The organism is Streptomyces sp. NPDC048671 (assembly GCF_055587045.1).
The window spans coordinates 1-113515 of sequence record NZ_JBVJHB010000018.1; the positions used below are offsets into that span (position 1 = coordinate 1).

At 69.3% G+C, this 113515-nt stretch carries 100 protein-coding genes and 4 pseudogenes (1 of these 104 cut by a window edge); 68 read left to right on the forward strand and 36 right to left on the reverse strand.

Going from position 1 to position 113515, the window contains the following annotated elements; all coding sequences use genetic code 11:
• Positions 1–153: 153 nt before the first annotated feature.
• Entirely contained in the window at positions 154–2421 is a 2268-nt protein-coding gene (locus ACZ6S6_RS31180; RefSeq protein ID WP_362961114.1) for a (Fe-S)-binding protein, read from the reverse strand.
• A 102-nt stretch (positions 2422–2523) separates the two neighbouring features.
• Positions 2524–3189, reverse strand: coding sequence for a sugar transferase (locus ACZ6S6_RS31185; protein ID WP_469708130.1), 666 nt, complete (start codon positions 3187–3189; stop codon positions 2524–2526).
• Positions 3190–3664: 475 nt separating this feature from the next.
• On the opposite strand from ACZ6S6_RS31185, the gene dnaK reads away from it, so the two are divergent.
• The 4 genes from dnaK to ACZ6S6_RS31205 all read left to right on the forward strand — a co-directional run bounded on the left by dnaK (position 3665) and on the right by ACZ6S6_RS31205 (position 7960).
• A complete protein-coding gene (gene dnaK, locus ACZ6S6_RS31190; RefSeq protein WP_362961116.1) occupies positions 3665–5524 on the forward strand; it encodes a molecular chaperone DnaK in 1860 nt (619 codons plus the stop codon).
• Positions 5521–6183 carry a nucleotide exchange factor GrpE gene (gene grpE, locus ACZ6S6_RS31195; protein WP_362961119.1) on the forward strand — a complete coding sequence of 221 codons (663 nt, stop codon included), beginning with the start codon at positions 5521–5523 and terminating at the stop codon, positions 6181–6183. The genes dnaK and grpE overlap by 4 nt, the downstream gene beginning before the upstream one ends.
• Before the next feature lie 132 nt (positions 6184–6315).
• Positions 6316–7512: a molecular chaperone DnaJ gene (dnaJ, locus tag ACZ6S6_RS31200; protein WP_362961122.1), complete on the forward strand. Its 1197-nt coding sequence runs from the start codon at positions 6316–6318 to the stop codon at positions 7510–7512.
• Between the two features lies 1 nt (position 7513).
• Positions 7514–7960, forward strand: a complete 447-nt coding sequence (locus tag ACZ6S6_RS31205; RefSeq protein WP_362961125.1) for a heat shock protein transcriptional repressor HspR — start codon at positions 7514–7516, stop codon at positions 7958–7960.
• A 65-nt stretch (positions 7961–8025) separates the two neighbouring features.
• Here the strand turns inward: ACZ6S6_RS31205 and ACZ6S6_RS31210 are convergent, their stop codons facing one another.
• Complete coding sequence (locus ACZ6S6_RS31210) at positions 8026–9057, reverse strand: helix-turn-helix transcriptional regulator (protein WP_362961128.1); 1032 nt, start codon at positions 9055–9057, stop codon at positions 8026–8028.
• 185 nt (positions 9058–9242) lie between these two features.
• Entirely contained in the window at positions 9243–10217 is a 975-nt protein-coding gene (locus ACZ6S6_RS31215; protein ID WP_469708133.1) for a helix-turn-helix transcriptional regulator, read from the reverse strand.
• A 164-nt stretch (positions 10218–10381) separates the two neighbouring features.
• On the opposite strand from ACZ6S6_RS31215, the gene ACZ6S6_RS31220 reads away from it, so the two are divergent.
• Both ACZ6S6_RS31220 and ACZ6S6_RS31225 read left to right on the forward strand, forming a co-directional pair.
• On the forward strand, positions 10382–10702 hold the full coding sequence (locus ACZ6S6_RS31220; protein ID WP_362961134.1) for a hypothetical protein: 321 nt from the start codon (positions 10382–10384) through the stop codon (positions 10700–10702).
• Positions 10699–11019, forward strand: a complete 321-nt coding sequence (locus ACZ6S6_RS31225) for a Rieske (2Fe-2S) protein (protein WP_018522262.1) — start codon at positions 10699–10701, stop codon at positions 11017–11019. The genes ACZ6S6_RS31220 and ACZ6S6_RS31225 overlap by 4 nt, the downstream gene beginning before the upstream one ends.
• Before the next feature lie 97 nt (positions 11020–11116).
• Here ACZ6S6_RS31225 and ACZ6S6_RS31230 read toward each other — a convergent pair whose 3' ends face one another.
• The gene (locus ACZ6S6_RS31230) at positions 11117–11521 is read right to left on the reverse strand and encodes a pyridoxamine 5'-phosphate oxidase family protein (RefSeq protein ID WP_362961137.1); all 405 of its coding nucleotides are present in this window, start codon (positions 11519–11521) and stop codon (positions 11117–11119) included.
• 214 nt (positions 11522–11735) lie between these two features.
• Here ACZ6S6_RS31230 and clpB point away from each other — a divergent pair, with 214 nt between their 5' ends.
• The 4 genes from clpB (at position 11736) to ACZ6S6_RS31250 (ending at position 15987) form a co-directional block, all read left to right on the forward strand.
• On the forward strand, positions 11736–14330 hold the full coding sequence (gene clpB / locus ACZ6S6_RS31235; protein ID WP_362961140.1) for an ATP-dependent chaperone ClpB: 2595 nt from the start codon (positions 11736–11738) through the stop codon (positions 14328–14330).
• Between the two features lie 149 nt (positions 14331–14479).
• The gene (locus ACZ6S6_RS31240; RefSeq protein WP_362961142.1) at positions 14480–15040 is read left to right on the forward strand and encodes a YbjN domain-containing protein; all 561 of its coding nucleotides are present in this window, start codon (positions 14480–14482) and stop codon (positions 15038–15040) included.
• 114 nt (positions 15041–15154) lie between these two features.
• Complete coding sequence (locus tag ACZ6S6_RS31245) at positions 15155–15640, forward strand: prevent-host-death family protein (RefSeq protein WP_362961145.1); 486 nt, start codon at positions 15155–15157, stop codon at positions 15638–15640.
• On the forward strand, positions 15637–15987 hold the full coding sequence (locus ACZ6S6_RS31250; RefSeq protein WP_469708137.1) for a hypothetical protein: 351 nt from the start codon (positions 15637–15639) through the stop codon (positions 15985–15987). Before ACZ6S6_RS31245 ends, ACZ6S6_RS31250 begins: the two co-directional genes overlap by 4 nt.
• A 78-nt stretch (positions 15988–16065) precedes the next feature.
• Here the strand turns inward: ACZ6S6_RS31250 and ACZ6S6_RS31255 are convergent, their stop codons facing one another.
• Complete coding sequence (locus ACZ6S6_RS31255; RefSeq protein ID WP_469708139.1) at positions 16066–17250, reverse strand: pyridoxal phosphate-dependent aminotransferase; 1185 nt, start codon at positions 17248–17250, stop codon at positions 16066–16068.
• An 821-nt stretch (positions 17251–18071) separates the two neighbouring features.
• Here ACZ6S6_RS31255 and ACZ6S6_RS31260 point away from each other — a divergent pair.
• The 16 genes from ACZ6S6_RS31260 (at position 18072) to ACZ6S6_RS31335 (ending at position 35001) form a co-directional block, all read left to right on the forward strand.
• Entirely contained in the window at positions 18072–18593 is a 522-nt protein-coding gene (locus ACZ6S6_RS31260; protein WP_362961153.1) for a DUF2617 family protein, read from the forward strand.
• An 84-nt stretch (positions 18594–18677) separates the two neighbouring features.
• Positions 18678–20276, forward strand: coding sequence for a polyamine aminopropyltransferase (locus ACZ6S6_RS31265; protein WP_469708141.1), 1599 nt, complete (start codon positions 18678–18680; stop codon positions 20274–20276).
• A 142-nt stretch (positions 20277–20418) separates the two neighbouring features.
• Positions 20419–21507: an SRPBCC domain-containing protein gene (locus ACZ6S6_RS31270; RefSeq protein WP_469708143.1), complete on the forward strand. Its 1089-nt coding sequence runs from the start codon at positions 20419–20421 to the stop codon at positions 21505–21507.
• A gap of 22 nt (positions 21508–21529) precedes the next feature.
• The gene (locus ACZ6S6_RS31275; RefSeq protein ID WP_362961159.1) at positions 21530–22324 is read left to right on the forward strand and encodes an aldose epimerase family protein; all 795 of its coding nucleotides are present in this window, start codon (positions 21530–21532) and stop codon (positions 22322–22324) included.
• Between the two features lie 155 nt (positions 22325–22479).
• Positions 22480–23019, forward strand: a complete 540-nt coding sequence (gene pyrE, locus ACZ6S6_RS31280) for an orotate phosphoribosyltransferase (protein WP_123525106.1) — start codon at positions 22480–22482, stop codon at positions 23017–23019.
• Between the two features lie 201 nt (positions 23020–23220).
• On the forward strand, positions 23221–24252 hold the full coding sequence (fbaA, locus tag ACZ6S6_RS31285) for a class II fructose-bisphosphate aldolase (protein WP_362961162.1): 1032 nt from the start codon (positions 23221–23223) through the stop codon (positions 24250–24252).
• Positions 24253–24414: 162 nt separating this feature from the next.
• A complete protein-coding gene (locus ACZ6S6_RS31290; protein ID WP_469708146.1) occupies positions 24415–25581 on the forward strand; it encodes a MalY/PatB family protein in 1167 nt (388 codons plus the stop codon).
• Between the two features lie 120 nt (positions 25582–25701).
• Entirely contained in the window at positions 25702–27225 is a 1524-nt protein-coding gene (locus tag ACZ6S6_RS31295; RefSeq protein WP_469708148.1) for an MFS transporter, read from the forward strand.
• Positions 27226–27291: 66 nt separating this feature from the next.
• Positions 27292–27705, forward strand: coding sequence for a DUF3151 domain-containing protein (locus ACZ6S6_RS31300; RefSeq protein WP_362961171.1), 414 nt, complete (start codon positions 27292–27294; stop codon positions 27703–27705).
• Positions 27706–27870: 165 nt separating this feature from the next.
• Positions 27871–28719, forward strand: coding sequence for a tryptophan 2,3-dioxygenase family protein (locus tag ACZ6S6_RS31305; protein WP_362961174.1), 849 nt, complete (start codon positions 27871–27873; stop codon positions 28717–28719).
• A complete protein-coding gene (kynU, locus tag ACZ6S6_RS31310) occupies positions 28712–29908 on the forward strand; it encodes a kynureninase (protein ID WP_469708150.1) in 1197 nt (398 codons plus the stop codon). Before ACZ6S6_RS31305 ends, kynU begins: the two co-directional genes overlap by 8 nt.
• 74 nt (positions 29909–29982) lie before the next feature.
• On the forward strand, positions 29983–30642 hold the full coding sequence (locus tag ACZ6S6_RS31315) for an SUKH-4 family immunity protein (protein WP_469708152.1): 660 nt from the start codon (positions 29983–29985) through the stop codon (positions 30640–30642).
• 116 nt (positions 30643–30758) lie between these two features.
• Positions 30759–31634: an alpha/beta hydrolase family protein gene (locus tag ACZ6S6_RS31320; protein ID WP_469708154.1), complete on the forward strand. Its 876-nt coding sequence runs from the start codon at positions 30759–30761 to the stop codon at positions 31632–31634.
• Between the two features lie 163 nt (positions 31635–31797).
• Positions 31798–33048: a sensor histidine kinase gene (locus ACZ6S6_RS31325; protein ID WP_469708309.1), complete on the forward strand. Its 1251-nt coding sequence runs from the start codon at positions 31798–31800 to the stop codon at positions 33046–33048.
• A complete protein-coding gene (locus ACZ6S6_RS31330; protein WP_362961188.1) occupies positions 33045–33725 on the forward strand; it encodes a response regulator transcription factor in 681 nt (226 codons plus the stop codon). Before ACZ6S6_RS31325 ends, ACZ6S6_RS31330 begins: the two co-directional genes overlap by 4 nt.
• Positions 33726–33765: 40 nt before the next feature.
• Positions 33766–35001 carry a cytochrome P450 gene (locus ACZ6S6_RS31335; protein WP_362961190.1) on the forward strand — a complete coding sequence of 412 codons (1236 nt, stop codon included), beginning with the start codon at positions 33766–33768 and terminating at the stop codon, positions 34999–35001.
• Between the two features lie 97 nt (positions 35002–35098).
• On the opposite strand, the gene ACZ6S6_RS31340 is transcribed toward ACZ6S6_RS31335, so the two are convergent.
• The 3 genes from ACZ6S6_RS31340 to ACZ6S6_RS31350 are packed head-to-tail and all read right to left on the reverse strand — an operon-like array spanning position 35099 to position 38114.
• Entirely contained in the window at positions 35099–35524 is a 426-nt protein-coding gene (locus ACZ6S6_RS31340; protein ID WP_362961193.1) for a hypothetical protein, read from the reverse strand.
• A 47-nt stretch (positions 35525–35571) separates the two neighbouring features.
• Positions 35572–37203: an ABC transporter permease gene (locus tag ACZ6S6_RS31345; RefSeq protein WP_469708156.1), complete on the reverse strand. Its 1632-nt coding sequence runs from the start codon at positions 37201–37203 to the stop codon at positions 35572–35574.
• Complete coding sequence (locus ACZ6S6_RS31350; protein WP_362961199.1) at positions 37200–38114, reverse strand: ABC transporter ATP-binding protein; 915 nt, start codon at positions 38112–38114, stop codon at positions 37200–37202. The genes ACZ6S6_RS31345 and ACZ6S6_RS31350 overlap by 4 nt, the downstream gene beginning before the upstream one ends.
• Before the next feature lie 110 nt (positions 38115–38224).
• Between ACZ6S6_RS31350 and ACZ6S6_RS31355 the strand changes: the two genes are divergently transcribed.
• On the forward strand, positions 38225–38866 hold the full coding sequence (locus ACZ6S6_RS31355) for a GbsR/MarR family transcriptional regulator (protein ID WP_469708159.1): 642 nt from the start codon (positions 38225–38227) through the stop codon (positions 38864–38866).
• A gap of 123 nt (positions 38867–38989) precedes the next feature.
• Here the strand turns inward: ACZ6S6_RS31355 and ACZ6S6_RS31360 are convergent, their stop codons facing one another.
• Positions 38990–39847: a diacylglycerol kinase family protein gene (locus ACZ6S6_RS31360; protein WP_469708161.1), complete on the reverse strand. Its 858-nt coding sequence runs from the start codon at positions 39845–39847 to the stop codon at positions 38990–38992.
• 186 nt (positions 39848–40033) lie between these two features.
• Between ACZ6S6_RS31360 and ACZ6S6_RS31365 the strand changes: the two genes are divergently transcribed.
• The 7 genes and pseudogenes from ACZ6S6_RS31365 to ACZ6S6_RS31395 all read left to right on the forward strand — a co-directional run bounded on the left by ACZ6S6_RS31365 (position 40034) and on the right by ACZ6S6_RS31395 (position 46274).
• Positions 40034–41317 carry an adenylosuccinate synthase gene (locus tag ACZ6S6_RS31365; protein WP_469708163.1) on the forward strand — a complete coding sequence of 428 codons (1284 nt, stop codon included), beginning with the start codon at positions 40034–40036 and terminating at the stop codon, positions 41315–41317.
• Between the two features lie 107 nt (positions 41318–41424).
• The gene (locus tag ACZ6S6_RS31370; protein ID WP_469708165.1) at positions 41425–42693 is read left to right on the forward strand and encodes an AAA family ATPase; all 1269 of its coding nucleotides are present in this window, start codon (positions 41425–41427) and stop codon (positions 42691–42693) included.
• A 77-nt stretch (positions 42694–42770) separates the two neighbouring features.
• Entirely contained in the window at positions 42771–43433 is a 663-nt protein-coding gene (locus tag ACZ6S6_RS31375) for an RloB family protein (RefSeq protein ID WP_469708167.1), read from the forward strand.
• A 121-nt stretch (positions 43434–43554) separates the two neighbouring features.
• Positions 43555–43671, forward strand: a pseudogene (locus ACZ6S6_RS31380) (transcriptional regulator); the annotation flags it as partial.
• A 63-nt stretch (positions 43672–43734) separates the two neighbouring features.
• Positions 43735–43929, forward strand: coding sequence for a DUF397 domain-containing protein (locus ACZ6S6_RS31385; RefSeq protein ID WP_469708311.1), 195 nt, complete (start codon positions 43735–43737; stop codon positions 43927–43929).
• Between the two features lie 234 nt (positions 43930–44163).
• The gene (locus tag ACZ6S6_RS31390) at positions 44164–45048 is read left to right on the forward strand and encodes a glycoside hydrolase family 19 protein (protein ID WP_362961298.1); all 885 of its coding nucleotides are present in this window, start codon (positions 44164–44166) and stop codon (positions 45046–45048) included.
• 329 nt (positions 45049–45377) lie between these two features.
• Positions 45378–46274: a glycoside hydrolase family 19 protein gene (locus tag ACZ6S6_RS31395; RefSeq protein ID WP_469708169.1), complete on the forward strand. Its 897-nt coding sequence runs from the start codon at positions 45378–45380 to the stop codon at positions 46272–46274.
• 85 nt (positions 46275–46359) lie between these two features.
• Here the strand turns inward: ACZ6S6_RS31395 and ACZ6S6_RS31400 are convergent.
• Positions 46360–47232, reverse strand: a pseudogene (locus ACZ6S6_RS31400) (helix-turn-helix domain-containing protein); the annotation flags it as partial.
• Between the two features lie 355 nt (positions 47233–47587).
• Here ACZ6S6_RS31400 and dnaN point away from each other — a divergent pair.
• Positions 47588–48733, forward strand: a complete 1146-nt coding sequence (dnaN, locus tag ACZ6S6_RS31405; RefSeq protein WP_362961212.1) for a DNA polymerase III subunit beta — start codon at positions 47588–47590, stop codon at positions 48731–48733.
• Between the two features lie 79 nt (positions 48734–48812).
• Here the strand turns inward: dnaN and ACZ6S6_RS31410 are convergent, their stop codons facing one another.
• Entirely contained in the window at positions 48813–49505 is a 693-nt protein-coding gene (locus ACZ6S6_RS31410; protein ID WP_362961215.1) for a hypothetical protein, read from the reverse strand.
• Between the two features lie 290 nt (positions 49506–49795).
• Here ACZ6S6_RS31410 and ACZ6S6_RS31415 point away from each other — a divergent pair, with 290 nt between their 5' ends.
• Positions 49796–51289, forward strand: a complete 1494-nt coding sequence (locus tag ACZ6S6_RS31415; RefSeq protein ID WP_469708172.1) for a DUF4331 domain-containing protein — start codon at positions 49796–49798, stop codon at positions 51287–51289.
• A 14-nt stretch (positions 51290–51303) separates the two neighbouring features.
• On the forward strand, positions 51304–52587 hold the full coding sequence (locus ACZ6S6_RS31420; protein ID WP_469708175.1) for a tetratricopeptide repeat protein: 1284 nt from the start codon (positions 51304–51306) through the stop codon (positions 52585–52587).
• Positions 52588–52654: 67 nt separating this feature from the next.
• Here the strand turns inward: ACZ6S6_RS31420 and ACZ6S6_RS31425 are convergent, their stop codons facing one another.
• The 3 genes from ACZ6S6_RS31425 to ACZ6S6_RS31435 all read right to left on the reverse strand — a co-directional run bounded on the left by ACZ6S6_RS31425 (position 52655) and on the right by ACZ6S6_RS31435 (position 55955).
• Positions 52655–54676 (reverse strand): serine/threonine-protein kinase, encoded by a 2022-nt coding sequence (locus tag ACZ6S6_RS31425; RefSeq protein WP_469708176.1) that lies wholly within the window; start codon positions 54674–54676, stop codon positions 52655–52657.
• 107 nt (positions 54677–54783) lie between these two features.
• Positions 54784–55254, reverse strand: coding sequence for a MarR family winged helix-turn-helix transcriptional regulator (locus ACZ6S6_RS31430; protein ID WP_362961227.1), 471 nt, complete (start codon positions 55252–55254; stop codon positions 54784–54786).
• On the reverse strand, positions 55251–55955 hold the full coding sequence (locus tag ACZ6S6_RS31435; protein WP_469708178.1) for a DJ-1/PfpI family protein: 705 nt from the start codon (positions 55953–55955) through the stop codon (positions 55251–55253). Before ACZ6S6_RS31435 ends, ACZ6S6_RS31430 begins: the two co-directional genes overlap by 4 nt.
• A 255-nt stretch (positions 55956–56210) precedes the next feature.
• Between ACZ6S6_RS31435 and ACZ6S6_RS31440 the strand changes: the two genes are divergently transcribed.
• The 3 genes from ACZ6S6_RS31440 to ACZ6S6_RS31450 all read left to right on the forward strand — a co-directional run bounded on the left by ACZ6S6_RS31440 (position 56211) and on the right by ACZ6S6_RS31450 (position 59225).
• Entirely contained in the window at positions 56211–57584 is a 1374-nt protein-coding gene (locus ACZ6S6_RS31440; protein ID WP_469708180.1) for an aminotransferase class III-fold pyridoxal phosphate-dependent enzyme, read from the forward strand.
• Between the two features lie 104 nt (positions 57585–57688).
• Positions 57689–58453 (forward strand): GntR family transcriptional regulator, encoded by a 765-nt coding sequence (locus ACZ6S6_RS31445; protein WP_469708183.1) that lies wholly within the window; start codon positions 57689–57691, stop codon positions 58451–58453.
• 121 nt (positions 58454–58574) lie between these two features.
• Positions 58575–59225, forward strand: a complete 651-nt coding sequence (locus tag ACZ6S6_RS31450; RefSeq protein ID WP_362961238.1) for a hypothetical protein — start codon at positions 58575–58577, stop codon at positions 59223–59225.
• Positions 59226–59326: 101 nt separating this feature from the next.
• On the opposite strand, the gene ACZ6S6_RS31455 is transcribed toward ACZ6S6_RS31450, so the two are convergent.
• Positions 59327–60115 carry an SLATT domain-containing protein gene (locus ACZ6S6_RS31455; protein ID WP_362961241.1) on the reverse strand — a complete coding sequence of 263 codons (789 nt, stop codon included), beginning with the start codon at positions 60113–60115 and terminating at the stop codon, positions 59327–59329.
• Between the two features lie 370 nt (positions 60116–60485).
• On the opposite strand from ACZ6S6_RS31455, the gene ACZ6S6_RS31460 reads away from it, so the two are divergent.
• From ACZ6S6_RS31460 to ACZ6S6_RS31470, 3 genes are all read left to right on the forward strand, one after another.
• A complete protein-coding gene (locus ACZ6S6_RS31460) occupies positions 60486–60821 on the forward strand; it encodes a YbaB/EbfC family nucleoid-associated protein (RefSeq protein ID WP_362961300.1) in 336 nt (111 codons plus the stop codon).
• A 130-nt stretch (positions 60822–60951) separates the two neighbouring features.
• Entirely contained in the window at positions 60952–61551 is a 600-nt protein-coding gene (gene recR / locus ACZ6S6_RS31465; RefSeq protein WP_362961245.1) for a recombination mediator RecR, read from the forward strand.
• Between the two features lie 161 nt (positions 61552–61712).
• Positions 61713–62372: a DUF5063 domain-containing protein gene (locus tag ACZ6S6_RS31470; RefSeq protein ID WP_469708186.1), complete on the forward strand. Its 660-nt coding sequence runs from the start codon at positions 61713–61715 to the stop codon at positions 62370–62372.
• A gap of 90 nt (positions 62373–62462) precedes the next feature.
• Here the strand turns inward: ACZ6S6_RS31470 and ACZ6S6_RS31475 are convergent, their stop codons facing one another.
• Positions 62463–62864, reverse strand: coding sequence for a hypothetical protein (locus ACZ6S6_RS31475; protein WP_469708188.1), 402 nt, complete (start codon positions 62862–62864; stop codon positions 62463–62465).
• Positions 62865–62948: 84 nt separating this feature from the next.
• Between ACZ6S6_RS31475 and ACZ6S6_RS31480 the strand changes: the two genes are divergently transcribed.
• The 9 genes from ACZ6S6_RS31480 to ACZ6S6_RS31520 all read left to right on the forward strand — a co-directional run bounded on the left by ACZ6S6_RS31480 (position 62949) and on the right by ACZ6S6_RS31520 (position 72004).
• Entirely contained in the window at positions 62949–63749 is an 801-nt protein-coding gene (locus ACZ6S6_RS31480) for a helix-turn-helix domain-containing protein (protein WP_469708190.1), read from the forward strand.
• Positions 63746–63985: a DUF397 domain-containing protein gene (locus ACZ6S6_RS31485; protein WP_469708192.1), complete on the forward strand. Its 240-nt coding sequence runs from the start codon at positions 63746–63748 to the stop codon at positions 63983–63985. Before ACZ6S6_RS31480 ends, ACZ6S6_RS31485 begins: the two co-directional genes overlap by 4 nt.
• 274 nt (positions 63986–64259) lie before the next feature.
• Complete coding sequence (locus ACZ6S6_RS31490) at positions 64260–65255, forward strand: hypothetical protein (protein ID WP_469708194.1); 996 nt, start codon at positions 64260–64262, stop codon at positions 65253–65255.
• 65 nt (positions 65256–65320) lie between these two features.
• Positions 65321–65473: a hypothetical protein gene (locus ACZ6S6_RS31495; protein ID WP_362961262.1), complete on the forward strand. Its 153-nt coding sequence runs from the start codon at positions 65321–65323 to the stop codon at positions 65471–65473.
• Between the two features lie 284 nt (positions 65474–65757).
• Complete coding sequence (locus ACZ6S6_RS31500; RefSeq protein WP_469708198.1) at positions 65758–67170, forward strand: ParB/Srx family N-terminal domain-containing protein; 1413 nt, start codon at positions 65758–65760, stop codon at positions 67168–67170.
• A 216-nt stretch (positions 67171–67386) separates the two neighbouring features.
• Positions 67387–68658, forward strand: coding sequence for an aspartate kinase (locus ACZ6S6_RS31505; RefSeq protein WP_362961266.1), 1272 nt, complete (start codon positions 67387–67389; stop codon positions 68656–68658).
• Positions 68655–69719 carry an aspartate-semialdehyde dehydrogenase gene (locus tag ACZ6S6_RS31510; protein WP_469708200.1) on the forward strand — a complete coding sequence of 355 codons (1065 nt, stop codon included), beginning with the start codon at positions 68655–68657 and terminating at the stop codon, positions 69717–69719. The genes ACZ6S6_RS31505 and ACZ6S6_RS31510 overlap by 4 nt, the downstream gene beginning before the upstream one ends.
• Positions 69720–70094: 375 nt before the next feature.
• Positions 70095–70670, forward strand: a complete 576-nt coding sequence (locus tag ACZ6S6_RS31515; protein WP_207319729.1) for a SigE family RNA polymerase sigma factor — start codon at positions 70095–70097, stop codon at positions 70668–70670.
• A 104-nt stretch (positions 70671–70774) separates the two neighbouring features.
• The gene (locus ACZ6S6_RS31520; protein WP_469708202.1) at positions 70775–72004 is read left to right on the forward strand and encodes a hypothetical protein; all 1230 of its coding nucleotides are present in this window, start codon (positions 70775–70777) and stop codon (positions 72002–72004) included.
• A 46-nt stretch (positions 72005–72050) separates the two neighbouring features.
• On the opposite strand, the gene ACZ6S6_RS31525 is transcribed toward ACZ6S6_RS31520, so the two are convergent.
• The gene (locus tag ACZ6S6_RS31525; protein ID WP_469708204.1) at positions 72051–73004 is read right to left on the reverse strand and encodes an SURF1 family protein; all 954 of its coding nucleotides are present in this window, start codon (positions 73002–73004) and stop codon (positions 72051–72053) included.
• A gap of 72 nt (positions 73005–73076) precedes the next feature.
• Complete coding sequence (locus ACZ6S6_RS31530; protein ID WP_469708206.1) at positions 73077–74939, reverse strand: S9 family peptidase; 1863 nt, start codon at positions 74937–74939, stop codon at positions 73077–73079.
• A gap of 71 nt (positions 74940–75010) precedes the next feature.
• Here ACZ6S6_RS31530 and ACZ6S6_RS31535 point away from each other — a divergent pair, with 71 nt between their 5' ends.
• Positions 75011–75850, forward strand: a complete 840-nt coding sequence (locus tag ACZ6S6_RS31535) for a class I SAM-dependent methyltransferase (RefSeq protein ID WP_469708208.1) — start codon at positions 75011–75013, stop codon at positions 75848–75850.
• A gap of 102 nt (positions 75851–75952) precedes the next feature.
• Positions 75953–76342, forward strand: coding sequence for a nuclear transport factor 2 family protein (locus ACZ6S6_RS31540; protein ID WP_469708210.1), 390 nt, complete (start codon positions 75953–75955; stop codon positions 76340–76342).
• A gap of 181 nt (positions 76343–76523) precedes the next feature.
• On the opposite strand, the gene ACZ6S6_RS31545 is transcribed toward ACZ6S6_RS31540, so the two are convergent.
• On the reverse strand, positions 76524–77330 hold the full coding sequence (locus ACZ6S6_RS31545; protein ID WP_469708211.1) for an SGNH/GDSL hydrolase family protein: 807 nt from the start codon (positions 77328–77330) through the stop codon (positions 76524–76526).
• A gap of 283 nt (positions 77331–77613) precedes the next feature.
• Here ACZ6S6_RS31545 and ACZ6S6_RS31550 point away from each other — a divergent pair.
• The 3 genes and pseudogenes from ACZ6S6_RS31550 to ACZ6S6_RS31560 form a co-directional block, all read left to right on the forward strand.
• A pseudogene (locus ACZ6S6_RS31550) lies at positions 77614–77733 on the forward strand (DeoR family transcriptional regulator); the annotation flags it as partial.
• A 196-nt stretch (positions 77734–77929) separates the two neighbouring features.
• A complete protein-coding gene (locus ACZ6S6_RS31555; RefSeq protein WP_362961304.1) occupies positions 77930–78112 on the forward strand; it encodes a DeoR/GlpR family DNA-binding transcription regulator in 183 nt (60 codons plus the stop codon).
• Between the two features lie 116 nt (positions 78113–78228).
• Positions 78229–78663: a hypothetical protein gene (locus ACZ6S6_RS31560; RefSeq protein WP_469708326.1), complete on the forward strand. Its 435-nt coding sequence runs from the start codon at positions 78229–78231 to the stop codon at positions 78661–78663.
• Here the strand turns inward: ACZ6S6_RS31560 and ACZ6S6_RS31565 are convergent.
• Positions 78573–80192, reverse strand: coding sequence for an adenosine deaminase family protein (locus tag ACZ6S6_RS31565; protein ID WP_469708314.1), 1620 nt, complete (start codon positions 80190–80192; stop codon positions 78573–78575). The two genes, ACZ6S6_RS31560 and ACZ6S6_RS31565, sit on opposite strands and share 91 nt — an antisense overlap.
• Before the next feature lie 430 nt (positions 80193–80622).
• On the opposite strand from ACZ6S6_RS31565, the gene metG reads away from it, so the two are divergent.
• On the forward strand, positions 80623–82344 hold the full coding sequence (metG, locus tag ACZ6S6_RS31570; protein ID WP_469708213.1) for a methionine--tRNA ligase: 1722 nt from the start codon (positions 80623–80625) through the stop codon (positions 82342–82344).
• 68 nt (positions 82345–82412) lie between these two features.
• Here the strand turns inward: metG and ACZ6S6_RS31575 are convergent, their stop codons facing one another.
• Entirely contained in the window at positions 82413–83159 is a 747-nt protein-coding gene (locus ACZ6S6_RS31575; protein WP_469708215.1) for a helix-turn-helix domain-containing protein, read from the reverse strand.
• Positions 83160–83450: 291 nt separating this feature from the next.
• Here ACZ6S6_RS31575 and ACZ6S6_RS31580 point away from each other — a divergent pair, with 291 nt between their 5' ends.
• Together ACZ6S6_RS31580 and ACZ6S6_RS31585 are read left to right on the forward strand one after the other, a co-directional pair.
• Entirely contained in the window at positions 83451–84470 is a 1020-nt protein-coding gene (locus ACZ6S6_RS31580; RefSeq protein ID WP_469708217.1) for an ATP-binding cassette domain-containing protein, read from the forward strand.
• On the forward strand, positions 84467–85258 hold the full coding sequence (locus ACZ6S6_RS31585) for an ABC transporter permease (protein ID WP_469708219.1): 792 nt from the start codon (positions 84467–84469) through the stop codon (positions 85256–85258). Before ACZ6S6_RS31580 ends, ACZ6S6_RS31585 begins: the two co-directional genes overlap by 4 nt.
• 46 nt (positions 85259–85304) lie before the next feature.
• Here ACZ6S6_RS31585 and ACZ6S6_RS31590 read toward each other — a convergent pair whose 3' ends face one another.
• From ACZ6S6_RS31590 to ACZ6S6_RS31605, 4 genes are all read right to left on the reverse strand, one after another.
• Positions 85305–85841 (reverse strand): hypothetical protein, encoded by a 537-nt coding sequence (locus ACZ6S6_RS31590; protein ID WP_362961286.1) that lies wholly within the window; start codon positions 85839–85841, stop codon positions 85305–85307.
• A gap of 135 nt (positions 85842–85976) precedes the next feature.
• Positions 85977–86399 (reverse strand): hypothetical protein, encoded by a 423-nt coding sequence (locus tag ACZ6S6_RS31595; protein ID WP_362961288.1) that lies wholly within the window; start codon positions 86397–86399, stop codon positions 85977–85979.
• A 192-nt stretch (positions 86400–86591) separates the two neighbouring features.
• A complete protein-coding gene (locus ACZ6S6_RS31600; protein WP_469708221.1) occupies positions 86592–86810 on the reverse strand; it encodes an acyl-CoA carboxylase epsilon subunit in 219 nt (72 codons plus the stop codon).
• 382 nt (positions 86811–87192) lie between these two features.
• A complete protein-coding gene (locus ACZ6S6_RS31605; protein WP_469708223.1) occupies positions 87193–88107 on the reverse strand; it encodes a LysR family transcriptional regulator in 915 nt (304 codons plus the stop codon).
• A 186-nt stretch (positions 88108–88293) separates the two neighbouring features.
• On the opposite strand from ACZ6S6_RS31605, the gene ACZ6S6_RS31610 reads away from it, so the two are divergent.
• Positions 88294–89748 carry an MFS transporter gene (locus tag ACZ6S6_RS31610; RefSeq protein ID WP_469708225.1) on the forward strand — a complete coding sequence of 485 codons (1455 nt, stop codon included), beginning with the start codon at positions 88294–88296 and terminating at the stop codon, positions 89746–89748.
• A 59-nt stretch (positions 89749–89807) separates the two neighbouring features.
• On the opposite strand, the gene ACZ6S6_RS31615 is transcribed toward ACZ6S6_RS31610, so the two are convergent.
• Positions 89808–90536 (reverse strand): LuxR C-terminal-related transcriptional regulator, encoded by a 729-nt coding sequence (locus ACZ6S6_RS31615; RefSeq protein WP_469708227.1) that lies wholly within the window; start codon positions 90534–90536, stop codon positions 89808–89810.
• A gap of 888 nt (positions 90537–91424) precedes the next feature.
• Here ACZ6S6_RS31615 and ACZ6S6_RS31620 point away from each other — a divergent pair.
• The 3 genes and pseudogenes from ACZ6S6_RS31620 to ACZ6S6_RS31630 all read left to right on the forward strand — a co-directional run.
• A pseudogene (locus ACZ6S6_RS31620) lies at positions 91425–91835 on the forward strand (MFS transporter); the annotation flags it as partial.
• 131 nt (positions 91836–91966) lie between these two features.
• On the forward strand, positions 91967–92455 hold the full coding sequence (locus ACZ6S6_RS31625) for a hypothetical protein (protein ID WP_469708328.1): 489 nt from the start codon (positions 91967–91969) through the stop codon (positions 92453–92455).
• Between the two features lie 54 nt (positions 92456–92509).
• A complete protein-coding gene (locus tag ACZ6S6_RS31630; RefSeq protein ID WP_469708229.1) occupies positions 92510–92842 on the forward strand; it encodes a putative quinol monooxygenase in 333 nt (110 codons plus the stop codon).
• 310 nt (positions 92843–93152) lie between these two features.
• Here the strand turns inward: ACZ6S6_RS31630 and ACZ6S6_RS31635 are convergent, their stop codons facing one another.
• From ACZ6S6_RS31635 to ACZ6S6_RS31645, 3 genes are all read right to left on the reverse strand, one after another.
• A complete protein-coding gene (locus ACZ6S6_RS31635; protein ID WP_469708231.1) occupies positions 93153–93860 on the reverse strand; it encodes a hypothetical protein in 708 nt (235 codons plus the stop codon).
• 894 nt (positions 93861–94754) lie between these two features.
• A complete protein-coding gene (locus ACZ6S6_RS31640) occupies positions 94755–95315 on the reverse strand; it encodes a PIN domain-containing protein (RefSeq protein ID WP_469708233.1) in 561 nt (186 codons plus the stop codon).
• Complete coding sequence (locus ACZ6S6_RS31645) at positions 95312–96415, reverse strand: helix-turn-helix domain-containing protein (RefSeq protein WP_469708234.1); 1104 nt, start codon at positions 96413–96415, stop codon at positions 95312–95314. Before ACZ6S6_RS31645 ends, ACZ6S6_RS31640 begins: the two co-directional genes overlap by 4 nt.
• Positions 96416–97109: 694 nt before the next feature.
• Here ACZ6S6_RS31645 and ACZ6S6_RS31650 point away from each other — a divergent pair.
• Both ACZ6S6_RS31650 and ACZ6S6_RS31655 read left to right on the forward strand, forming a co-directional pair.
• Positions 97110–97298, forward strand: a complete 189-nt coding sequence (locus tag ACZ6S6_RS31650) for a hypothetical protein (RefSeq protein ID WP_469708235.1) — start codon at positions 97110–97112, stop codon at positions 97296–97298.
• Between the two features lie 202 nt (positions 97299–97500).
• Entirely contained in the window at positions 97501–98004 is a 504-nt protein-coding gene (locus ACZ6S6_RS31655; RefSeq protein ID WP_469708237.1) for a very short patch repair endonuclease, read from the forward strand.
• 119 nt (positions 98005–98123) lie between these two features.
• Here the strand turns inward: ACZ6S6_RS31655 and ACZ6S6_RS31660 are convergent, their stop codons facing one another.
• Genes ACZ6S6_RS31660 through ACZ6S6_RS31670 form a run of 3 tightly spaced genes read right to left on the reverse strand, consistent with a single transcriptional unit; the run spans position 98124 to position 106428 of the window.
• Positions 98124–103160: an FtsK/SpoIIIE domain-containing protein gene (locus ACZ6S6_RS31660; protein WP_469708239.1), complete on the reverse strand. Its 5037-nt coding sequence runs from the start codon at positions 103158–103160 to the stop codon at positions 98124–98126.
• On the reverse strand, positions 103157–104596 hold the full coding sequence (locus ACZ6S6_RS31665; RefSeq protein WP_024490728.1) for a hypothetical protein: 1440 nt from the start codon (positions 104594–104596) through the stop codon (positions 103157–103159). The genes ACZ6S6_RS31660 and ACZ6S6_RS31665 overlap by 4 nt, the downstream gene beginning before the upstream one ends.
• Complete coding sequence (locus ACZ6S6_RS31670) at positions 104596–106428, reverse strand: hypothetical protein (protein ID WP_469708241.1); 1833 nt, start codon at positions 106426–106428, stop codon at positions 104596–104598. The genes ACZ6S6_RS31665 and ACZ6S6_RS31670 overlap by 1 nt, the downstream gene beginning before the upstream one ends.
• A 407-nt stretch (positions 106429–106835) precedes the next feature.
• Between ACZ6S6_RS31670 and ACZ6S6_RS31675 the strand changes: the two genes are divergently transcribed.
• Both ACZ6S6_RS31675 and gltX read left to right on the forward strand, forming a co-directional pair.
• Positions 106836–107981 carry a DNA cytosine methyltransferase gene (locus ACZ6S6_RS31675; protein ID WP_306055053.1) on the forward strand — a complete coding sequence of 382 codons (1146 nt, stop codon included), beginning with the start codon at positions 106836–106838 and terminating at the stop codon, positions 107979–107981.
• Positions 107982–108888: 907 nt separating this feature from the next.
• Complete coding sequence (gene gltX / locus ACZ6S6_RS31680) at positions 108889–110262, forward strand: glutamate--tRNA ligase (protein WP_469708316.1); 1374 nt, start codon at positions 108889–108891, stop codon at positions 110260–110262.
• Positions 110263–110272: 10 nt separating this feature from the next.
• On the opposite strand, the gene ACZ6S6_RS31685 is transcribed toward gltX, so the two are convergent.
• The 3 genes in view from ACZ6S6_RS31685 to ACZ6S6_RS31695 are tightly spaced (at most 5 nt apart) and all read right to left on the reverse strand, a layout consistent with a single transcriptional unit that may run on beyond the window.
• On the reverse strand, positions 110273–111262 hold the full coding sequence (locus ACZ6S6_RS31685; RefSeq protein ID WP_469708244.1) for a glycosyltransferase: 990 nt from the start codon (positions 111260–111262) through the stop codon (positions 110273–110275).
• Positions 111259–111873 carry an HD domain-containing protein gene (locus tag ACZ6S6_RS31690; RefSeq protein ID WP_469708246.1) on the reverse strand — a complete coding sequence of 205 codons (615 nt, stop codon included), beginning with the start codon at positions 111871–111873 and terminating at the stop codon, positions 111259–111261. Before ACZ6S6_RS31690 ends, ACZ6S6_RS31685 begins: the two co-directional genes overlap by 4 nt.
• 5 nt (positions 111874–111878) lie before the next feature.
• A protein-coding gene (locus ACZ6S6_RS31695; RefSeq protein ID WP_469708247.1) for a carbamoyltransferase C-terminal domain-containing protein crosses the window boundary here: on the reverse strand, positions 111879–113515 show its 3' portion. It continues 88 nt past the right edge of the window; 1637 of the gene's 1725 nt are visible here — the last part of the coding sequence; its start codon lies off the right edge, out of view — the gene reads right to left on this strand; its stop codon occupies positions 111879–111881.

The window sequence follows — 113515 nt, forward strand, 5'->3', positions numbered from 1 at the left end:
CCCCTCTACTTTTTCAACCCAGCGCGCGACCCCCCCCCCCCCGCCCCCCCCCCCTCAAAACATCCGCCCACGCGGGGGCCCCCCCCCCCCCCCCCCCCCCCCCCCCCCGGGGCCCGGCCCCCCCGCTTCTGTACCGCGGTGGCGCGGTACCGGTTACTTCACCGGTTCCGGCTCCGGCGCGTCCGCCGTTTCCGGCTCGCCCGCCGGATCGGCCGGGGTCCTCACGGAGTCGAGCAGCAGCTGCGAGACGTCGACCACCTGGATCGACTCCTTCGCCTGGCCGTCGTTCTTCTTGCCGTTGACCGAGTCGGTCAGCATGACCAGGCAGAACGGGCAGGCCGTGGAGACGATGTCGGGGTTGAGGGAGAGAGCCTCGTCGACGCGCTCGTTGTTGACGCGCTTGCCGATCCGCTCCTCCATCCACATCCGGGCACCGCCGGCGCCGCAGCAGAAGCCGCGCTCCTTGTGGCGGTGCATCTCCTCGTTCCGCAGACCCGGAACCTTCGCGATGATCTCGCGCGGGGGCGTGTAGATCTTGTTGTGACGGCCCAGGTAGCAGGGGTCGTGGTACGTGATCAGACCCTCGACCGGCGTCACCGGGACCAGCCTGCCCTCGTCGATGAGGTGCTGGAGCAGCTGCGTGTGGTGGATGACCTCGTACTCGCCGCCGAGCTGCGGGTACTCGTTCGCGATGGTGTTGAAGCAGTGCGGGCAGGTCGCGACGATCTTCTTCGTCGCCTTCGCCTTCATGGTGGAGTCGTCGTCGTCATCCTCGCCGAACGCCATGTTCAGCATCGCGACGTTCTCCTGGCCGAGCTGCTGGAACAGCGGCTCGTTGCCCAGGCGGCGGGCCGAGTCGCCCGTGCACTTCTCGTCACCGCCCATGATCGCGAACTTGACGCCCGCGATGTGGAGCAGCTCCGCGAAGGCCTTCGTGGTCTTCTTGGCGCGGTCCTCCAGGGCGCCGGCGCAGCCGACCCAGTACAGGTAGTCGACCTCGGAGAGGTCCTCGACGTCCTTGCCGACGATCGGGACCTCGAAGTCGACCTCCTTGGTCCACTCGACGCGCTGCTTCTTGGCGAGCCCCCAGGGGTTGCCCTTCTTCTCCAGGTTCTTGAGCATCGTGCCCGCCTCGGACGGGAACGCGGACTCGATCATCACCTGGTAGCGGCGCATGTCGACGATGTGGTCGATGTGCTCGATGTCGACCGGGCACTGCTCCACGCACGCACCGCAGGTGGTGCAGGACCAGAGCACGTCCGGGTCGATGACGCCGTTCTCCTCGGCGGTCCCGATGAGGGGGCGCTCGGCCTCCGCGAGGGCGGCCGCGGGGACGTCCTTGAGCTGCTCCTCGGTCGCCTTCTCGTTGCCCTCCATGTCCTTGCCGCCGCCGGCCAGCAGGTACGGGGCCTTGGCGTGCGCGTGGTCGCGCAGGGACATGATCAGGAGCTTCGGGGAGAGCGGCTTGCCGGTGTTCCAGGCGGGGCACTGCGACTGGCAGCGACCGCACTCCGTGCACGTGGAGAAGTCGAGGATGCCCTTCCAGGAGAACTGCTCGACCTGCGAGACACCGAAGGTGTCGTCCTCGCCCGGGTCCTCCCAGTCGATCGGCTTGCCGCCCGAGGTCATCGGCTGCAGCGCGCCGAGCGCGACCTCGCCGTCCGCGTTCCGCTTGAACCAGATGTTCGGGAACGCGAGGAAGCGGTGCCAGGCGACACCCATGTTGGTGTTGAGGGCGACCGTGATCATCCAGATCAGCGAGACGCCGATCTTGATCATCGCGGTGAGGTAGATGAGGTTCTGCAGCGTGCCGAGCGCGAGTCCCTTGAAGGCGAGGACCAGCGGGTACGAGACGAAGTACGCGGCCTCGTAGCCGCCGACGTGGTGGATCGCGCCCTCGAGGCCGCGCAGGGTCAGGATCGCCAGGCCGATGACGAGGATGACGTACTCGACGAAGTACGCCTGCCAGGCCTTCGAGCCCGCGAACCGCGACTTGCGGCCGGCCCGGGAGGGCAGGTTCAGCAGCCTGATGGCGATCAGCACGAGAATGCCGACCGTCGTCATCAGGCCGATGAACTCGATGTACAGCTCGAACGGCAGCCATTCACCGATGATCGGGAGGACCCAGTCGGCCTTGAAGAGCTGTCCGTACGCCTGGAGCAGCGTCGGCGGCAGCGTCAGGAAGCCGATGGCGACGAACCAGTGCGCGAAGCCGACGATCCCCCACCGGTTCATCCGGGTGTGGCCGAGGAACTCCTTGACCAGGGTGATCGTGCGCTGTTTCGGGTTGTCGGTGCGACTGCCGGCCGGGACCGGCTGTCCGAGCGTGACGGACCGGTAGATCTGCGCGACGGCTCGGGCGATGAGCGCAACGCCGACCACGGTCAGCACCAGCGACACGATGATCGCGGCGAGTTGCATTTGGGGGCTCCTCGGGCCTGCGAGGGTGGGTTCCAGCACCTACTGGCGCGTACTGGGGATTACTAAGCAGTAACTTAATCAGTCTGTGCTGACACTATCCACTTATTCCGCCGCGCTGTAGTTGGGCAGGCGGTGATCTGTGTCGCTCAGGCCCGCCCGGCCGCGCCGGGACAGGCCGCGGGCGGCCTCGCGCAGGGGGGCGCACGCGGCCTCTGTCAGGATCGCCAGGTCCAGCGCGAGCCCGTGGTGCCCGGCGTAGTGCTGGTCGAGGAGGTCCGCCTCGTCCCACGGCATCGTGGAGCGGCGGCGCACCTGGGCCAGGCCGGTCAGTCCGGGCCTCAGTTCCCGCCGCCAGTCCCGCGCACCGGTGGCCGTGCACCGTTCGTCGCCCGGTGCGAGCGGTTCGGGGCCGACCAGGGAGAGCTCGCCCCGTACGACGTGGGGCAGCCGGGAGAGCGTGTCCAGCCGCAGCCGCCGGGTGCGCAGGGACCGCAGCACGAAGGGCCTGCCCGCCAGTCCGGTGCGGGGGGAGCGCGTCAGTACGCCGCCGGGGCGCCGCCGCACGGCGAGGGCGAGGGCGGCCGCCGCGAGGGCGGGGGCGGCCAGGAGCAGGAGGGCCGAGCCGAGGAGCAGGTCCAGGGTGCGCTTGGCGGTGGGACGCGGCGGGGCCGCCGAGGCCAGCGCCCGCAGGGCCGCGAGGGCGCTCGCCGTGCGGGGCGGTCTCGGCGGCTGCCACGGACGCCGCGCCGTCTGCCACGGACGCCGCACCGGCCTCCGCCTCCGCCTTGGCGTCTGCCTCGGCATTTGCCTCTGTCTCGGCCTCTGCGTCTGCATCTGCATCGTTCGCACCTGCCTGGGATCGGCTGCGGGGATCGGCTGCGGGGGTCGGCTGCCGGCGGATCTCGGGCGGCCGGTCGGCTGCCGAGCGGGGCGGTTGTCTGCCGGTTGGCCGCCCGTTCTGTGCACATCGGGGCATTTTGTGACAGAACGATCCCATGGCGCGATGATGGTGAGGGGCGTGTGGCCCGCAGCGCGGGCAGGTGTCGTCCGTAGTCGGCTCGAATCCGCCCCCGTCTGAGTCATATGTGATGTGTGTCCGTCGTCACAAAGGTGAACAATTCACTGGTGGCGCGGAGTGTGTGCACGATAGTTGAGTCGCCTCGACTCAGGTCTGTTGACTCCGGGAGCGATGTCATGCATCCTTGAGCCAGATCCACTCAAGTAGTCAGTTGGAGGAATTGAAATGGCACGTGCGGTCGGCATCGACCTGGGCACGACTAACTCCGTCGTCAGCGTTCTCGAAGGCGGCGAGCCCACCGTCATCACCAACGCCGAAGGCGCCAGGACCACGCCGTCCGTCGTCGCCTTCGCGAAGAACGGCGAGGTGCTGGTCGGCGAGGTAGCCAAGCGCCAGGCAGTGACGAACGTCGACAGGACCATCCGCTCCGTCAAGCGCCACATGGGCACTGACTGGAAGATCGACCTGGACGGCAAGAGCTTCAACCCGCAGCAGATGAGCGCCTTCATCCTGCAGAAGCTGAAGCGTGACGCCGAGTCGTACCTGGGCGAGAAGGTCACCGACGCGGTGATCACCGTCCCGGCGTACTTCAACGACTCCGAGCGTCAGGCGACGAAGGAGGCCGGCGAGATCGCGGGCCTGAACGTCCTGCGTATCGTCAACGAGCCGACGGCCGCCGCGCTGGCGTACGGGCTCGACAAGGACGACCAGACGATCCTCGTCTTCGACCTCGGTGGCGGCACCTTCGACGTGTCCCTCCTGGAGATCGGTGACGGCGTCGTCGAGGTGAAGGCCACCAACGGTGACAACCAGCTCGGTGGTGACGACTGGGACCAGCGCGTCGTCGACTACCTGGTGAAGCAGTTCGCCAACGGGCACGGCGTGGACCTGTCCAAGGACAAGATGGCTCTCCAGCGTCTCCGCGAGGCCGCGGAGAAGGCGAAGATCGAGCTGTCGTCCTCGACGGAGACCACGATCAACCTGCCGTACATCACGGCGTCGGCCGAGGGCCCGCTGCACCTGGACGAGAAGCTCACGCGCTCACAGTTCCAGCAGCTCACCGCTGACCTCCTGGACCGCTGCAAGACCCCGTTCCACAACGTCATCAAGGACGCGGGCATCCAGCTCTCCGAGATCGACCACGTCGTTCTCGTCGGTGGCTCGACCCGTATGCCGGCCGTCGCCGAGCTCGTCAAGGAGCTCACGGGCGGCCAGGAAGCCAACAAGAGCGTGAACCCGGACGAGGTCGTCGCCATCGGCGCCTCGCTCCAGGCCGGTGTCCTCAAGGGCGAGGTCAAGGACGTCCTGCTGCTCGATGTCACCCCGCTGTCTCTCGGTATCGAGACCAAGGGCGGCATCATGACGAAGCTCATCGAGCGCAACACCACGATCCCGACCAAGCGCTCCGAGATCTTCACGACGGCCGAGGACAACCAGCCGTCCGTGCAGATCCAGGTCTACCAGGGTGAGCGCGAGATCGCGGCGTACAACAAGAAGCTCGGAATGTTCGAGCTGACCGGTCTGCCGCCGGCCCCGCGTGGCGTGCCGCAGATCGAGGTCGCCTTCGACATCGACGCCAACGGCATCATGCACGTCGCTGCCAAGGACCTCGGCACCGGCAAGGAGCAGAAGATGACCGTCACCGGTGGCTCCTCGCTGCCGAAGGACGAGGTCAACCGGATGCGCGAAGAGGCCGAGCAGTACGCGGACGAGGACCACCGCCGCCGCGAGGCCGCCGAGTCGCGCAACCAGGGCGAGCAGCTCGTCTACCAGACGGAGAAGTTCCTCAAGGACAACGAGGACAAGGTCCCCGGCGACGTGAAGACGGAGGTGGAGGCCGCGCTCACCGAGCTGAAGGAGAAGCTCAAGGGCGAGGACACCGCCGAGATCCGTACCGCCACCGAGAAGGTCGCGGCCGTCTCCCAGAAGCTGGGCCAGGCGATGTATGCCAACGCCCAGGCCGAGGGCGGCCCGCAGGGTGACGCGCAGCCGGGTGCCGAGCAGGCCCAGGGCGACGGTCAGGACGATGTGGTCGACGCCGAGATCGTCGACGACGAGAAGGACACCAAGGGCGGTGCGGCGTGACCGAGGAGACCCCGGGCTTCGAGGAGAAGCCCGACGTCCCCTCCGGCGCCACCTCTGAAGACGCCGGGACGGAGGCCGACACCCCCTCTTCGGAGGAGGCGGCGGCCCCCGCCGGGGACGACGCGAACCAGACAGCCGGTCTGACGGCACAGCTGGACCAGGTCCGCACCGCGCTCTCCGAGCGCACGGCAGACCTCCAGCGGCTCCAGGCCGAATACCAGAACTACCGCCGCCGCGTGGAGCGGGACCGGGTCACGGTCAAGGAGATCGCGGTCGCGGGTCTCCTGTCCGAGATCCTGCCCGTGCTCGACGACGTCGGCCGGGCCCGGGAACACGGCGAGCTCGTGGGCGGGTTCAAGTCGGTGGCCGAATCGCTGGAGACGGTCGTCGCCAAGCTCGGCCTCCAGCAGTTCGGCAAGGAGGGCGAGCCCTTCGACCCGACGATCCACGAGGCCCTGATGCACTCGTACGCGCCGGACGTCACCGAGACGACCTGCGTGGCGATCCTGCAGCCGGGGTACCGGATCGGCGAGCGCACCATCCGTCCCGCACGGGTGGCGGTGGCCGAACCCCAGCCGGGGGCGACGCCCGCGGCCGCGAAGGACGCGAAAGAAGAGCAGGCAGCCGACGAGGAGAGCGGTGGCGGCGAGGAGGTCTGACATTCTGTCCGACCACTTGGCGGCACACCGCCCGGCCCGCAGGGCCTTCGGTCCGGATCAGGCGGGGCTCCATGAGCCCGGCGGGATCCAGACCGAAGGCCCTGGGCCGGTCGTCCGGAAGGAGGGACGTCGATGAGTACGAAGGACTTCGTCGAGAAGGACTACTACAAGGTTCTCGGCGTCCCGAAGGACGCCACGGACGCCGAGATCAAGAAGGCGTACCGGAAGCTCGCCCGCGAGTTCCACCCGGACGCCAACAAGGGTGACAACAAGGCGGAGGAGCGCTTCAAGGAGATCTCCGAGGCCAACGACGTCCTCGGTGACACCAAGAAGCGCAAGGAGTACGACGAGGCCCGCGCCCTCTTCGGCAACGGCGGCTTCCGCCCCGGACCCGGCAGCGGTGGCGGCAACTTCAACTTCGACCTGGGGGACCTCTTCGGAGGCGCCCCGGGCGGTGGCCAGGGCGGCGGAGCCGGCGGCTTCGGCGGCGGCGGTGGCGGCGGCCTGGGCGATGTCTTCGGCGGCCTCTTCAACCGGGGCGGCGGCACCGGCACCCGGGTGCAGCCGCGCCGCGGCCAGGACATCGAGTCCGAGGTGACGCTCAGCTTCACCGAGGCGGTCGACGGGGCCACGGTCCCGCTGCGGATGTCCAGCCAGGCGCCCTGCAAGGCGTGCTCCGGCACCGGCGACAAGAACGGCACCCCCAGGGTCTGCCCGACCTGCGTCGGCACCGGCCAGGTCTCCCGCGGCACCGGTGGCGGGTTCTCGCTCACCGACCCCTGCGTGGACTGCAAGGGCCGGGGCCTCATCGCCCAGGACCCCTGCGACGTCTGCAAGGGCAGCGGCCGGGCGAAGTCGTCCCGCACCATGCAGGTCAGGATTCCCGCGGGCGTCTCCAACGGGCAGCGGATCCGGCTGCGCGGCAAGGGCGGCCCCGGAGAGCGCGGCGGACCGGCCGGCGACCTCTACGTCGTCGTCCACGTCGACGCCCACCCGGTCTTCGGCCGCAAGGGCGACAACCTCACGGTCACCGTGCCCGTCACCTTCACGGAGGCGGCGCTCGGCGGCGAGGTGAAGGTGCCCACGCTCGGCGGACCGCCGGTCACCCTGAAGCTTCCGGCCGGCACGCCCAACGGGCGCACCATGCGCGCCCGCGGCAAGGGCGCGGTCCGCAAGGACGGCAGCCGCGGCGACCTGCTGGTCACCGTGGAGGTGGTGGTTCCCAAGGACCTGGGCACGGACGCCCGGGACGCCCTGGAGGCCTATCGCAAGGCGACCGCGGACCAGGACCCGCGGACGGAGCTGTTCCAGGCAGCGAAGGGAGCTTGAGATGGACGGCCGCCGGCGTAATCCGTACGAACTGACCGAGGAATCCCCGGTGTACGTGATCTCGATCGCGGCCCAGCTCTCGGGCCTGCATCCCCAGACGCTGCGCCAGTACGACCGCCTCGGCCTGGTCTCGCCCGACCGCACGGCCGGGCGCGGCAGGCGCTACTCGGCCCGTGACATCGAGCTGCTGCGCACCGTGCAGCAACTGTCGCAGGACGAGGGCATCAACCTCGCCGGTATCAAGCGCATCATCGAGCTGGAGAACCAGGTCGCCGCCCTCCAGCAGCGCGTCGCCGAGCTCTCGGCGGCCGTGGACGGGGCTGCGGCGACGTTGCAGCAGCGCGAGGCGCAGGTGCACGCCTCGTACCGGCGCGATCTGGTGCCGTACCAGGATGTGCAGCACACCAGCGCGCTGGTGGTCTGGCGGCCCAAGCGGCCCAAGGAGTAGTGCCTCGGCGCTCCCCGAGGTCCGTCGTCACTTCCGGGGCCCGTCGTCACTCCCGAGGTCCGTCGTCACTCCCCGAGACCCGTCGTCCCGCTCGCGCGGGGCGGCGGGTCTTCGCGTTGTCCCGGCCGGGGCGCCGTGATGCCGGAGCTGACGAGCAGGGCGCCGAGCTGGGTGCGGCTGGTGGCGTTGAGCGTGTGCATGAGCTTGGAGACGTGGGCGCGGCAGGTGCGGACGCTGACGCCGAGCTTTCCGGCCACGACCTGGTCGGTGTGGCCCTCGACCAGGAGGCGGGCGACGCTGAGCTGGACGGCGGTGACCGAGGCGCTGGCCGGGGCGGCCGGCAGCGGATCGGTGAGCGGGGTGGCCTGCGCCCAGAGGACTTCGTACATCTGGATCAGATAGCGGACCAGCGCGGGGTGGCGGATCTCCAGCGCGACGTCGCGCGCCGCGTTGGCGGGGATGAAGGCCACGGTCTGGTCGAAGATGAGCAGCCGCTCGACCGTCTGCTCCAGCGTGCGGATCTGGATGAGGCCCGGCGGCATCTGGTTCAGATAGGCCTTGAAGGTCTGGTTGTAGCGGACGGGGTGCTGGTAGATGTGCCGGAGCGGGGTGCCCCGCTCCAGGGTGAGCCGGGCCCGCGACAGGGCCCTCTGGAGCTGGTCGGGCGGCCGTGTGCTGCCCGGTTGCAGCGTCCGGATCTCCTCCGTGGCGCTCTCCGTCGCGTTCTGGACGGTGGCGTCGATCAGGGGCATGCCTTCGAGGACGGTGATGGCGAGGTTGGGGTCCGCACTGGCCACGGTGGCCAGCGGTGCCAGCGAGTCGGCCAGCGCGGCCGAGAGGCTGATGCGTTCGTGGATCTCCCGGACGACGGGCCGCAGCAGATGGGCCAGGGCGGCGGACGGCGGCACGGGACGCACCCAGGCGTCGTCCTGCGGGTCGGGGTGGACCAGCGCCAACTCGGTGAGGCAGGGAGCCGGTTCGATGGCGGCCCGGGGTACCCGTCCCGCGCTCAGCGCCTCGGTGTAGATCCTGACCGCCGTGTCGCACAGCGAACGGTCCGCGTGCGCGTGCACCGTTGTGTCCTCATCCCTGCCCATTCGTGTCCCCCCACTTTTGGCAGTGCAGCAAGATGACGGTGGTGGCAGCGTAGTTCGCGGGCCACTGTGGGTGTGGTCGGGGGAGCCGGGAACTCCCCCGGCCGATCGGGGTCGTGGCCATGTCTCTCCAAGGCCGCGTGGCCATGTCTCCGGCCCGGGGTGGGGGCCTCTGGGGTGCCGGCCGGTCAGGAGTCCTGATCGAGGATTCCCGACTGGGCGATCAGGTAACCGAGCTGGGCGCGGCTCGTGCTTCCCAGCACGGCGGACAGCTTGGCGACATGGGCGCGACAGGTGCGGACGTTCATGCCGAGCCGGCGGGCTATCGCCTCGTCGACGTGCCCCTCGATCAGCAGCGTGGCGATGGCACGCTGGACGCCTGTGATGCCGTCCCGGGCCGGGTCGTACGGGGCCGCTTCGTCCAGCGGGACGGCACGGCGCCAGAGTTGTTCGAAGACCTTCGTCAGATAGGCGACCAGTGCGGGGTGTCGTAGCTCCAGGGCGACGGGCAGGTCGTCCTGGACCGGGATGAAGGCTACGGTGTCGTCGCAGATGATGAGGCGCTCGATGAGCTCCTCGAGAGTGCGGATCTCCATCCGGGCGCCCGCCATGAGGTCGACGTAGGCGAACGTGCGCTGGCTGTGGCGGACCGTGTGCTGGTAGAGGGTGCGGACGCTGATGCCGGAATCTATGAGAGGTTTGCTGCGGATCAGGGCCTCACCGAGGACCTCCTCGCTGCGTCTGCCTCCGGGCTGGACGGTCAGCACTTCTGTCCGGCTCTTCGCGATGGCCAGGTCGAGCGCTCCGTTGATCCGGTCGATGCCTTCCAGCACCGTGATCGCATGCGTGGGCGCGGGGCTCTGGGCGCTGATGGCCAGGAACGGTTCGAAGGCTTCCGCCAGCTCGACGGACGTCCGCCTGCGATCCTGGATCTCGCGTTCCAGCGGGTAGAGGCGCTGCGCCAGCGCAGCCGAAGGCGGAACCGGACGAAGCCACGACGCGTCATCCGGATCGGGCAGCAGAAGACCGAATTTGACGAGGCAGGGCGCGGACCTGACCTCGGCGCGGGCGAGGCGGCCCACGCTGAGCGCCGCCGCATACAGCCTGACGCCCTCGGTGCACAGGTTCGTGACCGCATGAGTATGTGTCGGTTTCGTGTCCATTATAGGTAAAACTCCACCCCCCAGGGTCCTGAACATTCAGGAACATGATGCATCGCTCCTGTGGCATTGACGCGTCCGAATGAGCCATCGTCTCTTGAAGAGCGGGGGAGAGGATCCATCAAGTGAGGACGAAGCCGACTATGTACAAGAGAATGCTTCGGTCAGTGCTTGGCACTGCGTTCGCGGCTGCTGCACTGCTGCTCGTGGCGCATGGCTCTACTCTGGACGTCGGATGGGGCAATGCGCAGGCAAGCGCTGCCGTCGACCATTACCAGGGCGATGTCGGCTGGGGCTACGTATCGCCCGCAGCCGCCGGTGACCTCCACCAGTCCGATGTCGGCTGGGGCAACGTACAGCCCGCAGCCGCCGGTGACCTCCACCAGTCCGACGTGGGCTGGGGCAACGTACAGCCCGCAGCCGCCGGTGACCTGCACCAGTCCGACGTGGGCTGGGGGAATTCCGTGGAGAACAGGGCGGACTTGTGACCACTCCACCGGACGACCGGACCTTCCGCCGTGAGATGGCGACCGCCTACCGCTCAGGGTGGCATTTCATCGACCTCGTCACGGCACTCCCCCACCGTGGTGATTCGTTGATGGTCACTCTGTTCGGCGACCCGGTCGTCGTCGCCCGTGAGGACGACGGGGAAGTCCGCGCCTACCGGTGCCTCCGCAAGCCGCGCGGAGCACCGCAGCCCGTGCGCTGCGCTATTCGGTACGACATGATTTTTGTGAACCTCGCACAGCGTGACCACCAGCTGTTCGAACCTGAAGCCATCTCCGCCACCCCCCGCAGTGCCTGAGCGATCCCCCGTCGTTCCACGTCGCTCAGACACTCCCCCACACAACGGCGTCACCGTGACCTGAACACGGTGGCGCCGTTGTGCTGTCCGCTTCCGGTCAGCCGCGGCCGAGCGCCCGGTCCAGGGTGATCTCGATGGCGACGCGGTCCGGGTTGGGCTTCGGCGCGCGCCCGTAGCGGGCCGTCTTACGGCGTACCGCGTCGTCGACCCTGTCCTGCTCCGTACGCACCCTGGCGACGCCCTCCAGGGTCGCCCAGCGGCGTCCTTCCGCCTGGCAGACCGCGACCCGTGCGCCGTCCGGGCCCGCGGCCAGGATGTTGGCGACCTTGCGGCTGTTTTTGCCGGTGATGATGCGGGCGAGGCCGGCCTCGGGGTCGTACGTCACGCACACCGGGACCACGTGCGGGGTGCCGTCGGGGCGCAGGGTCGTGAGGGTGCATACATGGGGTTCGCGCCAGAAGGCCAGGTACTCGGGGCCGGGGTCGCGTACGTCGACTGCCATGGGGCCAGGGTAGGCAGCCCCGTACCGCTCTGCGGTGGCGGGCGGGCGGTCCGGCCGGTTCACTCGGACATGAGGTGCGCGGCAGCGCGCAACGGTGCGGAGCGACGCGGGAGTGGACCGTTTTCTGCCTTGAGTGGAATAGACTCAACTTTGTGCACGTTCAGCGTGTCAGAAGTGAGTACGGGCCAGTCGTCGCAAGGAGGAGAGAGCGCACGTGGACGCCGAGCTGACCAACAGGAGCCGGGACGCCATCAACGCGGCCACCAGCAGGGCCGTGAAGGACGGGCACCCCGATCTGACCCCGGGGCATCTGCTGCTTGCGCTGCTCGCGGGCGAGGACAACGAGAACATCGTCGATCTGCTCGCCGCCGTCGAGGCGGACCAGATCGCCGTCCGCGCCGAGACCGAACGGCTGCTGGCCGCCCAGCCCAGCGTGACCGGGTCGACCGTCGCACCGCCGCAGCCCAACCGCGAGCTGCTCGCCGTGATCTCGGACGCGGCGCAGCGGGCGAAGGAGCTCGGCGACGACTACATCTCCACCGAGCACCTGCTGATCGGGGTCGCGGCCAAGGGCGGCCGCGCCGGTGAGATCCTCGACGGCCAGGGGGCCAGTGCGAAGAAGCTGCTGGCCGCGTTCGAGAAGAGCAGGGGAGGGCGCCGGGTGACCACCCCCGACCCGGAGGGCCAGTACAAGGCCCTGGAGAAATTCGGTACGGACTTCACCGCGGCCGCACGCGAGGGCAAGCTCGACCCGGTCATCGGCCGTGACCAGGAGATCCGCCGCGTCGTCCAGGTGCTCTCGCGCCGCACCAAGAACAACCCCGTGCTCATCGGGGAGCCCGGCGTCGGCAAGACGGCCGTCGTCGAAGGGCTCGCCCAGCGCATCGTCAAGGGCGACGTCCCCGAGTCCCTCAAGAACAAGCGGCTCGTCTCGCTGGACCTCGGCGCGATGGTCGCGGGCGCGAAGTACCGCGGCGAGTTCGAGGAGCGGCTGAAGACCGTCCTCTCCGAGATCAAGGAGAGCGGCGGCCAGATCATCACGTTCATCGACGAGCTCCACACCGTCGTCGGCGCCGGCGCGGGCGGCGACTCCGCCATGGACGCGGGCAACATGCTCAAGCCCATGCTGGCCCGCGGCGAGCTGCGGATGGTCGGTGCCACCACGCTCGACGAGTACCGCGAGCGGATCGAGAAGGACCCCGCCCTGGAGCGCCGCTTCCAGCAGGTGCTGGTGGCGGAGCCGTCCGTCGAGGACACCATCGCGATCCTGCGCGGGCTCAAGGGCCGCTACGAGGCCCACCACAAGGTGCAGATCGCGGACTCCTCGCTGGTCGCCGCCGCGACCCTCTCGGACCGCTACATCACCTCGCGCTTCCTTCCCGACAAGGCCATCGACCTCGTCGACGAGGCGGCCTCCAGGCTGCGCATGGAGATCGACTCCTCGCCCGTCGAGATCGACGAACTCCAGCGCGCCGTCGACCGGTTGCACATGGAGGAGCTGGCCCTCAAGAACGAGTCCGACGCCGCCTCCAAGCAGCGGCTGGAGAAACTCCGCCGCGACCTCGCCGACAAGGAGGAGGAGCTGCGCGGCCTCAACGCCCGCTGGGAGAAGGAGAAGCAGGGCCTCAACCGGGTCGGTGAACTGAAGGAACGCCTCGACGAGCTGCGCGGACAGGCCGAACGGGCCCAGCGCGACGGCGACTTCGACAGCGCCTCCAAGCTGCTGTACGGGGAGATCCCGGGCCTGGAACGGGAGCTGGCCGAGGCCGACGAGGCCGAGCAGGAAGCCGCGAAGGAGCCCAAGGAGACCCTGGTCAAGGAGGAGGTCGGCCCGGACGACATCGCCGACGTCGTCGGCGCCTGGACCGGCATTCCGGCCGGACGGCTGCTGGAGGGCGAGACCCAGAAGCTGCTGCGCATGGAGGAGGAGCTGGGCAGGCGCCTCATCGGACAGACCCAGGCCGTGCAGGCCGTCTCGGACGCGGTACGCCGCACCCGGGCCGGAATCGCCGACCCCGACCGGCCCACCGGATCGTTCCTCTTCCTCGGCCCGACCGGCGTCGGCAAGACCGAACTGGCCAAGGCGCTCGCGGACTTCCTCTTCGACGACGAGCGGGCCATGGTCCGTATCGACATGAGCGAGTACAGCGAGAAGCACAGCGTGGCCCGGCTGGTCGGCGCCCCGCCCGGCTACGTCGGCTACGAGGAGGGCGGCCAGCTCACCGAGGCGGTCCGCCGCCGCCCGTACAGCGTCGTCCTGCTGGACGAGGTCGAGAAGGCCCACCCCGAGGTCTTCGACATCCTGCTCCAGGTCCTCGACGACGGCCGGCTCACCGACGGACAGGGCCGGACGGTGGACTTCCGCAACACCATCCTGATCCTGACCTCCAACCTCGGCAGCCAGTACCTGGTCGACCCCCTGACCAAGCCCGAGGAGAAGAAGAAGCAGGTCATGGACGTGGTGCGGGCCTCGTTCAAGCCGGAGTTCCTCAACCGGCTGGACGACCTGGTGGTCTTCTCCGCGCTGTCCGGCGACGAGCTCGCCCATATCGCGGGCCTCCAGATCGACCGCCTCGCCAAGCGGCTGGCCGACCGCCGCCTCACCCTCGACGTCACCCCGGCCGCCCTGGCCTGGCTGGCCGAGGAGGGCAACGACCCGGCGTACGGCGCCCGGCCGCTGCGCCGGCTCATCCAGACGGCGATCGGCGACCGGCTCGCGAAGGAGATCCTCTCGGGCGAGATCACGGACGGCGACACGGTCCGGGTGGACCGGGAAGGCGACGGCCTGGTCGTCGGCGCGGCGTCGTAACGGCGGCGTGTACCCGTAACCGGAACGTGTGGCGGCCCCGGTCCCCACTGGCTGGATATCAGCTTGTGGCGGATCGGGGCCGTTCCCGCTTGCCATGCCCCGCCCGCCATGGGAGAGGATGGCAGCCAACCGCACGAAGGGAAATTACGGTGAGCATCGATCCGTCCTCGATTCCTAACTTCGGGGGCCAGCCCGAACCGCAGGCGGCAGGACCGGAGGGCCCCGTCGTCCCTGACCAGGACCTCGTCAAGCAGCTCCTGGAGCAGATGGAGCTGAAGTACGTCGTCGACGACGAGGGCGACCTCGCGGCGCCGTGGGAAGACTTCCGCACGTACTTCATGTTCCGTGGCGAGGGCGAGCAGCAGGTCTTCTCGGTCCGTACGTTCTACGACCGCCCGCACGACACGGACCAGCGCCCGGTCCTGCTCGACGCGATCGACGACTGGAACCGCCGCACCCTGTGGCCCAAGGTCTACACGCACACGCACGAGCCCGAGGAGGGCGCCGAGGACACCAGTACCTCGGTCCGGCTGATCGGTGAGGCGCAGATGCTCATCGGCACCGGCGTCGCCCTGGAGCACTTCGTCTCCTCGACGGTCAGCTGGGTGCGGGCCTCGATCGAGTTCGACAAGTGGCTGCTGGAGCGCCTCGGCCTGGCCCCGGCCGAGGACAAGGCGGAAGGCGCGGAGCAGGACGCTCCGGAGGCCTGAGCCACCGCACGCGGTGACAGCCCGGCGCGGCGAGCGGATCCCACCGGACCGCTCGCGGCGGCGGGCTTTCTCATGGCTTTTGCAATCAGAACACGATCTGAGTAAGATCTGAGAATGGCTATCGCGCGTCTGGAAGCAGAGACGGAGTCCGTCTCCTTCACCGATCTTTCCCGCAACCCCAAGGGCGTCGCGGCCAGAGCCGCCGCCCTGGGGCGTCTCCGCGTCACACATCGGGACGCGCCCGACATGGTGCTGACGACGGCCGCGCGCGCGGAGCATGCCGAGGAGAACCTGACTACCGCCTCCCGGCTCTTTCTCGCGCTGATGAAGCAGGACGACGGCGCCAAGTCGCTTCTTCTCGCGCTGCCCGAGGTGTTCCCGTGGGTGCGGCATCTCGATGCGGAAGAGGTTCGAGCCTTCACCGTCGAGCTTCTCGAAGCGCTGTCCGACGCCGCCGAACTCGACGCGGGGGAGGCCGTGCACCGCGCACTCACCTCTTGGCGGGCCACGGCCCGTATCAACGCCGATCCCGACCAGCTCAGGGAATCGCTGCGGCCGCTCGATGGCGACAATCTCGGCCCGGTTGAGGTGCTTGGGTGAGCCCGAAGAAGGGGGACCGGGTCAGCGCCCCGCCACTCGACGGATGGAATGTCGTCTTCGGGACGACGGAGGCGGTGACGGGCTGGGAGGAACTGTGCCGGGCGGCGCTGCCGAACGTGCACCGTTGCCTGGACGCACTTCGAAGAGACCCGCTGTCCCGGTCCAACTGGAGTCGTCAGCACCAGCTACGAGGAAGGCATTCCACGAAGGTGTGGAAGGGCTCTGACCTGGAGCAGTGGGAGTACGAGGTCACCAGCGGTGGCCGAGTGCGCTATCTGGTCAGCGCGGAGACCGCGACCGTGATTCTCGTGTACGCCTCTCCGCGGCATCCGAAAGACACCGAGTGAACCGCGGGTCGATTCAGGGCTGGGCCCTACGAGCAGGTCCCAGCCCCAGCACCCGGCAGCGGGTCTTCCTCGCGCCCGTCAGGGCGCCAGCCGCTTGAGCCGGGCCACCGCCTCCGCCAGCACCTCCGTACGCTTGCAGAAGGCGAAGCGGACGAAGGGTGCGCCCTGCTCCCGGTGGTCGTAGAAGACCGCGTTCGGCACGGCCACCACCCCGCACCGCTCCGGCAGCGAGCGGCAGAACGCGAAGCCGTCGCCGCTGCTGTCCAGTGGGCGGATGTCGGTGGTGACGAAGTACGTGCCGGCCGGGCGGTAGACCGTGAAACCGGCCTCGGCGAGTCCGCCGCTCAGCAGGTCCCGCTTGGCCCGCAGATCCGCGCGCAGCGTGTCGAAGTAGCTGTCGGGCAGCCGCAGCGCCTCGGCGACCGCGTACTGGAACGGCCCGGCGGAGACGTACGTCAGGAACTGCTTCGCGGAGCGGACCGCCGTCACCAGCTCGGGGCTCGCGGTGATCCAGCCGACCTTCCAGCCGGTGAACGAGAACGTCTTGCCGGCCGAGCTGATGGTGACCGTCCGCTCGCGCATACCGGGGAACGAGGCGAGCGGCAGGTGCTCGCCCTCGAACACCAGGTGCTCGTAGACCTCGTCGGTGACGACGAGGAGATCGCGCTCGCAGGCCAGTTCGGCGATCGCGGCGAGTTCCTCGCGGGTCAGGACGGTGCCGGTGGGGTTGTGCGGGGTGTTGAGCAGCAGCAGCCGGGTGCGGGGGGTGACGGCGGCGCGCAGCTCGTCGAGGTCCAGCCGGTAGGTGCCGGTCGAGGGCTCGGGGTGCAGGGTGACGGGGACGCGGGAGGCGCCCGCCATGGCGATGCAGGCGGCGTACGAGTCGTAGTACGGCTCCAGTGCGATGACCTCGTCGCCGGGCTCCAGGAGGGCCAGCATCGAGGCCGCGATGGCCTCGGTGGCGCCCGCGGTGACGAGGACCTCGGTGTCGGGGTCGTACGTCAGGGCGTAGCGCCGCTGCTGGTGACCGGTGATCGCGGTGCGCAGCTCGGGGACCCCCGGCCCCGGCGGGTACTGGTTGCCGTGCCCGGCGCGCAGGGCACGGACGGCGGCCTCGCGGACCTCCTCCGGGCCGTCGGTGTCCGGGAACCCCTGGCCGAGGTTGATGGCGCCGGTGCGGACGGCCAGCGCGGACATCTCCGCGAAGATCGTCGTGCCGAACTCGGCGAGGCGGCGGTTGAGCAGCGGTCGTCCCTGTGTCATGACCGCCATCCTGCGCGGAAGCTCTGGAGTTGCTCAAGTCTGCTTTGGCCGAATGGGGGCGGGGGCATCCCTCCTGCACGCAGGAACCGGTGAGAAGCGGGGGACTCGCTTCGGGGGACGGAAGGACGTGAGGTCCGTGAAGGTGGTCATCATCGCGGTGCTCGTGATCGTGGCGGTGGGGGTGCTCGTTTCGTCGATGGCGAGCGCGGGGAGCCGCGGTAAGCCACTGGCCCGGAGCAAGCGCCGGCGCGGTGCGGTCGGCGGCGGTGCGGCCGGTGGCAGCTGGTGGGCGGGCGGTGGCGGGGGCGGCTCGTCGTGCGGCAGCAGCAGCGGCAGTGGTCATTCGGGGGGTCATTCGGGCGGTCACTCCGGTGGTCACTCCTGCGGCGGTGGCCATTCGTGCGGCGGGGGTTCGTCGTGCGGCGGCGGGGGCGGATGCGGCGGAGGCAGCTGACACGGGGCAGCTGGTCCGCCACCGGGCAGGTTCACGACGGCCCGGTGCCGGGAGGGAAGAGGTGTCCGGCGGGAGTCGGGGCGGGGCTTCGGAACCGTCCTAAGTCCCGCCGGACACCTTTTTGTTGGGCCCTGCGGCGAGTCACCGGTGAACAGGTGAACCGGAAGGCCCCCGAGGGGATGGAAACCACGTCAAGTTGGGTAAAAACACTGCGAGTGCGGCTTAGTTCGTGATTCCCTCGGTGGAGAGAACATTCAGCCCTCGGACCCCAGTTGGACCTGATCGGGCGCTTCCCACCTCCCACGTGCATCACGCTCGGGGGCGTCCCCCTGTCCATGTGTCCATGTGTGTTTTGCGGAGCCGACCCATGCTCACGACCCTCCATACGGCCTATTCCGATACCCGTGCCGCCGATCTGGCCTGGGCGCTGGGGCGTGAACCGCTCCCGGCGCTCGCCGTGCTCGATCTCCATCTCGCCGGTGCCCAACTCCAGTTGCGCCTGCTCGGCGCCTCTCATCAGGTCCTCCTGGAGGAGGACCGCGGAAGCTGTTCCGAAACCGTCGCCTGCATGCCGGGCAGCAGCACACCACTCCCTCTCGGTGTCTCCAAGCGGCTCGGGGACTGGGAGTACGAGTTCGCGGCCCGCGTCGAGACGCTCGGCGCGGGCTCGTTCGCGGGGCGCGCGCAGGAGCTCCTGGCGCTCGTCGCCGACCATCCCCACGGCCTGGCCGGGACGTTCCCGGGCAGCCCGCACGCCTTCACCGCCATGCTCGCCCAGCGGACCGAGGGACAGGTGCGGTGGCGTACCTGGCACGCGTACCCGCAGGAGGGGCAGCTCGTGGTGACCCGCACCCGCGTGGGTGTGCGGATGCCGGCGGCTGTGCTGTGACCGGGGCCAACTCCGTTGCGGTTGAGCCACTTACACCCTTGTGGGTGACAAGCGGCGACGTTCCAGTGACGTAGCGTTCGCGGCATGATCGACCAGCAGGTGTCGCTGCGAGGGGGCGCGGCGCGGCTTCCCGTACGGCCCAGGACCGGCCGGTACCTCGTGCTCGCCGCGGTCTTCGTCTGCGCCGCGTGCGGTCTGGTGTACGAGCTCGAACTGGTCGCGCTCGCCTCCTATCTGATCGGTGACTCCGTCACCCAGGCGTCCGTCGTGCTCTCCGTGATGGTGTTCGCCATGGGGATCGGCTCGTTGCTCGCGAAACGTTTATGCAGCCGGGCCGCGGTCGGCTTCGGACTGATCGAGGCCGTGCTCGCACTGGTCGGCGGCTCCTCCGCGCTGGTGCTCTACGCGACGTTCGCGTGGATCGGGGAATCGCGGTACGCCCTGGTCGGCTTCTCGCTGGCGATCGGCGTCCTGATCGGTGCGGAGATCCCGCTGCTGATGACGCTCATCCAGCGCGTCGACCGGCAGGACGCGAGCGGGGCCGTCGCCGATCTGTTCGCCGCGGACTACGTGGGGGCGCTGTTCGGCGGGCTGGCGTTCCCGTTCCTGCTGCTGCCGTTGCTCGGACAGCTCACCGGGGCGCTGCTCACCGGTGCGGTCAACGCGGCGGCGGGCGGGGCGCTGGTGATGTGGGTGTTCCGGCGGGATCTCACCCGCCGGTCCCGGTGGCTGCTCATCGCCGTCAACGTGGCGGTGATCGCCCTGCTGGCCACGGCCGCGGTGCTGGCCGACGACTTCGAGCGGGCGGCGAGGCGCGCGGTGTACGGGGACCGGGTGCGGGTCGCGATGCAGACCGACGTCCAGGAGGTGGTGCTGACCGGGGCGGGCCGCAGCTCCCTGGACCTCTATCTGGACGGGCGGCTGCGGGTCAGCTCGCGCGACGAGTACCGGTACCACGAGGCGCTGGTGCACCCGGTGATGAACGGGCCGCACGCGCGGGTGCTGATCCTGGGCGGCGGCGACGGCCTGGCGGCCCGCGAGGTGCTGCGCTACCCCGGCGTGCGGAGCGTCACGCTGGTGGAGCTGGACCCGGCCGTCACCCGGTTGGCCCGTACGGACCAGGCGCTCTCCGCGCTGAACGCGCACGCGTACCGGGACCCGCGGCTGACGGCCGTGACCGGGGACGCGTTCACCTGGCTGCGGGCGGCGCACGGCCGCTACGACGCGGTGATCTCGGACCTGCCGGATCCGGGGATCTCGGCCAGTACGAAGCTCTACTCGGCGGAGTTCTACGGTCTGGTCGCCGAGGCCCTCGCGCCGGGCGGCCGGCTCGTGGTGCACGGGGGGCCGCCGGTCGGCCGGCCGCACACGTACTGGACGGTCGAGGCGTCGATGAGGGCGGCGGGCCTGCGCACCCGCCCCTACCGGGTCGGCGGCCGGTACGCGGGTTTCGAGACGGGCCCGGACCGTGCGTCGGGCGGGGCCGCTCAGGCGCACGGCTGGGGATTCGTGCTGGCCGGACTCGGCCGGGCCCCGGCGCTCGGTCTGGACCCGGAGGCGCCGGAGCTGAAGGACCTGACGGAACAGTCGCTCCGGGCGGCGGGGCGGCGGGCGGAGGCCGGCCGGCTGCCGGGGCTGGCGCCCTCGACGCTGGTGCACCCGAGGTACTGGGGCGAGTCGTGAGCGCGTGCCGCCAGGGGGACGTGAGGGGGCGGCCTCTCGTGGGATGTGAGCGCCTTGAGCCGTACGGGGCGGGGCGGTGGCGCCGGCTCCGGAGAGGCGGAAGCGCTGACGTGAGGGCCGGGGCTGAGTAGGCTCGGTTTCCATGGAGCATGAGGTGTACGTTCCGGTGCCGGTCCCTGTCCTTCGGCGCACGCTGGGCGATCCCTCCCGGGTCGCGCGCTGTGTGCCGGGCCTTCAGCGGGACGCCGACGCGGCCGCGGGCCCGCTGGCCGGCCGGCTCAAGGTGCGGGTCGGCGGCCACACCATCACCTACCGGGGCGCGCTGCGGCTCACCGCGCTGACGGACGGCCGGGCGGGGGACACCGCGTACGGCGTCTCCGTGGCGGGCGAGGCGGTGGAGGCGCGCGGCACCGGCTCGGCGAAGCTGGCCCTGACCGTCCGCCTGACGGAACGGGACGGCGGTACCGCGATCGCTTTCGAGGGCACGGTCGGCGGCGACGGCCGCCTGGTGGAGCTGGACCCGGCGGCGGCGCTCGCGGCGGCCCACCGCCTGCTGGACCGCTTCGCACGGCAACTGGTGACGGAGGCGCTCGCCGCGCACGAGGAGGCGGACCAGGGAACGGGCGACTCCGCGGGCGGTTCCGCGGGCGACGGGGCAGGTGGCGGGGCGGGCGACCGGGCGGACGACTCCGTGGACGGTTCCGCGGGCGACTCCGCGGGCGACGGGGCGGACGACTCCGCGGCCGGTTCTGAAGGCGGCGCGTCGGACGGCTCCGGCGACGCGTCCGTGGCCGGTTCCGAGGAGCGGTCCGTCGGGGACGCGGTGGAGAAGGCCATCGAGGAGGCCGCCGAGGAGGCGGACGACACCGGTGCCGAGGAGGCCCCGACCACGCATGACGCCGCCGCCGACGAGGCCCCGGCCGGGGAGCAGCCGCCGGACAGGGCCTCGGTCTTCGACACCCCGGTGCCGCCGTCCTCGATGGACGCGGTGGCCGGGATCGAGTTCACCGTCCCGGACGGGCCGCCGGCCGAGGCCGCGCATGCCCGGCGCACCATGATCGGGCGCAGCGCCGAGGAGGTCGACCACGCCCCGCCGCGCGGCCGGTACGCCCCCGTGCCGTCGCCCGACTCGACCGGTGCGGGCGCCACGCTCCGCTGGGTGGCGCCGGCGGCCGCCCTCGCCATCGCCTCCGCCGTGGTGGTGGGCCGGGCGCTGCGGCGCCGGAGGTAGCCGCGCCAGTAGGGTCGGTCGGGTGAGCAGCAGCGAGAAGGACGTCCGGCTGTCCGTCGGCGACGCAGAGTTGACCGTGAACCCCGCCAATGGCTGCCGTATCAGCAGCCTGCGGATCGGTGGTACCGAACTGTTGCGGCAGGGGGAGCGGTACGGCTGCTTCCCGATGGTGCCGTGGTGCGGGCGCATGGAGAACGGGCAGTTCCGCGACGGCGGCGTTCTGCACCGGATGCCGCTGACCGCCCCGCCGCACGCCATTCACGGCACGGGCCGTGACACGGCCTGGCGGACCGCCCGGGAGACCGGGACGGAGGCCTCGTTCTACTACGACCTGGCCGAGCCCTGGCCGTATCCGGGCCGGGTGACGCAGACCTTCGAACTGGCCGAGGACTCCCTCACGTTGGCGTTCGGCATCGAGACGTACGGGGACTCCTTCCCGGCGCAGGCCGGCTGGCACCCCTGGTTCCGGCGCAACCTCGGCGGCGAGGACGTCCGGATCGACTTCGACGCCGCCTGGCAGGAGGAGCGGGGCGAGGACCATCTGCCGACCGGCCGCCGGATCCCGCCCCTGGACGGACCGTGGGACGACGCCTTCGGGATGCCCGACGGCGTCGATGTGACCCTCACCTGGCCGAAGCAACTGGAGCTGACGGTGAAGAGCCGGACCGAGTGGGTCGTGGTCTACGACGAGCAGGCCGAGGCGGTCTGCGTGGAGCCGCAGTCGGGCCCGCCGAACGGGCTGAACACCGATCCCCGCTACGTCACCCCGATCGAGCCTCTGGAGATCGCGACGACCTGGAGCTGGCGCACGCTCTAAGGCCGGCCGGGCCGCACGCTCTGAGGCCGGCCCGGCCGCACGCTCTGAGGCCGGACCGGCCGCAGGCTCTGAGGCCGGCCGGAGCGGGAGCAGGCGCTGCGTACGCGCCGCTGCCGCGCGAACGGGCCGCTGCCGGGCGCCTTATCCTCGTAGCCATGACAGACGTACGCGCTGAGCTGCTGCAGCAGATCAAGGACAAGGCCGTTGTACACGGCAAGGTGACGCTCTCCTCCGGCCTGGAGGCCGACTGGTACATCGACCTGCGTCGCATCACGCTGGACGGCAAGGCTGCTCCGATGGTCGGTCAGGTCATGCTCGACGCGACCGCCGAGCTGGACTACGACTGCGTGGGCGGGCTGACGCTGGGTGCCGACCCGGTCGCCACCTCGATGCTGCACGCCTCCGCCGCTCGCGGTCAGGAGCTGGACGCGTTCGTCGTCCGCAAGGCGCAGAAGGCCCATGGGATGCAGCGCCGGATCGAGGGCGCCGAGGTCAAGGGCCGCCGCTGCCTGGTCGTCGAGGACACCTCGACGACGGGCGGCTCGCCGCTGACCGCTGTCGAGGCGGTGCGTGAGGCGGGTGGCGAGGTCGTCGCCGTCGCCGTGATCGTGGAGCGGGGCGCGGCTCCGGCCATCGCCGAGGCGGGTCTCCCGTATGTCCATGTGTACTCGGTCGCGGACCTCGACCTGTCCTGACCTGCGGTTTTCTTCGAGGGCGGCCGGTTTCACGTGAAACCGGCCGCCCTCGTCGCATGTCCGCAGCCGGTGGCCCCGAATACTGGGGGAGTGCGCCGGGTGGAGCCGAAGCCAGAGTCTGGGAAGATGGGGGCGACGATGACGTCGCCCCCAGGTCAGGGAACCAGCAACGCACACCCGCACATCCCAAGGAGCGGACAGATGCCCATCGCAACCCCCGAGGTCTACGCCGAGATGCTCGACCGGGCGAAGGCAGGCAAGTTCGCCTACCCGGCCATCAACGTGACCTCGACCCAGACCCTGCACGCTGCGCTGCGCGGTTTCGCGGAGGCCGAGAGCGACGGCATCATCCAGATGTCCACCGGTGGGGCGGAGTTCCTGGGTGGCCAGTACAACAAGGACATGGTCACGGGCGCTGTCGCCCTGGCCGAGTTCGCGCACATCGTCGCCGCCAAGTACGACATCACGGTCGCGCTGCACACCGACCACTGCCCCAAGGACAAGCTGGACACGTACGTCCGTCCGCTGATCGAGGTCTCCGCGGAGCGCGTCGCCAAGGGTCTGAACCCGCTGTTCCAGTCCCACATGTGGGATGGCTCGGCCGAGACGCTGGCCGACAACCTCTCCATCGGCCAGGAGCTGCTTGCCAAGGCCGCCGCCGCCAAGATCATCCTTGAGGTCGAGATCACCCCGACCGGCGGTGAGGAGGACGGCGTCACGCACGAGATCAACGACGAGCTGTACACGACCGTCGACGACGCGCTGCGTACCGCCGAGGCGCTCGGTCTGGGCGAGAAGGGCCGCTACCTGCTGGCCGCCTCCTTCGGCAACGTGCACGGTGTCTACAAGCCGGGCAACGTCGTGCTCCGCCCCGAGCTCCTCAAGGACCTCCAGGTGGGCGTCTCCGCCAAGTACGGCAAGCCGGCCGGCAGCCAGCCGTTCGACTTCGTCTTCCACGGCGGCTCCGGCTCCACCGCCGAGGAGATCGCCACCGCGCTGGAGAACGGCGTCGTGAAGATGAACCTCGACACCGACACCCAGTACGCCTTCACCCGCCCGGTCGCGGACCACATGTTCCGCAACTACGACGGCGTGCTGAAGGTCGACGGCGAGGTCGGCAACAAGAAGGTCTACGACCCGCGGACCTGGGGCAAGGCCGCCGAGGCGGGCATGGCCAAGCGCGTCACGGAGGCCTGCGCCAACCTGCGGTCCACCGGCACCAAGCTGAAGTAGTCCCGTACGGATGTGTGCGTGGGCCCGGTATCCCTTGGGATGCCGGGCCCACGGCATGTCCGCACCCGGCAGACCAGCGGACCGGCGGCCCGGCAGGCCCGGCAGGCCCGGCAGGCCCGGCAGGCCCGGCAGGCCCGGCAGGAACGATATGAGGGAACAGCTGTGAGCACGTCCTACGACTTCGACACCGTCATCGACCGCCGCGGCACCTGGTGCGTCCAGTGGGACGGGGTCGCGGACCGGTTCGGGGTGGACGGGCTGCTGCCGTTCACCATCTCGGACATGGACTTCGAGACCGCCCCCGAGGTGCTGGCAGCGCTGCGGGCCCGTCTCGACCACGGCGTGTTCGGCTACACCGACTGGCAGCAGGACGACTTCACGTCGGCGATCGCCCACTGGTACGCGACCCGGTACGGCACCACGATCGACACCGGCCGGCTGGTGTACGCGCCCTCCGTGCTGAGCCAGCTGTCGCAACTGCTCCAGATGTGGACGTCGGAGGGGGACGGCGTCGTCGTCCACACCCCCACGTACGACGGTTTCCGCAAGGCGATCACCGGGCTCGGGCGGGAGCTGCGCGGGGTGCCGCTCGGGGACACGGCCGCGCTGGAGCGGGAGCTCGCCCGCGCGGACAGCAAGGTCCTGCTGGTGTGCTCGCCCCACAACCCCACGGGGCGGGTGTGGACGGAGGCGGAGCTCGCGGAGCTGGCCCTGCTCGCCGCGCGGCACGGGGTCGCGGTGATCAGCGACGAGATCCACGCGGACTTCGTGCACGGCGGACGCCGGCACGTGCCGTGGACGCGGGTGGCGGGCGACGGGCGCTGGGCGCTCATCACCTCGGCGTCGAAGGCGTTCAACTTCCCGGCGCTGACGGGTTCGTACGGGATCATCGGCCGGGCGGACGACCGGACGGAGTTCCTGCGCCGGATGCAGACCGCGGAGGGGCTCGCCTCACCGGCGGTGCTCTCGCTGACCGCGCACATCGCCGCGTACCGGGAGGGCGGGGCGTGGCTGGACGCGGTCCGCGCGTATGTCACCGGGAACCTGGAGCTGGTCGCGGAACGGCTGAACGCGGCCTTCCCCGAGCTGGGGTGGGAGCCGCCGCAAGCCGGCTACCTGGCCTGGATCGACCTGCGCGGGGCGGGCGTCGAGGACGACGAGGCGCTTCAGCGGGTGCTGATCGAGCGGGAGCGGGTCGCGGTGATGCCGGGGAGCGTGTACGGGGCGGAGGGCTTCGTGCGGCTGAATGTGGGGTGCGCGCGGAGCAAGGTGGTGGCGGGGGTGGAGGCGTTGATCCGGGGGGTGGAGGCGGTACGGGGCGCCGCGTAGCGGCGGGGCGGGGGTGTTTGGCGCGGGCCGTTTCGGGGGCGCTGCCCCCGGACCCCCGCTCCTCAATCGCCGGAGGGGCTTGAACTGGCCGCCGGGGCGGTCCGCGTTGATGCTGGGGGCATGGAGAAAGGTGAGGCGGACGGGCCCGGGATCCGGGTTGCTTCCGTCGCCGGGCGCTGGGTCGTCCTCACGACCGTGCTCGGGTCCAGCATGGCCATGCTCGACTCCACCGTCATCAACGTCGCCCTGCCCCGTATCGGCAAGGACCTCGGCACCGACCTGGCCGCACTCCAGTGGACCGTCAACGCCTACATGCTGACGCTCGCCGGGCTCATCCTGCTCGGCGGGGCGCTCGGTGACCGGTACGGGCGGCGGAGGGTCTTCGTCGTCGGGGTCGTGTGGTTCGCCCTCGCCTCGCTGCTCTGCGGCATCGCGCCCAACGCCGTCGTGCTCATCGCCGCCCGCGCCCTCCAGGGCGTCGGCGGGGCGCTCCTCACCCCCGGTTCACTGGCCCTGATCCAGGCGAGCTTCCACCCGGACGACCGGGCCCGCGCGGTCGGGCTGTGGTCCGGGTTCGGCGGGGTCGGGGCGGCCGTCGGGCCGTTCGTGGGCGGGTGGCTCGTCGACGGGCCCGGCTGGCGGTGGGTGTTCCTGCTCAACCTGCCGCTCGCCGCCGTCTGCGTGCCCGTAGCCCTGCGCCACGTACCGGAGTCCCGGGACCCGTACGCGCACGGCCGCTTCGACGTGCTCGGGGCGGCGCTCGGCGCGCTCTCCCTCGCGCTGGTGACGTACGCGCTGATCGAGGCGCCGGGTCTTGGCGCGTCCCCCGCCGTGATCGGGGCGGCGGTGGGCGGGGTGCTGCTCGGCGCCGCGTTCGTCCGGGTCGAGCGGCGGCGGACGTACCCCATGCTGCCGCCGTCGGTGTTCGCCTCCCGGCAGTTCACCACCGTCAACATCGTCACCCTCTGTGTGTACGCGGCGCTCGGCGGCTACTTCTTCCTCTCCGCGATCCAGCTCCAGGTCGTCGCGGGGTACTCGGCGCTCGGCGCGGGCACCGCGCTGCTGCCGACGACCGTCCTGATGCTGCTGTTCTCGGCCAGGTCCGGCGAGCTCGGCCAGCGCGTCGGCCCCCGTATCCCGCTCACCGCGGGCCCGCTGATCGCCGCCACCGGCATGCTGCTGATGCTGCGCGTGGGGCCGGGATCGAGCTCCGTCCGCGGGTACCTGACCGATGTGCTCCCGGCCGTCGCCGTCCTCGGCGTCGGACTGGTCACCCTGGTGGCCCCGCTCACCGCGACCGTCCTGGCCTCCGTGGACACCGGCCGGGCCGGACTCGCCAGCGGGATCAACAACGCCGCGGCCCGCGCCGCCGGGCTGATCGCGGTGGCCGCGCTGCCGCTGCTCGCCGGAATGGGGCCGGAGGCCTACCGGGACGCCGGGGAGTTCGCCGCGACCTTCCGGCGCGCCATGCCGATGTGCGCCGGGCTGCTGGTGGTGGGCGCCCTGATCGCCTGGTCGACCGTGCGCACGCCCCACGCGGCCGTACGGGACACCGCCCGCCCCGAGTGCACGGTGCACTGCGGCGTCGCCGCCCCGCCATTGGAGCCGGCCCCGGAAACGGCACGCCGGGCGGACGGCCCCTGAGCGCCCCGGCGGGCATTGTGCGCCCTTGGTGCCCCGGCGGCGCCGGTGCCAGGCACACTTGGACCCATGTCGATCCACGAGAACCTGCTCGGGGGCCCTGCCCCGACCCACCTGCCCGACGACCCGGGTCCGCGCGAACTGCTCGCGGCGGACGTCGCGCCCACCGATGTCGCCGCGAAGTACCCGACCTCCTCCCTGGCCTGGGCGCAGCTCGCCGACGAGGCGTTCGAGGGCGGCCGGGTCATCGAGTCGTACGCGTACGCCCGCACCGGCTACCACCGCGGCCTGGACGCACTGCGCCGGGCCGGCTGGAAGGGCCACGGCCCCGTGCCGTTCGAGCACGAGCCGAACCGCGGCTTCCTGCGCGCCCTGCACGCGCTGGCGCGCGCCGCGCAGTCGATCGGTGAGCAGGAGGAGTACGAGCGCTGCTCGTCGTTCCTCCGCGACTCCTCGCCGACCGCAGCCGAGACGCTCGGCTAGGCAGCACCTGCCCCACCTGCCCCACCTGCCCCGCAGGCGTACCACTGCCTGCGGGGCCTGCGCGTCCCCCGGAGTGGCGTTTAGGATGCGAACAGGGGACCGGAGCTCCACCACCTCACGGAAGGGGCGGACCGCTACCCGGAAGCTCGTGTCGAGGAGACAGCAATGTCGACGATTCACCCCGACCCCGAAGCCACCGGTGCGCAGACCCCGCACCTCGACTTCGCGGGAACGACTCCGTACGAGGACTACGTCCAGGCGGACGTCCTCACCCACCTCCAGCACCTGCGCTCCGACGACCCGGGCGAGATGGTCTTCCTGGTCACCACCCAGGTCATGGAGCTGTGGTTCACCGTCATCGTCCATGAGTGGGAGACCGCCGCGCACGCCCTGCGCGAGGACCGGCTGCCGGTGGCGCGCGACGCGCTGAAGCGGTCGGTGCGGGAGCTGGAGGCGCTGAACGCCTCCTGGACGCCGCTCGCCCAGCTCACCCCCGCCCAGTTCAACTCCTACCGGTCCGCGCTCGGCGAGGGCTCCGGCTTCCAGTCGGCGATGTACCGGCGGATGGAGTTCCTGCTCGGGGACAAGTCCGCGTCCATGCTCGTGCCGCACCGGGGCGCACCCCGCGTGCACGCCGAGCTGGAGAAGGCGCTCGGGGAGCCGAGCCTGTACGACGAGACCCTCGCGCTCCTCGCCCGGCGCGGCCACGCCGTCCCGGAGGCCGTGCTCGGCCGGGACCTCGCCCAGAAGTACGAGCCGTCGCCCGAGGTCGAGGCCGTCTGGGCGGAGATCTACGCCAGCCCCGACCAGCACGACGAGCTGGTCCGGCTGGGCGAGGCGCTCACCGATGTCGGCGAACTGGTGTGGCGATGGCGCAACGACCACCTCGTCGCCACCCGGCGGGCCATGGGCTCCAAGACCGGGACCGGCGGTTCGGCCGGGGTCGCCTGGCTGGAGAAGCGCGCCACCAAGAACGTGTTCCCCGAGCTCTGGACGGCCCGCAGCCATGTCTGACCTCCAGGAGCGCGCCCAGGCGCTCGACACCGCCGACGAACTGGCGCCGCTGCGCGAGCTGTTCACGCTCGACGACACCGTCTACCTGGACGGCAACTCGCTGGGCGCACTGCCCCGCCATGTGCCCGCCCGGCTCCAGGAGGTCCTCACCCGCGAGTGGGGCGAGCTGCGCATCAGGTCCTGGGACGAGAGCGGCTGGTGGACCGCGCCGGAGCGGATCGGGGACCGGATCGCCCCGGTCGTCGGGGCAGCCGCGGGACAGATCGTCGTCGGTGACTCGACGAGCGTGAACGTCTTCAAGGCCGTCGTCGCCGCGACCCGGCTGGCGCCGGAGGGCCGCGACGAGATCCTCGTCGACGCGGACACCTTCCCCACGGACGGCTACATCGCGAAGTCGGCCGCCCGGATGACCGGTCACCGGATCGTCCAGGTCGCCCCCGCCGACGTGCCGGACGCCCTCGGTCCGCGTACCGCGGCCGCCCTCCTCAACCACGTCGACTACCGCTCCGGCAGGCTCCACGACCTGCCCGCACTCACCGCCGCCGTGCACGCGGCGGGCGGGATCGCGGTCTGGGACCTGTGCCACAGCGCGGGCGCGCTGCCCGTCGGGCTGGACGCGCACGGAGTGGACCTGGCGGTCGGCTGCACGTACAAGTACCTCAACGGCGGGCCCGGTTCACCCGCGTACCTGTACGTCGCCGCGCGGCACCAGGCGGCCTTCGACTCGCCCCTGCCGGGGTGGACGTCGCACGCCGACCCGTTCGCGATGACCCCCGGGTACGCGCCCGCCGACGGCGCCGTACGGGGCCGGGTAGGGACCCCCGACATCCTGTCCATGCTGGCCCTGGAGGCGTCCCTCGACGTGTGGGACGGGGTCGGGGTCGAGGCGGTGCGGGCCAAGTCCCTGGCGCTGACGGACTTCTTCCTGGAGTGCGTCGCGGCGTACGTCCCCGAAGGGCGCGTCACCTCGGTCACTCCGGCCGCGCACGCGGAACGCGGCAGCCAGGTCGCGCTGCGCTGCGAGGACGCCGAACCGGTGATGGCCGCGCTCATCGCACGCGGAGTCGTCGGGGATCTGCGCCGTCCGGACGTACTGCGGTTCGGATTCACACCGCTGTACGTGGGGTTCGCCGACGCCGAACGTGCGGCGCGGGCGCTCGCGGACGTGTTGGCCGTTCCGGCGGCGTAGGCTCCCGGGTCAGTCCGGCGACCGGCTCGCCCCGGTCGCCGGACTGCTTCCGGACGCCCGCGACGGCGGGCAGAATGAGTGCGACGACAGTTCACGGCGAGGGGTCGCACCGCATGATCTTCGACATCGGCATCGATATCGACGGTGCGGCCGGCAGCGGCCGTTCCGGCTACGTACGGGCCTCGCGTACGGTCCTCGCCGATGTGGTGCGGCGCCCGGAGGATCTCCGCGCGCTGTGCGACGCCGGCTTTCCGCAGAGCCCCTTCCGGATGGCCCCGGCCATCGCCGCGGACGACTGCGAGGTCGAGAGGACCAGCGTGGTGGACCTCGGTTCCGAGGTGGAGATCGCCCGGCTGGATTTCGGCGATCTGCTGCTCTTCGGCTCGGTCCAGGGCTGGTACCTCTTTCTCCACCTCGATGACGGCACGGTGCACGCCTTCCCCGACGAGATGGCCCTCTTCGAGGGGGACTTCCGTCCGGCGCACACGGACCTCTCCTCGCTCCAGCACATGCTGGAACTGCTGCACCGGCAAAAGCTGCTGATGAGACGTGAGCCGGCCGACGCCGTCATCGTGGGCCGGCCGTACGCCGAACTCAAGCGCTTCGCCGACGGGGTGAAGGACGAGTTCGACGGCGTCGACCCGCTGGTCTTCTCCCTGGAGAGCGATCAGGAAAGCCCCTGGGTCCTCTTCTTCGCCGACCTTCAGATCGGGATGTACGACCCGGTGTACTAGCAGCCCGGTCGGGCGGGAGGCCGGAGTGACCGCCGCCGGGGCAGGGAACGGCTCCATACTGATACCGTCCCCGCAGGTCAGCCCAGTTGGGCATTGTCAGGGACGGTTGGAGCAGCATGTCGGATTCTGCCGCGCGTGATCAGGACGCAGCCGAGACCGAGTCCGCGTTCTCGCATCCGGTGGTCGCCCCCGATGCCTCCGCCGCCTACGGCAGCCACCCGGACCAGACGATCGACTTCTACGCCCCGCACGACGGACGCACCGGCGCGCCCGTCGTGGTCGTCCTGCACGGCGGGGCGTGGCGGGCCCCGTACGACCGGCTCCACATGTCCCCGTTCGTGGGATTCCTGGCCCGGCGCGGGTTCGCCGTCGCCAGTGTCGAGTACCGGCGGGGCAGCGAGATCCCCCAGCAGCGCGGCTCGGGCCCGGTCGCCGGGCGCTGGCCGGAGACCTTCGACGACGTCGCCGCGGCGATGGACGCGCTGCCGGAGCTGCTCGCGCGGGAGCTGCCCGCGGCGGACGCCCGGCGGATCGTCGTCACCGGGCACTCGGCGGGCGGGCAGCTCGCCCTGTGGGCCGCCGCCCGGCACGTACTGCCGGAGGGCTCGCCGTGGCGGCTGCCGCGCCCGCCCGCGCTGCGCGGCGTGGTGGCTCTCGCACCGATCGCGGACTTCACCGCCGCCGTCGCGCTGGATGTGTGCTCCGGCGCGATCGGGCAGTTCCTGGGGACCGACGAGGACTTCGCCGCACGGAGCGCGCACGCCGACCCGGCACTGCTGCTGCCCACCGGCATCGCGACCGCCGTGGTGCAGGGCACCGCGGACCTCACGGTGCCGCAGGCCGTCGTGGAGGCGTTCGTCGACGCGGCGGCGAAGGAGGGGGAGACCGTGGGTCTGACCCTACTGCCCGGCGTCGGGCACTTCCCGCTGATCGATCCGGCGGCCGACGCGTGCGCGGTGGTGGCCGAGGAGATCGCCCAGCTGGCCTGGTGAGAACCGCGGTACGGGGACGGGGGAGGGGGATCCGGGTAGTACTTGCGACGGACGGTCCAGGATCCGTATCCGTGCTGACGACCCCGGTCGCCGCGCCGCCTACCGTGGAGGCGTGACCGAGACCAAGACCAGAAGCCCTGAGCTCCGGGCCGCAGCAGGAGCGATGGCAGGCCTGCGGCAGGACCTGATCCGTGACGCGTTCGCCTACTGCCCGCTGCCTCCCATGCGGACAGACGGGCCGGTGACCCGGCGGCTGCCGGAGCGGCTCCGGGCCCGTGCCGGGTGGACCCCGCACGCGATGGTGCTGGGGGCCGCGCTGATCGCGTTCATGCAGGGTTTCGCGAGCACCGGCAACGCAGGCGTCCTGCTGTCCGGGCTGCTGCCCGCCGCCTGCATCGCGATGACGCTGATCAGGCCGGTGGGGGCGTTCTGGCTGTCGATGGCGATGGTCCCGGTGTCCGTGCTCTTCGGCGGCGCGGACGGGCCGTGGGGGCCGAGCGCCTTCTTCGCCCACCTGGTCGTGCTGAACGTCGTCGCGGTCCGGACCAGGCCGCGCACCGCCGCCTGGATGTGGGCACTGACCCTGCTGCTCGGCACGTTCGTGGAGAACGTCGTCGGCTGGGACGGCGGATCGAACACCGCCGCCATGGCCGTGTCCTCCGCGTTCGCCCTGCTCCTGGTGAGCCTGGTGCACATCCGCCGGGAGGCGGAGCGCGAGGTCACCGTGCAGCGCACCGTCACCGCCGTCGAGCGCGACCGCCGCACGCTGCTGGAGGAGCGCACCACCATCGCCCGCGAACTGCACGACGTGGTCGCCCACCACATGTCGGTCGTCGCGATCCAGGCCGAGGCCGCCCCGTACCGGGTGGAGAACCCGCCGCCCGAGCTGGAGCAGGCCTTCCTCACGATCCGGGAGAACGCCGTCGCGGCGCTCACCGAACTGCGCCGGGTGCTCGGCGTCGTACGGACCGAGGGCTACGAGGTGCCGGACGCGCCGCAGCCCACCCTGGCCGAGCTGGACGGCCTCCTCGCCAACGTCGGCGAGGCGGGCCTGACGGCGGAGAAGGCGGTGACCGGTGCGGTGCGTGAACTGCCGCAGGGCGTCGAGCTGTCGGCGTACCGGATCATCCAGGAGGCCCTCAGCAACACCCTGCGGCACGCGCCGGGTGCCACCGCGAAGGTCGAGATCGGCTATGTGCTCGGCGGGCTCGGACTGCGCGTCGTCAACGGCCCGCCGACCGGCCCGGTGAAACCCTCGCCGGGAGCCGGGCACGGCATAACCGGGATGCGGGAGCGGGTCGGGATGCTGAACGGCGAGATGACCGCTGAGACGACCGCCGACGGCGGCTACGAGGTCACCGCGTTCATCCCCGTCCAGCAGGCCCCCTCCGACGCCCCCGTGGAGCAGGCGTGACGGCCGACGGGACGGACGCGCCGATCCGGGTACTGATCGTCGACGACCAGATGATGGTCCGCGAGGGATTCTCGGTACTGCTCAACGCGATGCCGGGCATCGAGGTCGCCGGCGAGGCGGTGAACGGCCGCGAGGCCGTCTCGCAGGTCGCGGCCCTCCGCCCCGACGTGGTGCTGATGGACATCCGGATGCCGGAGCTCAACGGCATCGAGGCGACCCGCGAGATCGTGGCGGCCGACGCCGACGCCAAGGTGCTGGTGCTGACCACCTTCGACCTCGACGAGTACGTCTACCAGGCGCTGCGCGCCGGCGCCTCCGGCTTCCTCCTCAAGGACGCCTCGGCCCGGCAACTCGCGGACGGTGTACGGGTGGTGGCCTCCGGCGAGGCGCTGCTCGCCCCCACCGTCACCAAGCGGCTGATCAACGAGTTCTCCAAGCTCGCGGCGGCCCCGCGCCCGCCCGCACTGGCCCGGATCGGAGACCTCACCGAGCGCGAGACGGAGGTGCTGGTCCTCATCGCCCAGGGCCTGTCGAACGCGGAGATCGCCTCGCACCTGGTGGTCGCCGAGTCCACCATCAAGACCCATGTGAGCCGCATCCTGGTCAAGCTGGGCCTGCGCGACCGCACCCAGGCGGCCGTCTTCGCGTACGAGGCCCGGCTGGTCACGCCGTCCTGAGGGGCTGGCTTGGTGGCGGGCGGCCGGTTAGCGTCGGTTCATGAACCAGCCCACGCCCGCCGCCTCCGGCTCCGCCGCCCTCTTCGATCCGTGGTCGGCGGCGTTCGTCGCCGATCCGTATCCCGCCTATGCCGAGCTGCGGGCCACCGGCCGGGCGCACTACTTCGAGCGCACCGATCAGTGGCTCGTCCCGCACCACGCCGATGTGTCCGCGCTGCTGCGTGACCGCCGGCTGGGCCGGACGTATCTGCACCGGTTCACGCACGAGGAGTTCGGCCGGACCGCCCCGCCCGCCGAGCACGAGCCGTTCGAGACGCTCAACGGGCAGGGGATGCTGGACCTGGAGCCGCCGGACCACACGCGGATCAGGCGGCTGGTCTCCAAGGCGTTCACCCCGCGTACCGTCGAGCGGCTCGCCCCGACCGTGCACCGGCTGGCCGCCGGGCTCGTCGACGACTTCGTCGCGCAGGGCGGGGGCGATCTGCTCACGGCGGTGGCCGAACCGCTGCCGGTCGCCGTGATCGCCGAGATGCTCGGCATCCCGGAGTCCGACCGTGCGCCGCTGCGGCCCTGGTCGGCGGCGATCTGCGGAATGTACGAGCTGAACCCGTCCGAGGAGACCGCCCGCGCCGCAGTCCGCGCCTCGGTCGACTTCTCCGCGTATCTGCGCGAGCTGATCGCCGAGCGGCGCGGGAACCCCGGCACGGATCTGATCTCCGCGCTCATCGCCGCCCACGACGAGGGCGAGCGGCTCACCGAGCAGGAAATGATCTCCACCTGTGTGCTGCTGCTGAACGCGGGGCACGAGGCGACCGTCAACACCACCGTGAACGGCTGGTGGACCCTGCTGCGCCACCCCGCGCAGCTGGCCGCGCTCCGGGCCGACCACGGGCTGCTGCCGTCCGCGATCGAGGAGCTGATGCGGTACGACACCCCGCTCCAGATGTTCGAGCGCTGGGTGCTCGACGACATCGAGATCGGCGGCACGGTCATTCCGCGCGGTTCCGAGGTGGCCCTGCTCTTCGGCTCGGCCAACCGCGACCCGGCCCGCTTCCCCGACCCGGACACGCTGGACCTCGCCCGGCAGGAGAACCCGCACATCACCTTCGGCGCGGGCATTCACTTCTGTCTGGGCGCCCCGCTGGCCCGGGTGGAACTGGCGGCCTCCTTCGGTGAGCTGCTGCGCCGGGCGCCGGACATGCGGCTGGTCGCGGAGCCGGAGTGGAACCCGGGGTACGTGATCCGGGGCGTGAAGGAGCTGCGCGTCGAGCTGTGAGGCGGCGGGGTGTGCGGGCGCTCGGGCGCTCGGGTGCGCGGGCGCTCGGGTGCCCGGGTGCCCGAGTGCTCGGGCGCTCAGGTGCCCGGCCGCGTCCTCAGCAGACCGGCCCGCAGGGCGACGGCGGCCCTTCGAGTACCTGGAACGTCACCCCGAGGACGACCAGGGCCGCGAGGAGCGCCGCGAACCCGAGGGCCCGCCGCCACTTCCCCCGTACGAGGCACAGGACGCCCAGCGCGGCCGCGACGCCGCCGAGGATCATGACCGGCAGGCCCTGCCAGAGCACGCCCCACTCGGCCTCGCCCTCGAAGCCGCCGAGGATGCCGCGCTGTGCGTAGGGCGCCCAGACGAGCATTCCGGCGACGGCCCCGGCCGCGGCCGCGGCGAACCCGGCGATTCCCTTGAGGGCTTCCCGCCGACTGTCCCTGGTGGTGTCCGTACCGATGCCCGTCCCGACGCTTGTACCGATGTCCGTACCGATGCCCGTCCCGACTCCTGTACCGATGCCCGTATCGATGTCCATACCGGCGAGGACGCCTGCGGGTGGCCCACGGGTTGCGGGCCGCCCGCTCAGTTCAGCATGTCCCGCCGCCGCAGCGCCGCCAGGCCGCCGGCCGTCAGCGCCACCGCGAGCGCGGTGAGCAGCGCCACCGGACCCCACTCCATCCCCGCCCCCGGCAGCTTCGGCAGGTGCGTGAACGGCGACAGGTCCATCACCGGCTGCGGCAGATCCAGGGCCGGGCCGATCCAGCCCAGCGCCAGGCAGAGCCCCACCACCCCCCAGGCCGCGACGGCGGCCTTCGGCAGCGCCCCGTACAGCACGACCGTCACCGCGCCCAGCAGCCAGACGGCGGGCAGTTGCACCAGCGAGGCGCCGAGCACGGCGGGCAGTTCGTGCCCGTATCCGGCGGCGAGGCCGAGGCCGCCGGCCACCATGATCAGGGCCGCGCCGCCGAAGGCTATGAGCAGGTGGCCGGCCGCCCAGCCGATCCGGCCGACCCCGCCCGCCAGTATCGGTTCGGCCCGCCCGGCGGTCTCCTCGCCGTGCGGCCGCAGCACCGAGGAGACGATGTACAGCGCCGCCACCGTGCCCAGCACGGAGATCATCGAGGCGAGGAACGCATCGGTCAGAGCGGCCTGTCCGCCCATCCGCTCGAAGATCTCCCTGGTCTTCTCGTTGTCCCCGACGAGATCGGCCGCTCCGTTGGTCAGCCCGCCGAAGACGACACCGGCCGCGGCGAACGACACCGTCCAGCCCAGCAGCGCACCGCGCTGGAGCCGCACGGCGAGCCCGAACGCGGTGGAGATCCGGCCTCGGGCGGGCCCCGGCCGGGTCGCCAGGAAGCTCATGCCGACATCGCGCCGCCCGGCCAGCGCGTACGCCGCGGCGCACTGCACCGCCACGGCGCCGGCGATCACCGGGAGCACCCACCACCGCTCGTCCGCGTACGGCCGGACGTTCTCCGCCCAGCCGATGGGGGAGAGCCAGGTGAGCACGGACGAGCCGTCGTCCGCCGTGGAGTCGCCCGCCGCCTTCAGGACGAATGCGGCTCCGATCACCGCGGCCGTCAGCCCCTTCGCGAGCCGGGCGCTCTCGGTGAACTGGGCGGCGATCGCGGCGGTGCAGGCGAACAGCACCCCGACCCCGGCGACGGCCGAAGCGATCGCCACCGCCCCGGCGCCGCCCGCCCCCGACCCGGCCATCCCGGCCACGATCACCAGGGCCAGCGCGGCATTGGCGATCACCGCGGCGAGCAGTGCCGCGGTCAGCGGGGCGCGCCGCCCGACCATGGCCGAGGAGAGCATCTCCTGACGGCCGGTCTCCTCTTCCTCGCGGGTGTGCCGCACGACGACGACCAGGCTCATCACCGCGGCCAGCGCGGAGCCGAAGGCGATCATGCGCCAGCTGACGAGCCCGCCCACGGAGTCGCTGAACACCGGCCCGTACATCGCCCGCAGGGAGCTGTTGCCGTTCATCGACGCGGCGAGCTCGGCGCGCTGGGCGTCCGTCCCGTAGAGCGAGGAGATGGACTTCGCGACGGAGGAGAACGAGCCGCCGAGCACGATCACCCAGAGCGGCATGATGATCCGGTCGCGCCGCAGGGCGAGTCTCAGCAGGGTCCGGGTCCCCGCGAGCTGTCCGGTCCCGGTCCCGGTCCGGCGTCCGGTGCCGGCCGGTGCGGTCATGGTCACGGCAGTCATCGCGCCGCCACCTCCGCGACCGGTCCGGCGTCCGCCGCGTAGTGCCGCAGGAAGAGCTCCTCCAGCGTGGGCGGGGTGCTGCTCAGTGAGCGGACCCCGGACGCGGTGAGCGATCTGAGGACGGCGTCCAGCTTGTCCGTGTCGACCTGGAGCGTGACGCGCCGCCCCTGGATGTCGAGGTCGTGCACTCCGGGCAGTCCGGCCAGTCCGTCGGGCTCGCCGGCCAGCTCCGCGCTGATGTTGGTGCGCGTCAGATGGCGCATACCGGCCAGCGAGCCGGTCTCCACCGTCCGCCCCTGGCGGATGATGCTGACCCGGTCGCAGAGCGACTCGACCTCGCTGAGGATGTGGCTGGAGAGCAGGATCGTCCGCCCGCGGTCGCGCTCCTCGGTGACGCAGCGCTGGAAGACCTCCTCCATCAGCGGGTCGAGCCCGCTGGTCGGTTCGTCCAGGATCAGCAGGTCCACATCGGAGGCGAACGCGGCGACGAGGGCCACCTTCTGCCGGTTGCCCTTGGAGTACGTGCGCCCCTTCTTGGTCGGGTCGAGCTCGAACCGCTCCACCAGGTCGGCGCGGCGGGCGTCGTCCAGGCCGCCGCGCAGCCGCCCGTACAGATCGATCACCTCGCCGCCGGAGAGGTTGCGCCACAGCGTGACGTCACCGGGGACGTACGCCACGCGCCGGTGCAGTTCCACCGCGTCGTGCCAGGGGTCTCGGCCGAGCAGCTGGGCAGCGCCGGCGTCGGCCCGCAGCAGGCCGAGCAGGACCCGGATGGTGGTGGACTTCCCCGACCCGTTGGGCCCGAGGAAGCCGTGGACCTCACCGGACTCGACGGCCAGGTCGAGCCCGTCCAGTGCGTGCGTCCGGCCGAACGACTTGTGCAGTCCGGCCACGGTGATTGCCTTCGTCATGATTTTGAACGTACGCTACTTTCACAAATTTGTGAAGTTAAGGAAACGTATAAACTCGGACGAGTGACGGGGCCGGTGATCAGCCGGGGCGCAGGGGAGACGATGGGGCGATGAGCAGCGAATCCGGAGAGAACGCACGGGAGCGGCAGGACACGGGCACGGCGCCTCAGAAGCGTGACGCGGCGCCGGAGAAGCGGAACGCGGCGCAGGGGGAACAGGGCGCGGCGCCGGGGAAACGGGACGCGGCTCCCGCGAAACGGGACGCCGAGGCGGTCTCGCGCTTCGTCGAGCGGTTCGCGTCCGAGATGACCGAGGCGGGGATGCAGCGGATGGCGTCCCGCGTCTTCGCCGCCCTGCTCGCCGACGACGACGCCTCGATGACCTCGGCGGAGCTCGCGCTGGCGCTCCAGATCAGCCCGGCCGCCGTGTCCGGCGCGGTGAACTACCTCACCCAGGTCAGCATGATCGGCCGCGAGCGCGAACCGGGCTCGCGCCGCGACCGCTACCGCCTGCACAACGAGATCTGGTACACCACCTTCGCCAGCCGCGACCGGGTGCTCACCCGGTGGGAGCAGACCCTCAAGGACGGCGCGCGCACGCTCGGCGAGCACACGCCGGCCGGTGCCCGGATCGCGGAGACGGCGGCGTTCTTCGAGTTCCTGCAGTCCGAGCTGGGGAGCCTGATGGACCGCTGGGAGGAGCACCGCAAAACCCTCGACCTGCCGACGGCCGACGGGCGCGCGGGCGCCTGACGGCCCGGCGGCGCGGCCCGCCGGCCACGCGCCCGGCGGCCCGGCGACGCCACTGGGCCCGTCCGCCGACTACGCGCCACCGGGCCCGCCCGCCGACTACGCGCCACCGGGCCCGCCCGCCGGCTACGCGTCCGATACCGGCAGCATCAGCCCCCACGCGCCCGCCCGCACCGTCCAGGTGCGCGTCCTCACCGGCCCGCCGACCTGTATGTCCGCGCGGTAGCGGAAGTCGGGGCCGGAGACCGTGACGGCCTTGGCCTCCGTGGTGACCGGGTCGCCGTCCGGCGGGTGGATCGTCACCACCGCGAGGCCGCCGTCGCCGCGCCCCGAGGTCACCGTCACCGATTCGACCGGCCGGTCCAGATCGTTCAGCAGGACACCGTCCGCCTCGATCCGCAGCCGGTGCGTGCGCAGCGGGGCGGGCACCGCCGAGGGCGCCGGGTGCACCAGGGTCCGGACCAGCGAGCGGCAGGTGTCCCAGACCGCGGTGACGCCCGAGTGGGCGGCCTCCGTGCCCGGTGCGCTGCTCAGGGCCGGGATGCGCAGCGCACCCAGGACCACGCCGTCGCTGTCGTCGACCAGCAGGTCCAGCCGTCGCACCGCGCCGTCGAGCGCGGTACGGGCCGCGGCCACCGCACCTGTCGGCACGCCGAGTGAATGGGCGAGTTCCAGCGCCGCAGCGGCGCCGACCGGAATCAGCGAAAGGGCGCTTCCGGCCGGCTCCCGCTCCCGGTGCAGCTGGGTCACCGCCCGCCTCAGCGCCCGGTCGTCGCCGACCACCACCGGCCGTCGGCCGCCCCTGCGGGAGAGGGCCCGAGCGAACTCCTCGGGCCCGTCGGGGAGGCAGATCTTGGCGTGCGAGCCGGCGCTCAGCACGTCCTTGGCGATCCGGACGGACTCGCCGTCCGTCCGGCGGGCGACCGGATCGATCACCACCAGCAGATGGGGCGCACCGTTACCGGGGGGCTGGGCAGCCGACACCTCGGTCCTTCCTCGGGTAGCATCTTGGTGCAAGAGCCCCTTGCGCTATTGCGCCAGGGGCTTGGTCTATTCCGGGGCACCCGGTTCGACGGTTCAGGCCTTGTCGTACAACGTCGTACGGCATGTACGACGTTTACGTACGCCCCCTGACCTTGGACATGCCCCGCCCGGAAGGGGTGTACGCCTGTGCCCGCACTTGTGCTGCTCGGTGCTCAGTGGGGTGACGAGGGCAAGGGGAAGGCCACCGACCTCCTCGGTGGATCCGTGGACTATGTGGTGCGATACCAGGGCGGCAACAATGCCGGCCACACGGTGGTCGTCGGCGACCAGAAGTACGCACTGCATCTCCTCCCCTCTGGAATCCTGTCACCGGGGTGTACCCCGGTCATCGGTAACGGTGTCGTGGTCGACCCGGCCGTCCTGCTCTCCGAGCTGAGTGGGCTGAACGACCGCGGCGTGGACACGTCCAAGCTGCTGATCAGCGGTAACGCTCATTTGATCACCCCGTACAACGTCACCGTCGACAAGGTGACGGAACGGTTCCTCGGCAAGCGGAAGATCGGCACCACCGGGCGCGGAATCGGCCCGACATATGCCGACAAGATCAACCGGGTCGGCATCCGCGTCCAGGACCTCTACGACGAGTCGATCCTGGAGCAGAAGGTCGAGGCGGCCCTGGAGCAGAAGAACCAGCTGCTGGCCAAGGTCTTCAACCGGCGCGCGATCGAGGCCGGCAAGGTCATCGAGGACATGCTCCAGTACGCGGAGCAGATCAAGCCCTTCGTGGCCGACACTACGCTGATTCTGAACAACGCCATCGACGCGGGCAAGGTCGTCCTCTTCGAGGGCGGTCAGGGCACGCTGCTCGACGTCGACCACGGCACGTACCCCTTCGTCACCTCGTCGAACCCGACCGCGGGCGGCGCCTGCACCGGTTCCGGCGTGGGCCCGACGAAGATCAGCCGGGTCATCGGCATCCTCAAGGCCTATACGACGCGTGTCGGCGCCGGTCCGTTCCCGACGGAGCTGCTCGACGAGGACGGCGAGGCGCTGCGCCGCATCGGTGGCGAGCGCGGTGTCACCACCGGCCGTGACCGCCGCTGCGGCTGGTTCGACGCCCCGATCGCGCGGTACGCGACCCGGGTCAACGGCCTGACCGACTTCTTCCTCACCAAGCTCGACGTCCTCACCGGCTGGGAGCAGATCCCGGTGTGCGTGGCGTACGAGATCGACGGCAAGCGCGTCGAGGAGCTCCCGTACAACCAGACCGACTTCCACCACGCGAAGCCGGTCTACGAGATGCTGCCGGGCTGGTCCGAGGACATCACCAAGGCGAAGACCTTCGCCGACCTGCCGAAGAACGCGCAGGGTTACGTGAAGGCGCTGGAGGAGATGTCCGGCGCCCCGGTCTCCGCGATCGGTGTCGGCCCCGGCCGGACCGAGACGATCGAGATCAACTCGTTCCTGTAGGGAACACCACGGTGGCGGCCGACGGTCACGACCCGTCGGCCGCCACCGTGCATCCGCACCCGCGGGCCGGGTGGCGTGACTAATGTGTCCGCCATGAAGGAGCCAGGATGCTGCTGAGATTCCGGGTGGCGAACGTCCGGTCACTGCGCGACGAGCAGGAGCTGTCGTTCGTCGCGTCCGAGGGGACCGAGCGGGAGCTGGCCGCAGCCCGCGAGACGGTGCTGTCCGACGGGCAGCACCTTTCCGTCCATACCGTGCTCGGAATCTTCGGTGCCAACGCTTCCGGTAAGTCCAATGTGATCGCCGCGCTGAAGAGCATGAAGCACGCCGTCATGCGCTCCTACGCCGACTGGACCTCCTACGACGGCATCCCCCGCGACGAATTCGCCCTCGATCCCAAGGCCGCATCGCAAACGTCCCTGTACGAGGCGGACTTCGTCCTTGACGACGGTGTCCGCTGGACGTACGGGTTCGAGCTGGGTGCGCGCCGGGTCGAGGCGGAATGGCTTTACGCCTACCCCAAAGGCCGTCGGCAGGTCTGGTTCGAGCGGGATGCCAGCCGTGACAAGGACTTCGACTTCCCCGGCGAGCGGCTCCATGACCGCGCCCGTCTGGCCCGCACGACGCGGCCGGACGCCCTTTTGCTGACACGGGCGGCCAACGACGGTCACGAGCAGCTCACCCCGGTCTTCGACTGGTTCAAGAACAACCTCTGGGATGTCACTCCTGAGACGGAGCGCAGCCAGCGCGAGGACTACACGGCCGGGAAGCTGTTGCGGAGCGAAGACTTCCGGCGCCGGGCCGAGGAATTGCTGCGGGTAGCTGATCTCGGCATCGCGGGCGTGGAGGTCGAGCGGTCGTCGTCCGGGCGTCCGGTCATCCAGCTGATCCATACGAGCGGCGGAGAACGCACGGCGTTGGACTGGGCCTCGGAGTCCTGGGGCACCCGCTCCTGGTTCGCGTTGATCGGCCCGCTCCTGCTCGCCCTCGACACCGGCGCGGTCCTGCTTGTCGATGAGCTGGACGCGAGCCTGCACTCGCGCTTCGCGGCAGAGATCGTACGCCTCTTCCAGACGCCGTGGGTGAACCTCAAGGGCGCCCAGCTGATCTTCACTGGCCACGATCTCTCGCTCCTACGGACGCCCGGCGGTGGCCGGCTCCTGGAACCGGGGCAGCTGTGGCTCACGGAGAAGGACGAGAGCGGCGCGACGGAGCTGTCGTCGGTCGCGGACTGGGAACCGACGGACGAGGAGGACCTCATGGCGTCATATCTCGCCGGGTCCTTCGGTGCGGTGCCGAAGGTCTCAGAGGGGCAGATCGGGCGACGGCTGGTTCGGACGGACGACTTGGCGCGGATGGAGGCGGAAGAGGGCTGATGGCGAGGCCAAGGGGAGGGGACAGCATTTCCCGCAAGAAGGGTGGCGGGAAGGGGCGCGCGAATCGTCCTCGTCAGGTGTACATCTTCACCGAGGGCGAGGTCACCGAGCCCGAGTACATCGACATCATCCTGAAGCACGGCACACCGGTCACACCCGGCCGCAGCGTGGATCACCACTTCGAGAACGAGCACGCCGTAGGCAAGCACCGCAAGCCGCACGCCATGGTCAAGGACGCCGTCATCACGTTGCGCAAGGTCCAGCGCGAGGCCAAGGACGCCGGGCTGACGACCAAGGACTGGAACTACCCCGAGGTGTGGGTCCTCTTCGACCGCGACGACCACCTGAACATCCACGAGGCCGGACAGCTCGCGGACAAGCACGGCATCAGGGTCGCCTACTCGCACCCCTGTTTCGAGCTCTGGCGACTCCTGCACTACACGAACTACACCAGCAGCTTCGGCGGTGTCTGCGGCGACGCCAACAGCAGGCTCCGTTCCCGTCCCGGCTTCGCGGCGACGTACGGCCGCAACGTCCGCACCGTCTCCGAGCAGCAGTCGAAGCACATGCGCGAGGAGCAGGTGCTGAGCAAGGACAAGGACGGGCAGCGGTACAAGGACGCCAGAAAGTACGCACAGGCGATCAACGCGCGCGTCGAAACGGCCAATCCTGAGAAGTGGGACCCGTTCACCGACGTTTGGAGTTTTGTTGAGGAAGGCCTTCTTCTCAGCGGTTACTAGGCTGCGTGGAGATATGACCTTCGACGGCTGTGGCCGGGCGGTCCGCCGCCCCGTGCTGTAGCGGGGAGGGTACTCGTGCCGGTCAGGAAGCCACACCGCCCGAAAACGCCGCCTCGGGGCTGAGCTTCGGCGGATGCGGGAGCATGTCGGTTTCTCCCTCAGTGATGCCGCCGTGCTGCATCGCGTGGACAAGACCGCGATCAGCAACACCGAGTCCGCGCGGTTCGGCGTCAGCGCCGACCGGGTGCGTGTGTGGGCGTCCAACGCAGCGTGCTGCACGAGCTGTGAAAGCCTGAGGATCGTGGAAATTCAATGGCGCAAGTCGCCCCACTCGGAGCAGTCCGGGAACTGTCTGGAGCTTGCCGTGGTCGACGGTGACGTTCTCGTCCGGGAGAGTGACGATCCTGGCGTGATCGTCCGGACAACCCCGTCCAAGCTGGCGGCGTTGACTCCGCTGCGGGCCTGGCCCGCACGCCCGTTCGCCGCTGGCGCGTAATGGCTCCTCCCCGCCCTTCAGAACGGGAGGAGTCACCTGCGCTGTCGCCAGGTGTTGCCCCGTCGTCCGGACGAGGAGTGTCGTCCGGATGAGGAGTGGAGGGAAGCGGTGGAGAGCCGTGGGGAGCGATTGGTCCAGACCTTGACAGGTCCAGACCAGTAGGGGTTGGGTGTCGGGATGCCCGGACGCATGCCGGAGCCCGTCGGCGTGCCCCTGTCGAAGGAGTGAGCAGCGCTGAACCGCATCAAGAGCCTTCTGACCGCACTGAGTGCCGTCGTCGCGACGGCGGCCTTCCTCCCCGCCACGGCGCACGCGGCGGTTCCGGCCCCCGCCCCCGCCGCCGAGTGCGCGCCGCTCTGGAGTTCCTCGACCGCCTACACGGCCGGCGGAGCCGTCTCGCACCACGGCCGTAACTGGACGGCCAAGTGGTGGACGCAGAACGAGAATCCGGGCGCCACCACTGTCTGGGAGGACGGCGGGGCCTGCGCGGGCGGGGTCTCCGACTTCGTCATCAGCGAGGCGGAGTTCGACCGGATCTTCCCGGACCGCGACTCCTTCTACACGTACCAGGGGCTGATCGACGCCCTGCACGCCTACCCGCGCTTCGCCAACACCGGGACCGAGGCGATGCGGAGCCGGGAGGCGGCGGCGTTCCTGACGCACGCCGACTTCGAGTCGGTCGGTCTCCAGTACGTGAAGGAGATCAACGAGGCCAACTACTGGATCAAGTGCGACTACAGCCAGCCCTTCGGCTGCCCGGCCGGGCAGTCCGCGTACTACGGCCGCGGCCCGATCATGTTCAGCTGGAACTTCAACTACAAGGCCGCCGGTGACGCGCTCGGCCTCGATCTGCTGAACGACCCGTGGCTGGTCGAGCGGGATCCGTCGGTCGCCTGGCAGACCGCGCTCTGGTACTGGAACACCCAGAACGGCCCCGGCACCATGACCTCGCACGAGGCCATGGTCGGCGGCGCCGGATTCGGTGAGACGATCCGCTCGCTCAACGGCGCGCTGGAGTGCGACGGCGGCAACCCCGAATCGGTGGAGGCGCGGGTCGCCAAGTACGAGCGGATCACCGGGATCATCGGTACGAACCCGGGCTCGGGGCTGACCTGTTGACGGTGTGACACCCGCATGTGCAGGGCGCGCGCGGCTGACCGGCCGGACAGTATGGCGTCCCGAATGCTGGACGGGCCCGAAGGTTTTACCTTCGGGCCCGTCGCCGTTCCGGGTGCGGCCGCAGAGCGACTTCCTCCGGAATCCGCCCTGTTGGGGCGCCTGCGGGGCGGGCGGCCGGTGGTCTCTCCGGGTGGGGGCGGCGGATCGGGAAGGTTACCTCATGTTGGTCTAGACCTTGACAGGTTCAGACCAACAGCGCTTGAGTGTCGGCACCCCCACCACGGCGGCGCACCGATGGGCTCGGCGCGCCGCGCTGAAGGAGTGTTCACGTGATCAGACGCATCATGGGCGTACTCGCCGCGCTCGGCACGGTCGTCGCGACGCTGGTAATCCTCCCCGCCACCACCGCATCGGCGGCCGACTGCGCGGCTGCCTGGAACTCCTCGTCCGTCTACACGGGCGGCGGCTCCGCCTCGTACAACGGGCACAACTGGAGCGCCAAGTGGTGGACCCAGAACGAGACGCCGGGCAGCTCCGACGTCTGGGCCGACCAGGGCAGTTGCGGAAGCGGCGGCGGTACGGACCCCGGTGACCCGGGTTCGTCCGCGGGCTTCGTCGTCAGCGAGGCGCAGTTCAACCAGATGTTCCCGGGCCGCAACTCCTTCTACACCTACAGCGGGCTGACCGCCGCGCTGGACGCCTACCCGGGCTTCGCCAACACCGGCAGCGACGACGTGAAGAAGCAGGAGGCGGCCGCCTTCCTCGCCAACGTCAGCCACGAGACCGGCGGTCTGGTGTACGTGGTCGAGCAGAACACGGCCAACTACCCCCACTACTGCGACAGCACCCAGCCCTACGGCTGCCCCGCGGGTCAGGCCTCGTACTACGGCCGCGGCCCGATCCAGCTCAGCTGGAACTTCAACTACAAGGCCGCCGGTGACGCCCTCGGCATCGACCTGCTGGGCAACCCCTACCTGGTCGAGCAGGACGCGGCCGTGGCCTGGAAGACCGGCCTCTGGTACTGGAACACCCAGAACGGCCCCGGCACCATGACCGCCCACAACGCCATGGTGAACGGCGCCGGATTCGGTGAGACGATCCGGTCCATCAACGGCTCCATCGAGTGCAATGGCGGCAACCCCGCCCAGGTGCAGAGCCGGATCGACAGGTACCAGGCCTTCGGGTCGATCCTCGGCACGACGCCCGGGTCGAACCTGAGCTGCTGACCCGCGAGTTCCCGCTGAACTCCCTTCGACGGGGGGTGCGTCCGGCTTCACGGCCGGAGGCGCCCCCGTCCGGCTGTCCGCCGTCGGCGAGGTCCAGCGCCCGGAACGCCAGCCACAGGTCGTAACGGGCGCTCGGCGTCCGCAGCAGCGAGCGCTGGAGTACGGTCTCCAGCCGGGTGAGGCGCTTGCGCACACCGGGTACGGAGATGGACAACGCAGCGGCCGTCGCGCCGAGTTGGGCCTCGCACTCCAGCCAGGTGCGCAGGGTGGTGTACGGGTCGGCGCCGCCGCCGGCCGCTCCGGGGGCGCCGAGCGGGCGCACCTGCTGGGCCGCCCAGGAGCGGACCGCCGGGGTGCGCAGGATCTCGTCCAGCGAGGGGACGGGCGCCGCCGTGCCCCCGGCCGGGCGGGCGGCCCTGGGCAGGGTCGGCGTGGCGCGGACGGCCAGGGCCAGGTCGAGTGCGGCCTGGTCGGCCACCCGGTTCAGATCCAGGTCGAGCAGCTCGCCGATCAGCCGCAGCCGTGCGGCCAGGGTGTTGCGGTGGATCTTCAGGTGCGCGGTCGCGTGCGAGGAGAACGCGAGCCAGGACGCGAGGGTCGCCGCGAGTTCCTGACTGCCCGGGTCCTGGCCGCGCCGCGGCAGGTGCCCGAGCAGCGGGGCCAGCAGGGCGTCCGCCCACCGCGCCCCCTCCGCGCCGACCATCAGCGCGGGCTCGGGCGCCGAGCCGAATCCGGCGTGCCGGCCGGGCAGCCCGCGGGCGACGGCCAGCGCGTGGAAGGCCTGGCGGTACGCGGTCGCCGTGTCGGACAGCGGTACGTCCTCGCTGATGCCCACGACGCAGTCGTCCACCACCGCGGCCACCTCCGGGCCGAGCCGTCCGTCCGCCGGTTCCGGTCCCGCCGGCACGACGAGGATCAGATGGCGCGCGTACACCGGGCACCGCACGATCCAGGACCGGGCGAGCCCGTGCATCCGTACGACGTCGTCGGCGCGACCGCGCGCGTGCACACTTCCCACGCTCCTGCCCTGCTCCCGCCAGAAACCGGAGCGAAGGCTACCGGTTTGGTTGTGCGGACTGATACCCCTCACCGGCCACACAGTGCGAACTGAATCTTTACCGGCTCCTACCCCGCGGCCTACAGTCCGAACGCGGTTGCGGGCCTTTCGGGGGAGAGGCACGGGGGACGACGGCAGCGGCTCACGGGGGTGGCCGCTGTCGTCGGCGCAACCGCGCACTCGCTTCGTTGTCAGTGGTGACCCGTAGCGTCGGAGACCAGAGACGGTCGCCCGCGCACGAGGAGAGGTCACCACCATGGAGTTCCGGATCGAGCGCGGCGCACTGGCCGACGCCGTCACCTGGGCGGCCCGGGTGCTGCCCACCAGGTCACCCGTTCCGGTGCTGGGCGGTCTGCTGCTGGAAGCGGCGGACGGCAGGCTGTGCATCTCCGGCCTCGACTACGAGGCGTCCGCCCGTATCGAGGTGGACGCCGAGATCCTGCGGCCCGGCAAGGTCCTCGTCATGGGCCGCCGGCTGCTCGATGTGTGCCGGGTGCTGCCCGAGGGCGCGGTGGAGTGCGCGGTGGAGGGCTCCCGCTTCACGGTGACGGGCAGCGGCGCCGGATTCGGCCTCTCGGTGCTGCCGCTCGACGACTATCCGTCGCTGCCGCCGCTGCCGGAGGTCCTCGGGGCGGTGGACTGCGAGGAGTTCGCGGCGGCCGTAGCGGATGTGGCGGTGGCGGCCGGCCGGGACGACACGCTGCCGACGCTCACCGGCATCCGGCTGGGGCTCGACGGCGACCGGATGACCCTGGCGGCGACGGACCGGTACCGCTTCGCGGTCCGCACGCTCGGCTGGAAGCCCGCGGCGGCGGACGTCTCGGCGGATGTCGTGGTCTCGGCCCGCCGGCTCACCGAGATCGCCCGCTCCTTCGGCCGCGCGGGCGTGGTCAGCCTCGCACTGGACAGCGGGTCGGCCGGATTCGAACTGGCCGGGATGCGCACCACGGTCCGGCTCCTGGACGGCCGACTGCCGCGCCACGACAAGCTGTTCACGATGGCGGACCCGGCCACGGCGGTCACCGACCGGCAGCCCCTGGTGGAGGCGGTGAAGCGGGTCTCGGTGGTGGCGGACAACGACAGCCCGCTGCAATTCGCCTTCCGCGCCGACTCGGTGCTGCTCCAGGCGGGTTACGAGGACGACGTGGCGTCCCAGCGGCTGCCCGCCGCACTGGCGGGCGCCGAGGAGCTGACGGTCGCCTTCAACCCCTCCTACCTGATGGACGCGCTGGCCTCGTTCGACGCCCCGGTCCTCCGGTTCCGGCTGATGGGTCCGGGGCAGCGCGCCATGGTCACCGGGCACGAGTCGCACGAGGAGGCGATGGGCCGGGCGACCACGGCGGAAGGGGCGGCGCGGCCGGCTCACCAGCATCTGCTGATGTCGGTCAAGCCACTGGTCTGAGGGCTGTCCCGCAAGGAGGGAGGGCTGTTGTCCCGCCAGGCGGGGAGCGGGACAGCCCTCAGGGCGTGTCCAGGGACGGTCAGAAGCCCGGGAAGCCGGTGGGCGAGGCCTGGCCCGGGATGTAGTCGAAGTTCGGCGTGAGCGTGCCGAGCAGGCTGCCGACGCGCGGACCCTCCTCGCCGGTCACCTCGGTGAACATCCTCGACGCCTCGGCCGTGACGCGGAACGGCACCTTCTCCAGCCGCCAGCCCGTGGGGCTGGGGCGGGCACCGGCCAGCGCCTCGGCGGGGGTCGTGTCCGCGACCATCAGCTCGTCGGTGCGCGGCACGCCGTTCACCGTGACGCCCGCGGAGTAGCCGGGCGTCGGCATCACACGGATGTAGGTGGGCTTCAGTGTGATGGTCTTGTCGGAGGCCGCGTGGTGGAAGTTGAGGCCGCCGGGGTAGAAGATGCGCCCCTGGGAGTCGAGGCCGTCGCCCGCCGTCGAGCCGATCGGCATGGAGAAGCTGCGGCCGTCCGGGGCCATCACGAAGGGGCTGATGGCGTCCAGCGTGATGCCGTGGTCCCGCATCCAGTCCAGCAGTTCGTCGCTGAGCGCCACGTCGGCGTCACCCCACGGGGAGAGGTACGCACCCGGGAACGGGTCGGCGGCCGCCGTGCGGGTGGCCGGGGCCTGGGCGTCGGTCGCCCCGGCCGACGCCATGCCGAGCGGCACGGTCAGTGCGGCGACTGCGGCGAGGACGGCGAGACGGCGGATTGCGCGCATACTCATGAACCCTTCCAGGTCTGGTGAAGCGGTGGGGGGCCGGACACGACGGTCCGGGAAAGCCCAACAGGTTGTCGGAAAAATGAAGTTGACGAGGCAACAGCAGGTAGAGCCGCTGTTCGTTCGCCTGTTGGGTATGTCCATCAATGCATACATGCGCGCATGATCAAACTGCGCCTCACCTATTCGATGGAAACGACCACGCGATCGGGTCTGAATGGCGCGGTCAAACCCCCGGCTTGATCAACAACGCACCACTCTGGGCATATCCCGCACGCCGAGCACTGGAGCGCACCATGCCCGCAACTGGCCTCCGGCCACCGCGCCTTCCGCGACGAGTCCCCCGCGTCCGAGCCGCCGTACTGGCCGCGACCGGCGCCGCGCTGACCGCCGCGTCCCTCTGGGGGCCGCTGACCGGAAGCAGCGAGGCGGGCGGACACATCGACGCGCCGTCCTCCCTGACGGACACCGCGGCCGACCTCACCGACGTCTACGCGTTCAGCAGCCCCGACAACGCGGACATGGTCACCCTGGTCGCGAACGTGCGGCCGTTCGAGCTGCCGGGCACCGCGGCGAACGCCCTGGTGGACTACCCGTTCGCGACCGGTGCGCGGTACGAGATCCACACCGACGCCGACGGGGACGGGGTGCCGGACACCACGTACCGCTGGACGTTCCGCGACGACGACCGCAGGCCCTTCGGGCTCGGCCCCAAGGTCGGCCCCGCGCCGGTGACTTCGCTCGACGACAAGTCGCTCGGCGTGCGCCAGAAGTACACCCTGGAGCGCATCACCGCGGACGGCGGCGCCACCACCCTGCTGAGCGACGCGATCGCCGCGCCCACCGACACCGGCCGGTTCCTCATGCCGGACTACGGCAAGCTGCGCGGACAGGCGATCCGCGAACTGCCGGGCGGCGGCCAGACCCTGGCGAGTCAGGTGGCCGACTCGTTCAAGGCCGACAGCCAGGTCTTCGGGCTGTACACGGTCGGTACGCGGGGTCCCGTGCCCGGCTGGCTGCCGGACGCCCAGCCGCTGTCGGCGCTCAATGTGAACAGTCTGATCATCCAGGTGCCCAAGAGCGAAGTGGCGCTCAACGGCGACCCGGCGCGGAACCCGGTGGTCGGCGTGTGGGCCAGCGTCTCGCGGCAGGGCGCCGACCTCCGGCGGAGCCTGGCGAAGCAGGCGCCGGTGTTCCGCCAGGTCGCGCGGGCCGGGACCCCGCACCTCGCGTTCACGGTGTACGGCTCGACCGTCGGCTTCTTCAAGCCCGGCGGGCCCGAGGACCGGTTCCAGGCGCGTGCCCCGAAGGACGACCACCTGGAGAACGAGTTCCTGGCCGACACGCTCGACCCCGTACCGCCCCATCGCATCGAGACCGCCCAGGGGTTCAGGGCACCGGCCACGCCGCGCACCGACATCCAGGCCCTCTTCCTCAAGGGGATCGGCAAGGACAACGGCTCGAAGTTCGGCTTCGACCTGAACACCCACACCATGAACGCGGACGCCGACCCGAGCCGCATCGTGATGGCCGAGGAGCTCAGGCTGAACCTGACGACGCCGGTCACCGCCGCCCCACGCGCCATGGGCGTGCTCGACGGCGATCTGCAGGGCTTCCCCAACGGCCGCCGGCTCAACGACAACATCGACGGCCCGCTGCTGCGGATGCTGGAGGGCGAGCCCGCCCAGGCCTCGCCCCCCGGGCTGCTCCCGAAGCCGGTCGCCGCACTGGAGGTCGCGGACGCGCAGCGCACCTTCCCCTACCTCAACCTGCCGCACGCGGGCCCGTGAGGCGCCTGCTCCCCGTGGCCGGCGGAGCGGCGGCCGTGGCCGGGTGCGTGGCGGGACTGCTGTACCTCGGTCCCGCCGACGACCAGCACCCGGTGGCCGCCGCTCCGCGGGCCGGTGCGGCGCCCGCCGCCGCCGGTCTCGCGGTCGCCACCGCCCGTAAGCGCACGGAACGCTATCCGGACGACCCGACGTCCTGGTCGGGCCTGGCGAGCGCCGAGGCCGAAGAGGCCCGGGTCACCCTGGACGCGAGCCGTCTCGACGCGGCCGACGAGGCGCTGCGCCACTCCCTGGCCCTCCAGAAGACCGACAACTACGCCGCCGTTACGGGGCAGGGGGTGGTCGCCAACGCCCGCCACGCGTTCGCCGAGGGCCGCGACTTCGGGCTCCGCGCCACCCGGATGGCGCCCGACCGGGCGGACGGCTACACCGTGCTGGCCGACGCGCAGATCCAGCTCGGCGACTACCCGGCGGCCAGGGCCGCGGTGCAGCGGCTGCTGGACATCGCCCCGGCCGGGGCGGCGTACAGCAGAGCGGCGTACGACCTGGAGACCAACGGCAGGCCGAAGGACGCCGCGATCGCCCTCCAACGGGCCGTGGGCAGCGCGTCCACGGCCGACGAACGCGCCTTCGCCCAGGCCAGGCTGGGTGAACTGGCGTGGTCGCAGGGCGCGGTGGACCGGGCGGAGCACCACTTCCGGCTCGCGGTGGACGCCGTACCCGGCTACATGTACGGGGAGTCCGGACTGGCCAGGGTGCGCGCGGTGCGCGGTGAACGGGCCAAGGCCCTGGGCATGTACCGGGAGCTGACCGGGCGCGCACCGCTGCCGCAGTTCCTCGCGGAGGCGGTGGAGTTGGGCGGCGGCGGAGCCGAGGTCCGGCCGGAGAAGGAGGTGCTGGCCGCGCAGGTGCGGCTGCTGCGGGCGTCGGGCGGTGCGGTCGATCCGCATCTCGCGCTGTACGTCGCCGACCACGGCGACCCGGATGTCGCGGTGGAGCTCATGCGGGGCGAGTGGAAGCGGGCCCGGAGCGTCATCGTCGCGGACGCCCTGGGCTGGTCCCTGCACCGCGCGGGGCACGACGCGGAAGCGGTCGGATACGCCCGCAAGGCCGCCAGGACGGGCTGGGGCAATGCGCTCTTCCGGTACCACCGGGGAGCGATCGAGCACGCCCTCGGGCTGCCCGAGGGCGACCGCCACCTGCGCGAGGCGCTCGCGCTGAACCCGAACTTCTCCCCGTACCACGCCCCGTTGGCCAGGCGGCTGCTGAACCCGAGGGCGACCGGGTCACCGAGCCGATGAGGCGAACGGGAGGGGTACGGGAGACGAATATCGGGAGGGGGACGGGAGGGGGCGGGACTCGTCCCGCTCAGCCGGACTTCGTGTACGTGAGCTTCTCGCCGGTGGCCGTGTTCTCGCGGCTCAGGGTGCCGTCCGGGAGCAGGGTGAGTGTGGTGGGGCTGCCCGGCGTACAGGACGACATGGGCTCGCCGACCGTCACCGTGGAGGGGCCGACCCGCAGCGGGTCGTCGCCCGTGACGTCGTCCGTCAGATCCGCCTCGAAGACGCAGCGGTAGGTGCCGCCGTTGTCGGTCGGGCCCTGTGCGGTGAGGGTGAGGACGGCGTCGCCGGACCGGCCCTGCCGGATGACGAGTTCGCGGGTGGAGTGGCCGGTGGCGTTGTCGATGCTGCCTGACCAGGTGCCCAGGTAGGACGCGGGGACGCCGCCCTCTTCGTCGCCGTCCTGCCCGTCGTCGCCGGGGGGCGGGTCCTGGCCGCCGGCGGGGGACGGGGAGCCGGAGCCGCCGGTGCTGTCCTTCGACGGGGTGGTGGAGTGCGTGGGGGAGGCGGTGTGGGAGCCCTTGTCGTTCATCAGCGCGTAGACGGAGCCGCCGGCGCCTATCGCGACGAGCACGGCGATCACGACGAGAGCGACGGTCGAGCCGGTTCTCCGGCGGGCCGGCTCGGGGGCGGGCGGCTGCGTTCCGGTCGGATACAGCGGGTCGTACGCGGGCGCGGAGCCGAAACCGGGCTGCTGCGGATAGCCGTACGCGTAGCCCTGGTTGGGGCTCTGCTGCGGCGGATAGCCGTAGGCCGGGGCGGGGGCCTGGGCCTGGGCCGGGTACGCGGCAGGGGCCGGGGCAGGGGGCTGGGGCGCGGCCGGGTACGCGGCCGGGTATCCGGCCGCCGGGGTGCCGGGCCGCTGCTGGGGGCCGACCACGGTGCGGAGGGGGAGGGTGCTGCCCGGCGCGGGGTGCTCCGGCGGCGCGGCGGGCGGCGGGCCGGCGGGGGACGGAACGGCGGGGGGCGGGGAGGGCGTGTCCTGCCGGACCGTGTCCGCAGGGCCCGCCGCGTTCTCGGTCGTCCCTGCCTTCTCGGTCGTCCCTGCCTTCTCCGCGCCCGCCGCGTACTCAGAGGGCACCGCGTCCCTCGGCTCCGCACCGCCCTTCGGGTCCTCCGGGTCCTCCGAGTCGAGCAGTTCCACCGCGTGGCGGCCGAGTTGGGCGATGAGCGCCCCAGGGAGCCAGGGCTCCGAGGTGTGGTCCTCGGCCAGCCGGTCCAGGATCTCGTCGGTCGTCGGCCTGGCCTCCGGGTCCTTGTTGAGGCAGTGCTGGACCAGCTCCACGAGGCCCACCGGCACCCCGGTCAGGTCCGGGTCCTCCTGCGCGATCCGGAACATCAGCGCGTGCACTCCGCTGGCCGTCCCGCCGAACGGGAGCCGTCCGGTCGAGGCGTACGCCAGCACCGAGCCCAGACAGAACACGTCGCACGCCGTGGTCACCCGCTCGCCCCGCACCTGCTCGGGCGACATGAAGCCGGGGGAGCCGACCAGCGCCCCGGTGCGGGTGAGACCGCCGTCGGTGACGGTGTCGAGCGCGCGGGCGATACCGAAGTCGATGACGCGGGGGCCGTCGATCGTCAGCAGGATGTTGGACGGCTTGAGATCGCGGTGGATGAGCCCGGCGGTGTGGATGGCCCGCAGGGCGTGCGCGAGACCGTTGCCCAGGATGTGGACCGAGCGTTCGGGCAGCGGTCCGTACGCGCCGGGGGCGGGGCCCGCCGAGGCGAACGCGCGGCCCGAGACGGTGGCCTGGAGGGACGGGCCCGCGACGTAACCGGTGGCGACCCAGGGCACGGTGGCGTCGGTGTCGGCGTCCAGTACGGGGGCGGTCCAGGTCGAACCGAGGCGGCGTGCGGCCATCACCTCCCGCCTGAACCGGTCGCGGAACTCCTGCTGCTCGGCGAGCTCCTCGCGCACGAGCTTGATCGCGACGGTGCGGCCGCGATCCGAGCGGGCCAGGTACACCTGGCCCATGCCGCCCGCGCCGAGTCTGCCCAGCAGTCGGTAGGCGCCGATGCGTTGCGGATCTACGGAGCCGAGCTTTTCCATGGTGTGCAGTCCTCCCCCGTACGGCGACACGCCGGACGGGTCGAGAATAGCGGCGCCGTTGTGCCCCGGCGGGGTGCGGTGGGTGGTCCGTGGCCGGGGCTCGCCCCTCAACCGCCGGACGGGCCGGGGGCGTCGGGGGTTTGCAGGACTTCCATGGCCTGCGCCAGGCGCTCCAGCACGCGTACCGTCTGCGCGAACTCCTCCGGGCCCAGCTCCCGGGACAGCCGCGCCGCGAGCTCCTCGTGACCGGGGCCGATCCGGGAGATCGCCGTGCGGCCCTCCTGGGTGGGGCGCAGGAGCTTCGCGCGGCGGTGGGCCGGGTTCGGTACGTACTCCGCGAGGCCCTTGCCCACCAGCAGATCGGCGATCCGCTGCACTGCCTGCCGGGTGATGCCCATGACCCGGGCGATCCCGGAGACCGGCAGCGGTTCGGCCTGCACCGCCCCGAGCACCTGCCACCACGCGGCGGTCAGCCCGGCAGGACGGGCCAGTTCCTCCGCCGCGGAGAGGAACTGGCCGTTCAGCCGGAAGACACCGAGAGCGGTCCGGCTCAGCCGGTCCTGTTCCGTACGGCTCATCCCTGGAGCACTTCGTACGCGCTCGGGTCCGAATCGTGGAAGAGGCGGTACCAGGCGTCGAGCTTCTCGCCCTCGAACACCCCGAGAAGGGCGAGGATCTCGCGGGCGAACGCGACGGGCTCGGTCGGCCCGGCAGTGACCAGAGCCCCACCGGAACCCGAACCATCGGAACCCGAACCACCGGAACCCGAACCACCGGAACCCGAACCACCGGAACCCGAACCACCGGAACCCGAACCACCGGAAACGGCACCGCCGTCGTCGGTGACGGCGTCCGCGTCGACGTAGTGCTTGCCGCCCTCGTAGCCGGTGGCCGCCAGGTAGAAGGACACCGCACTCGTGTGCGCCCGCTCGTCGAGCAGCCCCTCGCGGGCCAGCCCCGCCGTTGCCCCGCAGATCGCGGCGACCGGCACACCCGCGTCCAGGAAGGTCCGGGCGGCACGGGCGAAGGGGACCAGCTCGTCGCCGGTGTCCCACAGCCCGGCGCCCGGCAGGATCAGCAGCGCGGCGTCTTCGGGGCGCAGCTCCGCGAGCGCCAGATCGGGGAGCACGGTCAGCCCGCCCATGCTGGTGACGGGGTCGGTCGTCGGGCCCACCGTCCGGACGGTGAAGCCGTTCTGGGCGAGGTGGGCGGTGGCGTGCCCGGTCTCCCAGTCGGCGTAGGTGTCGTACACGGCCAGATATACGGTCCTGCGGGTCATGACGGCCTCCTGGAAAGTATGAGCGCTCGGAGAGGACGAGCGTTCAGACAGGAACAGTGCGCGGACAGGACGAGCGTTTCAGACAGGAACGGTGCGCGGGCAGGAGCAGCATCTTTGGCAACATGCTGTCATCACGACAACATGTTGTCAACGCGGTGGGCTCTCGCGCCGACCCGACACCCTGCCGAACCACACGCCCCACTCCATACAAGGTGGCCATACCGAGCCGCGCCCGCCGCGGCCTACGCTCGCCGTATGACCCCTCATCCCCGTCATGCCGACGCCGCTGACCCCGCCGCCGGCGCGGCCGTGAAGGCCGCCGACCGTGCGCACGTGTTCCACTCCTGGTCCGCCCAGGGCCTGATCGACCCGCTCGCCGTCGCCGGCGCCGAGGGGGCGTACTTCTGGGACTACGACGGCAACCGCTACCTGGACTTCACCAGCGGTCTCGTCTACACCAACATCGGCTACCAGCACCCCACCGTCGTCGCCGCGATCCAGGAGCAGGCGGGGAAGATGACGACCTTCGCGCCCGCCTTCGCGATCGAGGCGCGCTCCGAGGCGGCCCGTCTCATCGCCGAGCGCACCCCCGGCGACCTGGACAAGATCTTCTTCACCAACGGCGGCGCCGAGGCCGTCGAGAACGCCGTCCGGATGGCCCGGCTGCACACCGGCCGTACGAAGGTGCTCTCCGCCTACCGCTCGTACCACGGCGCCACCTCCACCGCGATCAACCTGACCGGTGACCCGCGCCGCTGGGCGTCGGACAACGGCTCGGCGGGCGTCGTCCGGTTCTGGGCCCCGTTCCTCTACCGCTCGCCGTTCTACGCCGAGACCGAGGCGCAGGAGTGCGCCCGCGCGCTCCAGCACCTGGAGGACACCCTCGCCTACGAGGGCCCCTCGACCATCGCCGCGATCATCCTGGAGACCATCCCGGGCACGGCCGGCATCATGACGCCGCCGCCCGGCTATCTCGCCGGTGTCCGCGAGATCTGCGACCGGTACGGGATCGTCTTCGTCCTCGACGAGGTGATGGCCGGATTCGGCCGTACCGGCAAGTGGTTCGCCGCCGACCACTTCGACGTCACCCCCGACCTGATGACCTTCGCCAAGGGCGTCAACTCCGGTTACGTACCGCTCGGCGGCGTCGCGATCTCCGCCGAGATCGCCGCCACCTTCGACACCCGCCCCTATCCGGGCGGGCTGACCTACTCCGGACACCCGCTGGCCTGCGCCGCGGCCGTCGCCACCATCCACGTGATGGAGGACGAGAAGGTCATCGAGAACGCCGCCCGCATCGGTGAGACGGTCCTCGGCCCCGGTCTGCGCGAGCTGGCCGAGAATCACCCGTCGGTCGGCGAGATCCGCGGCCTCGGCGCGTTCTGGGCGCTGGAGCTGGTCCGGAACAAGGAGACCCGCGAGCCGCTGGTGCCGTACAACGCGACGGGCGCGGCCAACGCCCCGATGGCGGCCTTCGGAGCGGCGGCGAAGAAGAACGGCCTGTGGCCGTTCATCAACATGAACCGCACCCACGCCGTGCCGGCCTGCAACGTCACCGAGGCGGAGGCCAAGGAGGGCCTGGCGGCACTGGACATCGCGCTGTCGGTGGCCGACGAGCACACCGTGTAGCGCCGTCCGCGCACAGCGCCCCTCCTCTCCCGCCGACGGCTCGTCCGGCCAGGGGGTCCGGCTCGGTCTAAGGTGGCCGAAACCGAAACAGGGGAGGGGCGCCCATGCGCGTGAGCGGGGCTGTCACGCGCAGTACGCTGCGGCAGCAGATCGCGGACGCGCTGCGTGACGAGGTGCTTGCGGGGCGTCTTCAGCCGGGACGGGAGTTCACCGTCAAGCAGATCGCCGAGCAGTACGGCGTCTCCGCGACGCCTGTCCGGGAAGCGCTGTTCGATCTCTCCGCGCAGGGCCTGCTCGAATCCGATCAGCACCGCGGATTCCGGGTGCACCAGTTCACCGTCGCGGACTACCGGGCGATGGTGGAGGCCCGCACCCTGGTCATGGACGGGGTGATCCGGGACGTCTTCCGCCACCCGCGCCCGTCCCCGGCACGGCAGCTGAGGAACCGGGACGCGCTCGTCTCCGTACGCCGCCGGGCCGAGGAGGCCGCCCGCGCGGCGCGCGGCGGTGACCTGGACATCCTCATCGGCTACGACCTGCGCTTCTGGCGCGAGCTGGGCGCGCTCGCCGGCAACACGTACATCAGCGACTTCCTGCACCGGCTGCGCGTCCAGGCCTGGGTGTTCGCCGTGCCGTACCTGCGCGGCGACGCGGACGTACGGGACTGGCTCTGGCAGGGCCACGCCGACCTCGTCGCCGCGGTCACGCTCCGGGACCGCGAGGCGCTGCGCGTGGTGATCGAGGAGTACAACGGCCACGCCCTGAGCTGGGCGGACCGGCTGGCGGCCGGAGACCCGGCCCACCCCGGTCACGCACCGCGGCCGCCCGAGGCGGACGAACCCGGGGACCCGGCGCTGCCGGAGGCCTGACCGGCACCGGTCCTCGAAGTCGGTCATGGGGGACCACTGTCCGCGACGTGCCGGCCGCATTACGCTGTCCCGAATTACGCTGTCCTGACCATCGCACGCACCAGTTGGAGAGCGAGATTTCGTGGCCTGTGACCTGTGGCTGGTCCCCCTCGTCGATGTGCTGTGCCACAGCCCCGACAACCCCTTCGCCGAGGAGATAGCGGTCTTCGACAAGGCACTGGGTGAGGCAGGGCTGCCGCCCGTACCCGTCTACGCCTATATGCCGGGCCTGACCGGAGACGTGGCCCCGGTCGCGGGCTTCGACTACGACGCCCTGCACTTCCTGCGCCGCGCCTATCTGCTCCAGATCAGCGGCCTCGCCGTCACGCCCGTGGACGCACTGGGCGGCGACTACGAGCAGTTGCTGGAGATGTTCGAGCCGACGGCCCAGCAGTCGCACCTGGTGTGGCACTACGACCACGCCGGGGCGTACGTCCCGCTGGACTTCGCGTACCCGATCTCCACGGACGACCTGCTGGAGGGCGGCGGCCCGCTCGGCTCCGCGCACGGGCTGCTGAGGGAGCTGGAGTTCGTCGCCCCGTCCATCGGCATCGATCCGGCCAACCCGCCGGCCGCCCCGCTGCCGCCCGCCGCGCCCACCGACCTGGAGGAACCGGCGGTCCCGATCCCGTACGACGACAGCCCGTTCGCCCGGGAACGCCACGTCTGGCTCGGCCTGCACGCGGCGGTCACCCGCAGCCTCGCCCAGGGCTCAATGATCATTTTCAGCTGACGAACGAGCTGACGAACGAGCCGCCGGACGCGCCAGCGGCAGAGGCTCCCGCCGGAGCCCCGCGGCCATCACTGGTCATCACGACAGGTCATCACGACCGGTCATCGCGGGGACTCCGGCGGCCGCTGCCGCGGCATGTTCGGCCGGCCCATCGACTGCAACGGGAACCGCCCCGGCTGCGCACCCTGCTCCGCACGCCCCCCGCCCGTGCCGCCGGACACCAGCGCCTGCATCCCCATCGGCGCGGGACCGGCCCGGAACTCCACCATCCAGTCCGCGGTCTCCGACCGCACGAGCTCCGTGACGTCCTCCGAGAACCGCCGCAGCACACCGAGGCACCGCTCGGCCGCCTCGCTCGCCGTCCCCTCGGTCGGGCCGAGCACCTCCCGCACGGACTCCGAGGCCCAGTCGAACTGGAGCACCTGGAGGCGCCGCTGTACGGCCTGTGCCGTCGCGAGATTCCTTATCCAGCCGGAGGTCAGGCCGAAGTACCGGTCGCACGCCATGCACGCGGCACCCAGCAGCAGCGACAGATAGCCCCAGCCCGCCGCGCCGTGCAGCGCCCCCGTCAGATCGAGCAGCGGCAGCGCGGCGCCCGCCACCGCACCGGCCGCGGCCCCCGCCCGCAGGACCCTGGCAGCGCGCCGCTTCCACACCCGGTCGGCCAGATACCAGTCGGCGGTGCGCAGCGCGTCGGCCTCGACCCAGCGGTACAGCTCGTCGAGCCGCTGGGCCGGTTCCCCCCAGTCGCCGAGCGGGAAGGGCGTTCCGGTCAGATCCCGGTCCGGCGCGCCGGAGCCCGGACCGGAAGGAGCGGCGGAACCGGCCGGACCGGGCACACCGGAATCGTTGCGGGGCGGCCCTTCGGGCTGCATCTCCGGCTGACTCACCGGGGTACTCCTCTGCATGCTGCATTGCGACGCGTGATGTCGACCGCGTCCTCGACGATGGGCGGGATCTCTGCCCTCTGCTCACTGACGCTCGCTGCGACCGGCAGTACCCCATGCGTAACCTTGCGTGACGGCTGGTGCACGTGCGCGTACCGGGACCCATGCCCTTCCTACCGCCGAATGGTGGGCCGCGGGGTCGAAATCGCGGTATTCCAGGGTGCGCGGAGCCTGTGATCAGGTATAGGAGTCCTGCCTTCGCTGACTCGATCTCACCCGAAAGAGTTGCTCGTCAGTGGGTGGGGCGCGCCGCCCGGGGACAACGTAGGCTCGGCGTACCGAAACATTTGTCGTCGAAATGCCTGGAGTGACCGTGATTCCCGGTGGTGGTCAGCCCAATATGCAACAGCTGCTGCAGCAGGCCCAGAAGATGCAGCAGGACCTCGCGGAGGCCCAGGAGGAACTGGCCAGGACCGAGGTCGACGGCCAGGCGGGCGGCGGTCTCGTCAAGGCCACCGTCAACGGCTCCGGCGAGCTGCGCGCCCTGGTGATCGACCCGAAGGCGGTGGACCCGGAGGACACCGAGACGCTCGCGGACCTCGTCGTCGCGGCGGTCCAGGCGGCGAACGAGAACGCCCAGACGCTCCAGCAGCAGAAGCTGGGCCCGCTGGCCCAGGGCCTGGGCGGCATGCCCGGCCTCCCCTTCTGACAGAGAACCCGCCCGAGGACCTGCCCGAGAACCTGTTCAAGGGCCTGTCCGAGGACATATCCAAGACGGTACGCACCCCCTACGGTACGTACCACTACGCGGCCGACCAGGCGCCAGGAAAGGCTTTCCGTTGTACGAAGGCGTGGTTCAGGACCTCATCGACGAGTTGGGCAGGCTGCCCGGCGTCGGTCCCAAGAGCGCGCAGCGGATCGCCTTCCACATCCTTCAGGCGGAGCCCACGGATGTGCGCCGCCTCGCCCATGCCCTCCTTGAGGTCAAGGACAAGGTCCGCTTCTGCGCGATCTGCGGCAACGTGGCGCAGCAGGAGCACTGCGGGATCTGCCGCGACCCGCGCCGCGATCTGACGGTCATCTGTGTCGTCGAGGAGCCGAAGGACGTCGTCGCGATCGAGCGGACCCGCGAGTTCCGGGGCCGGTACCACGTACTGGGCGGGGCGATCAGCCCCATCGAGGGCGTCGGTCCGGACGATCTGCGCATCCGTGAGCTGCTGGCCCGGCTGGCCGACGGCTCCATCACGGAACTGATCCTGGCGACCGACCCCAACCTGGAGGGCGAGGCCACCGCGACGTACCTGGCGCGGATGGTCAAGCCGATGGGGCTGCGGGTCACCCGGCTGGCCAGCGGTCTGCCGGTGGGCGGCGACCTGGAGTACGCGGACGAGGTCACGCTCGGCCGCGCCTTCGAGGGGAGGCGGCTGCTCGATGTCTGACGCGCTCCGGGCCCGCCTTCCGGTCAACCTCCCGGCCCACCTCCCGGCCCACCTCCCGGCTCCGGCTCCGGCCTCTTGCACGGGGCCTCACGGCGGCTTTACGTTCAGCGCAGTTATCTTCTACTCACCGTCTCCGACAGTGCCCACGGGAGGTCTCCGCGATGTCTGACGCCACGCTGAACACTGTCACCCAGGACCCCGACGACTTCGCGGTCCAGATCGCCGACCAGATCAAGACGTTCATCGTCGCGGTCACGGAGGTGTCGCGGGTCGAGGAGCCGGAAGAAGCCGTTCCGGTGCTGCTGCTCCAGGTCTCCCAGCTCCTGCTGGCGGGCGGCCGGCTGGGCGCGTACGAGGACATCCTCCCGGAGGAGCGCTACGAGCCGGACCTCGGCGCCGAACCGGACGCGGACGGCCTGCGCGAGCGCTTCGCCGCCCTCCTGGAGCCGATCGACGTCTACTCCGAGGTCTTCGACCCGTACGAGCCCCGCAAGGCCCCGGTCCCGGCCCGCATCTCCGACGACCTGGCCGACCTGGTCACGGACCTGCGCCACGGCCTGGCCCACTACGAGGAGGACCGCACCACCGAGGCCCTGTGGTGGTGGCAGTTCTCCTACTTCTCCAACTGGGGCTCCACCGCCTCCGCCGCCCTGCGCGCCCTCCAGTCACTCATCGCCCACATCCGCCTCAACCAGCCCCTCCAGGCGCTCGACGGCCTGGACACCGACCAGGACGCCGGCGACGAGGACCTGGCCGAGGAGGCAGGCCGCGTGATGGTCGAGGAGATCGCGGCCCCGCTGGGCCTGCGCCCGGTCACGTAGCGGACCGGTCGGCAGCGGAGTGCGGCGCCAGTGCGGCGGGGCACGGGAAGACGGAGGCGTTCGATGACTCGGATCGTGGGCGCGGCCTGATCACAGGTGATCGACCCGGCCGAGGGCCGACCAGAGCCGGTCCGCGTCCACGAAGGGCGCCGTCGGCGTGGGCCAGGACTGCCACATCAGCGGCCAGGTGTGCCCGTTCAGCGCCGGTACGCCGACGTAGTTGACCTGGTGCCGGGTCCCGAACCGCTCGACGTCCAGCGGCCACGCGCGGTCGCCCGCCGTGCGCGGCGGCAGCAGGAAGTACATCCAGCGCATCCCGGTCCCCTGCCACACGATCGGCCCGGCATCGTCCCTGGTGAGCCGCCCCAGCCGGGCCGCGACCTCCTCGCCCCGGATGCCCTGGATGCGCAGGGCGTCGAAGTGGATTCCGTTCAAGCGGAGTTGGTGCCCGGCGGCGGGGACCCACTCGGGATGGTGAATTGCTCGCGTCATGGTTACACGGTGGCAGCGAAGTGGCTACGCTCGGTAGTGACTACTGCGATACACGGTGCTGTGTATCCCTTGGAGGTGGCTGCTGTGTCAGTTCAGGACCCGCCCCCCGCGGCTTGGCGCTACTGCGGTGACCAGCTGAAACGCTGGCGCACACGGGCGGGCGTCAGCCGGGAGGAACTGGGCGCGGCGGCGAAGTACGCCCCGGACACGATCAAGTCGATGGAGCAGGGCGTACGGATGCCGACGCCGCAACTGCTCGATGTGGCGGATGCGCTGCTCCGGGCGGAGGGGCTGCTGAGCGCCGCGAAGCACTTCGTGCGGCGGGAGCGGTTTCCTGCGCGGGCGCAGGACTTCATGGGGCGGGAAAGCGAGGCGATCAGCCTCTGGTGGTACGAAACGGTCCTGGTGCCCGGCTTGTTGCAGACGAAGTCGTACGCGCAAGCACTGATCGGCAACCACTCGCCGCCTTTGGACGAGGAGACCGTAGAAGCGCGTGTATCGGCCAGGCTGGAGCGCCAGGCGATTTTGCGGCGCAAGCCCCCGGTCGCCCTGAGCTTCGTCCTCTACGAAGCGGTGCTGCGGGGCCCGCACGTGGACAGGGGACAACTGATCCAGCTGTTGGAGCTGGGGCGGTTGCGTAATGTGTCCGTGCAAGTGCTGCCCTTTGAGAGAGCCATTCCTGCTGCCCTGTTGGGCCCGGTGGTACTGCTGGAATCGTCGGACCATGAGCGACTTGCCTTCGATGAGGGGCAGTTCGACAGCCGATTGAGTTCCGATCCGAGCATGGTCAGCATGACGAGCGAGCGGCTTAGCATGATCCGCATGGAGGCTCTGGGGGTGCGAGAGTCGGCAGACTTCATTGAGCGGATGGTGGACGAGTTATGAGTGGCGAGCTGCGCTGGTTCAAGTCGAGTTACAGCAACTCCGAAGGCGGCGCCTGCGTCGAAGCCGCCCTGAGCTGGCGCACGTCCACGTACAGTGATGGCGAGGGCGGCAACTGCGTTCAGGTCGCCCCCTGCCCCACCGCGATACACATCCGCGACTCCAAGCTGACTGCCGGCCCCGAGCTGACGGTTCCCGCCGCGCCCTGGGCGGCGTTCGTCGCCTTCGCGGTGGCGTAGGGCCGCGTTTGTGCAGGTCGGCCCGAGGCTCAAGCTCCGAGCCGCGAGCCTCGGAGTCCGAGCCTCTTTCTGTAGGAATGGGTGGTGAGGTTGAACCCACCCACCCTCCCAAATCCCGCGTATCACCTGTGCGGATGACTTTCGGTGATCGGCTTGCGTCACAGCGTGTGCGCGCTCTAGGTTCGGTGTAACAGTCCTTAAAACGGACGATCCCGGCGGTGAGCCAACACCAACCGGGATCTTGTCCTGATAGATCGAAAGAGACTCGATCCACATGACTTCTGCCCATGTTAGTGCTGCCCTGCGTGCGCCCGCCCACCGCATGGCCAAAGCCGGTTACGGCAAGCGGCTCGTCCCCGACGAAGCCCCGCGCGGTGCAGCCGACTTCGCGCATCTGCCCACTCGGGAAGCGGCCATCGCCGCGTACATCGACCGGCTGCCCGAGGGTGCCGCGATCGGCTACAAGGTGCTGGCCGAGGAACTGCCCGACTACGGGCAGCAGGCGTGCCGCAGTGCGCTGGACCGGCTGACCAGGACGGGGCACCTGCGCCGAATCCGGGTGCAGATCGCCGTGGAGGGCAGCGGGTTGCGCTGGGTGACGCGTACGTTCTTCGCCCGCACGGCCCGCGACGCCACCTGGTGGACGCGGTACATCCGGTACATCCGGGGCGTGGACGTGCCGGGGCAGCCCCCGGCGCCGGACGCGGTGCCGTCCGCCGAGCCCGCGTCCGAGCCCGAGCCGGGCGTTCCGGCCGCGCGCTCGGAGGCGTACGACGTGCTCGCGGCGCTCGGGCGCAGGGAGCCGAGGCTCCAGCTCTCCGAGGGTGAATGCGTCGCCCTGGAACCGCTGGTGCAGGAGTGGATGGAGCGCGGGGTGGGCCGTGAGCAGGTCGGCCAGGCGCTCGTCGCAGGACTGCCGGTCTCCGTGCATTCCGCCGGAGCCTTCCTTCGTACTCGACTGGAGAACAAGATGCCGCCCGTACCGCAGCCGAAGAAGAGCAAGTTCCGGGAAGTGGAAGAGACCATCGTGGCGGCGCTGGAGATGTGCGCCTTCTGCGACGAGGACGAGAGCACCACCACGCTCGTGGACGGGGTCTGCGTGGACTGCCGCGCGGACATCGACCGGGACGAGGCGAAGGGGGCGACGGGCGACATCCCCGACACGTTCCTGGCCCGTCCCCGGCAGCGTACGGACGTCGCGGCCAGGGTGGCGGGGCTGCGGGCGGCCGCGGGGCGCCCGGCCGTACCGGGGCCGAGGACGGGCCGCTGAGCGCGGCCCGGTACACAGTTCGGATCGACGAGGCGTTCGTCGCCGATGCCCGTGAGAAGTACGGGGTGGAGACAGACGAGCAGGCGATTGCGGCAGCCGTGGAGGACGCGGCGAAGCGGCTGCGGTGCGAGGAATTCAGCGACGCGATCAAGTCCGGCGAGATCGACTTCATGCCGGACGTGCCGGGTGGATCCGGACAGGAGACGTCGGCGGTATGAGCGTGCGACACCTGCTGGACAAGTCGGCCTTTTGCCCGCTGGATGTCGGGATTCGATCGCCCGCTGCGCCCCGATGAGGTGTGGGACACCGTGCTGGACGGCGACTCCCCGACACGTTCCTGGCCGGCTGAGCCGCCCGTCGCAGGCGTTCACCCGGCCGACACCCGCCCGATGGCCGGGATTCGCCAGTCGGGGCGGGTGCGGATGAGTAGATGTGCGCGATCCTCGGCGCACCCCACGCAGCGTCCCGCCCCGCCTCGCCCCCGCAGACACGTGGAGACCGTATGACCGGCTCAGTCCGTACCCAGCTCCAGCCCCAGCCCCGCGCCCCTCGCCTGCGCCGTCTGGGGGCGGGCCTCGCCACGGGCGCGGTGGTGCTGGGCGGGGTGCTCGCGAGTGGTGGTACGGCCACGGCGGCGGGCCCCGTGGCCGGCTCCACGGCCGGGAGCTCCACGGCCGGGAGCCCCAAGGCCGGGAGCCCCAAGGCCGGGGAGCTGCTCGATGTCACCCTGGACCAGCTGCGTCCCACCCAGTCCACCGTGGGCTTCGATCAGATCTACTACAAGCTGGGCCGCTACACCGGCACCAAGGACGAGGCGAACGGCGACCTCAACAAGCGGTTCGACGACTGGTGCGAGACCAACGGCCAGGAGAAGGCCGCGAGCGTGCAGCCCGGCGCCAGGCTCTCCGACGCGTCGAGCTTCACCTGCACCGTCCCCCTCGGCGAGGAGACGGCCGAGACCCGCGCCGAGATGAAGACGGTCGTCGTCGGGCCCGGTGGCGCCCTGTACCTCACCGACGGGCACCACTCCCTCACGTCGCTCCTGGAGGCGCCCGACGGCGGCCCGAAGACTCACATCAGGCTGCGCGTCGTGGACAACCTGAGCGGGCTCTCCACCGCCGCGTTCTGGAAGACCATGCAGGAGAAGAAGTGGGTCTGGCTGCGTGACGAGAACAACCGGCCCATCACCACGGACCAGCTTCCCCGGCGTCTCGGGCTGGCCCACTTCCACGACGACCGCTACCGCAGCCTCGCCTACTTCACCCGTGACATCGGCTACCGGGCGCCCGCCGACGCCGCGGAGTTCCTGGAGTTCCAGTGGGGCACCTGGCTGCGTGAGCGTGTCGACCTCGGCACGTACGACCTGACCGCCCCCGCCCCGTACCTCTCCGCGATCCGCACCGCCTCGGAGGTGATGTCGGCGACGCCCGGCGACACTGTCGTCGCCGACGGCCGCACCGCCGACGAACTCGGCCGGATGGCGGAGTGGAACAACGGGAAGAAGGCGACCGGCGGCGAGTTCGGGAAGCTGAGTGCCCCGATCTCCGACGCGAAGCCCGGCAAGCTCGCGTACGCCCTCGACTACCGGGCCCGTGTCCCCGCCGCCCCCGCCTGCACGAAGACGGTGACCGGCAAGCACACCGGACCGCTGGTCATATCCTCCGGCGTCACCTGCCTGGACGGTACGAAGCTGACCGGCCCCGTCGTGGTCGGCGCGGGCGCGAGCCTGGTGGCGAAGGGCGCCGAGATCACCGGGCCCGTCCAGGCGGTCGGCGCGCGGACGGTGCAGATCTGCGGCACGTCGCTGACGGGCCCGCTCTCCGTGGTCGGCACGGAGGAGCGGCTGACCCTGTCGGGCCCCGGCTGCACCCCGAACACCCTGAGGGGCCCCGTCCAGCTGGTCGGCAACCCGTAGCCCGCGTGGCCGCCCCCGGCGCCGGGCGTGTGGGCTGGGACACATAAAGGAGTGCCTGGACGATCGGCGGGCAGCAGCCTCGTACGAGCAGTTCGGAACGGCGCGCCGGTGATCACGTGGTGAGCGGGACATCTCAGCATGTGATATCGGCGAGGCGTTTCCGGGCTGCTCGTTAAACTGAGCCGACCGCAGCAATGGATTGAGCGAGGAGCGCACGTGGGCCTTGTCGTGCAGAAGTACGGAGGTTCCTCCGTAGCCGATGCCGAGGGCATCAAGCGCGTCGCCAAGCGAATCGTCGATGCCAAGAAGAACGGCAACCAGGTGGTTGTCGTGGTGTCAGCGATGGGCGACACGACGGACGAGCTGATCGAACTCGCCGGGCAGGTATCCCCGATCCCGGCCGGGCGTGAGTTCGACATGCTCCTGACCGCGGGAGAGCGGATCTCCATGGCCTTGCTGGCCATGGCGATCAAGAACCTGGGCCATGAGGCCCAGTCGTTCACCGGCAGCCAGGCCGGCGTCATCACCGACTCGGTCCACAACAAAGCGCGCATCATCGATGTGACGCCGGGCCGCATCCGGACCTCGATCGACGAGGGCAACATCGCCATCGTCGCCGGGTTCCAGGGGGTGAGCCAGGAGGGCAAGAACATCACCACCCTGGGTCGCGGCGGGTCCGACACCACCGCGGTCGCGCTCGCCGCCGCGCTGGACGCCGAGGTCTGTGAGATCTATACCGATGTGGACGGTGTCTTCACCGCCGACCCGCGGGTCGTCAAGAAGGCCCGGAAGATCGACTGGATCTCCTTCGAGGACATGCTGGAGCTGGCGGCGTCCGGCTCCAAGGTGCTGCTGCACCGGTGCGTGGAATACGCACGCCGTTACAACATTCCGATCCACGTACGCTCGTCCTTCTCAGGACTGCGCGGAACCTGGGTCAGCAACGAGCCGCAAGGGGACCAGCAGGTGGAGCACGCGATCATCTCCGGAGTCGCCCATGACGTCTCCGAGGCCAAGGTCACCGTCGTCGGTGTGCCCGACAAGCCGGGCGAGGCCGCCGCGATCTTCCGTACGATCGCCAACGCCGAGGTCAACATCGACATGGTGGTGCAGAACGTCTCCGCCGCGTCGACCGGTCTGACCGACATCTCGTTCACGCTCCCGAAGTCCGAGGGCCGCAAGGCCATCGACGCCCTGGAGCGCAGCCGCGGAATCATCGGCTTCGCCTCGCTTCGCTACGACGACCAGATCGCCAAGATCTCCCTGGTCGGCGCCGGTATGAAGACCAACCCGGGCGTCACCGCGGGCTTCTTCGAGGCACTGTCCGACGCGGGCGTGAACATCGAGCTGATCTCGACCTCCGAGATCCGCATCTCAGTGGTCACCCGTGCCGACGACGTCATCGAGGCCGTGCGCGCCGTGCACTCCGCCTTCGGCCTCGACAGCGACTCCGACGAGGCAGTCGTGTACGGGGGCACCGGACGATGACCACACGCCGCCCTTCGCTCGCGGTCGTCGGCGCGACCGGGGCGATCGGTGGCGTCATGCTCCAGATCCTTTCGGAACACGCGGATGTCTGGGGCGAGGTGAAGCTGATCGCCTCGCCGCGCTCGGCCGGCGGCAAGCTGGTCGTGCGCGGTGAGGAGACCGAGGTCCTCGAACTCTCCGAGGACATCTTCGACGACGTGGACGTGGTGCTGTTCCTGGCGCCCGAAGAGGTGTCCGAACGCTGGGCGCCGCTCGCCGCGTCCCGCGGCGCGGTCGTCATCGACGACTCCGCGGCCTTCCGGATGGACGGCGACGTTCCGCTCGTCGTCCCCGAGATCAACCCCCATGCCGCCCGGATCAGACCGCGCGGCATCGTCGCGAGCCCGAACTCCACGACGCTGGCGCTGATCGTCGCGGTCGGCGCGCTGCACGCCGAATTCGGACTGCGGGAACTCGTCGTGTCCTCGTACCAGGCCGTCAGCGGAGTCGGACGCGACGGCGTCGCCGCGCTGCGCGAGCAGCTGACGATGGTGGCCGGCACCGAACTGGGCACGAAACCGGGCGACGTACGCCGGGTCGTGGGGGACGGCGACGGCGGCCCGTTTGCCGCACCCGTCGCCCTCAACGTCGTGCCGTGGGCCGGTACGGACGCCGGGGACGGCTGGTCGTCCGAGGAGCTGGCGATCCGCGACGAGTGCCGCAAGATCCTCGATCTGCCGAGCCTGCGGGTGTCGGCGACCTGCGTGTACGTCCCCGTGATCGCCACCCACTCGATGTCCGTGCACGCCCGCTTCGAGAACGAGGTCACGGTCGACCGGGCGCACGAGATCCTGGCGACCGCGCCCGGCGTGGTGCTGTACGACAGCCCCGGAGCGGGCGACTTCCCGACCCCGTCCGACGTGGTGGGCACCGATCCGACCTGGGTCGGCCGGGTCCGCCGGTCGATGGACGAGCCGAGGGCGCTGGAACTCTTCGTCTGCGGCGACAACCTCCGCAAGGGCGCCGCGCTGAACGTGGCGCAGATCGCCGAATCGGTGGCTGCCGAATTCCCCGCGTCCTGAATTTCCCCGGTCCTGATCGAACCTGTTTTGTACGTTCTGTGAACGCCCTGTGAGCAAGTTGCTGGTCTGAACCTCTTGAGCTGGGGTGTCGCGGTGTCCGACGATGACCTTTCGGCCCGCTGCAACCGCCGGTCGGGCGGCACGCGTCTAAGCCGTCACTTCTTGCGCGGCGAGGCGCACATTCGGGGTATTTGGGGAAGAGCGGTTACGTATGAAGGCATATCGCATGGTGTCAAACGCGGTGCCGTATGCGTACAACCCTGACGGGGGGAAACGTGTCCAACTGGCGTGGCAGAGGTACTCGATATCACAGTGGTGGGCCCCTTGCGCGGCGCTTCGGTGCGACCGCTCAGACGGCCCCGCGCGCCCGGCGGTATGCCGGTGATCGCGCCCATGCCCGCTACGCGCCCGACAGGGCTGCCGTCACAGCGCGAGGGCGCTGACGACAGCGTGGCGGCCGGAACTACAGTTGACCATCTCACCGAAACCTATCGCGCCCACTACCGTTCGCTGCTCGGCCTCGCGGCCCTGCTGCTGGACGACACGGCGTCCTGTGAGGACGTCGTGCAGGAGGCGTTCATACGCGTGCACTCCGCGCGCAACCGGGTACGGGAGCCCGAGAAGACACTCGCGTATCTGCGCCAGACCGTCGTCAACCTCTCCCGCTCCGCGCTGCGTCGCCGCATCCTCGGGCTGAAGCTGCTCTCCAAGCCCATGCCGGACATGGCGAGCGCGGAGGAGGGCGCGTACGACCAACTGGAGCGGGACGCGCTGATCAAGGCGATGCGGGGGCTGCAACGGCGCCAGCGGGAGGTACTGGTGCTGCGCTACTTCGCGGACATGACGGAGGCGCAGGTCGCCACGACCCTCGGGATATCCCTGGGCTCGGTGAAGGCGTACGGCTCCCGCGGCATCGCGGCGCTGCGCGTGGTGATGGAGGCGCAGGCATGAGCCGGCGCGACGGCCACGAGCACGGTCACGGTCACGAAGGCGAGAACGGACACCGGCACGGGCCCTCATTCGGACATCGGATTGACCGGACTGGAAACGGAATTGTGAATCACGGGCCGGACGGCACCCCGGGCACGGACCGCGATACGGAACCGGGCACGGAGCCCGGCGGGCTGACCGACCTTTTCGGCAGCGGCAGCGGCATTGGCAGTGGCAGCCGTGGTGGCAGTGGCTCCGGTAGTGGATCCGGTAGCGGCTCCGACTTCGGCTCCGGTTTTGACTTCGACTTCGGCTCCCACGATGGCGCGGACGCCGACGAGGACGCGCTGCGCCGGATGATGCGCGGTGCCGTGCAGGGCCTTGAACCCCGTGACGGCAGCCTCGACCACCTGTATCGCGCGGTGCCCGCCCGGCGGGCCCGGCGGCGGCAGGCGCTCGTCGGCGCGGCGGCGGCGGCCCTGCTCATCGGCACCGCGATCCCCGCCTTCGTCCATGTCGCGAACTCCGAGGGATCGAACACCGCCAGCCCCGCGATCGCCGGTCACGGCGAGCAGGCACAGGGCGGCAACGGCGAGGAGCCCGGTCCGGCGTCCGGCGGCGCGAACGGCGGCGTCGGGAGCGACGGGCGGGACGACGCCGGTGACGGTGTCCCCGACAGCTCGGCCAGCCCGTCCGCCAGCAGCGGCCAGGGCGTGGAGGGCACGGTGGCCGGCGGTTCGGCCGACCCGCGGGCCAGCGCGGCGGCCGGTATGCCGACCTGCTCGCCCGACCAGCTCGGTGTCGCCTCGGCCAGCACGGGGGCGGCCGGTGCCGACGGCACGGTGTACGGGACGTTCCGGATCGCCAATGTCTCCGGCAAGAACTGCTCGGTGAGCAGCGGCGGCACGGTGGGCTTCCAGGCGATGGGCGCGGCGGACCCGGCCAAGATCGTGGTCGTCCGGCACACCCAGGGGGACGCGGCGTCCGGACTGCCCGATCCCGCCCAGGAGGAGGCGACGGTGCTGCTGAAGCCGGAGATGGCGTACGAGGTGCAGTTCGCCTGGGTGCCGGGGGACACCTGCCCGACGACCGGAGGCACACCTTCCCCGACCCCGACGGAGGGTGCGGCCGGCAGCACCGGGGGCCTGTCCGGGTCCAGTACGGGCAGCGGGACCGGGGACACCGAAGCGGGTACGGAGACGCAGTTCGGCAGCGAGGACGGCCCGGGGACGGCGCAGGGCAGCGTCTCCGTGAAGCACACCCCGGAACCGGGAGCGCCGGTCGCCGAGACGAAGATCGCCAACGCCTGTGCGGGCACGATCTACCGGACGGGCGCGCTGGAGCCGTCGTCGTAGGAGCGGCGCGGGTGCAGTGTGGGAGCGGTGCCGGAATGCCCGGCGTTCAGCGGCTCGTGGCCGCGTCCGTGGCCGCCTCCGCGTCCGCCTCCGCCTCCGCGTCGTCCGAGCTTGTGGCCGCGTCCGCGTCCGGGGCCGGGGTCGCGTCCTTGTCCCGGTCCGGGGTCGCGTCCGGGTCGGCGACGAGGCCCAGCCGCAGGTCCCGGACGGCCTCTGCCTCACGCCGGACCAGCCGGAACCACATGAAGAGCACGAACGCCGCGAAGACGAACCACTCGCACAGGTAGCCCAGATTCTGGAAGGCCTTCAGGTCGAGCCCGGTGCCCTGTGCGGCGGCGGCCGGTACGGGGCGCAGGACAGCGGCGCCCTTGGCGGCGTCCGCGCCCTTGGTAGCGTCCGCACCGGCGGCGGCCTTGCCGCTGGGGCGGGCGTCGGTCTTCTGGAGTGTCACCCATGCGTCGTACACGTCGTAGGGCACGAGGTTGACGAGTGACGCGGCGCTGATCATGCCGACCTGGCCGTCGGGGAGCCCGCCCTTCGCGTCGACCCCCGCCGTGGCCGTGTTCTCCGAGGCCTGGAGGTCGCCGGTCACGGTGACATCGCCGGTCGGCGCGGGCGGCACCGAGGTGTGTCCGGCCTTTCCGGGCAGCCAGCCCCGCACCACGGGCAGCGCCTTGCCGCTGTCGGTGCGCAGCATGCCCACGACGTAGAAGCCGCTGCGGTCGTCCAGCTTCCGGCCGGGCACCAGGAACTGGTCGGCGTACCGGCCGGTCGCGGTGGCGGGACGGCCGGAGGTCACCGTGTCGACGGGCAGCAGCTCGTCGAGCGGCTTGGCGGCCCTCGTGCCCGGAGCGGGCTGCTTGTCGGCGGCCTCGTGCGTCTGCACGCGGTCCTCGAAGCGGCCGAGCTGCCACGTGCCCATGAACACGCAGAACGGGATGGCCAGCACGACGAAGAGGTTGATCCCCCACCATCGCGGGGTCAGCAGGAACCGGTACACCCCTCCACGGTACGGTCCCCGCTCCGGCCGTCCGGAGCGGGGGCACCCGTGGAGGGGCCCTTTATCCGGCTCCTACGCGGTCTGGTCCGTCCCGGCCGGGCCCGGCGTTCCCAAGTGGCGGGCGGCGAAGTCGAGCTCCAGGCGCACCTGCTTGATCCGCTCCTCCACGACGAGCGAGCCATGACCGGCGTCGTAGCGGTAGACCTCGTGCACCGCGTCCCGGTCCTTCAGCCGGTCCACGTAGTTCTCCACCTGGCGGATCGGGCAGCGCGGGTCGTTGACGCCCGCCGAGATGTAGACCGGGGCCCGCACGGCGTCCACGTACGTCAGGGGCGAGGAGGCCTCGAAGCGCTCGGGCACCTCCTCCGGTGTCCCGCCCAGCAGGGTGCGGTCCATCGCCTTCAGGGCCTCCATCTCGTCGTGGTACGCCGTGACGTAGTCCGCGACGGGGACGGCGGCCAGGCCCACGGCCCAGTCGCCGGGCTGCGTACCGACGCCGAGCAGGGTCAGGTAGCCGCCCCACGAACCGCCGGCCAGGACCAGCCTCGCCGGGTCCGCGAGGCCGGACTTGACCGCCCACTCCCGCACCGCCGCGATGTCCTCCAGCTCGATCAGGCCGATCCGGTGCTTGAGCGCGTCCGTCCAGGCACGCCCGTAGCCGGTCGAGCCGCGGTAGTTGACCCGGACGACCGCGTAGCCGTGGTCCACCCAGGCGGCGGGCCCGCCCGCGAAGGCGTCGCTGTCGTGCCAGGTCGGGCCGCCGTGGATCTCGAAGACGGTCGGGAACGGCCCCTCGGCCGGGGCCGCGGGGCGCTGGACGAGCGCGTGGACCCGGCCCCCTGGCCCCTCCACCCACACGTCCTCGACCGGCACGGAGCGCGGAGCCTTCGCACCCGGCGGATCGAGCACCACCGCACCGGTCGTGGACCGGACGACGGGCGGCTCGGCGGCCGACGACCAGAGGTACTCCACCGTGCCGTCCGGGCGGGCGGTGGCCCCGGAGACCGAACCGGTGGGCGTCTCCACCCGCACCAGGGTGCCGTCGCCCGCCGCCGGCTCGTACCGCCACAGCTCGCTGCGGGCCTCGAAGCCGTGCTCGATCAGCAGCGCGGAGCCGTCCGGATACCACTCGGCGCCCACATCGCCCGGCAGCTCGATGGCGAGGTCCGTCTCGGTGCCCGCCACCGGGTCCCAGATCATCGGCTCCCAGCGGCCGCGCCGCTGATGGCCGACCAGCAGCCGGGTGTCGCCCGCGACCGGGGCGAAGCCGAGAACGGCGAGGCCCAGCTCCTTCGTGCCCCCTTCGGTGTCGTCCAGCTCGGCGACCGCCGTGCCGTCCGGCCGCACCACGCGCAGCGCGGAGTGCATCGCGTCACCGTGCTCGGTGTGCTCCAGGGCGATCAGCGTCCCGTCGTGAGACAGGTCGCCGACCCCGGCCGACTCGCGGTGGCGGTAGATCGCGACGGGCCCCGCTCCGGGCCGTACGACGTGGACCGTCGTCCCGTCCTCGTCCGTCGAACGGCCCACCACCGCGGTGCCGTCCCGGCCGATCGCGAGCCCGGCCGGGTACGAAGGCTCAAGGCCGGGCGTCGCCGGCTCGTCCTTCGCGGCCCCGGCGTCGCCCTCGCCGCCGGGGAACGGCCGGCGCATCCACACCCCGAACTCGTCGCCGTCGGTGTCGTTGAACCACCAGATGGCCTCGCCGTCCGGCGTCAGCGTGCCGTCCGTCGTCCCGTTCGGCCGGTCGGTGACCTGGCGCTGCTCACCGGTGGCCCGGTCCCAGGAGTACAGCTCGTACGTCCCCGTCGCGTTGGAGACGAACAGGGCGCGGTCCGGTGCGTCCTCCGCCCAGTCGGGCAGGGACACCCGGGGAGCCCGGAAACGCTGCTCCCACTCCGGAACGGAATCGGTCGTCGAACCAGTGGTCTCAGTCATGCCCCCCATTCTGCGCCGGGCGGCCGACAATTCGTTCGCCCCGTCCGCAGCCTGTGGATAACCTCGCCGACATGCATGCACCGATACCCGCCGACTGGCGCGAAGCCAACCGCGCGATGTGGGATGAACGTGTGCCCATCCATACCGGCAGTGACTTCTACGACCTGGACGCCTTCCGCGCGGGCAAGGACTCCCTGCGCGCCTTCGAGCTGGCGGAGGTCGGGGACGTGACGGGCCGGTCGCTGCTGCACCTCCAGTGCCACATCGGACTCGACACCCTCTCCTGGGCCCGGCACGGCGCCGCCCAGGTCGTCGGCCTCGACTTCTCCGAACCGGCCGTCGAGACCGCCCGCTCGCTCGCCCGGGACCTCGGCCTGCCCCCGGACCGGGCGGCGTTCGTCGCCGCCGACGTCCACGACGCGGCGGAGGCCGTCCCGGACTCCTCGTACGACATCGTCTACACCGGTGTCGGCGCGCTGAACTGGCTGCCCGACGTCGACCGCTGGGCCGAGACGGCGGCCTCGCTCGTCGCGCCCGGGGGTTTCCTCTACCTGGCGGAGTTCCATCCGCTCACCGACTGCCTCGACGACGCGACCGGCTCGCGGATCGTGCACGACTACTTCAGCCGCGACGCCTGGGTGGACGAGACGCCTGGCACGTACGCGGACTTCGACGCGCCGACCGTCCACAACCGCAGCGTCGAGTGGCAGCACCCGGTGGGCAGCGTGGTCTCGGCCCTGGCCGCGGCCGGGCTGCGGATCGAGTTCCTGCACGAGCACGACGCCTCGCTCTTCGCGCGCTTCACCGCGCTGGAGCGTCAGTCGGACGGCTGCTACCGCTTCCCGGCGGAGCGGCCGCGCATCCCGCTGATGTACTCGATCAAAGCGACCCGGCCGGAACGGCTTCCCTGAGACCGGGGCGCAGGGCGGGCTGCGGACGGCGGACTGCGGACAGCGAGTGGCCGATTGTCCGAGGTCAGGGCGATTGTCAGTGGTGGGGTTCAGACTCGGTGCATGACCACGACTGCTGATCTGCGTGCCACGGTCGAGAGCTACTGGACCGCTGCCGACCTCCGCGACTGGGACGCCTTCGCGGCGACGCTCGCCGACGAGGTGCTGTACGACCTGCCGCAGACCCGCGAGCGCATTCGCGGCAAGGAGCGGTACATCAGCTTCAACCGGGAGTACCCGGGGGAGTGGCGGGTGCGGGTCGAGCGGATAGTGGCCGACCGGGACGGACGACAGGTGGCGGTCCGGACGCTGTTCACGGTCGGCGCTCAGGAGATGCACGCCATCCACTTCTTCACGTTCGACGCGGAGGGGCGGATCAGCGAGATCACCGACTTCTGGCCCGAGCCGTACGAGCCCCCGGCGGGCCGGGAGCATCTCGTCGAGCGTTACTGAGCACGGCAGAGCGCGGCACCGAGCGCGGCAGAGCGCGGTATCGGGCACGGCAGAGCGCGGTATCGGGCACGGCAGAGCGAGGTATCGGGTACGGCAGAGTGAGGAGGAGCACGGCAGCGGCGCGGCAGGGCCTCGGAGCCGGGGCTCCGGAGCCGTTGCCGCGCCGCCGCTTCCCGTGGTCCTACGCGGCTGAACGGAAGGCGGGCAGATAGCCGCCCGACTGTCCCTCGGCCTTGGGGTGATACGAGTTCTCGATGGGGATCGAGACGCTGTGGAGCCACGGGTCGCCGGAGCACAGCTCGTGCCCGGTGAACTCGTCCGCGACGCCGGAGAAGGTGAATCCGGCGTTGGCGGCCTGCTTGGCGATGACACCGTTCAACACGTCGGACGCGTTGTTGATGGCCGTGCGCTCCGCCTCGGTGAGCCCGGCGATGCAGCTTCCGCCGATCTGGTAGAAGCGCGGGTAGCCGAGCACCACGACATGTGCCTGCGGGGCCTTCGAGTGGATGGACCCGTAGAGCGAGCTCAGACCGGCCGGCAGTGAACTGTTCATCTGCGAGACGGCGGAATCCACACTGGCGAGGCAGGCGGCCTCGCCGGACAGCACGCAGTCCTGCATGACGTTGGCGAACCCGACGTCATTGCCGCCCGCTGTCAGGCTGACCAGCGAGGTGGACGAGCTCAGCGGGCCGAGCTGGCTGCTCGCCACCGAGCTTGACGTGGCGCCCGAACAGGCGACGAAGTCGAACGAGGACGGCGAGTTCGCCGCCGCCCAGAGGTAGGCGTAGGCGTTGCTGCTGCGCCGGCAGTCGCCGCTGTCGGAGAGGTAGTCTCCCGCGCCGACACCGGACGAGTACGAGTCGCCCAGGGCGACGTACCCGCCGGCGGCGGCCGAGGAGGATGCCGAGGCCGGCTGGGCCATGCCCAGAGCAGCCGCGGCGGCGAGGAGCAGAGTGGATGCGGACGCCCAGAATCTCCGTACTGACATAGCTGTCAGCCCTCCGAAATGTGGGGGGTGGGTGGGGGGTTGATTGAGCGTCAACTGTTCTAGCAGCTTCCGGTACCAGTCGGTAATAGCCCGGCGGGAAGCTGTCGGAATTGCCCGAATGATCGTTCGGCACTCGTAGCTCCGCGCGTAGATAATCCTCGAACTCCACCCGAAACAAGGGGTTTACAGCCGTCCGGTCATCTTTTCGCAGGTGCTCGCGCGGAGGGCCGAGTGCTCGCACATTGTGATGTTCAAACGAACACGGCTGTGTTGGAAATGAGTCATGGGTGTCGCTGATCGTCTGGACCTGACCCTGCGGCTGGTGCAGGGCTCCGACCGGGTTTCCGTGTCGGAGCTCTCCCATCGCCTTGGGGTCTCCGAAATGACCGTGCGCAGGGACTTCGACGCACTGGAGCGCCAGGGACTGGTGCGCCGGGTGCACGGAGGCGCCGTCGCCACGCGGTCCCGTGAGGAAGGGGCGGGGTTCTCGGCGCGCGAGCCGTGGCAGGCCGCGACCAAGGACCGGCTCGGGGCGGCGGTGGCCGCGATGGTGGAGCCGGGTTCCAGGGTGCTGCTGGACGCGGGCACCACGACCGTTCATGTCGATCGCGGTGGCGGACGCGACCAAGCTCGGGGTGCGCGCGTTCAGCCAGGTCGCCCCGCTGGGCGTGGTCGACGGCTTCGTCACCGACGCCGCGGCCGAGGACCCGGCCACCCACCCCAACGGCCCCCAGACCCTTACGGCCCTGCGCGACGAGGGCGTCCGCACCACCCTGGCCTGACCCCGGCCGATCCCGGTTCCATCTCGGTCGGAACTCCGTCCCGTCCCCGAACTCCGGCTCCGGCCCCGACCCCGAACTCCGGCCCCGAACTCCGGCTCGACGCCCATGTGCGCGCGATGAACCTGACCGCACTGGCGCTCTTCCGCGCGGGCCACCTGCCGCTCACCGGCGAGGCCCTGGCCCTTCCCCTGGTGGAGGCCGCGGGGAGCACGGGGCCGGGAGACCCGGTCTTCCAGGAGATCTTCCACCCCGTCGCCGGACACGTGGACGTGCTCTCCTGCGACTGGTACGTACTGCGCAGGACGACCTTCGACTACCAGCACAGCGACGGGCATTGGAGCCGGGAGCAGCGCGAGACGTACGACCGGGGCGACGGCGCCACGATCCTGCTCTCAACGAAACGTCCGGGCACGGGAAATGAGATCCCCGCACCCGGACGTATTCCTATGGGCAGGCCGCGTCAGCCGCGTCCGCCGTTGTCCCGCTCGAAGGCGGCGAAGGCCGTCTCCTGGCGCCACTGCGTCGCCGCCTTCGGGCTGGCGGCGAGGTAGCGGGAGCAGCGCGGGCTCGGCCGCTCGGTGCCGGGCCGGTCGCTGCGGCAGGCGGCGACCAGCTGATAGCCGGAGGGGGCGGAGCCGTCGGCCCACAGGCTGCGGCCGTCGCGGAACGCGTACTCCAGCGAGGCGCGGGCCAGATCCTTCAGCTCGGTGTAGCCGAGGCTGTAGGTCTTGGCGGCGTACTGGTACTCGTGGCTGATGTTGATCCGCGAGACCCCCGGGTCGTCGGTGGCCAGGACCACGGGGACGCCGTAGTGGCGGTAGGCGTTGAACGGGTGGTCGGCGCCCGCGATGCCGAGGATCTGCTTGTTGCTGGAGAAGGGCACCTCGACGGCGACCTTGCGCTGTGCCATCGTCCGGGCGAGCTGCCGCCAGTTGTCCTCGTGGACCAGGTCCACGCCGTGTCCGATGCGCTCGGCACCGGCGACGAGTACGGCCTCGCGGATGTGGAAGGTCAGGTCCTCGGGCTTGACCAGACCGGGGGCCAGCTCACCGGCGTGCAGGGTGAGGTGGGAGCCCGGGTACTGGCCGCGCAGGTACTTCAGCATCCGCATCTGGAGGCTGTAGTTGTCCAGCGAGGTGTCCCAGTCCTCGGGCTGTACGAGGTTGACGGCGACGAACCTCGGGTCGCGCTCCGCCAGCCGCATGCCGACCGCGATCTGCGTGAACACCCGTGCCGGGGTGCTGCCCCGGGAGACCTGCGAGACCCACCTGACGGGCAGCCGGCAGCCCGGATCGGGGCGCCCGGTGTCGCAGTGCGCGGCCGCCCGGAACTCGACATTGGCGTCATCGGCCTCCTTGACCGCCTCGTCGACGACCCGGTCGAGCTGCCCTCCGGCCAGGAGCTTGCGGTGGAAGGCGGCCAGATCGGCGTCGTAACCCACCGTGTCGGCGAGCTTCTTGGCGCTGTCGGAGGCCGGGGTGACCATGGTTTCCAGATAGAACTGGTTCTGCTTGACCACGGTGTCGGCCACATTGGCGAGGAGCTTGCCTCGGTCCCAGGTCGCCATGCCGAACTTGTTGAACGTATCGAAGAAGTGGTCGTGCCCGGACTGGTCGGCGGGGAAGTCCTGCATGGACCAGGCCCTGATGATCTGCTGCCGGAAGGCGGCATCCGTCCGGGCATCGGATGCGGGCCTGGTGCCCGATCCGCACGGCGGCGCCACCGCTGTCATCGTGGCGTCGATGCAGAGGCCGCCCTCGCCGGCGAGCTTGATCAGGTATTCGGTCGTGGCCGCACCCGACAAGTGGTTGTGGAGGTCACCACCCTTGGGCAGATCCTTGAAGAAGGCCTTCAGCCGTGCGGGGCTGTTCCGCAGCGAACCGAGGTACGCGGCGGTCCTGCGTTCGGCCGCGGTCACCTCACGGGGCGAGACCGGCCGGGCGCTCTGCGACGACGCGTCGTCGGCGGGCGCGGGCGCGGCGGCGGCCGGGAACGCCGGGAGCAGGGTCAGCACGGTGAGTGCGCCGAGCCCGGCCAGGAGGCGGGACTTGGGACGGTGTTCCGTCCGGATTGTTGACATCACGGCCGAATGATCGCGTCCGGGGAGCGCATTTTTCACCCAAACCACATGTATGGCCGGAAACCTCCACCCGATCGAGTGCCTGACCGACTACGAACGGCCACGACCGGCCACGCGACCGGCCGCCGAATCGGCATGTCCTGCGGCTTGTTGATCGCACCTTCCGTGGCCGAACCGTTCGGCGGTATCAGCACCTCGGGCTCGACCTCGATCTCGGCCTCATCCTCGGCCTCAACCTCGGCCGAGGGACGAAAGACGCTCGCCTGGGTGGCAGCCGGGTGCCATACGATTGCGGCGCGTTGCGGATCCGGCCGTCACGACGCGTGACACGGTTGAGTGACCTGAGCGGTCGAGTCCGCCGCACCCTCCCGACCTGGGCCCGCCGTGGCACCGTCGCCGGCGCCGTACGTACGAAATGGAGCATCCGAGGATGGCTCGACACCTGGTAACCAGCGCGCTTCCCTACATCAACGGGATCAAGCACCTGGGCAACATGGTCGGGTCGATGCTTCCGGCGGACGTGTACTCCCGGTACCTCCGCCAGCGTGACCATGACGTCCTCTACATCTGCGCGACGGACGAGCACGGGACGCCCGCCGAGTTGGCGGCCAAGGCGGCCGGACTGCCGGTGGCGGAGTTCTGTGCCCAGGCCCACGACGCGCAGAAGGCGGTCTACGACGGCTTCCAGCTGGCCTTCGACCACTTCGGCCGCAGTTCCTCGCAGCAGAACGCCGAGATCACCCAGCACTTCGCGCGCAAGCTGCACGGACACGGCTTCATCGAGGAGCGGGCGATCCGCCAGGTGTACTCGCCGGTCGACGGCCGCTTCCTGCCGGACCGTTATGTCGAGGGCACCTGCCCGCACTGCGGCTACGACAAGGCCCGCGGTGACCAGTGCGAGAACTGCACCCGGGTGCTCGACCCGACCGACCTGCTGAACCCGCGCTCGGCGATCAGCGGCTCCACGGAGCTGGAGGCCCGCGAGACCACGCACCTGTTCCTGCTGCAGTCCAAGCTCCAGCACGAGGTGGAAGAGTGGGTGGCCCGGCACGAGAACCAGTGGCCGCAGCTGTCTTCGTCCATTGCCCGCAAATGGCTGACCGAGGGCCTGCACGACCGCGCCATCACCCGCGACCTGGACTGGGGCGTCCCGGTCCCGGCCGACACCTGGCCCCAGCTCGCGGCCGAGGGCAAGGTCTTCTACGTCTGGTTCGACGCTCCGATCGAGTACATCGGCGCGACGAAGGAGTGGTCGGATGCCGCCCCGGACGGCGAGAAGCGCGACTGGAAGTCCTGGTGGTACGAGGCCGACGACACCGTCTGCTACACCCAGTTCATGGCCAAGGACAACGTCCCGTTCCACACGGTGATGTTCCCGGCCACGGAGCTCGGTGTCCGTGAGCCGTGGAAGAAGGTCGACGTCGTCAAGGGCTTCAACTGGCTGACGTACTACGGCGGCAAGTTCTCCACCTCCCAGCAGCGGGGCATCTTCACCGACGCCGCGCTGGAGACGCTGCCGGCCGACTACTGGCGCTACTTCCTGATCGCCAACGCCCCCGAGTCCGACGACTCCTCCTTCACCTGGGAGCACTTCGCCGCCACGGTCAACAAGGACCTCGCCGACACCCTCGGCAACTTCGTCAACCGCGTGCTCTCCTTCTCCCGCAAGCGGTTCGGCGACGAGGTCCCGGCGGGCGGCGCCGCCGGTGAGGCGGAAACGCGGCTGGGCGCCGAGGTCGCGCGCCTCCTTGCCGAGTACGAGGAGCACATGGAGGCCCTCCAGTACCGCAAGGCCGCTGCCGCGCTGCGGGCCCTGTGGTCGGCGGGCAACTCCTACCTGGAGGAGAAGGCCCCCTGGCTGGAGATCAAGACCGACCCGGAGGGCGCGGCGCTGACCCTGCGTACGGCGATGAACCTCATCCACCTCTACGCGATCGTCTCCGAACCGCTGATCCCGGCCTCGGCCGCCGCCATGCGCGGCGCCTTCGCCCTGGAGAGCGACACAGCGACCTGGGCGACCGCCGAACAGGCCACATCCCTGGACACCGTCCCGGCCGGCACGCCGTTCACCGTGCCGCCGGTGCTCTTCGCGAAGATCACCGAGGAGGACCTGGACACCTACCGCGCACGCTTCGGCGGAGCCGACGCCTGACGACGGCTGAGGGCGCCGTTCGCTCAGCGCCCGTAACGCCCGTAGCGCCGACAGCACCTGCGGCTTCGTCAGACAGTGCTGTCCGCAGTGATGTCCGGAGTTGTTTCGGGTTTCGTGTGGAGCACCTCGCGCGCCTGCTCCGCGGAGCTGATGAGGCTCTCGGTGACGAAGCCGAGGAAGCGGGCGATGTTTTCGAGGCGGACGCCGGCCGGGGTGTCGGAACCGAGGACGCCGACGCCCTGCCGTGCGGTCTCGACGATCTGGGCGGTGGACCGGGCACTGGAGATCATTGACTGGTACCAGATGTCGTCGTCGACGACGTAGCGCTCGCGTCGGCGTCCGTCGCGTTCCCGGCGTACGAGGCCCTGGCTGTCGAGGAACGCGACCGCCTTGGAGATGGACGCCGGGCTGACCTGGAGGCGCTGGACGAGTTCGGACGCGGTGAGGCTGCCCGAGTCGGCGGTGTAGAGACAGGTCATCACCCGGGCCATCATCTTCGGCGTGCCCGACTCTATGAGGGCGGTGGTGAATACCTCCTCGTACTCGCGCACCGCCTCGGCGTCCCGCCCGTGGGCCTGCGCGGGCGCCTCCGACTCCCTGGGCGCGGTCTGCCTTCGCCTGTGGGCGCGGCGTTCGGTGGCGCGGTGGGCGAGCTCGGCACGGTACGCGGTGGGGCCGCCGTTGCGCATCACCTCGCGGGTGACCGTCGAGGTCGGACGGCCGAGGCGTCTGGCGATCTCCGCGTAGGCCAGGCCGTCGGCCAGTCCCAGCGCGATCTGCTGACGTTCCTGCTGGGTGAGCCTGCCTCCCGGCATCAGAGTCTCCTTCATGGTCTGCGGTGTCTCCAGCATAGCGTTCGCTTTCAATTCATTGCAACGAGTGGAGTGGCGTTGTTGCATTAGGCTCAAATCCATTGCAACGATGTCACTGCTCTGAACTGCATTAATGCCATTCACGCGCAATGGCTATGTTGTCAGTTTATCGAACACAACGTAGCGTTTCCATTATCAGAAACAGCGAAAACGGACGGCGCCGCCGCCCTGAACATCCGCGCAGCCATCGTTCACGGCGACATCGTCGCCCGCAGCCTCTGAGGAGCAACCGGCATGACCAACCTGGCCATCGCGGCGAACGGGCTGCGTAAGTCGTACGGTGACAAGGTCGTCCTCGACGGGATCGACCTGGCCGTCCCCGAAGGAACGGTCTTCGCGCTGCTCGGCCCGAACGGCGCGGGCAAGACCACCGCGGTCAAGATCCTCTCCACTCTCATCACCGCCGACGCCCCGACCGCCGGCGTTGATGGCCATGCAGATTCCGTCTCCGGCCCCGTCCCCGGCTCTGTCCCCGGCGGCATCCGGGTCGGTGGTCACGACGTCGCGACGAACCCTCAGGCGGTGCGGGCCGCGATCGGCGTCACCGGCCAGTTCTCCGCCGTCGACGGCCTGATCACCGGCGAGGAGAACATGCTCCTCATGGCCGACCTGCACCACCTCTCCCGCAACGAGGGGCGCCGGGCCGCCGCCGAACTCCTGGCGCGCTTCGACCTCACCGACGCCGCGAGGAAACCGGCCTCCACCTACTCGGGCGGCATGAAGCGCCGGCTCGACATCGCCATGACCCTGGTCGGCAACCCTCGGATCATCTTCCTCGACGAACCCACCACCGGCCTCGACCCCCGCAGCCGGCACAACATGTGGAACATCATCCGCGAACTCGTCGCCGACGGTGTCACCGTCCTCCTCACCACCCAGTACCTCGAAGAAGCCGACGAACTCGCCGACCGCATCGCCGTACTCAACAACGGGAGAATCGCCGCCGAAGGCACCGCCAAGGAGCTGAAACAGCTCATCCCCGGCGGACACGTCCGCCTCCGCTTCACCGACCCGGCCGCACACCGGAGCGCCGCCCTCGCCCTCCACGACGCCACCAGCGACAACGAGGCGCTGTCACTGCAGCTCCCCAGCGACGGCAGCCAGCGCGAGCTGCGCACCATCCTCGACCGTCTCGACTCCGCCGGCATCGAGGCCGACGAACTGACCGTGCACACCCCCGACCTCGACGACGTGTTCTTCGCCCTGACCGGCGCAGCAGGCATCCCCGACCAGTCCAAGGAGACAGTCCGATGAGTGCCCTGACCCTCGCCGCCCGCGACTCCGGCACCATGCTCCGCCGCAACCTCTTGCACGCCCGGCGCTACCCCTCCCTCACCTTGAACCTCCTGCTCACCCCGGTCGTGCTGCTCCTGCTGTTCGTCTACATCTTCGGCGACGTCATGAGCGCGGGCATCGGCGGCGGCGGCGCGGACCGCGCCCAGTACATTGCTTACATCGTTCCGGGGATTCTCCTCATGACCATCGGCAGCACCGTCGTCGGAACCGCCGTGTCCGTCTCCAACGACATGACCGAAGGCATCATCGCCCGCTTCCGCACCATGGCGATCCACCGCGGCTCCGTACTCGTCGGGCACGTCGTCGGAAGCGTCCTGCAAGCGGTCATGAGCGTGATCCTCGTCGGCGCCGTAGCCGTCGCCATCGGCTTCCGCTCCACCGGCGCAACCCCTCTGGAATGGCTGGCGGCACTCGGGCTGCTCGTACTCTTCGCCACCGCACTCACCTGGATCGCCGTCGGCATGGGCCTCATCAGCCCCAACGCCGAAGCCGCCGGCAACAACGCACTGCCCATGGTCCTGTTGCCCCTCCTGTCCAGCGCCTTCATCCCCGTCGAGACCATGCCCGGCTGGTTCCGGCCGATCGCCGAGTACCAGCCCTTCACCCCCGCCATCGAAACCCTGCGAGGGCTACTGCTCGGCAGCGAGATCGGCAACAACGGATGGCTCACCCTCGCCTGGAGCCTCGGCCTCGTGGCGCTCGGCTACTCCTGGTCGACCTCAAAGTTCAACCGCGACCCGAAATAGCCACTACGACGAACACCGGCTACCGGCCACGACCCACCACCCGACGTCAGTCCTCGTCCATGCCGGACAGCGCCTCGGTGATCATGCGGGTGGCGAAGTCGGGGTCATCGGCGATGCGGTTGATGTGTTCCGCGAGCAGGAAGGCGGTGACTTCGAGGGGAGTCATCTCCTCCTCGGTCCAGCGTCCGTACTGCTTGCGCCACAGGTTGGGGCTCAGGCCGGTGCCCGCGGCGATGACGAGCCCGGCCATGGTGGGGATGACCTCGGTAGGGACGCTCCTGGGCATCATGCGCATCGTGGCCACAAGGGTGGGCACCACGTACTCGATGACGTCCTTGTCATGCTGTTCGTGGGTCATCCGCAGCCACTTCATGAACATGAAGATGAGCGTGCACGCGCCGTCAAGCAGGTCCTTGGCCCCCTCGGGGCCCAATGACGCGGCGAACTGGTGGACCAGCTCCTGTTGTTCGGGGTCGGACCTGGACTTGCCGTCGTGGATGCATCTGAGCCGGGAGTCGACCATCATGATCGCCGTGCCCACATCGCCGGCGGGAGCGTGCTTGGGATCGCAGGACGATGACACAGGGTTCCTCCTCAGTTGCCCACGGTGGGCAGTGCGGCGTGTCCGAGGGTAGACCGCCGAGGAGGCGGGGGTCCGAGGAATCCCGGTGAAGCGCCCTTTGGTGGCTGCCCTTTTTTCGACCGCCGCCCCCGGCCGTCAGCGGTCGTCGTCCCGCGTCATGTGGAAGGTGGGGCGGAAGAAGTCCCGGCCTTGAAGCACCGGGGCGTTCTGGGTTCCCCCACTGATGTTGTTGCGCACTTCACTGCCCGAGCCGCTCTGAGCCTGCTGCCACCACTCTTCGAGCAGTGCGCGGAACTCGGCGTCCAGGGCCGCCCGTACGCCCAGCGCCGTCGCCAGCGCCTGGGCGCGCACCGGGTCGGCAGGACTGTTCTCCAGGTCCGCGAGCTCCAGCTCGCCCGAGCTGATCACAGGCGATCCGTCCGGTTCCGCGTCCGGTTCCGCGCCGCGCCGGAACGGACGCCTCACCAGTGCGGTGAGCCCTTGCCACGTCTGGCGGCCGGCTTCGCCACCGACGGTTCCGGCCAGTGCCGTCAAGGCTGCTGCCGTGATCGGGTCCATGTCAGGCTCCCTCGGGTGGTGTCTGATTGGCACACCTTAAGTCCGTTGTGTGGAGCGATGGAGGAGTTCCGGCGTATCAATGGTCGTCGGGTTCCCGGTTCCAGCCATGGCATGAGGAGGTGTCATCTCCATGTTGTGGACAAGGTGTTGGGCAATACCTTCCGAGTGACGCCAGGTCGATCCGCTTCGATTTCAGTGCTGCCAACTGCGGGGCGCCGGGAAGCCGTGTTGCCGTTCCCACCGACGCCATCCGGCTTTGTCAGGGCGGGGGGCCGGGGACGAGGGGGTGGACCGGGCGGCCGCGCACGCCAGCAGGGTCGCGGTGATGGCGGCCACCTCTTCGGGCTCGGCGCCGCCGAAGATCCGCAAGTCGTACGCCGCCCCGGGAGCAGCGCTCGGATGGGCGGGCATCTCGGCGGGGCTCAATCGTCCAGCCGGAGCGTGGACTTGTCGAACGTGGCCATGGTTCCGCTGTAGCCGCCAGCGGGTGCGGAGAACCAGACGGCGTCCCGCGCGCCGATGCGGTCACGCTCCAGGACGAGAGGCCCACCCTCGGACGTGATGCTCAGTCAGTCGCCCAAGGTCTCCGTTTTCCCTCCGCACACACTTCTACGCCGATTGCTTTTGCGTGACTTCAGGTGTGGAACTTAGGCAGCGGTTCGAGCATCACACAAGCGTGCGCTACGAAGGTGTGAGCGAGCGGTATCGGACGGTGCGCGAAGCGTGATCCCGAGGGGGGCGGTGACCGTGCCGACCGGCCCGCACGACGATGTCGTTCAGAGGCGATCCGGGGTCAGGCCGCGCGTCCGGCCGCCAGATCCTCGAAGGCGGAGCGGGCGGTGGCGAGGAACGCCGACACGCTGGGCCGCTGTTCCGCTCGGCGCAGCCAGGTCATCGTGACGTCGGTCTCCGATGCCTCACCGGTGAGGGGTACGGCGGCCACTTCCCCGCGGGCCGCGGGGCCGGCCACCGCGATCTCGGGAAGCAGGGCGCAGCCCATCCCCGCTGACGCGCACTGGCAGAGGGCGGCCATGCTCGCCACCTGGGTGTCGATGACCGGCGCGTCCGGTCCCAGCCTGCGGATCAGCGCGTCGAGCATTTCCCGGAAGCCGCAGCCCTGCGGTGTGGCGAGGAACGCCTCGCCCCGCAGGTCCGGGCCTTCGACCTGGGCGTACGCGGCGAGCCGATGCCCCATGGGTATGACGAGCATCAGCCGGTCCGTGCTGAGGGCCTCGCTCGCCATGAGCTTGTCCCGGGGCGCCTCTCCGAAGGTGAGCGCGACATCGAGCTCGCCGCGCCGGACCCACTCGTAGAGCTCGCCGCGGCCACCCTCACGCAAGGTCACCTGAACGCGGGGATGGAGCTGTCGATACCGGGCGAGAACGGCGGGGAGCCTGTACGCGCACAACGTCTCCAGGCCGCCGACGGTCAGCTGGCCCCCTTGCTCCTGGGCCTCGTCACCCACGGCTGTCCGCGCTTCCTGGGCGAGGAGGAGCATCTGGTCGGCGTACTCGGCCAGGCGCTCGCCGGCGGGAGTCAGCGACAGCTTGCGGTTGGTGCGGTCGAAGAGCTTGGCGGCGAGCTCGGACTCCAGGGACTGGATCTGCTCGGTGACGCTCGACTGGGCGTAGTTCAGTTCGGCGGCGGCTCGCGTGAAGTTGAGCGTGCGCGCCACGGTTCGGAACGTCCGCAGGTGACGCAGTTCCACAGCTGCCGCCCTTCTGATCGGCTCGGCCGGTGTTCACCATCGGAAGAGCCCGCTTCTGCAACCGGCTTCGCACTGCCAGGATTTCAGCTATCGCCTCCTGCCCACAACCGGTCTCGGCGATGCCTCGTGCTGCCTATATGCGGCATTCCCCCAGCAACAAGTCTGCACCTCCTTGGGAGGACCGCCATGTCCAGCCAGTCAACTCGCCCGACGAGCGCCGGGCGGCCGTCTCCTGAAGACTCCCCCGGCAGCCCAGGCGTCGCTGCCGCACGCCCGAACGGCCTTCTGCTGTTCGGGCTGTCCCTCGGTTACTTCATGGTCATGCTGGACACGACGGTGGTCACGGTGGCTCTGCCTGCCATCGGGAAGGACCTGTCGGGTTCGCTCAGCGGGCTGCAGTGGGTGTCCAACGGGTACACACTCACCTTCGCGGCTCTGCTGCTCACCGCCGGCGCGCTCTCCGATCGCTACGGCGGTCGGAAGGTGTTCCTGGTCGGATTGTGGCTGTTCGCCATCTTCTCCGGCTTCTCGGCGGTGGCAGGTTTGATGGGTGTGTTGATCACGCTGCGCGCCCTGCTCGGGGTTGCGGGCGCGCTGCTCCTGCCCACCTCGCTCGCGATCATCGCCCACGCCTACACCGATCCGGCGGCGCGGGCACGGGCCATGGGCGCCTGGGCCGCGATCAGCGGAACCGCGCTGGCAGCCGGACCTCTGGTCGGCGGTGTCCTCACCGACACGCTCGGGTGGCAGGCCATCTTCCTCCTCAACGTACCGGTCGCCCTCGTCTGCATCGTGAGCACGATGAAGCACGCGCCCGCCAGTGACCCCAAGCCTTCCAAGGGGATCGACCTGCCGGGCCAGATCACCGTCTTCCTGGCTCTCGCCGGCCTGACGTATGCGCTCATCGAGAGTCAGCCCGAGGGCTGGGGATCACTTGAGGTACTCGGCGGATTCGCCGTGTTCGTGGTGGCCGGGGCAGGGTTCCTGCTCGCGGAGCGCCGCCCTGAGACGGAGGCCCGCGCTCCCATGCTGCCGCTGGCCATGTTCCGCAACCGGACGCTGTCGGCGGGCTTGTTCGCCGGGCTTCTCGTGAACTTCGGGCTCTCGGGGGTCTTGTTCCTCCTCTCTCTCTTCTTCCAGGAGGCGCACGGCTATTCGGCCTTCACCGCGGGTCTCGCCTTCCTGCCGCTCACGCTTCCCACGGCCTTCAACCCGATCTTCACGGGTCGCCTCGTGGGCAGGATCGGCGCCCGCAAGCCCGCCATCGCAGGCTTCCTGATGATGGGTGTCGGCGTCCTGATCCAGTCCGCGTCCACATCGGACTCCACCGTCTCGCTCATCGCGATGTGCTTCGGTCTGCTGGTGCTGGGCTTCGGGGTCTCCTTCGCGATTCCGCCGCTCATGACCGCAGTGGTGGGATCGGTGGCCAAGGAGCAGGCCGGCATCGCTTCGGGCGCGCTCAACTCCGCACGCCAGACCGGTGCTGTTCTGGGCGTAGCCGTCCTCGGAGCAGTGGTCGCCAGCGGCTCCTCGGTGAGCTCGGCCACCTGGATCGCGCTCGTGGTGGCCGGCGTCGTCCTGCTCGCCGGTGCGGGAGTGGTCGCCGCCTACATCGGCCGTCCCGCGCGGAAGAGCGCGTGATCCGTCGCGCGGAAGAACGCGTGATCCGCCTAGCGGAAGCGGAAGAGCGCGTGATCCGCCTAGAAGAACTCGGCGGTTCTCCGCACCGAGATCAATGAGGAAGCCCTGGCCTTGTTCACCGCGTCGATCCGTGACACGGCCCCGAGCTTGCCGAAGATGTTCCGCAGGTGCCGCTTCACTGTGGGCTCGGAGAGTCCGAGTGAAGCGGCGATCTGAGCATTGCTCATGGCACAAGCGGTCAGGTCGAGTACCTCGCGTTCCCGCTCGGTCAGCCTGACGTCGCTGTCGTGGCCCCCCGATGCCACCAGGGCTTCCGGGGGCACCGCCAGAAACACGCGCCGGCTGCCGTCGCAGCACGCGCGTACCGTGGCGATCAACTCCTGTCCGGAGGAGCTCTTCAAGAGGTATCCGCGGACTCCGGCATTGAGGAGTCCCTGGACGAGCCCGAAGGTGGCGTGGCCCCCGAGGACCACTATCGATGCCTTGGGGGCGGCCTGCCGGAGATGTTGCACCGCCGTCGTCACTCCGTCGGCATCGCGGATGCCGAGCAGCACGACCTGGGGGTCGCGCGCAGCAGCCAGGGCCAGGGCTTCGCCCATGTTCTCGGTCTCGCCGATGACCGCGATCCCGGGGGCGTCGCTCAAAATGCTGCAGAGTCCCTCGCGGAACTGGGTTTCTTCGTCGATCACGAGGACCCTGGCGGGCAGCGGCTCGGAGGCAGACGGCCCCAGGGCCGCACTGATCCTCGTGCTTGCCGTCTGAGCATGGCCTTCGTACACGTCGTCCATTCTCTCCTCGGATCCTCCGGGCAAAGCGAAGACGTGGTTCCCCGCAGCCCAGTCTCAAGGCGGGATTGAATACAGCCGTTGACGAGCAACCGGAAGACAGCACTGTCTGCCTGCTGCGTGCGTCGTGACATGGCTTTGGCAGGTGCCCCGGCCCGCGGAGACACCACAAGTGACGGATCAGTCGCGGATTTTCGGACTCACGTCACCAACTGGCCGACCTGCATAATCCCCCCGTTATTACGTGTCCAGGCACTTGAACGCTCAACGCTCTACCCGGCCTTCGTGACGTTATCAGCCACATGCGTGACGCAGGTAATGTGAAAGTAAAGAAAATCATGGGTGAGTGCGTTGTGTTTTTCTCTACTTTGGTGGTTCCGTCCGGCTGTACGCGGTCCGGCGGGCCTGTTTCGCCCGCCACTGGAATGGCTTGATTTTTACTTGCCGAGTCAAGGGTGCCGCGACCTGGCGGTCCGGAAAGCCGGTGGCGCATGGCATGGCATGTGGCCCCCATGCCATGCGCAGTGCCGATGAGGAAGCTTGGAGTGTCCAACCCGCACTCGATGGCCGAGGGGGAGCCATGCGGCGCGGCGCCTGTTGCGGAATTCGTCCACAAGAACCGAGATCGCCGAAGTGGATCTTCCCGTTCTTCCGGACGGAGCGGAGCGGGGCTGACGCTGAATAGCGACCGGCCATAGTGCAGCGAATGCGAATTGCCCGAGAAGGCGTGAAGGTGTGAAGGCGTGAAGGCGTGAAGGTAATTGCGGGTCGGCCTCAGGGGCCCCATTTACGTCGACCAAGCGGGACCGCCACCGCCTCATCGCCATCCTTAGTTTCGCGCTGCTGGTAGATCAGATGAAGCCCGCCACCTTGGCATTCATCTCGCCCGGCATGCGTGCCGAATACCACCTCAGCAATGGTGAGGTCTCCTGGCTTCCCACCGTGGCACTGACCGGCACCGTACTCGGATCGCTTGTCTGGGGCCGGGCGGCGGACCGTATCGGGCGCAGGGCCACCATCCTCATCGCCTCTCTGCTTTTCCTCGGCACGACGGTCTGCGGCGCCATGCCGACCTTCAGCGGCACGCTCGTCATGTGCGCCCTGATGGGTATGGCCGCCGGCGGAATGCTGCCGGTTGTCTACGCGCTGATGACAGAGAGTCTGCCGCCCGGCCGGCGCGCGGCCATCATGGTGCTGCAGGCCGGACTGACCACTACCGGCGGCTACATGGCCGCCTCCGGACTGGCCGCGATCCTTGTGCCGCTGATCGGCTGGCGCGTTCAGTGGTTCGCCCAACTCCCCCTGGTAATCGCCCTCATAGCGTTTAACAGATGGATCCCGGAATCGGCTGAGTTCACGGCGCGACGGGTCTCGTCTATTGGGGATTCATCACCTTCCTGCCCAGTCAGTTGGAGTCCTCGGGCCGTCACGGCATGTCCGCCGCCACTCTGCTGTTCATCCCGTCACTGCTGTCCATACCCGCCTACGCGGTGGCCGCATGGCTGTATGCGCGATGGTCCGCCAAGGGCACCATGGTCGTCTACGCGGCCCTCACCGTCGGGGCCCTCCTGGTCCTGGCCACGGTCGGCATGGACGGCAGCCGCCCCGTCCTCCTGACCACCGTGATGCTGCTGTTCGCCGGTACGGCCGGCGTCATCGCGCTCATCGGCCCCCACACGGCCGAGATCGCACTGATCCTCTCGATGCCGGGAGGGGTGCGCACCGCCGCGGTGCTCGTCGCGGTCCCCATGGCTGTGGCAGGAGTCGCCGTCGCCGCGCGTGGGACCACTACTCCCCATGCGGTCGCACAGCCCTCCCTGGGCGCGGCCGCCACGCTGGATGTCGAGCTCGATGACCTGGTGCGCAGCGAAGCCGGTTCCGCGCGCCCGACAACGCCCCTACCGGGCAAGGGGGCGAGATGAGCCGAAGCAATCCCACTTGTCGTTGAAGCGTCAACTCAATCTGGAGGCAGCCGTATGGAAGAAACCGTGATCCGGGCCGACGACGGAACGATCTCCGTGATCAACGTCTTCACTGTCGAGCCCAAGCGTCAACAGAGGCTGGCCGAAGTGCTGAGCGAGGGTGCCGAAAAGTACATCCGGCACAGGCCGGGGTGTCTTTCGGTGAATATCCTGCCCAGCAACGACGGCAAGCGGCTCATCTACTTTGCCCAGTGGCGGAGCAAGGCCGACATCAGGGCGATCATGTCGGCCCCCGACTGCCAGGTCTACCGGGACAAGGCGGCCGAGCTGGCCGACCCCGACGCGCATGCGTACACGGTGTTCGCAGTCCACCACCCGGAGGGCTGAGGGCTCGCGGGTGCTGCTGGAGGCGGACCGGAGAGAGCCGGGCCGAAGGCGGATTCGAGGCGATGAGGACAACGGGCCGGGAGTGCGTCGCGCCTGAGGCCTGAGCGATCAGTAACGGGCGGTGTCCCCAGGAGCGAGGGTCTCTCCCAAACGATCTCCGGAAACCACTCAGGGGCCTGATCCACTTAGTGGATCAGGCCCCTGACCTGGTGTTTCAGCTGTCGGGGTGGCGGGATTTGAACCCACGACCTCTTCGTCCCGAACGAGGGTCGAGCCCTGACCCTAGCTGCGTAGATGGCGTTTTCCCTGGTCAGAGGTGTGGTCCCGATTGGTCTCGCGTGGTGCCGCGGGGGCTTGGCGAGCGGGTTGGCTCCCCAGCGGCTCCCAGGGCAGAGGTCGTGGGCGGACCTTTGGGGTATTGCCTGAAGTCGTCAGCGCAGGCGGCCACCGCCTGGCTCAGTCCAGAGAAGTCAGTGTGCACGGGATGCAGTCGCCGGAGGCTGGAGAGCCTGATCGTCCTCTGATCTGGACACCGGTCGTCCAGAATTCGGGTGGACAGCACGTAGAAGGTCCACTGGCCAAGGCCGAGAGGATCGAGGGTCTGCTTGTCCTGATGGTGCAGCAGGCAGAACACGTAAACGTCCGAGCGACGCAGTACTTCGGCCGATGTTGCGTCGGTCTGCGCGTCCCACCCTGTGGCTGGCGCGATGGAGAACGAAATCTCGGATGGTTTGGACTGAGCCCACGACTGTAAGTAGGCCGCCGACTTCACCTCGATCCGCCACTGCTCGGCGGTCCGGATGTCGACTGTGTCCCATGCGGTCCGGGTGCCGGCGGCAGCGCCGAGTGCCGTGGCCACAAGGTACTCAGCCAGGACACCGCGCATGGTGTTGTTGGCCAGGTCGGAGCATGCCCAGCTCCAGAAGCCACCGAGGGTGGCCACGGCCTCGCCGTCGACTCGTATCGGCTCGTCTCCGGTTCGGCGATTGATGACCAGCGGACCGAGATGAGTGATCATGCTCTCCTCCAGCGACGAAGGTACGGGGTGCCTCAGAGTGAGAGAAGGCACTGACCGTGGAGTGCGAAGGCTTGCTGGTGACGCTCTGGTCGGACGGTAGAGCCGCAAGCCTGTCGACCCGGATCTTCTTCGGCCGACTCGGATGCCGGCCCGGACCGGTGACCCGGACGAGAACGGCTGTTTCTATGTCGGAACGAACGCAGGATCGGTGTCTGGACCTGGGGCCGCGCTTCTCGGTGCCTGATGATCCAGCGCTTGGAATCGGTGTCCGGCGGACTGCGACTTCAGACTCCTCGCCCCCCCGGAGGAGGCCGTCCCGGAGCTGGAGTCAGCTGCTTGATTGCGGGCGCTCTGCCGGTCCGGCCGTCTCGGTCAGGGGTGGGTTCAAATCCCGCCCAATAACAGCTGTAAGGCCAGGTCAGGTGCCGTCTTAGTGGCTGCTTGGGACTTGACATCGTCCTCGTGGTGTCAACCGACAGGCTCTTTGGCGGTTCTCAGTGGAGCCGGATGCACGACCTCTTCCCCGAATGTGGTCCGGGCGAGATCGCTACCGGCCGATTTCGCAAGTCGGGGCGTTGGTCTCGATGGTCCTCGGCCGGTGTAGAGAGAGTGAGGAGTGCTGGGCCTCAGCCGCGCATAGCTGTAACCGCAGTGGTCAATGTGGGCAGGACGGTCACCCACTATGCCAAAGACCAGGATGGCTCCTGATATAAATGGTCCTGCTGTCCGTTGGCCAGCCTTCTGCCGCGCGGCTGGCCACCTTACGTGTGAGCCCCTGCAGGATGGTGATAACGAACGTACGGCGCCGCCTGTCAGGCCGAGATCCGTGATGCATCACAGGTCAGGCTACTTACGCCACTGCCCGGCGGACGAGCTGAACGTGATTCTGCATTGCTACTGCAACAGGCCATTCTGCTTAGCCCAGCTTATGAATTGACCGCGAGCGCAAGGATATCGTGCTCCAGTATCGATCAATGCGTCGACTAGGGTACTTCCTACATATTCCGTTGTGTGCCCCTCGCTGACGGCGGTCGCTATTATGCGCAGGGATCCCCAGACGGGCAGGGAGTTCTTAAGGGCGATTCTCCGAGCGTCTCCGTCATCGATCACAGCAATCGCGCCGTTGACCTCGGCCCATGCGAGGACAGTAGCTTCACCTTCGTTCGACTTGCTGCCCGAGACCCGATCCATCCACGTCACGAGTGCCGTGAGCTCGTTCAGGTGATCGACATGCACGATCTCTAGCCAATCAGCACTCGCCAGGCTCAGCCCGTACGTACTGAGCTCGTCCACGACGGTCTGCGTAGTTACATTCCGCCGTTCCGCACCTTGCCAGGTCCGGGCGGCATCGCCGAGGACATCGAGTTTGCCCGCTTTAATTGCGTGAAAGAGAGGAGATGCATCCCAGGCAAATAAGGCGTCGGGCAGGCTTGCAGCGGCAGAGGCGATACTCACGGCAGCGGCTCCTCCAGGATGCGCGTGGGTAGTTCATCTATCGCGAGTGCGCCGTACAAAAGCTCGATGGCGCGTGGAGCTGTGATGGCACCTGTTTCCCAGGCGCTTAGCACCGCCTTACGCCACATTTTGCCGGTTGCACCTGGTTCAAGATCAGGGATCGGCTGTGCGCCGAGTACGGCTAGAAAATCTCCACGCGTGGGCGAGTTCGCCTTCTGTCGCCTGGCTTCCCCGCTGTCGATCAACCCCAGGTTGCGCACGCGATTTACGACTGCGCTCCAGGACACCCTGTAGCTGGCTGCCAACGCAAGCATGGCGGGCCTAGCTTTCTTGGCTTCTGTAACTTCCTGCCAAGCTGTCTGTACATCCTGGGCAGGAAGGATGAAGCACTCGACGAACCGGTCAATCTGTCGCTCACGCTCATCGCGGCTGGCTGCCACACCAGCGTCGCTGTGGTACTCGTCCTGCAGAAGGTGATGGCCCAGCTCGTGGGCAGCCGTCCACCGCCGCCTTCCGGGCTGCGCTTCTCCACTAATGACAGCTACGCCATATCCGTCCTGCAGGAGTGAAGCTCCCTCGGCCGGCTCGTCTACGACCGTCAGGAAGAGGCCCAGCTGTTCCACGACGTCCGCCATCGGACCAAGTGGGCCCGATGGTCTATCCAGGGCGCTACGGGCTGCTGCGGCCAGCGCACCCGGGTCGACCTGGTCTTCCGGCCGCTGCACGGAAGGGTTCAACTGTGGGGGCGTGAGAAAACCCTCTGAGATGAGCCAATGAGCATTGCGAGCGTGCTGCTCGAGCCAGGCGTCAAGCCGGTAGCTAGCACGAGTTGCCTCGTCCGACACGTCCTCCAGCGCGACTCGACGGGATACGAGAGGCGCGGGAGGACGGGAGAGGAAGTGCGCTAGAGGGACACCCAGCGCTTGGGCCAGACGAGAAAGTTCAAGAGCGGAAACGCGGCGATCCCCGGCTTCGATGCGCACCATGGCTGTGCGATCGAGCCCTACCGCGGAGGCCAGGCTGCCCTGGCTCATGCCCGTAGCTAGGCGTGCCTCAGTGATCCGCTCGCCCACTTCATCCCAACTCTGCACCGCTTCCATGTGTGCGATTTTTGCACACATGGAAGCGGCTGGCATCTACGGAGGGCTGTGTTCTCGGTCAAACGCTTAAATCAGGCCAGGCGTGTAGCGGACGCTGGAGGCACACAGGTGCTCCGTCAAATGCGAGCAATGATCTTCGATTTGAACCGTTGGGCTGCTGACCTGCAACGATGTAGGTGATTCTTTCTTCTCTGCACTCCAGGTCAGCCTACCGGCGAACTGAGGCTTGTGAAGTGACTCAGCTGTAGGTAGTTGTTCGTGATTGCTGCGAGGGGTCTGCAGGGAGGGCTTGTGGTTCCCGCGGTGGCGGATGGGAGGCGCAAGGTATCGCTGCCGACGAGTTAGACACGCGAGGCCGCAGGGCGCCCTCTCGGTATCGGTAGACGGAATTTTCGTCAGTCGCGAGCTCTTTGTCCCGAATGAGGGCCGGGCGGGACTGACACCGGGTGGTTTGCTGTTTGGCTGTTCAGGGCGTTGGGGCGGGGTGGTCTTGGGGAGCAGGCTGGCTCCCCACTGGCTCCCAGCGGGACCTCAGCCAAAGGCCGCTGAATCCGTGTTTCGCGCCGTGTCCGAGGGGGTCAACGAGGCGAGGAGCTCTGCATTCGGCTACGCCATGCGGAGCTGGCCCTCTCTTGGAAGGCTGATCGCTGGAACGGTCAGGGCAGCGCACCATGAAGGCTGGCAGACTGCGATTGTGATACGCGAACCAGCAGAACTGCAGATCGATGACGACGGCCGCGTGTCCCTGCCGCTGGGGCTCCTCGCGGAGGCGGGCCTGGATGCAGGGGGCCGAATCCTGGCGTTCAGCGACGGCGACGGGCGCATCGTGCTGCAGCGAGAGGTAGACGTCTTCAAGGCACTGCTGCACGACGGGACTATGTGAGTGGAGATCCCGCTGCCGCGAGGCCACTCCCGTTGCAGCGATCGGGGATTGTCGGTGCGCGGCCGCGTGGGGTCCGCGGGTGCGAGGTTTGCGATCGCCCTTCCTCGCCACAGGGAAGCACCGAGAGTAGAGCTGGACGGACAGTAACGGGTCTTCGCAGGCGGGACGCCCCGGAGGAAGCTGTCTCTGAGCTGTGGGAGATATGGGAGAGCAGAAACTACCAGAAGGACTGGCCGAGCAGTGGACACCGCCGGAGGGGTCGTGGGCGTCGTCGGCCGCGACCCGGCGGAGCATGGTCGGCAACCGGAGTCGTGATACTGCGCCCGAGCTGCTCCTCCGCTCGCTCGTCCACGCTGCTGGACTGCGCTACCGGGTAGCGGCTAAGCCGCTCCCGAAGATGCGCCGAACAGCCGACATGGTCTTCCGCCCTGTGAAAGTCGCAGTCTTCATCGACGGCTGTTTCTGGCACGGCTGCCCGGAGCACTTCGTCATGCCCAAGACGAACCAGCCGTACTGGGAAGAAAAGATCGGCCGGAACATCCAGCGCGACCGGGACACAGACGACCGCCTCGCGAAGGCTGGCTGGCTGGTGCTCCGTTTCTGGGAACACCTCGAACCAGAGGCGTGTGCTGCCACTGTCATTGAGGCTGTGGCAGCACGGCGACAGGAAGGCCAAGCCTTGAAGCATCCGAGGAAGACCTCCTGACCGTCGCGTCGCTGGAGGCAGAGGTCAGCTGAACTCCGCAGGGTTTAGCGAGAAGAGCTCGTACCGGGGGCCGTCTTGGCCTCTGCGAGATGGAGTTGATCAAGCAGGGCGAGACCTGGTCAGCTCCCGTCATAGGCCACCTGCAGTCGCGTGGTGCTCTTAGCCGTGTGCAAAAAGGCGTCGCCCTGTCCGGCCAGAGCTTCGGCTCCCGTCTCGTCCAGAATGATGCGGCTGTCGGTCGCTGTCTTGACGCGCAGGGCGAGTTGGGCAGGGAAGTTGGAGCGGATGGTCGTAGAGATGACGTCCGCACTCGGTCGCTGCGTGGCTGTAATGACGTGGATGCCCGCAGCACGGGCTTTCTGCGTCAGGCGCTTGAGCAGCGCTTCGATCTGCTTCTTCTCTTCGGGATCGCTAGTGAGATCGGCGTACTCATCAAGGACGATGACGATCCAGGGCTTTCGATCTGCCTTGTCGACCTTGGCGTTGTACTCGACGAGCTTGCGTGTGCGGATCGCCTTCATGTCCTTGTAGCGCACGGCCATCTCTTCGACGGTTTCCTCAAGGATCTCGATGGCGTCGGCAGCGTCCATACCGATCACGCCGTCAAGGTGCGGGTCATCCTCGAAGTCGACAAGCTCGGTCCCCTTGGGGTCAACGAGGCGGAGTCGCAGGGTGCTCTTGTCGTACCGGACCAGGCCCTTGAGGATCGTATCCAGCGCGACGGACTTTCCTGATCCGGTAGTGCCGGCCACCAGCAAGTGCGGTGAGTCTGCGGAGGAGAGGTCAATGGTGACCGGGTTGCCCTCGATGTCGGCGCCCAGCGGGGCGATGAGGCTCTCGGGATTGGCCGGGCACCGCAGCCACAGCGCCTTGGCGTCGACCCCGTACTTCTCGTCGTCGATCTTGGGGATCTCGAAGAGCACGGAGCCGCGGTCGCTGCGGGCACGAATGCTGAACCCGGAGGGGAGCGCCAGGGCCAGGAAGATCTCGTCGCGTCGGTTGGTCAGCTTGTCCACGGTGACCCCAGGATTGGGGATGAACCGGAAGATATAGAAGCCGGGTCCCTCCTGCCACTTGCCGACCTCCGGTGCGGTGACCGCGACCTTGTGGCGGGCAAAGACGTCAACGATCTTGTTGTATCGAAGCGCCAGCTCCTCCTCGGAGAGCCCACCGCGGGAAGTCTTCAGAGGTGCAGGCCCTGCCTCTGCGGCAGGGTGACGCGCAAGTACCGCGCCTGGCGCAGCTGTTAGAGCGGCCGCCCCGCCGGCCTCGGCAGATGCCGTTGTTTCTTCCAGAGTGGGCGGTTCGGCGGAAAGGCCCACAGAGGAGGTTTCGACGGCAGTGTCAGCGGCATTCATGGTCCCGCTGAGGTCTCCAGAGACAACAAGGGGATCGGCGTTGGTGGGGTCCTCCTTGGCGCGTAGAGCGCCGATGAGGTTCAGCAGTTCCCGTTTGTTCAACCTCACTAGGGTGTGCCTGCCGAGGCTGCCGACCGCGGGTGCCGACTGATCGTCCTCTGCCGAGATAGCCACGGCAACGCCAGTGACGTGGCCGAGCTGGACATCCTCGGAGCGTAGGGCATCAAGGACCTTCGCCTCGACCTGGCGGTGGTCGTCATTACCGAGCAGGGTACGAGCTGGAAGGTCTTCGGCCTGCGTGGTCTTTCCACTGGTCTGAGCGATCGCGGCAGCAAGCTCGTCCAGCCAGAAGGGGCGGTCGTGGCGAGCTTCGCCGTCCGAACGGAAGGCGTCCCTACACAGGTCAGTGGTGCGGTTGAGCTGTTCCTCAGCCGAACCGACGTCGAAGGTCTGGCGGAACTTGGACTCGGCGACCAGGATATCCAGGCGAACAGTGCCGTCATCCTGGACCGTCAGCACAAACCGGCCGAGGTCGGCACGGGTCTTGTGTCCGCGGCCGAACCAACGGTGGTGCTCGTCGAAGCTGATCCACGTGACCAGGCTCGTGCCCTGCCTAGAGACGGGAAACTGCTGGTCGATGACAAACCGCGTGGCTACCAGGCCGACGACTTCGTTGACCGTAGTGCCAATGCCGAGGGAGCGCAGCACGGCGCCAGGGGCCACGTTGCGGCCGACCTCGTAGATTCGTTTAGCGGTGCTTTCCGAGTCCTGTGGGGTGACGACACCGATCTGCTCAAGGCGGCGGCACAGTCGCTGAACGACGAACTGCCGACCGGTCTGCGAGCTGACAATGAGGGTGTAGGACTCGTTCTTGCCGACGCTGGGCTTGACGAGGATGACGTCAGGGCGGTTGCGCAGGGCGTCGATTTGCTCACGGCCGATGAAGCTGTCGAGAGTGACGACCCAGTGGGCCACACGGTGCAGGGTCTCGAACAGGTTCTGGTGCTGGTCGAACTGCACCTGCATCTCGAAGTAGTCGATGCCGTCGACGCTCTCCCGGGAGACCGGGGAACGGCGGTCGTAGCGCACGCACAAGGTCGACCAGGACTCAAGAGTTTCGTCGGCGGTCTCAGGCAACAGCGCTCTCACGACGTTCTCGCTGGTCTGAGCCAGGTTGTGTGAGGCTGGGTGCTTCCAGGGGTTGAAGTAGCCCGACAGGGACTCCTTCTTGGTGCTCTCCTTCATACTGGTCTGCGTGCCGAACAGTGCCGGCGCCAGAGCGAGGTCGATGGTGTCCTCCAGCCCTGACAGGTCTGCTTCCTGGTCGGGCTCCCATGCCTGAAGGATCAGTTGGACGTCGGGCAGGAAGCTGTCGTCGGACATCTCCGTACCGGAGAACTGCAGGTCGAAACCCTGGATGATCTCGTGGTGGGTGGCCTGCGGAGCCAGTACAACCAGATCAACTTTCAGACGAGGGTTCTTGGCCCGCATCTGCTTGGCCACGCGCATCGGTAGGACAGGGTCGCCGTTGCGGTCCAGAAGCAGTACGCGCAGCCCATCAAGCTTGTGGGGGTAGGTCGTCAGGTAGTCGGTGATGACGCGGACCATCTCGTCGACCGCGGTCTCGTCGACGCTGGAGAGCCAGTCCTTGGACTCGTTCCCGCCGTAGCGGACCGGTGCGTACTCCTCGTGCCCGGCTGACTCTCGCATCGGAATGGCAATAGTGCCGCCGGGGCCGACGAGGACAGCAGGTGTCCCGTGTGGGGAGATACGGTCAATGGCGTCGAAGAAGAGCTCCTCGTTTTCCTGGTTGAGGCTCAGACCTCCCTCCTTGTTCAGGGCGGTCTCGATGCTGTCAGCAGCCTCCTCGTAGTTCTTTGCCAGCCAGCGCAGCTTCAGCGGGTGAGTGGCCAGCATCATCATGCGGTGGTCGGCAAGCCCGACAACATCGGTCAGGACGACAGCCTCGAGGTCTGCGTTCGGAGCGTTGTCGGGAACCAGGGTGGTGCGAGCTTCGCGGAGCACGCCTTCCCACTCACGTACGTAATCGTTGATCTTCCCGGCGTCAAGCCCGTCGCAGAAGCGGCTGAAATGCTCCAGCCTGAGGCGCTCCAGCTGACTGGCAAACTGCGATTCGGAAACAGGCAAGGGTTCGTCGGCCTGCCACTGCCGGGGGTCATTGAACCTTTCGAGGAAGGTGTCAAAGGTCAACTTACCGGTCTGGCCAGGGGGAGTTTGCCAGCCGTGTATGAGAGCCGCCAGCGCGATCTGCCCCGGGATGCCAAGAGGGTCCCAGCGAAAGCGTCGCTGGGCGCCGTCCATCTCGACCAGGATGCGCAGCGGGGCCCACTCCGTGTTCGGATCGAACGGCTCGTCCTCCTCCGGGAGGGGCGGCTTGGTCAGGTCCAACAGGCACTTCTTGACGTCCAGAGTCAGGCGAAGACCGGTGGATTCCCGGATGTCATCCAGGGTGTTGGCGTACAGGAAAGCAAAGAGCCAACGGCTCCACCGCCCAACTTCCTGGTTGCCTTCCAGCCCGACGACGACGGAGCCTTCCTCTTCATCGGAGAAGTAGGTCAGCTCGCGCAGCAGGGCACGCAGTGGGTCCTGGACGAACTGAGAGTCCGGAAAGGCAAGCTTCTCGACTTTGCGGCGCGACCGCTTGGACAGCAGGTCGGCCAGAGGCTCCGCCCCGCCGATAGGAGCCTCGTCAAGGAAACGCTGTGCGGCTTCCTGATCTCCGAGGTCGAGTGCATCTTCGATCACCATGGCGTCGAACTCGTCGACCCGATCTGCGTCGGCCTTCTCGATCTCCTGCCGGACCTGCTGGCCCAGGCCGATCTTCTTGGACTTCTGCTCGAAGACTTCCAGCCAGAGGGTCAGGTCCTGCTCTCGGCGCAACTGACGAGAATCCTGCGGAGTGGAGCCACTGCGATTGAGGTTGAGTACGAGGCCGCGCATGAGCTCCTTGGCAGTCTCGGAGTCCGTGCCGACGTGGTCCAAGGACTCCGCACTGAACTCGGTCGCGCTTATGCGGTCTATCAGGTCGTCCTCGGTGATCTCCTTGCCCGTGGGCTGCTTGAAGGCACTTACCGAGACGTTCTTCTTGATCCGAGTGGGCAGCGCGGCGGGCTTGACGAAGAGTCCTCGGTCTGGGAAGAGATCAAGAGCCGGCAGGGCAGCAGAGATCTCCGGGTAGACCACGTCAGGGGTGCGGACCTGAGTTGCTGCGACCTTCTGCGCAGTGTCGACCAGGAAGGCTGCCCAGCGGTGCAAGGACCGGGGCTCCTCATCCGTGACGGCACCCCAGATCGCCGGCAAAACGGTGCCCATCGCGGCTGGAACAGTGCCGATACCCCCAGCTTCCCGCCATGCTTCCGCCATGAATCTGTCGAACCCACGCTCGCCGGAGGAGTCATGGTAGTTGCCCAGGATCGTGGCATCGTTCAGGGCGTTCATGGCCGCCAGCCCCTGTGCGTCCGGAGACTGCCCCCACTCGAAGAGCAACACCGCCCTGCCCTGTCCTGAATTTCGCCACTTGGTCAGCTGGTCCTGCGGTTCCAACAGGTAGTCAGCAGGGACGCCTTCGATTGGCTCTGAGGTGCCGACCTTGACGACAACCTGACGGTCCGGCGATCCCAACAGCTTCCGGGCAGTGCGGCGGAGAGCCTCGGCCACGGTCGGTCGGTCGAAGCCGCTGACTCGTAGGACGGCGCGGGCCCCGTTGGCCTCAGTGACCTTGCGGAGTGCTTCGTCGGCGACGAACCGACCGAGCGCTCGGATGCTGCTGTCGGTCACCGGGGCTCCCCTCGAACCATGCTGGTTGCATCTGAATATTGAGTGAGCAGACCAATAGCGGCGAGTTTCTCCCGGAACGCCTTGCCATTGTGGTCAAGGACCGATGGGTCGACCTCGTAGGCCAACGGGCTCGTTGCCGCGACCTTGTCCTCCATCACAAGCCCATACCTCTCGTACAACAGCGTGCAGAACTTGTCGAACTCCATCTCCGCTTCCTGAGCGACGGTGGCAGAGACCAGAGCCTCGAGCATCGGGGGCTTCATGGTGAAGTGTCGTCGCCCGGCTGTCGCGTTCAAGGCTCCAACAGCGGCGAGGGTCTCGCTGAAGAACGCTCGGGGTGAGGCGACCGCGGTGCCGCCTTCCTTCAAGAATCTCTCGTAACGGCGTTTTTTACCCTCGTCGCCTTCGGCTTCGCCGATCATTACCTGGGCCTGGACATTGATCGCTTTGACAATGTCGTTGCGGAAGCCAGCGAGGTTCTTCTGCGACTCCCTGCGCAGCGGGGTTGCCTCGTTGCCGAAGTCCAACAGGATCGACTCGCGGTTGGTGGCACCGAGCTTGGTGCGTGCGAGGTGGAGCTGATGGCGTGCCAAGCAGTAGGGGACCCAGTGCATGAGGCTCTCAGTGCGCTTGGCCCTCGGGACCGTAGCGATCCGAGTGACGATGTTGCAGGTCCCCTCCCTCAGCAGATCAGGCCACGGGCTGAGCTCCTCATACAGCTCGATTTCTGTGTCTGAGCCCTCCACGGGAGCTTCGTCGTAGTCGAAGTCGTGCGCGCTGAGGGCCTTGGCGAGATTGCCCAGCGGGGTTTCGCTGTCCTGCACGAGGTCGCTCAGGCCCTGCCGGGTCGCTTCCTTGCGGTCAGGATCGAGGTCGGCACGAAGGGCTTTGTAGGCCCAACTCCCTCCATCGCGGAAGAGGTAGCGCTCGATACTAGGAGCGTTGATTCCGACAGCGACTTTGGTGGCCTGCTTGCGCTTCTTAGCGCTCTTCTTGGCATCGATTTGCTTGACTCGTCGTTCGACTGCGTCGTAGTGGATGAGCTCACCGACGAACGGATAGATGTGCGCGCCGAACCAACTGGGCTGGCTGCGACGCCCTGGGATCTCAACCAACAGGGAGGAGAACAGGGCGTGGAGCGTTTCCATCGTCTCGGGAGAGTCCAGCTCGACGGCCTTGCCGAGTTCTTCATCGCCCTCGACTATGCGGGCCTTGGTCGCGATTCGCCGGGCCAGGTCGTGCGAGGTTCTCTTGTAAGCCGTGCCGGCTCCGTTGTCCAGGAGCCCTGCGAACTGCTCCGGGTCTTCCTGATGCGCCAGGTAGACGCCGCGGGCGATCGCGAGCATCTCAAGCGGGATGTAGAAACCGCGGCCCTGCTGTTCGAGATTCACCCCAAAGAGGCGAAGGACGACCTCGGCCTTGGAACGATCAGCCATTACGCACGCACCGACCTGATCTTGTCGCCGACGTCGATCATGAGTTTTTGCATGACGTTGCCCACCAGTACCTGGATCTCGTCGTCCTTGTTCGACGAGTCAGCCAGCTCAGCCAGGGATCCACTCAGGCCGCGGATCTCTGCCTCGTGCTGCACCTCGCTGCGCAGGCCCGCGGCCCACCGCGTCAACAACTCGAAACGCAGGAGGTCCGCTTCCACCGAGACTGCGTCCTGGTCAGGGGCGACGGCTGGGATACGGATGTAGATGGCCCGGTTGAGCCACTCGACGGCGTTCCGCATCTCAGGGGTGGTGCTCGTGCCGGCTTCCCTTTGCCACTGGGTGACCTGGTCGACCACCTCGACGCCCTTGCTGGGCACTCGCCGGGAGACCACGGCCGCGCGGGCGCGGTGTGTGAAGAAGGCGGGGTCAAGTACGAAGAAGTCAGGGTTGCTCGCTGCCCGGTGAATGCCCTGGACGGCCTCCAGACCCTTGAGAAATAGGTCTCGCACTCTGGTGTCTGCCGGGTCCCGGTTCTTGTCCTGGACACGCACAAAGTCGTCTCCGGCCTGCAGACCCATGCGGGCGAAACGGTCCGTATCGTCGTCACTGTTGAAGAAGTCGGCTCGCCGCAGGAACGTGTACAGGCCCCGCAACTGTTCGGCCTGCTTCTGGGCGTCCCGATTCGTGCGGACCTTCTGCAGGTAGCTGCTGGCGTCCGCGGGAGGGAAGTCGCCTGCCGTGTCTGGGTCCAGCCGGTCGTCGACCTGGCGACGGGAGACCCGGCCCGGGTCCAACTTCCGTAGCGCGAAGAAGGCAGGAACCAGGTGACGCTGTTGCTGGCTCAACCGGTCGCCGAAGAGCGCTTGGTGGTACAGGTGGGGAGCTTGCCACTGCCGGTTCGAATGCGATCGCTGGTACCTGGTGTGGACGTCATCGCAGGACAGGCCGCCGGTGAGCATGTAGCTGGTGACCGACAGTGCCTGACGTGTCGTGATTACGGCCCCGGTACGCTCGGCCGCAGCGAACATGTCCCGGATCGCGGCCCGCCGCTGAGGCCCGCGGGTGGGATCACTCAGTTCGTTGCGGTTGGCCAGAATCGGGCAGACCGTGCGTGCATCACAGGTTTCGCACCGCTTCCACCGCGATGACTGGGTCGTTGTCCACTGCTTCAGGACCCAAGGGATGAGCCCGCCGTTGGAACCGTCCGCCGCTACGGACTGGTAGTTGAGGTTGATGACGGTCACTGCACCATCAGAATCACTGACCTGCCCGCGAACTATGCCCTCCGTGAGGGTCTGCACCAGAACCTTGGCACGTCCCGTGCCAGCTTTGCCAAGGTTGTCATCCTCGGCGACGCACTTGCGTAGTTGGCCCTCGTTCGCGCAGATGATCGCGATGCCTTTGTCCGGAGGGTCGAGAAGCTCCACGAGCTTGTGAGCACCGGCCTGCGGGCTGAGCTCGCTCAGATCGCTGAGGATGTACAGCGGGCGTCCGCTACGGGTCCGGCCGACAGGGCGGCTCGCGCCTTTTGCCTCGGACAGGCTGAGGAAGACCGCCTTCCGGACATCTGGCGTGATCGGCTCGTCACCGGCCCGCAGTTTGGCCAGAAGGCTGGCGCACAGGCTCGTCTTGCCATGCCCGGCGTCTCCGGTGAGAACGATGGTCTTCGTGGCCTGTCGCTCGATGACGTTCAGCAGGTAGTCCAGTGTCACGACCGGGAACTGTGGCTGTGTCCAGTCTGCCTGCGTCTCATAGACCATCTCAGAGGTGGCGACGTCGAACGGCTGGTAACGACGAATCCGGTCGACGTGCTTGTTGACCTCTAGCGGCATGCTGCTGTCCTTCGTCGAGCGAGCTCGGAGCTGCAGAATTTTAGCTGCCAGTTGGTCTGACAGTAGGTCAAATGTTGTGACTCGGCTTGAAAATTCTCCTGGCTTGACTCCGGTCCCCGTGAAGGTGTGCAGGCGTTGGTCTCGCCTAGGCCGCAGGAGCAACAGGGGCGCAGGGCGATGGTCGTTGACGAGCTTGTTCAGGGGTTGCGGAACCAACGTGATCGGCACGTCAGCCGATGCGTAGGTGCCGGTCCGCAGCACGTGATCACCCTTGATCGAGTACGATGACCGCTCGTTCCGCCGGTTCTACGAGCAAGTGCAGATGGGGGTCACACGTGGGTGAGCGACACCCCTTGCGGGCCAAGCGGCGGCCAAAGTTTGAGGAGGGTTTCGGTTCCCTGCGAGTCGTGGACCTCTTCGCCGGCTGCGGTGGCCTCACCCTCGGTATTGCCCAGGCAGCGCACAGGCATGACGTCTCGCTCGATGTTCGTCTCGCGGTTGACTTCGAGGCTGCCCCCACCAAGGTCTTCAAGGCAAACTTTCCCAAGGCCAACGTCCAACAGGGGACCGTCGAATCCTTCTTCGATGGTGACCTTGGCGCCTCGTTGACCGCTCAGGAGAAGAAGACTCTATCCACGGTGGGTGAGGTAGAGCTCCTGATCGGCGGGCCACCGTGTCAGGGGCACAGCAACCTCAACAACCACACCCGCCGCGATGATCCCAAGAACCGGCTGTACCTGCGTATGGCCCGGGCCGCAGAGGTTTTGCGCCCTAGCGCAGTCGTCATTGAGAACGTGCTGGCCGTTGTCAACGACAAGCAGCAGGTGGTCTCCCGCGCCATCGTTCACCTCAAGAGGCTTGGATACGATGTCGCCACAGGTCGTATCGACCTGCTCAAGCTCGGGGTCGCTCAGACACGCAAGCGCCACATACTACTGGCCATCCGCGAAGACGCGCTGCCTTTTGGGTTCTCGGCTGCTGACTTGCTGAAGGTCGAGGATCGCATTGCCGTACCGCATGACCTGCGTTGGGCGATCGGTGACCTGCTCGACGTTCCCGCCAAATCATTCTTCGATGAAGCTGCCGTACCCAACGCGGACAATCAGCGGCGTATGAAGTACCTCTTCGAGAATGATGAGCATAATTTGCCGAACGGAGAGCGCCCCGAGTGCCACCGCGGCGAGCACAATTACACCTCTATGTATGGCCGTCTATGGTGGGATCGTCCGTCTCAGACCATTACCAGCGGATTTGCGACGATGGGGCGCGGACGCTTTGTTCACCCTGCTGTCCCTCGATGCCTAACCGCCCATGAGGCCGCGCGCATCCAGGGCTTTCCGGACTACTTCAAGTTCGTGGACGAGAGGGTCAAGCCTCGTTATGAGTTGACTCGCACCGAGGTTCAGGTAATTATCGGCAACGCCGTGCCCCCACCCCTGACCGAGGCGCTGACCTCCAGACTCTTCGATGCTGAAGTTCTGCAGGCGAAGAGCGGCGCGTCTCGGCAGCGCAATGACGACTTCGCTACCGCTGCTGTAGATCTCGCCTGCTGAGCCTCCAACGAACTAGTGTCCGTCCGAAGACGTCCAGGCGGGCCAGTTGCCCCCTGGAGGCTTAGTAGGCCCCTCGCCAGGTTTGCGTAACCTCCTGCTGGCGCGTATGGCGAGCTCCTGCATGGCTGAGCTTTGAGTCGCGGTCGCCAATTAATGGTCACGCCGCGAGCTGGGCGAAGCTTCAGCGGCCTATTTGAGCGTTGACTCTAAGCACTTCCATGACGACGGAGCGGTCCGTCCACCGGCCATAGAGATGCTGATTGCAAGCCCGGCGCGCCAGAGGGGCTGCGGCGGAAATGCGCCATTCTCTGCGCGATCAAGTGGAAGAGTGTGCCTGGGAATGCCACTATTGGGTGGCCTGCAACGGCAGCTTAGGGATGGTTGTTAGTAGTCAAGTTTCACTGTCCCGAAATGCGCAGGGCGGCGGCGTGCGAATCGGCGGCTTTTACGGCAACGGGGCAGAGTCGCTGGGGGTCCCTTGCCGATGCGCGGGCCGAGGTGATCGAATGCGAGCAGTGCGCATCTGAGAGGAAGATTCTCAGCGGGAAGGTTCGTGACTTGCTGGGTGCAACTTCAGGTTCGACGTGACGATCTTAGTTGCCACCAAGCACTTCAGTGGGCCGGCTGAGAAGTGTGCCACGGGGAAGGACACCTTTGGCCTCCACCAAATTCGCCTTGGGCCGTGTTGCTACGACGTATCTCTGTTGTCGCTCGGCGCGCTGAACGGGGCAAGGCGACCGGCGGCACCGGGAGCGATGAAATGACGTACGCGTAGGAGTCGAGGGCGGCCGGAAATCGACAGCGCGGGGATAGGTGGAGTGGTCCAGGGCGCGCGTCAGGCGTCGGTATCCTGGAGCGCATGTCTACTGCCCCGGTTCGCGTTCGTTTCGCCCCGTCTCCGACCGGCATGTTCCATGTCGGTGGTGCGCGGTCCGCTCTCTACAACTGGGCCGTGGCACGACAGTCCGGCGGCACGTTCGTCCTGCGGATCGAGGACACCGACGCGGCCCGGAACAAGCCGGAGTGGATCGACGGCATCATCAGCGCACTCGCGGCGATCGGCATCCATGGTGAGGACACCGCCTTCGAGGGGCCGTATTTTCAGTCGCACAACGCGGCCCGGCACAGCGAGGCCGCCCAGCAGTTGTACGCGGCGGGCAAGGCGTATTACTGCGACTGCACCCGGGAGCAGCTGAAGGAGCGCACAGGGTCGGAGCACCTCGGGTACGACGGGTTCTGCCGGGACCGGGGGCTGACCTTCGAGGAGGGTCGGGCGCTGCGGTTCCAGACACCGGATGAGGGCGAGACCGTCGTGGTCGACCTGATCCGCGGGGAGCCGGCATTCCCGAACAGCGCGATCGAGGACTTCGTGATCGCCCGCGGTGACGGGTCCCCTGTCTTCCTGATCGCGAACGTGGTCGATGACCTGGACGAGGGCATCACGCAGGTCATCCGCGGCGAGGAGCATCTGTCGAACACGCCGAAGCAGCAGCTGCTGTGGGAGGCGCTCGGTGCCCAGCCGCCGGTGTGGGCGCACCTTCCCGTGATCGTGAACGAAAAGCGGCAGAAGCTCTCCAAGCGCCGGGACAAGGTCGCGCTGGAGGACTATCTCGCCGAGGGCTTCCTTCCCGAGGCGATGGTGAACTACCTGATGCTGCTTGGCTGGGGACCCGGCGGTGACCGGGAGCTCATGCCGTACGAGGAGCTGGAGCAGCTCTTCCGGATCGAGGACGTCAACACCGCCCCGGCGTTCTTCGACGTGAAGAAGCTGACGGCGTTCAACGGTGACTACATCCGTGCCCTGGCGCCCGCGCAGTTCGCCGCCGCCTGTGCGCCGTGGCTCGTCGCCCCGTACGCGCCGTGGCAGCCGGAGGCGTTCGACCAGGCCGTCTTCGAGACGGTCGCACCGCTGGCCCAGACCCGGCTGGCGCTGCTGTCCGAAATCACCAACAACGTGGACTTCCTGTTCCTCGACTCGCCTGTCGAGGACGAGGCGTCGTGGAACAAGGCGATGAAGGCGGGCGCCGACGGCATCCTGGCCGATGTCCGCGCCGAGTTCGCCACCGTGGCGGACTGGGAAGCGGACGGCCTGAAGGCCGTCACGCTCGCCGTGGGAGAGAAGCACGGGCTGAAGCTGGGCAAGGCCCAGGCGCCCATCCGGGTCGCGGTCACCGGCCGAACGATCGGACTCCCGCTGTTCGAGTCCATGGAGCTGCTCGGCCGGGACCGCGTGCTGGCCCGTCTGGACGCCGCGGCCGAAAAGCTGGCCGCGCAGGCGTAAGCGACGCCGGTCAGGCGACCTGCGCGAGAAGGTCGCCCCAGGCGTTTCCGAAGTAGTGCAGGTCGAACTGGTCCAGGGCCTCGTACGCGGCCTTGGCTTCGGTTCGACGCGCTGTAGCGTGTTCCCGGACCTGCGTCGACAGATGGTCGAGGTCTGGCGCCGGCTGGCCGGTCAGGGCCGCGAGATCGCCGAGACCCGCGACCGGTCGGATCAGGCAGGGCAGCCCGAGCAGCAGTGCCTCGGCTGCGCAGCGGCTCCAGCCCTCCCGCATCCGGGGCAGGAAGACGCCGACGTCGCATGCCCGCAGCAGCCGCAGATATCGCTCGCGCTCCACGTCGTAGTGCGCACCGCCGAAGCCGATGGTGTTGCTGCCGCTGGTGATCACTTGAAGCCCGGGTGCGCCGGCCAGGGCCGCCGCGACCTCCGCGGTGCCCTTCCAGTGGACGGCCTTGCCCGCGTACACGCCGATCGTGTCCGCGGCCAGGTCGAATTCGGCGCGGCACTCGGCCCGGTCAAGGGCGCGTGCCCGTTCGATCTCGGTCATGTCGAAGGCGTTGTAGATCACCCGTACGTTGTGGACACCCCGGGACCGGAGGAAGGCAGCCCAGTACGGGGATACGCACACCACGGCCGCACACTGCGGCAGCACCCGGAACAGCCGTTCCCAGAGCATGGCCTCCACAGGGGTGGAGTCGTGCTGCAACGGCTCGTAGTGGTGCAGGAGGAACACCGTGCGGGCCCGCATCTCCGGTGTGAAGAGCAGCAGGCTGAGGTCGTCCCACACGAAGGTGCCGGCGGCGGCGGAACTCAGCGCCCGGACGGTCGGGGCCAGTCGGGCGAGGTGGCGGAGCTTCCGCCAGCGGCGGACGCGGTACGTGCGCTTGTGGTCCGGAACCGTGCGCCACTCAACATCGCCGGCGGTCGCCTCGTGAAGCATCCGGAGGTAGACCCGGCCGCCGGTCCGACCAACCGGCTCCATCGAGTACACGATCCGTCTCACGGGCGTATCTCCTGTTGGTGGTGGATGTACTCGGCGTTGAGCAGCGTGTGCGCGGCTTCCAGGTGAGGGCTGAGGCGGCGTGCGGCGGCGGCCAGGGGGAGGTGGAAGTCTGTGAGGTTCCGTACGAACTTCCGCCGGCGTTCATGGTTCGGCGAGGCGGCCAGGTCGCGCAGGTTGTGGATACGGTCGGCCAGCCGTACCAGGAGCTCCTCCGCGGGGAGGGCCGCTGTCTTCACGCGCCATCGGTTCTCGTCGTCCGGAACCTTGGGCCGGCGTTCGAGCCGATGGTCGGGCGTCATCGCGCGTAGGCGTTCAGCGAAGGGTGCCCCCAGCTGGTGGGTGACGAGAGCCTCTGAGCCCGGATCGACCTCCAGCGCGTCGTGCAAAAGGCCGAGGAGGAGGGTTTCGGGCTGTGTGACGCCGAGCTCGGACCGCAGAACCGTGACGACGGCGAGCGGATGCTGGACGTACGGGGTGCCCTGATCTCGGGTATGCCCGGCGTAGATCGCGAGGGCCAGACCGGCAGCCACACGGGCGCGGGAACGGTCCCCGACGGCCCATGTGCTGGTGGCGAGTGTGGTCAGGATGTGAGGCAGATTGGCAACGGCCATTTCCGTCACCCCTCTCGTAAGGATGGCTGGGGTAGAGCCCGGGGGTCGGGGACGTGGTCGGCGATCAGGAGGGTGTCTCCGACGGCGAGTGCGTCGAGTCCGAGGCCGGCTGCCGCCTGTACGGCCTGTTCGGTGGATCGCAGGATCGGCGTGCCTTTGAGGTTGAAGGAGGTGTTCAACAGCAGCGGCAGGCCGGTGTGCTCGTGGAACCGTTGGAGGAGTTCGTGCAGGCCCTGGTGATCTGTGGCCACGGATTGGACGCGCGCGGTGCCGTCGTGGTGGGTGACTGCGGCTATGCGGTCGGCTCGGCACCGGCGGACGTGGGCGACGCGGTTCATGAAGGGGTCGCCCGCCGACATGAACCACTCCGTGGCGTGCTCGGCGAGGACGGCCGGGGCGAACGGGCGGTACGCAGCTCGTTGCTTGATCGCGTTGAGTCGATCCCGCGTGGCGGCGTGGCCCGGGTGGGCGAGGATCGAGCGGTGCCCGAGGGCCCGGGGCCCGAATTCGAGCGGTCCCTGTACCCAGCCGACAATGCGGTGCTGAGCGAGCAGAGCTGCCGCCGCCGGTGCCAGGTCCGCCCCCAGGCCGGTCAGAGCGCGGTACCCGGATGGCATCGCACCCGCTTTCAGAATGCCCGGGTTAGGGCCCCAGGCCGCGTCGGTCGGCACCCGGAGACGTTCCTGCCCGAGCTGGTAGTGCCAGCCGTACAAGGCGGCGCCCACAGCGGTGCCCGCGTCATGCGGTGCCGGCGCCACGAAGAGGGTGCCGAAGCCGCTGTCGTCGGCCAGCCGGCCGTTGAGGTGGGAGTTCAGGGCGCACCCACCCGAGAACACCAGCGCCGAGGCTCTTGTGAGCCGTTGAAGATGGCGTGCGATGTGGATGACCGACTCGGAGAAGACATCCTGGACTGCGGCGGCCAGGTCGGCCCGATCCGAGTCGGCTTGCTCCACGACGTTGTCAGCGGTCCAGACGCCGCCACGGAGCAGCAGCGGTGTGCTGCTGTCCGCCGAGCCCCAGGGATGGCCGATCCGGACCTCGCCGTCGTCGCCGAGCCGTACGAGTTCGCGGATCTGCGGCCCGTAACGCTGGGGGTCGCCGAACGCCGCAAGCGCCATCATGCTGCCCTCGGGTTCGTCGCCCGGCGGGATCACTCTGCGGGCCAGGTTTCGGTAGAAGTGCCCGAGGGAGGAGTGAACGCGCCGAGGTCCGACAGGGCCGGGAACCACGGTCGGCATGCTCTGGTGGACGCGGTCGATGCGATCCGGCCGCAGGTCGTAGCCGGTGATGCGTTCCCGCCCCGGACCGAAGTCGGAGCCGAGGGAGGAGCCGCCGGCGTCAATGACGAGGCCCGCCGCGTGGTCGTGTCCGGAGAGCAGGTACCCGGAGAGCACATGGGCGGTGTGGTGGGAGAGGAGGCGGAGATGGTCACCGAGCGGGGCAGGTAAGAGAGCGGCGAGTTCGTCCCGCTCCTCGGTGAGCCACCAGCCGGCGGCAGGATTGGGACGCATGGAGGCGGTCCAGACGGCGTCGACGTCTTGCGGTTCGATGCCGGCGGCCTCCAGACACCACTGAAGGGCACGGACCGGTGCGGCGAGCGTGCCCTTGCGGGTGGGGTGGTTGTGCTTGACGCCGCTCCAGC

What these genes read in the sequence shown, in the direction of transcription:
- ACZ6S6_RS31180 (WP_362961114.1), bottom strand. Translation starts at nt 2,421, where the DNA reads ATGCAACTCGCCGCGATCATCGTGTCGCTGGTGCTGACCGTGGTCGGC.
- dnaK (WP_362961116.1), top strand. Translation starts at nt 3,665, where the DNA reads ATGGCACGTGCGGTCGGCATCGACCTGGGCACGACTAACTCCGTCGTC.
- dnaJ (WP_362961122.1), top strand. Translation starts at nt 6,316, where the DNA reads ATGAGTACGAAGGACTTCGTCGAGAAGGACTACTACAAGGTTCTCGGC.
- ACZ6S6_RS31205 (WP_362961125.1), top strand. Translation starts at nt 7,514, where the DNA reads ATGGACGGCCGCCGGCGTAATCCGTACGAACTGACCGAGGAATCCCCG.
- ACZ6S6_RS31210 (WP_362961128.1), bottom strand. Translation starts at nt 9,057, where the DNA reads ATGGGCAGGGATGAGGACACAACGGTGCACGCGCACGCGGACCGTTCG.
- ACZ6S6_RS31215 (WP_469708133.1), bottom strand. Translation starts at nt 10,217, where the DNA reads ATGGACACGAAACCGACACATACTCATGCGGTCACGAACCTGTGCACC.
- ACZ6S6_RS31230 (WP_362961137.1), bottom strand. Translation starts at nt 11,521, where the DNA reads ATGGCAGTCGACGTACGCGACCCCGGCCCCGAGTACCTGGCCTTCTGG.
- ACZ6S6_RS31245 (WP_362961145.1), top strand. Translation starts at nt 15,155, where the DNA reads ATGGCTATCGCGCGTCTGGAAGCAGAGACGGAGTCCGTCTCCTTCACC.
- ACZ6S6_RS31255 (WP_469708139.1), bottom strand. Translation starts at nt 17,250, where the DNA reads ATGACACAGGGACGACCGCTGCTCAACCGCCGCCTCGCCGAGTTCGGC.
- ACZ6S6_RS31260 (WP_362961153.1), top strand. Translation starts at nt 18,072, where the DNA reads ATGCTCACGACCCTCCATACGGCCTATTCCGATACCCGTGCCGCCGAT.
- ACZ6S6_RS31265 (WP_469708141.1), top strand. Translation starts at nt 18,678, where the DNA reads ATGATCGACCAGCAGGTGTCGCTGCGAGGGGGCGCGGCGCGGCTTCCC.
- ACZ6S6_RS31270 (WP_469708143.1), top strand. Translation starts at nt 20,419, where the DNA reads ATGGAGCATGAGGTGTACGTTCCGGTGCCGGTCCCTGTCCTTCGGCGC.
- pyrE (WP_123525106.1), top strand. Translation starts at nt 22,480, where the DNA reads ATGACAGACGTACGCGCTGAGCTGCTGCAGCAGATCAAGGACAAGGCC.
- fbaA (WP_362961162.1), top strand. Translation starts at nt 23,221, where the DNA reads ATGCCCATCGCAACCCCCGAGGTCTACGCCGAGATGCTCGACCGGGCG.
- ACZ6S6_RS31295 (WP_469708148.1), top strand. Translation starts at nt 25,702, where the DNA reads ATGGAGAAAGGTGAGGCGGACGGGCCCGGGATCCGGGTTGCTTCCGTC.
- ACZ6S6_RS31300 (WP_362961171.1), top strand. Translation starts at nt 27,292, where the DNA reads ATGTCGATCCACGAGAACCTGCTCGGGGGCCCTGCCCCGACCCACCTG.
- ACZ6S6_RS31305 (WP_362961174.1), top strand. Translation starts at nt 27,871, where the DNA reads ATGTCGACGATTCACCCCGACCCCGAAGCCACCGGTGCGCAGACCCCG.
- kynU (WP_469708150.1), top strand. Translation starts at nt 28,712, where the DNA reads ATGTCTGACCTCCAGGAGCGCGCCCAGGCGCTCGACACCGCCGACGAA.
- ACZ6S6_RS31315 (WP_469708152.1), top strand. Translation starts at nt 29,983, where the DNA reads ATGAGTGCGACGACAGTTCACGGCGAGGGGTCGCACCGCATGATCTTC.
- ACZ6S6_RS31320 (WP_469708154.1), top strand. Translation starts at nt 30,759, where the DNA reads ATGTCGGATTCTGCCGCGCGTGATCAGGACGCAGCCGAGACCGAGTCC.
- ACZ6S6_RS31325 (WP_469708309.1), top strand. Translation starts at nt 31,798, where the DNA reads ATGGCAGGCCTGCGGCAGGACCTGATCCGTGACGCGTTCGCCTACTGC.
- ACZ6S6_RS31335 (WP_362961190.1), top strand. Translation starts at nt 33,766, where the DNA reads ATGAACCAGCCCACGCCCGCCGCCTCCGGCTCCGCCGCCCTCTTCGAT.
- ACZ6S6_RS31340 (WP_362961193.1), bottom strand. Translation starts at nt 35,524, where the DNA reads ATGGACATCGATACGGGCATCGGTACAGGAGTCGGGACGGGCATCGGT.
- ACZ6S6_RS31345 (WP_469708156.1), bottom strand. Translation starts at nt 37,203, where the DNA reads ATGACTGCCGTGACCATGACCGCACCGGCCGGCACCGGACGCCGGACC.
- ACZ6S6_RS31350 (WP_362961199.1), bottom strand. Translation starts at nt 38,114, where the DNA reads ATGACGAAGGCAATCACCGTGGCCGGACTGCACAAGTCGTTCGGCCGG.
- ACZ6S6_RS31355 (WP_469708159.1), top strand. Translation starts at nt 38,225, where the DNA reads ATGAGCAGCGAATCCGGAGAGAACGCACGGGAGCGGCAGGACACGGGC.
- ACZ6S6_RS31370 (WP_469708165.1), top strand. Translation starts at nt 41,425, where the DNA reads ATGCTGCTGAGATTCCGGGTGGCGAACGTCCGGTCACTGCGCGACGAG.
- dnaN (WP_362961212.1), top strand. Translation starts at nt 47,588, where the DNA reads ATGGAGTTCCGGATCGAGCGCGGCGCACTGGCCGACGCCGTCACCTGG.
- ACZ6S6_RS31410 (WP_362961215.1), bottom strand. Translation starts at nt 49,505, where the DNA reads ATGAGTATGCGCGCAATCCGCCGTCTCGCCGTCCTCGCCGCAGTCGCC.
- ACZ6S6_RS31415 (WP_469708172.1), top strand. Translation starts at nt 49,796, where the DNA reads ATGCCCGCAACTGGCCTCCGGCCACCGCGCCTTCCGCGACGAGTCCCC.
- ACZ6S6_RS31425 (WP_469708176.1), bottom strand. Translation starts at nt 54,676, where the DNA reads ATGGAAAAGCTCGGCTCCGTAGATCCGCAACGCATCGGCGCCTACCGA.
- ACZ6S6_RS31430 (WP_362961227.1), bottom strand. Translation starts at nt 55,254, where the DNA reads ATGAGCCGTACGGAACAGGACCGGCTGAGCCGGACCGCTCTCGGTGTC.
- ACZ6S6_RS31435 (WP_469708178.1), bottom strand. Translation starts at nt 55,955, where the DNA reads ATGACCCGCAGGACCGTATATCTGGCCGTGTACGACACCTACGCCGAC.
- ACZ6S6_RS31440 (WP_469708180.1), top strand. Translation starts at nt 56,211, where the DNA reads ATGACCCCTCATCCCCGTCATGCCGACGCCGCTGACCCCGCCGCCGGC.
- ACZ6S6_RS31445 (WP_469708183.1), top strand. Translation starts at nt 57,689, where the DNA reads ATGCGCGTGAGCGGGGCTGTCACGCGCAGTACGCTGCGGCAGCAGATC.
- ACZ6S6_RS31470 (WP_469708186.1), top strand. Translation starts at nt 61,713, where the DNA reads ATGTCTGACGCCACGCTGAACACTGTCACCCAGGACCCCGACGACTTC.
- ACZ6S6_RS31475 (WP_469708188.1), bottom strand. Translation starts at nt 62,864, where the DNA reads ATGACGCGAGCAATTCACCATCCCGAGTGGGTCCCCGCCGCCGGGCAC.
- ACZ6S6_RS31485 (WP_469708192.1), top strand. Translation starts at nt 63,746, where the DNA reads ATGAGTGGCGAGCTGCGCTGGTTCAAGTCGAGTTACAGCAACTCCGAA.
- ACZ6S6_RS31490 (WP_469708194.1), top strand. Translation starts at nt 64,260, where the DNA reads ATGACTTCTGCCCATGTTAGTGCTGCCCTGCGTGCGCCCGCCCACCGC.
- ACZ6S6_RS31500 (WP_469708198.1), top strand. Translation starts at nt 65,758, where the DNA reads ATGACCGGCTCAGTCCGTACCCAGCTCCAGCCCCAGCCCCGCGCCCCT.
- ACZ6S6_RS31510 (WP_469708200.1), top strand. Translation starts at nt 68,655, where the DNA reads ATGACCACACGCCGCCCTTCGCTCGCGGTCGTCGGCGCGACCGGGGCG.
- ACZ6S6_RS31515 (WP_207319729.1), top strand. Translation starts at nt 70,095, where the DNA reads ATGCCGGTGATCGCGCCCATGCCCGCTACGCGCCCGACAGGGCTGCCG.
- ACZ6S6_RS31530 (WP_469708206.1), bottom strand. Translation starts at nt 74,939, where the DNA reads ATGACTGAGACCACTGGTTCGACGACCGATTCCGTTCCGGAGTGGGAG.
- ACZ6S6_RS31535 (WP_469708208.1), top strand. Translation starts at nt 75,011, where the DNA reads ATGCATGCACCGATACCCGCCGACTGGCGCGAAGCCAACCGCGCGATG.
- ACZ6S6_RS31540 (WP_469708210.1), top strand. Translation starts at nt 75,953, where the DNA reads ATGACCACGACTGCTGATCTGCGTGCCACGGTCGAGAGCTACTGGACC.
- ACZ6S6_RS31545 (WP_469708211.1), bottom strand. Translation starts at nt 77,330, where the DNA reads ATGTCAGTACGGAGATTCTGGGCGTCCGCATCCACTCTGCTCCTCGCC.
- ACZ6S6_RS31555 (WP_362961304.1), top strand. Translation starts at nt 77,930, where the DNA reads ATGTCGATCGCGGTGGCGGACGCGACCAAGCTCGGGGTGCGCGCGTTC.
- ACZ6S6_RS31560 (WP_469708326.1), top strand. Translation starts at nt 78,229, where the DNA reads ATGAACCTGACCGCACTGGCGCTCTTCCGCGCGGGCCACCTGCCGCTC.
- ACZ6S6_RS31565 (WP_469708314.1), bottom strand. Translation starts at nt 80,192, where the DNA reads ATGTCAACAATCCGGACGGAACACCGTCCCAAGTCCCGCCTCCTGGCC.
- metG (WP_469708213.1), top strand. Translation starts at nt 80,623, where the DNA reads ATGGCTCGACACCTGGTAACCAGCGCGCTTCCCTACATCAACGGGATC.
- ACZ6S6_RS31575 (WP_469708215.1), bottom strand. Translation starts at nt 83,159, where the DNA reads ATGCCGGGAGGCAGGCTCACCCAGCAGGAACGTCAGCAGATCGCGCTG.
- ACZ6S6_RS31580 (WP_469708217.1), top strand. Translation starts at nt 83,451, where the DNA reads ATGACCAACCTGGCCATCGCGGCGAACGGGCTGCGTAAGTCGTACGGT.
- ACZ6S6_RS31585 (WP_469708219.1), top strand. Translation starts at nt 84,467, where the DNA reads ATGAGTGCCCTGACCCTCGCCGCCCGCGACTCCGGCACCATGCTCCGC.
- ACZ6S6_RS31595 (WP_362961288.1), bottom strand. Translation starts at nt 86,399, where the DNA reads ATGGACCCGATCACGGCAGCAGCCTTGACGGCACTGGCCGGAACCGTC.
- ACZ6S6_RS31600 (WP_469708221.1), bottom strand. Translation starts at nt 86,810, where the DNA reads ATGCCCGCCCATCCGAGCGCTGCTCCCGGGGCGGCGTACGACTTGCGG.
- ACZ6S6_RS31610 (WP_469708225.1), top strand. Translation starts at nt 88,294, where the DNA reads ATGTCCAGCCAGTCAACTCGCCCGACGAGCGCCGGGCGGCCGTCTCCT.
- ACZ6S6_RS31615 (WP_469708227.1), bottom strand. Translation starts at nt 90,536, where the DNA reads ATGGACGACGTGTACGAAGGCCATGCTCAGACGGCAAGCACGAGGATC.
- ACZ6S6_RS31625 (WP_469708328.1), top strand. Translation starts at nt 91,967, where the DNA reads ATGTCCGCCGCCACTCTGCTGTTCATCCCGTCACTGCTGTCCATACCC.
- ACZ6S6_RS31630 (WP_469708229.1), top strand. Translation starts at nt 92,510, where the DNA reads ATGGAAGAAACCGTGATCCGGGCCGACGACGGAACGATCTCCGTGATC.
- ACZ6S6_RS31635 (WP_469708231.1), bottom strand. Translation starts at nt 93,860, where the DNA reads ATGATCACTCATCTCGGTCCGCTGGTCATCAATCGCCGAACCGGAGAC.
- ACZ6S6_RS31645 (WP_469708234.1), bottom strand. Translation starts at nt 96,415, where the DNA reads ATGGAAGCGGTGCAGAGTTGGGATGAAGTGGGCGAGCGGATCACTGAG.
- ACZ6S6_RS31655 (WP_469708237.1), top strand. Translation starts at nt 97,501, where the DNA reads ATGGGAGAGCAGAAACTACCAGAAGGACTGGCCGAGCAGTGGACACCG.
- ACZ6S6_RS31665 (WP_024490728.1), bottom strand. Translation starts at nt 104,596, where the DNA reads ATGGCTGATCGTTCCAAGGCCGAGGTCGTCCTTCGCCTCTTTGGGGTG.
- ACZ6S6_RS31670 (WP_469708241.1), bottom strand. Translation starts at nt 106,428, where the DNA reads ATGCCGCTAGAGGTCAACAAGCACGTCGACCGGATTCGTCGTTACCAG.
- gltX (WP_469708316.1), top strand. Translation starts at nt 108,889, where the DNA reads ATGTTCCATGTCGGTGGTGCGCGGTCCGCTCTCTACAACTGGGCCGTG.
- ACZ6S6_RS31690 (WP_469708246.1), bottom strand. Translation starts at nt 111,873, where the DNA reads ATGGCCGTTGCCAATCTGCCTCACATCCTGACCACACTCGCCACCAGC.